107 protein-coding genes and 1 tRNA gene (2 of these 108 only partly in view) are annotated in these 113356 nt (G+C 62.2%); 41 read left to right on the forward strand and 67 right to left on the reverse strand.

What is annotated here, in order from left to right:
* The 13 genes from fliR to fliF all read right to left on the reverse strand — a co-directional run.
* Positions 1-713 carry the 5' portion of a flagellar biosynthetic protein FliR gene (gene fliR, locus Azoinq_RS11175; RefSeq protein WP_216129072.1) on the reverse strand. Its footprint begins 85 nt before the window's first position, so the window shows 713 of its 798 coding nt (coding positions 1-713); the start codon lies at positions 711-713; its stop codon lies beyond the left edge, outside the window.
* Between the two features lie 4 nt (positions 714-717).
* A complete protein-coding gene (gene fliQ, locus Azoinq_RS11180; RefSeq protein ID WP_216129070.1) occupies positions 718-987 on the reverse strand; it encodes a flagellar biosynthesis protein FliQ in 270 nt (89 codons plus the stop codon).
* Positions 984-1730, reverse strand: a complete 747-nt coding sequence (gene fliP / locus Azoinq_RS11185) for a flagellar type III secretion system pore protein FliP (protein WP_216129067.1) — start codon at positions 1728-1730, stop codon at positions 984-986. Before fliP ends, fliQ begins: the two co-directional genes overlap by 4 nt.
* Positions 1717-2175, reverse strand: a complete 459-nt coding sequence (gene fliO / locus Azoinq_RS11190) for a flagellar biosynthetic protein FliO (protein WP_232368469.1) — start codon at positions 2173-2175, stop codon at positions 1717-1719. The genes fliP and fliO overlap by 14 nt, the downstream gene beginning before the upstream one ends.
* Positions 2176-2274: 99 nt before the next feature.
* Entirely contained in the window at positions 2275-2652 is a 378-nt protein-coding gene (gene fliN, locus Azoinq_RS11195) for a flagellar motor switch protein FliN (protein WP_232368620.1), read from the reverse strand.
* An 88-nt stretch (positions 2653-2740) separates the two neighbouring features.
* Complete coding sequence (fliM, locus tag Azoinq_RS11200) at positions 2741-3745, reverse strand: flagellar motor switch protein FliM (RefSeq protein WP_216129063.1); 1005 nt, start codon at positions 3743-3745, stop codon at positions 2741-2743.
* A gap of 18 nt (positions 3746-3763) precedes the next feature.
* Complete coding sequence (fliL, locus tag Azoinq_RS11205) at positions 3764-4294, reverse strand: flagellar basal body-associated protein FliL (protein ID WP_216129061.1); 531 nt, start codon at positions 4292-4294, stop codon at positions 3764-3766.
* Positions 4295-4363: 69 nt separating this feature from the next.
* On the reverse strand, positions 4364-5530 hold the full coding sequence (locus Azoinq_RS11210; protein WP_216129059.1) for a flagellar hook-length control protein FliK: 1167 nt from the start codon (positions 5528-5530) through the stop codon (positions 4364-4366).
* A gap of 62 nt (positions 5531-5592) precedes the next feature.
* Entirely contained in the window at positions 5593-6045 is a 453-nt protein-coding gene (fliJ, locus tag Azoinq_RS11215) for a flagellar export protein FliJ (RefSeq protein ID WP_216129057.1), read from the reverse strand.
* A gap of 67 nt (positions 6046-6112) precedes the next feature.
* Positions 6113-7534, reverse strand: coding sequence for a flagellar protein export ATPase FliI (gene fliI, locus Azoinq_RS11220; RefSeq protein WP_216129055.1), 1422 nt, complete (start codon positions 7532-7534; stop codon positions 6113-6115).
* Positions 7531-8238: a flagellar assembly protein FliH gene (fliH, locus tag Azoinq_RS11225; RefSeq protein ID WP_216129053.1), complete on the reverse strand. Its 708-nt coding sequence runs from the start codon at positions 8236-8238 to the stop codon at positions 7531-7533. Before fliH ends, fliI begins: the two co-directional genes overlap by 4 nt.
* Before the next feature lie 26 nt (positions 8239-8264).
* Positions 8265-9266 carry a flagellar motor switch protein FliG gene (gene fliG / locus Azoinq_RS11230; RefSeq protein ID WP_216129051.1) on the reverse strand — a complete coding sequence of 334 codons (1002 nt, stop codon included), beginning with the start codon at positions 9264-9266 and terminating at the stop codon, positions 8265-8267.
* Entirely contained in the window at positions 9256-10914 is a 1659-nt protein-coding gene (gene fliF / locus Azoinq_RS11235; protein ID WP_332460827.1) for a flagellar basal-body MS-ring/collar protein FliF, read from the reverse strand. The genes fliG and fliF overlap by 11 nt, the downstream gene beginning before the upstream one ends.
* A 264-nt stretch (positions 10915-11178) precedes the next feature.
* Here fliF and Azoinq_RS11240 point away from each other — a divergent pair, with 264 nt between their 5' ends.
* Genes Azoinq_RS11240 through fliE form a run of 3 tightly spaced genes read left to right on the forward strand, consistent with a single transcriptional unit; the run spans position 11179 to position 14212 of the window.
* Positions 11179-12354: a sensor histidine kinase gene (locus Azoinq_RS11240; protein ID WP_216129047.1), complete on the forward strand. Its 1176-nt coding sequence runs from the start codon at positions 11179-11181 to the stop codon at positions 12352-12354.
* 19 nt (positions 12355-12373) lie between these two features.
* Positions 12374-13807, forward strand: a complete 1434-nt coding sequence (locus Azoinq_RS11245; RefSeq protein ID WP_216129045.1) for a sigma-54-dependent transcriptional regulator — start codon at positions 12374-12376, stop codon at positions 13805-13807.
* Between the two features lie 48 nt (positions 13808-13855).
* Positions 13856-14212: a flagellar hook-basal body complex protein FliE gene (gene fliE, locus Azoinq_RS11250; RefSeq protein ID WP_216129043.1), complete on the forward strand. Its 357-nt coding sequence runs from the start codon at positions 13856-13858 to the stop codon at positions 14210-14212.
* Between the two features lie 61 nt (positions 14213-14273).
* Here the strand turns inward: fliE and Azoinq_RS11255 are convergent, their stop codons facing one another.
* The 27 genes from Azoinq_RS11255 to Azoinq_RS11385 all read right to left on the reverse strand — a co-directional run bounded on the left by Azoinq_RS11255 (position 14274) and on the right by Azoinq_RS11385 (position 47775).
* Complete coding sequence (locus Azoinq_RS11255) at positions 14274-15074, reverse strand: flagellar brake protein (RefSeq protein ID WP_216129042.1); 801 nt, start codon at positions 15072-15074, stop codon at positions 14274-14276.
* A gap of 72 nt (positions 15075-15146) precedes the next feature.
* Positions 15147-15467, reverse strand: a complete 321-nt coding sequence (locus tag Azoinq_RS11260) for an EscU/YscU/HrcU family type III secretion system export apparatus switch protein (protein WP_216129040.1) — start codon at positions 15465-15467, stop codon at positions 15147-15149.
* Positions 15460-16599: a flagellar hook-length control protein FliK gene (fliK, locus tag Azoinq_RS11265; RefSeq protein ID WP_216129038.1), complete on the reverse strand. Its 1140-nt coding sequence runs from the start codon at positions 16597-16599 to the stop codon at positions 15460-15462. The genes Azoinq_RS11260 and fliK overlap by 8 nt, the downstream gene beginning before the upstream one ends.
* A gap of 39 nt (positions 16600-16638) precedes the next feature.
* Positions 16639-16986, reverse strand: a complete 348-nt coding sequence (locus Azoinq_RS11270; RefSeq protein ID WP_216129036.1) for a flagellar protein FliT — start codon at positions 16984-16986, stop codon at positions 16639-16641.
* Positions 16979-17437: a flagellar export chaperone FliS gene (fliS, locus tag Azoinq_RS11275; RefSeq protein ID WP_216129035.1), complete on the reverse strand. Its 459-nt coding sequence runs from the start codon at positions 17435-17437 to the stop codon at positions 16979-16981. Before fliS ends, Azoinq_RS11270 begins: the two co-directional genes overlap by 8 nt.
* 29 nt (positions 17438-17466) lie before the next feature.
* Complete coding sequence (gene fliD / locus Azoinq_RS11280; protein WP_216129033.1) at positions 17467-18831, reverse strand: flagellar filament capping protein FliD; 1365 nt, start codon at positions 18829-18831, stop codon at positions 17467-17469.
* A 47-nt stretch (positions 18832-18878) separates the two neighbouring features.
* Positions 18879-19301 carry a flagellar protein FlaG gene (locus tag Azoinq_RS11285; RefSeq protein WP_216129031.1) on the reverse strand — a complete coding sequence of 141 codons (423 nt, stop codon included), beginning with the start codon at positions 19299-19301 and terminating at the stop codon, positions 18879-18881.
* Between the two features lie 88 nt (positions 19302-19389).
* A complete protein-coding gene (locus Azoinq_RS11290; protein WP_216129029.1) occupies positions 19390-20244 on the reverse strand; it encodes a flagellin N-terminal helical domain-containing protein in 855 nt (284 codons plus the stop codon).
* Positions 20245-20460: 216 nt separating this feature from the next.
* Positions 20461-21315, reverse strand: a complete 855-nt coding sequence (locus Azoinq_RS11295) for a flagellin N-terminal helical domain-containing protein (RefSeq protein WP_216129027.1) — start codon at positions 21313-21315, stop codon at positions 20461-20463.
* A 169-nt stretch (positions 21316-21484) separates the two neighbouring features.
* The gene (locus Azoinq_RS11300; protein WP_216129025.1) at positions 21485-23137 is read right to left on the reverse strand and encodes a tetratricopeptide repeat protein; all 1653 of its coding nucleotides are present in this window, start codon (positions 23135-23137) and stop codon (positions 21485-21487) included.
* Positions 23134-24852 (reverse strand): tetratricopeptide repeat protein, encoded by a 1719-nt coding sequence (locus tag Azoinq_RS11305; RefSeq protein WP_216129024.1) that lies wholly within the window; start codon positions 24850-24852, stop codon positions 23134-23136. Before Azoinq_RS11305 ends, Azoinq_RS11300 begins: the two co-directional genes overlap by 4 nt.
* An 18-nt stretch (positions 24853-24870) precedes the next feature.
* The gene (locus Azoinq_RS11310; RefSeq protein ID WP_216129022.1) at positions 24871-29433 is read right to left on the reverse strand and encodes a glycosyltransferase; all 4563 of its coding nucleotides are present in this window, start codon (positions 29431-29433) and stop codon (positions 24871-24873) included.
* A gap of 106 nt (positions 29434-29539) precedes the next feature.
* Positions 29540-30655: a DegT/DnrJ/EryC1/StrS family aminotransferase gene (locus Azoinq_RS11315; protein WP_216129020.1), complete on the reverse strand. Its 1116-nt coding sequence runs from the start codon at positions 30653-30655 to the stop codon at positions 29540-29542.
* On the reverse strand, positions 30652-31062 hold the full coding sequence (locus tag Azoinq_RS11320) for a sugar 3,4-ketoisomerase (protein ID WP_216129018.1): 411 nt from the start codon (positions 31060-31062) through the stop codon (positions 30652-30654). The genes Azoinq_RS11315 and Azoinq_RS11320 overlap by 4 nt, the downstream gene beginning before the upstream one ends.
* Positions 31063-31115: 53 nt before the next feature.
* Positions 31116-33437 carry a glycosyltransferase gene (locus Azoinq_RS11325; protein WP_216129016.1) on the reverse strand — a complete coding sequence of 774 codons (2322 nt, stop codon included), beginning with the start codon at positions 33435-33437 and terminating at the stop codon, positions 31116-31118.
* Positions 33438-33443: 6 nt separating this feature from the next.
* Positions 33444-34598 (reverse strand): Gfo/Idh/MocA family protein, encoded by a 1155-nt coding sequence (locus Azoinq_RS11330; protein ID WP_216129014.1) that lies wholly within the window; start codon positions 34596-34598, stop codon positions 33444-33446.
* Positions 34582-35772 (reverse strand): ATP-grasp domain-containing protein, encoded by a 1191-nt coding sequence (locus Azoinq_RS11335; RefSeq protein ID WP_216129012.1) that lies wholly within the window; start codon positions 35770-35772, stop codon positions 34582-34584. Before Azoinq_RS11335 ends, Azoinq_RS11330 begins: the two co-directional genes overlap by 17 nt.
* A gap of 6 nt (positions 35773-35778) precedes the next feature.
* Positions 35779-36909, reverse strand: a complete 1131-nt coding sequence (locus tag Azoinq_RS11340; protein ID WP_216129010.1) for a glycosyltransferase family protein — start codon at positions 36907-36909, stop codon at positions 35779-35781.
* Between the two features lie 19 nt (positions 36910-36928).
* Positions 36929-38602, reverse strand: a complete 1674-nt coding sequence (locus Azoinq_RS11345; protein WP_216129008.1) for a glycosyltransferase family 2 protein — start codon at positions 38600-38602, stop codon at positions 36929-36931.
* 3 nt (positions 38603-38605) lie between these two features.
* A complete protein-coding gene (locus Azoinq_RS11350) occupies positions 38606-39385 on the reverse strand; it encodes a hypothetical protein (protein WP_216129006.1) in 780 nt (259 codons plus the stop codon).
* Between the two features lie 4 nt (positions 39386-39389).
* On the reverse strand, positions 39390-40514 hold the full coding sequence (locus tag Azoinq_RS11355) for a radical SAM protein (protein ID WP_216129004.1): 1125 nt from the start codon (positions 40512-40514) through the stop codon (positions 39390-39392).
* Between the two features lie 9 nt (positions 40515-40523).
* Positions 40524-41627 carry a radical SAM protein gene (locus tag Azoinq_RS11360; RefSeq protein WP_216129002.1) on the reverse strand — a complete coding sequence of 368 codons (1104 nt, stop codon included), beginning with the start codon at positions 41625-41627 and terminating at the stop codon, positions 40524-40526.
* Between the two features lie 66 nt (positions 41628-41693).
* Entirely contained in the window at positions 41694-42770 is a 1077-nt protein-coding gene (locus tag Azoinq_RS11365) for an alpha-ketoacid dehydrogenase subunit beta (RefSeq protein WP_216129001.1), read from the reverse strand.
* Positions 42763-43728: a thiamine pyrophosphate-dependent dehydrogenase E1 component subunit alpha gene (locus Azoinq_RS11370; RefSeq protein ID WP_216128999.1), complete on the reverse strand. Its 966-nt coding sequence runs from the start codon at positions 43726-43728 to the stop codon at positions 42763-42765. The genes Azoinq_RS11365 and Azoinq_RS11370 overlap by 8 nt, the downstream gene beginning before the upstream one ends.
* Positions 43725-44711 (reverse strand): glycosyltransferase family 9 protein, encoded by a 987-nt coding sequence (locus Azoinq_RS11375; protein WP_216128997.1) that lies wholly within the window; start codon positions 44709-44711, stop codon positions 43725-43727. Before Azoinq_RS11375 ends, Azoinq_RS11370 begins: the two co-directional genes overlap by 4 nt.
* Positions 44708-45871 (reverse strand): 4Fe-4S cluster-binding domain-containing protein, encoded by a 1164-nt coding sequence (locus Azoinq_RS11380; RefSeq protein WP_216128995.1) that lies wholly within the window; start codon positions 45869-45871, stop codon positions 44708-44710. The genes Azoinq_RS11375 and Azoinq_RS11380 overlap by 4 nt, the downstream gene beginning before the upstream one ends.
* Positions 45872-45981: 110 nt before the next feature.
* Positions 45982-47775: a GGDEF domain-containing protein gene (locus Azoinq_RS11385; protein ID WP_216128993.1), complete on the reverse strand. Its 1794-nt coding sequence runs from the start codon at positions 47773-47775 to the stop codon at positions 45982-45984.
* A 101-nt stretch (positions 47776-47876) separates the two neighbouring features.
* On the opposite strand from Azoinq_RS11385, the gene Azoinq_RS11390 reads away from it, so the two are divergent.
* Both Azoinq_RS11390 and Azoinq_RS11395 read left to right on the forward strand, forming a co-directional pair.
* A tRNA-Thr gene (locus Azoinq_RS11390) sits at positions 47877-47952 on the forward strand.
* Positions 47953-48318: 366 nt separating this feature from the next.
* Positions 48319-48768 carry a DUF1842 domain-containing protein gene (locus tag Azoinq_RS11395; RefSeq protein ID WP_216128991.1) on the forward strand — a complete coding sequence of 150 codons (450 nt, stop codon included), beginning with the start codon at positions 48319-48321 and terminating at the stop codon, positions 48766-48768.
* Positions 48769-49002: 234 nt separating this feature from the next.
* On the opposite strand, the gene Azoinq_RS11400 is transcribed toward Azoinq_RS11395, so the two are convergent.
* The 5 genes from Azoinq_RS11400 to Azoinq_RS11420 all read right to left on the reverse strand — a co-directional run bounded on the left by Azoinq_RS11400 (position 49003) and on the right by Azoinq_RS11420 (position 54648).
* Positions 49003-49497: a copper chaperone PCu(A)C gene (locus tag Azoinq_RS11400; protein WP_216128986.1), complete on the reverse strand. Its 495-nt coding sequence runs from the start codon at positions 49495-49497 to the stop codon at positions 49003-49005.
* 28 nt (positions 49498-49525) lie between these two features.
* Positions 49526-50119, reverse strand: a complete 594-nt coding sequence (locus Azoinq_RS11405) for an SCO family protein (protein WP_216128984.1) — start codon at positions 50117-50119, stop codon at positions 49526-49528.
* Positions 50116-50586: a hypothetical protein gene (locus tag Azoinq_RS11410; protein WP_216128982.1), complete on the reverse strand. Its 471-nt coding sequence runs from the start codon at positions 50584-50586 to the stop codon at positions 50116-50118. The genes Azoinq_RS11405 and Azoinq_RS11410 overlap by 4 nt, the downstream gene beginning before the upstream one ends.
* A 204-nt stretch (positions 50587-50790) precedes the next feature.
* Complete coding sequence (gene icd, locus Azoinq_RS11415) at positions 50791-52032, reverse strand: NADP-dependent isocitrate dehydrogenase (RefSeq protein ID WP_216128980.1); 1242 nt, start codon at positions 52030-52032, stop codon at positions 50791-50793.
* Positions 52033-52410: 378 nt separating this feature from the next.
* Positions 52411-54648 carry an NADP-dependent isocitrate dehydrogenase gene (locus tag Azoinq_RS11420; protein ID WP_216178416.1) on the reverse strand — a complete coding sequence of 746 codons (2238 nt, stop codon included), beginning with the start codon at positions 54646-54648 and terminating at the stop codon, positions 52411-52413.
* Positions 54649-55145: 497 nt separating this feature from the next.
* On the opposite strand from Azoinq_RS11420, the gene aceK reads away from it, so the two are divergent.
* The 6 genes from aceK (at position 55146) to Azoinq_RS11450 (ending at position 60145) form a co-directional block, all read left to right on the forward strand.
* Positions 55146-56906, forward strand: a complete 1761-nt coding sequence (aceK, locus tag Azoinq_RS11425) for a bifunctional isocitrate dehydrogenase kinase/phosphatase (RefSeq protein ID WP_216128976.1) — start codon at positions 55146-55148, stop codon at positions 56904-56906.
* 362 nt (positions 56907-57268) lie between these two features.
* Complete coding sequence (locus tag Azoinq_RS11430; RefSeq protein WP_216128974.1) at positions 57269-57883, forward strand: pseudouridine synthase; 615 nt, start codon at positions 57269-57271, stop codon at positions 57881-57883.
* Positions 57880-58347 carry a hypothetical protein gene (locus Azoinq_RS11435; RefSeq protein ID WP_216128973.1) on the forward strand — a complete coding sequence of 156 codons (468 nt, stop codon included), beginning with the start codon at positions 57880-57882 and terminating at the stop codon, positions 58345-58347. The genes Azoinq_RS11430 and Azoinq_RS11435 overlap by 4 nt, the downstream gene beginning before the upstream one ends.
* Positions 58348-58416: 69 nt before the next feature.
* Positions 58417-58863: a DUF192 domain-containing protein gene (locus Azoinq_RS11440; RefSeq protein WP_216128971.1), complete on the forward strand. Its 447-nt coding sequence runs from the start codon at positions 58417-58419 to the stop codon at positions 58861-58863.
* Positions 58864-58922: 59 nt separating this feature from the next.
* A complete protein-coding gene (locus tag Azoinq_RS11445) occupies positions 58923-59405 on the forward strand; it encodes a chorismate--pyruvate lyase family protein (protein WP_216128969.1) in 483 nt (160 codons plus the stop codon).
* 116 nt (positions 59406-59521) lie between these two features.
* Positions 59522-60145, forward strand: a complete 624-nt coding sequence (locus tag Azoinq_RS11450; RefSeq protein WP_216128967.1) for an SRPBCC family protein — start codon at positions 59522-59524, stop codon at positions 60143-60145.
* Positions 60146-60556: 411 nt separating this feature from the next.
* Here Azoinq_RS11450 and Azoinq_RS11455 read toward each other — a convergent pair whose 3' ends face one another.
* The 8 genes from Azoinq_RS11455 to Azoinq_RS11490 all read right to left on the reverse strand — a co-directional run bounded on the left by Azoinq_RS11455 (position 60557) and on the right by Azoinq_RS11490 (position 66933).
* Positions 60557-61807 (reverse strand): DUF2252 domain-containing protein, encoded by a 1251-nt coding sequence (locus Azoinq_RS11455; RefSeq protein ID WP_216128965.1) that lies wholly within the window; start codon positions 61805-61807, stop codon positions 60557-60559.
* 29 nt (positions 61808-61836) lie between these two features.
* Entirely contained in the window at positions 61837-62859 is a 1023-nt protein-coding gene (locus Azoinq_RS11460) for an AAA family ATPase (RefSeq protein WP_216128963.1), read from the reverse strand.
* Positions 62860-63025: 166 nt separating this feature from the next.
* Positions 63026-63577, reverse strand: coding sequence for a YMGG-like glycine zipper-containing protein (locus tag Azoinq_RS11465; RefSeq protein ID WP_216128961.1), 552 nt, complete (start codon positions 63575-63577; stop codon positions 63026-63028).
* Between the two features lie 73 nt (positions 63578-63650).
* Positions 63651-64004, reverse strand: a complete 354-nt coding sequence (locus tag Azoinq_RS11470) for a hypothetical protein (protein ID WP_216128959.1) — start codon at positions 64002-64004, stop codon at positions 63651-63653.
* Positions 64005-64121: 117 nt separating this feature from the next.
* On the reverse strand, positions 64122-65348 hold the full coding sequence (locus Azoinq_RS11475; RefSeq protein WP_216128957.1) for an alpha/beta hydrolase family protein: 1227 nt from the start codon (positions 65346-65348) through the stop codon (positions 64122-64124).
* A gap of 81 nt (positions 65349-65429) precedes the next feature.
* A complete protein-coding gene (locus tag Azoinq_RS11480; RefSeq protein ID WP_216128955.1) occupies positions 65430-65954 on the reverse strand; it encodes a Spy/CpxP family protein refolding chaperone in 525 nt (174 codons plus the stop codon).
* Between the two features lie 158 nt (positions 65955-66112).
* Complete coding sequence (locus Azoinq_RS11485; protein WP_216128953.1) at positions 66113-66358, reverse strand: helix-turn-helix domain-containing protein; 246 nt, start codon at positions 66356-66358, stop codon at positions 66113-66115.
* A gap of 8 nt (positions 66359-66366) precedes the next feature.
* Complete coding sequence (locus Azoinq_RS11490; protein ID WP_216128951.1) at positions 66367-66933, reverse strand: hypothetical protein; 567 nt, start codon at positions 66931-66933, stop codon at positions 66367-66369.
* A gap of 292 nt (positions 66934-67225) precedes the next feature.
* Between Azoinq_RS11490 and Azoinq_RS11495 the strand changes: the two genes are divergently transcribed.
* The gene (locus Azoinq_RS11495) at positions 67226-70171 is read left to right on the forward strand and encodes a P-loop NTPase fold protein (RefSeq protein WP_216128949.1); all 2946 of its coding nucleotides are present in this window, start codon (positions 67226-67228) and stop codon (positions 70169-70171) included.
* A gap of 223 nt (positions 70172-70394) precedes the next feature.
* Here the strand turns inward: Azoinq_RS11495 and Azoinq_RS11500 are convergent, their stop codons facing one another.
* Together Azoinq_RS11500 and xseA are read right to left on the reverse strand one after the other, a co-directional pair.
* Positions 70395-70979: a superoxide dismutase gene (locus Azoinq_RS11500; protein ID WP_216128947.1), complete on the reverse strand. Its 585-nt coding sequence runs from the start codon at positions 70977-70979 to the stop codon at positions 70395-70397.
* Positions 70980-71018: 39 nt separating this feature from the next.
* Positions 71019-72401 carry an exodeoxyribonuclease VII large subunit gene (xseA, locus tag Azoinq_RS11505; RefSeq protein ID WP_216128945.1) on the reverse strand — a complete coding sequence of 461 codons (1383 nt, stop codon included), beginning with the start codon at positions 72399-72401 and terminating at the stop codon, positions 71019-71021.
* A gap of 312 nt (positions 72402-72713) precedes the next feature.
* Here xseA and Azoinq_RS11510 point away from each other — a divergent pair, with 312 nt between their 5' ends.
* The 7 genes from Azoinq_RS11510 to Azoinq_RS11540 all read left to right on the forward strand — a co-directional run bounded on the left by Azoinq_RS11510 (position 72714) and on the right by Azoinq_RS11540 (position 78095).
* Positions 72714-73319, forward strand: a complete 606-nt coding sequence (locus Azoinq_RS11510; RefSeq protein WP_216128943.1) for a MotA/TolQ/ExbB proton channel family protein — start codon at positions 72714-72716, stop codon at positions 73317-73319.
* Between the two features lie 3 nt (positions 73320-73322).
* Complete coding sequence (locus Azoinq_RS11515; protein ID WP_216128942.1) at positions 73323-73760, forward strand: ExbD/TolR family protein; 438 nt, start codon at positions 73323-73325, stop codon at positions 73758-73760.
* 72 nt (positions 73761-73832) lie between these two features.
* A complete protein-coding gene (lpxK, locus tag Azoinq_RS11520) occupies positions 73833-74888 on the forward strand; it encodes a tetraacyldisaccharide 4'-kinase (RefSeq protein WP_232368470.1) in 1056 nt (351 codons plus the stop codon).
* A complete protein-coding gene (locus tag Azoinq_RS11525) occupies positions 74839-75015 on the forward strand; it encodes a Trm112 family protein (RefSeq protein WP_216128938.1) in 177 nt (58 codons plus the stop codon). Before lpxK ends, Azoinq_RS11525 begins: the two co-directional genes overlap by 50 nt.
* Positions 75016-75021: 6 nt before the next feature.
* Positions 75022-75801 carry a 3-deoxy-manno-octulosonate cytidylyltransferase gene (gene kdsB / locus Azoinq_RS11530; RefSeq protein WP_216128936.1) on the forward strand — a complete coding sequence of 260 codons (780 nt, stop codon included), beginning with the start codon at positions 75022-75024 and terminating at the stop codon, positions 75799-75801.
* 203 nt (positions 75802-76004) lie between these two features.
* Positions 76005-76658 (forward strand): adenylate kinase, encoded by a 654-nt coding sequence (gene adk, locus Azoinq_RS11535; protein ID WP_216128934.1) that lies wholly within the window; start codon positions 76005-76007, stop codon positions 76656-76658.
* 177 nt (positions 76659-76835) lie between these two features.
* Positions 76836-78095, forward strand: coding sequence for a 6-phosphofructokinase (locus tag Azoinq_RS11540; protein WP_216128932.1), 1260 nt, complete (start codon positions 76836-76838; stop codon positions 78093-78095).
* Between the two features lie 77 nt (positions 78096-78172).
* Here the strand turns inward: Azoinq_RS11540 and Azoinq_RS14945 are convergent, their stop codons facing one another.
* A complete protein-coding gene (locus Azoinq_RS14945) occupies positions 78173-78754 on the reverse strand; it encodes a hypothetical protein (protein ID WP_232368471.1) in 582 nt (193 codons plus the stop codon).
* Between the two features lie 177 nt (positions 78755-78931).
* On the opposite strand from Azoinq_RS14945, the gene Azoinq_RS14950 reads away from it, so the two are divergent.
* Both Azoinq_RS14950 and Azoinq_RS11555 read left to right on the forward strand, forming a co-directional pair.
* A complete protein-coding gene (locus Azoinq_RS14950; protein ID WP_232368472.1) occupies positions 78932-79348 on the forward strand; it encodes a cupin domain-containing protein in 417 nt (138 codons plus the stop codon).
* A 95-nt stretch (positions 79349-79443) separates the two neighbouring features.
* Positions 79444-80625, forward strand: a complete 1182-nt coding sequence (locus Azoinq_RS11555) for a MalY/PatB family protein (protein WP_216128926.1) — start codon at positions 79444-79446, stop codon at positions 80623-80625.
* On the opposite strand, the gene Azoinq_RS11560 is transcribed toward Azoinq_RS11555, so the two are convergent.
* Positions 80603-81232 (reverse strand): YbhB/YbcL family Raf kinase inhibitor-like protein, encoded by a 630-nt coding sequence (locus tag Azoinq_RS11560; protein WP_216128924.1) that lies wholly within the window; start codon positions 81230-81232, stop codon positions 80603-80605. The genes Azoinq_RS11555 and Azoinq_RS11560 overlap by 23 nt on opposite strands.
* A gap of 94 nt (positions 81233-81326) precedes the next feature.
* Entirely contained in the window at positions 81327-82865 is a 1539-nt protein-coding gene (gene murJ / locus Azoinq_RS11565) for a murein biosynthesis integral membrane protein MurJ (protein WP_216128922.1), read from the reverse strand.
* A 153-nt stretch (positions 82866-83018) separates the two neighbouring features.
* On the opposite strand from murJ, the gene rpsT reads away from it, so the two are divergent.
* The gene (gene rpsT / locus Azoinq_RS11570; RefSeq protein WP_216128920.1) at positions 83019-83285 is read left to right on the forward strand and encodes a 30S ribosomal protein S20; all 267 of its coding nucleotides are present in this window, start codon (positions 83019-83021) and stop codon (positions 83283-83285) included.
* A 243-nt stretch (positions 83286-83528) separates the two neighbouring features.
* Here the strand turns inward: rpsT and Azoinq_RS11575 are convergent, their stop codons facing one another.
* A complete protein-coding gene (locus Azoinq_RS11575) occupies positions 83529-83822 on the reverse strand; it encodes a DUF3579 domain-containing protein (protein ID WP_216128919.1) in 294 nt (97 codons plus the stop codon).
* Positions 83823-84311: 489 nt separating this feature from the next.
* Here Azoinq_RS11575 and Azoinq_RS11580 point away from each other — a divergent pair, with 489 nt between their 5' ends.
* From Azoinq_RS11580 to Azoinq_RS11605, 6 genes are all read left to right on the forward strand, one after another.
* Positions 84312-85484, forward strand: a complete 1173-nt coding sequence (locus Azoinq_RS11580) for an aspartate aminotransferase family protein (RefSeq protein ID WP_216128917.1) — start codon at positions 84312-84314, stop codon at positions 85482-85484.
* A 13-nt stretch (positions 85485-85497) separates the two neighbouring features.
* Positions 85498-86421, forward strand: a complete 924-nt coding sequence (gene argF / locus Azoinq_RS11585; protein WP_216128914.1) for an ornithine carbamoyltransferase — start codon at positions 85498-85500, stop codon at positions 86419-86421.
* A 75-nt stretch (positions 86422-86496) separates the two neighbouring features.
* Entirely contained in the window at positions 86497-87726 is a 1230-nt protein-coding gene (locus Azoinq_RS11590) for an argininosuccinate synthase (protein ID WP_216128912.1), read from the forward strand.
* A gap of 4 nt (positions 87727-87730) precedes the next feature.
* Positions 87731-87952, forward strand: a complete 222-nt coding sequence (locus Azoinq_RS11595) for a DUF2788 domain-containing protein (protein ID WP_216128910.1) — start codon at positions 87731-87733, stop codon at positions 87950-87952.
* Between the two features lie 3 nt (positions 87953-87955).
* Complete coding sequence (ppnP, locus tag Azoinq_RS11600) at positions 87956-88270, forward strand: pyrimidine/purine nucleoside phosphorylase (protein WP_216128908.1); 315 nt, start codon at positions 87956-87958, stop codon at positions 88268-88270.
* 87 nt (positions 88271-88357) lie between these two features.
* Positions 88358-88852 (forward strand): YajQ family cyclic di-GMP-binding protein, encoded by a 495-nt coding sequence (locus tag Azoinq_RS11605; protein WP_216128907.1) that lies wholly within the window; start codon positions 88358-88360, stop codon positions 88850-88852.
* Between the two features lie 76 nt (positions 88853-88928).
* On the opposite strand, the gene Azoinq_RS11610 is transcribed toward Azoinq_RS11605, so the two are convergent.
* On the reverse strand, positions 88929-89642 hold the full coding sequence (locus Azoinq_RS11610; RefSeq protein ID WP_216128905.1) for a type 1 glutamine amidotransferase: 714 nt from the start codon (positions 89640-89642) through the stop codon (positions 88929-88931).
* A 46-nt stretch (positions 89643-89688) separates the two neighbouring features.
* On the opposite strand from Azoinq_RS11610, the gene Azoinq_RS11615 reads away from it, so the two are divergent.
* From Azoinq_RS11615 to Azoinq_RS11655, 9 genes are all read left to right on the forward strand, one after another.
* Positions 89689-90315 carry a retropepsin-like aspartic protease family protein gene (locus Azoinq_RS11615; RefSeq protein WP_232368473.1) on the forward strand — a complete coding sequence of 209 codons (627 nt, stop codon included), beginning with the start codon at positions 89689-89691 and terminating at the stop codon, positions 90313-90315.
* A gap of 22 nt (positions 90316-90337) precedes the next feature.
* Positions 90338-90592 (forward strand): hypothetical protein, encoded by a 255-nt coding sequence (locus Azoinq_RS11620; RefSeq protein ID WP_232368474.1) that lies wholly within the window; start codon positions 90338-90340, stop codon positions 90590-90592.
* On the forward strand, positions 90582-91238 hold the full coding sequence (locus Azoinq_RS11625; protein WP_216128903.1) for a CoA pyrophosphatase: 657 nt from the start codon (positions 90582-90584) through the stop codon (positions 91236-91238). Before Azoinq_RS11620 ends, Azoinq_RS11625 begins: the two co-directional genes overlap by 11 nt.
* Before the next feature lie 259 nt (positions 91239-91497).
* Positions 91498-92418: a CobD/CbiB family protein gene (locus tag Azoinq_RS11630; RefSeq protein ID WP_216128902.1), complete on the forward strand. Its 921-nt coding sequence runs from the start codon at positions 91498-91500 to the stop codon at positions 92416-92418.
* A gap of 386 nt (positions 92419-92804) precedes the next feature.
* Positions 92805-94229, forward strand: coding sequence for a circularly permuted type 2 ATP-grasp protein (locus Azoinq_RS11635; protein ID WP_216128900.1), 1425 nt, complete (start codon positions 92805-92807; stop codon positions 94227-94229).
* Positions 94230-94299: 70 nt separating this feature from the next.
* Positions 94300-95241 carry an alpha-E domain-containing protein gene (locus Azoinq_RS11640; RefSeq protein ID WP_216132002.1) on the forward strand — a complete coding sequence of 314 codons (942 nt, stop codon included), beginning with the start codon at positions 94300-94302 and terminating at the stop codon, positions 95239-95241.
* A gap of 122 nt (positions 95242-95363) precedes the next feature.
* Positions 95364-96092: a proteasome-type protease gene (locus Azoinq_RS11645; RefSeq protein ID WP_216128898.1), complete on the forward strand. Its 729-nt coding sequence runs from the start codon at positions 95364-95366 to the stop codon at positions 96090-96092.
* Positions 96093-96271: 179 nt separating this feature from the next.
* Positions 96272-98068 carry a sensor histidine kinase gene (locus Azoinq_RS11650; RefSeq protein ID WP_216128896.1) on the forward strand — a complete coding sequence of 599 codons (1797 nt, stop codon included), beginning with the start codon at positions 96272-96274 and terminating at the stop codon, positions 98066-98068.
* Entirely contained in the window at positions 98058-98717 is a 660-nt protein-coding gene (locus Azoinq_RS11655; protein WP_216128894.1) for a response regulator transcription factor, read from the forward strand. The genes Azoinq_RS11650 and Azoinq_RS11655 overlap by 11 nt, the downstream gene beginning before the upstream one ends.
* Before the next feature lie 52 nt (positions 98718-98769).
* On the opposite strand, the gene Azoinq_RS11660 is transcribed toward Azoinq_RS11655, so the two are convergent.
* Both Azoinq_RS11660 and Azoinq_RS11665 read right to left on the reverse strand, forming a co-directional pair.
* Positions 98770-99681 carry a c-type cytochrome gene (locus Azoinq_RS11660; RefSeq protein WP_232368475.1) on the reverse strand — a complete coding sequence of 304 codons (912 nt, stop codon included), beginning with the start codon at positions 99679-99681 and terminating at the stop codon, positions 98770-98772.
* A 10-nt stretch (positions 99682-99691) separates the two neighbouring features.
* Entirely contained in the window at positions 99692-101011 is a 1320-nt protein-coding gene (locus Azoinq_RS11665; protein WP_216128890.1) for a cytochrome c, read from the reverse strand.
* A 644-nt stretch (positions 101012-101655) separates the two neighbouring features.
* Between Azoinq_RS11665 and Azoinq_RS11670 the strand changes: the two genes are divergently transcribed.
* The 3 genes from Azoinq_RS11670 to Azoinq_RS11680 all read left to right on the forward strand — a co-directional run bounded on the left by Azoinq_RS11670 (position 101656) and on the right by Azoinq_RS11680 (position 108646).
* Complete coding sequence (locus Azoinq_RS11670) at positions 101656-104991, forward strand: transglutaminase family protein (RefSeq protein WP_216128887.1); 3336 nt, start codon at positions 101656-101658, stop codon at positions 104989-104991.
* Between the two features lie 93 nt (positions 104992-105084).
* On the forward strand, positions 105085-107616 hold the full coding sequence (locus Azoinq_RS11675; protein ID WP_216128885.1) for a circularly permuted type 2 ATP-grasp protein: 2532 nt from the start codon (positions 105085-105087) through the stop codon (positions 107614-107616).
* 7 nt (positions 107617-107623) lie between these two features.
* The gene (locus Azoinq_RS11680; protein ID WP_216128883.1) at positions 107624-108646 is read left to right on the forward strand and encodes a transglutaminase family protein; all 1023 of its coding nucleotides are present in this window, start codon (positions 107624-107626) and stop codon (positions 108644-108646) included.
* Between the two features lie 84 nt (positions 108647-108730).
* Here Azoinq_RS11680 and fumC read toward each other — a convergent pair whose 3' ends face one another.
* The 3 genes from fumC to Azoinq_RS11695 form a co-directional block, all read right to left on the reverse strand.
* Positions 108731-110134: a class II fumarate hydratase gene (fumC, locus tag Azoinq_RS11685; RefSeq protein WP_216128882.1), complete on the reverse strand. Its 1404-nt coding sequence runs from the start codon at positions 110132-110134 to the stop codon at positions 108731-108733.
* The gene (locus tag Azoinq_RS11690; protein ID WP_216132000.1) at positions 110121-110360 is read right to left on the reverse strand and encodes a DUF2789 domain-containing protein; all 240 of its coding nucleotides are present in this window, start codon (positions 110358-110360) and stop codon (positions 110121-110123) included. The genes fumC and Azoinq_RS11690 overlap by 14 nt, the downstream gene beginning before the upstream one ends.
* Before the next feature lie 277 nt (positions 110361-110637).
* Complete coding sequence (locus Azoinq_RS11695) at positions 110638-110916, reverse strand: hypothetical protein (RefSeq protein ID WP_216128880.1); 279 nt, start codon at positions 110914-110916, stop codon at positions 110638-110640.
* Between the two features lie 300 nt (positions 110917-111216).
* Between Azoinq_RS11695 and Azoinq_RS11700 the strand changes: the two genes are divergently transcribed.
* Positions 111217-111960: a S1 family peptidase gene (locus Azoinq_RS11700; RefSeq protein ID WP_216128878.1), complete on the forward strand. Its 744-nt coding sequence runs from the start codon at positions 111217-111219 to the stop codon at positions 111958-111960.
* A gap of 3 nt (positions 111961-111963) precedes the next feature.
* On the opposite strand, the gene Azoinq_RS11705 is transcribed toward Azoinq_RS11700, so the two are convergent.
* Both Azoinq_RS11705 and rlmF read right to left on the reverse strand, forming a co-directional pair.
* Positions 111964-112884, reverse strand: coding sequence for a sensor domain-containing diguanylate cyclase (locus tag Azoinq_RS11705; RefSeq protein ID WP_216128876.1), 921 nt, complete (start codon positions 112882-112884; stop codon positions 111964-111966).
* A gap of 122 nt (positions 112885-113006) precedes the next feature.
* A protein-coding gene (gene rlmF / locus Azoinq_RS11710) for a 23S rRNA (adenine(1618)-N(6))-methyltransferase RlmF (RefSeq protein ID WP_216128875.1) crosses the window boundary here: on the reverse strand, positions 113007-113356 show its end. Its footprint extends 667 nt past the window's final position; only the last 350 of its 1017 coding nucleotides appear in the window; the start codon falls outside the window, past its right edge — the gene reads right to left on this strand; the stop codon is at positions 113007-113009.

Raw genomic sequence — 113356 nt, forward strand, 5'->3', positions numbered from 1 at the left:
ACCCAGTAGGACAGGGAGAGGGCCAGCACCACAAAGCCCACCAGCATGGTGATGGGAAAGCCCATGGCCATCATATTCAGCTGGGGCGCGGCTCGGGACAGGATAGCCAGGGACATGTTGGTGATGAGCAGGGCCATGATCACGGGCAGGGAGAGGAAGAGGCCCAGGGAAAAGATCCGGGAGCCGGCCTCCGCCAGATTCAGCCATAGCCCGGCGGTTACCGTATTGGGTGCCAAGGGCAGGACCCGGAAGCTTTCCGCCAGGGTGGCGATCATCAGCAAATGGCCATTTAGGGCCAGGAACACCAGGCTGGCGCAAAGATTGGTGAATTCGGAAATAACCCCGGTCTGAGCGGCACTGGAGGGATCGTAAAGGGTAGCAAAGCCCAAGCCCATCTGGGAGCTGATCAGTTCCCCGGCCAGTTCAATGCCGGAGAAAACGAGGCGCATGACAAAGCCTAGGGCAATCCCGATAAGAATCTGATGGCCCAGGATCAAGAGCCCGATGCCCGAGCCCGGGGGAATATCTTGGGGCACGGTCACCGTGGGGGCGATGGCCAGGGTCAATGCCAGGCCGAAAACCAGACGGATGCGCCGGGGCAGGGCGGCGTTGTTGAAGATGGGGGCAGTGGCGGCAAAGGCCAGAATGCGGGCCAGGGGATAGAAATAGGCGGCCAGCAGGGCGTCCAGTTGGGCGGAACTGAAGGTGATCACCCGCTTACCCGATCAGGCTGGGAATGCTGTTGAAAAGGCGCTGGATGTAGTCGGTGAACAGCTGAATCATCCAGGGGCCGGCGAACACCAGGGTAAGAAACATGGCGATCAGCTTGGGCACGAAGGACAGGGTGGCCTCATTGAGGGAAGTGGCGGCCTGGAAAATACTCACCAGCAGACCCACCACCAGGGCCACCAGCAATAGGGGGCCGGAAATCAGGAGGGTCATTTCCAGGGCCTGACGGCCAATATCCATGACGGTTTCGGGGGTCATGTGGCGAAACTCTGCACGAGGGAGCCCAGGATCAGATGCCAGCCGTCCACCAGCACAAACAGCATCATCTTGAAGGGCATGGCCACCATGGTGGGGGACATCATCATCATCCCCATGGCCATGAGGGTACTGCCCACCACCATGTCAATGATGAGGAAGGGAATGAAAATGATGAAGCCGATCTGGAAGGCGGTCTTCAATTCGGAGGTGACGAAGGCTGGCACCAGAATGTGAAAGGGCACCGCCTCCGGGCCGGACAGCTTGTCGATATGGGCCATCTGGGCGAAGAGGGCGATGTCCGATTCCCGGGTCTGCTTGAGCATAAAACCCCGCAGGGGCTGCTCCGCCCGGGTCAGGGCTTCCTGAAAGCTGATCTGATTGGCGGAAAAGGGCTGGTAGGCATCCGTATAAATCTTGTCTGCCACCGGGGACATGACAAAAAAGGTGAGGAACAGGGAAAGCCCGATGACGATCTGGTTGGGCGGCGTGGTTTGCAGGCCCATGGCGTGGCGCAGCAGGGACAGCACAATGACGATCCGGGTGAAGGCAGTCATCATCAGCAGGGCCGCCGGGATGAAGGTGAGCCCGGTGATGATGAGCAGGGTCTGGACGGACAGGGTGTAATTCTGCCCGCCCCCCGGGGCCGGGGTGCTGGTAAAGGCGGGAATGCCGCCGCTAGCCTGGGCTAGGGCGCCCAAAGGCAGAAGCAGGGCGATCAGGAAAAACAGCTTACGGGCGTTCATGCTTGCGGGAAAAATGATCCAGCCACTGTTGGAAAGCAGGAGGTAAGGGGGAGGCCGGTGGCGGCGGCAGCTGGCCCTTGGGCAGGGTGTGCAGGGTGCGAATCTGGCCCGGGCCTACGCCTACTACCAGCCAGGTTTCCTCCACCTCTAACAGAACAATCCGCTCCCGGTTGCCGATGGCGATGCCCCCCACCACTTTCAAGGGGCCACTGCCGAAAGGCCGTCCCCCGTTCAGGCGGCGGATGAGAAAAGCCGCACCGAAGAGCAGTGCCAGCACCAGGGCCAAGCCGAGAAAGGCCTGGAACACATTGGCGAAGGACAGGCCCGGGGCCGGGGGCGGAGGATTGCTGCCGGGCGCGGCTTCCGCCGACCAGGCCGACAGGGCCAGAACCCCGGACAGGGCTCGGGCGGCAAGGGGGTGAAAAAGGCGGGAAAAGGAGGGCACGGAGGGCGGGGAATCCGGGTAAAAAGCCCGGCTATCTTAATCCATGCGGGGCAAATAAAAAACCGCCCCATGGCGGGGGCGGTTCGGTGGCCGGGGCGATTAGCGGCTGATTTTGCGCATCCGTTCGGCGGGGGTGATGATGTCCGTCAGGCGGATACCGAATTTGTCATTGACCACCACCACTTCCCCCTGGGCGATCAGGGTGCCGTTCACCAGTACGTCCATGGGTTCCCCGGCTAGGGCGTCCAGTTCCACCACGGAGCCGTGGGCCAGCTGGAGCAGGTTGCGGATGGTGATTTTGGTCCGACCCAGTTCCACGGTGAGTTGCACCGGGATATCCAGGATCATGTCCAGTTCATGCATCATCCCGCCTTCGCCGCCCGCGGGGGCGAAGGATTGGAAAATATTGGCAGGCTTGGCTTCCGGGGCGGCGGGGGCGGCGGCCGGGGTCGGTTCCACCGCTTCCTGTTCGGCCATGGCGGCAGCCCAGTCATCCTCCGTGATGGCGTCGGCGGCGGCTTGCGCTTCGTTCTCTGCCGGTTGGTCCGCCGCCACGTTTTCTTCTTCAGACATGGGTGTCTCCCAGATTTAGTTCGGTTCCGTCGGCGTTGACGAATTCCTTGACCTTGATGGCGTACTGGCCGTTTTGCTGGCCGTATTCGCATTCCATGATGGGCACGCCGTCCACCTGGGCCATGATTTTATCTTCAAGACTGACGCCAATGACGTCCCCGGGTTTCATTTTCAGAACCTGGCGCAGGGAAATGGTGGCGTGGGCCAGGGTGGCCACTAGTTCTACCTCGGCGGACTGGAGCTGGCGGCGCAGGGTGCCGACCCAGCGCTTGTCCGTGGACAGCTGATCGCTCTGCATGGAGCTGTAGAGCAGGTCCCGGATAGGTTCCACCATGGAATAGGGGACGCAGATGTGCATGTCCGCCGTGGCGCCGCCAAATTCCAGGGTGAAGTTGGTGGACACCACGATTTCCGAGGGGGTGGCGATATTGGCGAACTGGGAGTTCATTTCCGAGCGGATGTACTCGAATTTGAGCTCATAAACCGGCTTCCAGGAGCGTTCGTATTCGGCGAACACCACGTGGAGCATGCCCTGGATGATGCGCTGTTCCGTGGCGGTGAAATCCCGCCCTTCCACCCGGGTGTGGAAGCGGCCGTCGCCGCCGAACATGTTGTCCACCACCAGGAACACCAGATTGGGGTCGAAAACCACCAGGGCCGTGCCCCGCAGGGGTTTGACCGCCACTAGGTTGAGGTTGGTGGGCACCACCAGATTGCGGATGAATTCGCTGTATTTCTGGACCTTGATGGGGCCCACGGAAATTTCCGCATTACGGTGCATGTAATTGAACAGGCCGATGCGGAGATAACGGGCAAAGCGCTCGTTGATCAGTTCCAGGGTGGGCATACGCCCACGGACGATGCGTTCCTGGGTGCCCAGGTTGTAGTTGCGGACTGCGCCCTGTTGCTCTTCCGGGGCGTCCGGCTCGTCACTTTCCCCCGTGACGCCCTTGAGCAGGGCGTCAACTTCTTCCTGGGAGAGGAAATCCTGGGACATGGTAAGGGCGGTTTTCGCTTATTGAATGATGAAGGAGGTAAACAGCACGTCCTTGACCGGGCCGTCTTTACCCTTGGTCTCCGGCGAAAGGATGCCGTTCATCTGTTCCTTCATATCCTTCGCCAGGGCTTCCTTGCCTTCCGTGGACATGAGGTCGGAGGCCTTTTTCGAAGACAGGAGCAGCATGACCGCATTGCGCAGCCGGGGCATGTGCAGCTTCATTTTTTCCCCGGAGGGAACGTCCGTCAGTTCCACGGAAACGCCGATCTGGAGATACTGGTCCCCCGCATCCGCATCGGGCACCAGATTGACGGTAAAGGTATCCAGGGCCACATAGACCGGCGGTTCTTCCTTTTCGCTCTTTTTCTTTTTCACGGTTTCGGACGGGGCATCTTCGTCATCCCCGCCATCGTGGGATTTCATCATGAACAGGGCCGCGCCACCGCCAGCGACGATGAGAAAGACCACGGCAACGATGATAATTAACAGCTTGCCTTTTTTCTTCGGCGCTTCTTCGCCTGCTTCCGGCTTGGCTTCGGCTTTAGCCATCGGTGAGACTCCTTGTGGGATATATAGCGTTCAATTCTATTACGGCTGTAAAGTCCCTACAGCATTTCTTCAGGCAAAGGTGTCCACCAGGCCCAGGTTGCTGGTCAGGGTACGGCTGGGCAGGGGCATGGCATCCCCTTCATCCCCCATGCCGCCGGTAAAGCCACCGCTACTGCGGGAACCGGAACCACCTTGGCTGGCAGCACCGTCGTTCCAGGCCTGGCGGAAGGATTCGCTACTCACGTTGGCTTGACCTAGTTGCACCCCCGCATCCTGCATCATGTCCCGCAGCTGGGGCAGGGCCTTCTCCAGGGCATCCCGCACTTCCGCGTGGGGGGAAACGAAGACCGCGCTGGCCTGATCGCCGTGAATGTTGAGAGTTACTTCTAGGGGGCCCAGGTGGGGCGGATTGAGGGTGAGCTGGGCCGTCTGTTTATCCTGTCCGGCCAGCCATACCACCTTCTGACTCACCTCGTTACCCCAGTTGGGATTATTCACCGGAGTCTGAACCTGGAAATTTTTATCCGCCACCTTGGCGGTATCGTTGGGCACGGTGGGGGCGGGGGCGTTCATGTTGATGGCTGTAGCGGAGCCGTCGCCCTTGGTGCTGTTTTCTTCCGTGGCGGCCAGGAGCTTGTCCTGGAAGTCGGCAAGATTTGCCGTTTCCTTGCCGCCCGTATCCTGGGCCAAAACCGCGGTTTTGGCCGCTTTTTCCTGGGCGGCGGTGAGCAGAGGATTGGTCTGGGTTTGACCGCTACCCGCCAGGGGCGCTTCGGTCCCCAGCTCGGCGGCACCGTTGGTGGTGGGGGCTTGAGGCTGGGGCGTCTGGGTCGGGGGCAGCTGGCCGTTTACCAGGCCCAGGGCGGCCAGCAGGGCGCTGTTGTCGTCCGTTTTGCCCGTATCGGCGCTGGGGACATCGCTCTTGTCCGTAGTCCCCGTGGTGGTCTGGGCCGTGTCCTGGGCCTTGCCGGTCTTGGCATTGCCCAGATGGGAGAGGAGCAGGGCAGCGAAGTTGGTGGTAATGCCGCCCCCGTTCTCCTGCTCGTTAGCGCTGCCGTTGTTTTCCGGAGCCTGGGGCGTGGCATTGCTGGCGGCGGTTTTGAGGTTATTGCTCTTGCTCCCGACCGCATTGCCGTTGGCCGGGGTGGCAACGGTGGTGGGGGAGGGGGATTTACCGGCAGAGGCGACGGTATTGAGCAAGGCCGCAGTGGTATTGGCGACAGCGGTGCTGGGCATGGCGGGATCCTTCAGCGACTATGTTTGGACCATAGTCAGCAAGCATCGTGCCAGTTGTAAATCTAGGTAAAGTCCGGATTCTTGTCCCAGCTTTTGCGGGCGGCGAATTCATCCTGCTGTTTCTGCTCCCGCTTGGCTTCCCGGTATTGCTCCGCGCTCATGTGGCGCTCCGCCAGGGTGTCGATGGCTTTCAGCTTGTTGTGCTGGGCCAGCCACTCCGCCTGGCCCTGGGCGGTGCGCTGCTGGGAGAGATGGACGCTCTTCTTCTGCTGCTCGATGGCGGCGTCGATTTTATCCATGAAATCCTGGAAATTGCGCCAGGCCGCCGGGGTCAGGCCGTTCTGGGAGGCGGCCTTGAACCGTTCCAGGTAGTCCCGGCGATAGTCTTCCAGCATGGCCAGTTTGTCCTTCGTGTCCCTCTCCGAGGCCACCAGAAAGCCCAGGGCCTTGGCCGCATCATCCACCCGGGTCTGGATCAGATCCTGGAGAGGGCGGAGGGGAAAAGGTTTTGCCATGGCGGGAGGACGACGGGGGAAAAGGAGAAAACGATTCTAGGCCGGGACCCGGCCCAAGTCACGGCTGTTACGGATGGGGCAGATCGGGGAAGAGGGCGCTTAGGCTGTCCACGCTTTCCCCATACAGGGCGCATTGGCCCAGATCCTGCTGGAGAAAGCCTTCCAGGGCGGGGTAAATCTGAATGGCCTGATCCAGCAGGGGGTCGGAACCCGCCGCATAGGCGCCCACGGCAATCAGATCCCGGGAGCGCTGGTAGCGGGAATAGAGCTGCTTGAAGCGCCGCACCAGGTCGAACTGGGAGGGGGGAATGAGGCTGACCATGGCCCGGCTGATGGATTGCTCGATGTCGATGGCCGGGTAATGGCCCCCGTCTGCCAGGAGCCGGGAAAGGACAATATGGCCGTCCAGAATAGCCCGGGCCGAGTCGGCGATGGGGTCCTGCTGGTCATCCCCTTCTGCCAGTACGGTATAGAAGGCGGTAATGGAACCGCCCCCGTCCGGGCCGTTCCCGGCCCGTTCCACCAGCTGGGGCAGACGGGCGAAAACGGAGGGGGGATAGCCCCGAGTCACGGGGGGCTCACCGATGGCCAGGGCGATTTCCCGCTGGGCCATGGCGTAGCGGGTGAGGGAGTCCATGATGAGCAGCACCTGCTTGCCCTCGTCCCGGAAGTATTCCGCAATGGCTGTGGCGTAGGCCGCCCCTTGCAGACGCATGAGGGGGCTGGTGTCGGCGGGGGCGGCTACCACCACGGCACGGCGGCGGCCTTCTTCCCCCAGAATTTGCTCAATGAACTCCTTCACTTCCCGGCCCCGTTCGCCGATCAGCCCCACCACGATGATTTCCGCTTCCGTATACCGGGCCATCATGCCCAGGAGTACGGATTTACCTACCCCGGAGCCGGCGAAAAGGCCCATCCGCTGGCCCCGGCCTACGGTGAGCAGACCGTTGATGGCCCGCACCCCCACGTCCAGGGTGTGTTCGATGGGGGCCCGGGACATGGGATTAACCGGGCGGCTGTGGAGGGGGCGCAGGGCATCCACCCGCAGGGGACCCTGACCGTCCAGGGGGCGGCCCGCTCCGTCCACCACCCGGCCCAGGAGACGCTGGCCCACGGGCACCAGCTTGGTCCGGTCCGCGGCCCGGCGCCGGAAAGGCCGGGCCGCGCCGATCTTGGGTGGAGGTGCCACCGGCTCCATGGCTACCACCCGGGCGCCGGGGGAAAGGCCATAGACATCGTCCGAGGGCATGAGATAAATCTTTTCCCCGTTGAAACCCACCACTTCCGCCTCCACCGGGCTTCCCCCGGCGGGTAGCACCAGACAGGAACTGCCCAGCGGCAGCTTGAGCCCGGCTGCTTCCATGACCAGGCCGTTGATGCGGGTGAGGTGGCCGGCGGCGGTGAGGGCCGGGGCGTGGGCCGCCGCTTCGGTACAACTGTGGAGAAATTCCCGCCAGTGGGCGGCGGCGCCGGGCAGGGGGGCGGTCATGGGGCTAACCAATCCTGCTGAACGCCAATAGCTTCCAGGATTTTTTTCCAGCGCTGGGGCAGGGTGGCATCCACTTCGCTGGACCCGGCTTCAATGCGGCAGCCCCCCCGTTCCATGTCCGGGTCGGCCAGCAGGCGCCAGCCGCCGTGGGCGATCTGGTCCCCCAGCTGTTCCTGAAGCAGCTGACTGTCTTCCGGATGGAGGTGGAGCACCGGGTGGGCGTGGGAGACGGGCAGCGCCGCCAGGGCTTCCCGGATGATGGGCAGCAGCTGCTCCGGATGGGCGTTCAGGCTGGCTCGGGTCATTTGCCGGGCGATTTCCAGACCCATGGCCAGGAGCTGGTCCGCCACGCTCTGCTCCATGTCTCCCAGGGCCTGGGTGAAAGCCCCCACCAGGGTTTGGAGCTGGGCGGCGGCGGCCTTGGCTTCTTCCATGCCTTCCGCCTTGCCCGCGGCGAGACCTTCCGCGCGACCTGCCGCCTCCCCGGCCTGGTAACCGGCTTGAAAGCCGGATTCCTGGGCTTCCGTGTGGATGCGCTCGATTTCTTCCGCCGTGGGTAGGGCGGGCATGGACACGGTGCTTTCCTGAACGGCCGGGGTTTCCTGGGTGTCGCGCTGGCGCCGGGCCTTTTCCTCCTCGTCAAAGGCGGCCAGCTCCCAGCGCTGGTAGGCGGTCAGTTTTTCCTTAGGGATGTAACTATCCATGGCGGTTGGCGACAGGGCTTATGGGCTTAGACGAACTGGTCGTCGCCCTTGCCGCCCATCACGATCTGCCCTTCGTCGGCCAGACGGCGGACGATTTTGAGGATTTCCTTTTGTTCGGATTCCACTTCGGAGACCCGGACCGGCCCCTTGGCCTCCAGGTCTTCCCGCAGCATTTCCGCCGCCCGCTGGGACATGTTCTTGAAAATCTTTTCCCGCAGGGCTTCGGAAGCTCCCTTCATGGCCAGGATCAGGGAATCGGACTGGATTTCCCGGAGCAGTAGCTGGATGCTCCGATCGTCCAGGTCCAGCAGGTTTTCGAAGACGAACATTTCGTCCAGGATGCGCTGGGCCAGGTCCGGGTCGTATTCCCGGATGGAATCCACCACCGAGGTTTCGTTGGCGGTTCCCATGAAATTGAGGATTTCTGCCACGGTACGCACCCCGCCCATGGCAGATTTTTTGATATTGGCGGAGCCGGAGAGCAGGCGCAGCATCACGTCGTTCAATTCCTTCAGGGCGGCGGGCTGAACCCCTTCCAGGGTGGCTACCCGGAGGATGACGTCGTTGCGCAGGCGCTCGGGGAAGAGGCTGAGAATTTCGCTGGCGTGGTCGTGTTCCAGGTGCACCAGGATGGTAGCGATGATCTGGGGGTGCTCGTTTTTGATGAGATCGGCCACGGTGGCCGCATCCATCCACTTCAGCCCTTCAATGCCCGAGGTTTCCCCCCCTTGGAGAATGCGGGAAATCAGATTGGAAGCCTTGTCGTCCCCCAGGGCCTTGGTCAGCACGTTGCGGATGTAAGCATCCGTATCCACGTGCACCGCCGCATGTTCCTCGGAAACTTTGTGGAATTCCTCCAGCACTTCTTCAATGCGGGCCCGGGGTACGGTGCGCAGAGCGGCCATGGCGTGGCCCAGCTTCTGCACCTCCCGGGGGCCCAGTTGCTGAAGGACGGCGGCGGCCCCCTCTTCGCCCAAGGCGATGAGGAGGATTGCGCTTTTTTCCAGTCCTTCTTCGTTACCCGGCATTGACGCCCATCCAGTCCTTGATGATGTTGGCTACCCCCTTGGGGTCCTGCTTGGAGACTTCCCGGGCCCGATGCAGCTTGGCCTCGTAGGTGGCCATAATCTGCTTGCCCCCCTCGCCGGTCAGTTCCACGATGGTGCCATCTTCCCCCACTTCCCCTTCCTGGGCCGCTTCCCCGGCTTCCCCTTCCTCTTCTTCCGCGGCGCTAGCGGGGGGCGGGAACATGGTGCGTATGATAGGACGGACCACGGCGAGAAGGATATAGGCGACGATGGCGCCGATCACCAGGTATTTAAGCAGGTCCTTGCCCAGGGAGAGGTTGTCCGGGTCTTTCCAGAAGGGCAGGGAGTTGTCCACCTTTTCCCCCAGGTTGAAGGCCGTGTTGGCCACGGACAGGGTGTCGCCCCGCTGCTGGTTGAAGCCCATGGCTTCCCGCACCAGGTCGTTGATCTGCTTGATTTCCGCGTCGTTCAAGGGGCGGCTGGTGGGTTTGCCGGACTTATCCACATCCTGCTTGTTATTGACCACCACGGCCACGGACAGGCGCTTGATATTGCCCACATTCTGCTTGGTGTAGCTGACCGTCTTATCCACCTCGTAGTTGATGGTGGAGTCCTTGCGGGTATTGATGGGCTGGCCGGCGGAATAAATGGGGGCCTGTACCCCGGCAGCGTTGATCTGGCCCGGCGGCTGCTGGCCGTTGGCCGGGGCGCCGTTGGCGGGCTGACCCGGTACGGCCGGGCTGGTGATGGGGGCGGTGGCTGGGACCGGCGGTTGGTTGGTGAGGGCGCCGGGCACCCCTTGGGCGGGCGGATTGACCGAAGCGGTTTCCGAGCTTTGCTGGCTACGGATGGAAATGTCCGGCGGGGTGGTGTTGGGCTTGTAGCTTTCGGCGGTCTGTTCGCTCTGGGAAAAATCCATATCGGCGGCCACCTGCACCCGGGCGTTGCCCGGGCCCACCACGGGAGAGAGGATGTCTTCCACCCGCTTGATAACGCTGGCTTCCACTTCCTGCACATACTTGATCTGGGTGGGATCTAGCCCGGCTTCCATGAGCTTGCTCTTCAGCTGGGAAAGCAGATTGCCGTCCTGGTCCAGCACCGTCACATTGGCCGCATTGAGCTGGGGCACGCTGGAGGCCACTAAGTGGACGATCCCGGCCACCTGGGCCGGTTCCAGATTGCGCCCCGGATAAAGCTGGAGCAGTACGGAGGCAGTGGGTTTTTGCTCTTCCCGGACGAAGACGGAAGGCTTGGGAATGGCCAGATGCACCCTGGCGGACTGCACCGTGGATATGGACTGGATGGTTTTCGCCAGCTCCCCTTCCAGGGCCCGCTGGTAATTGACCTGCTCGGCAAACTGGCTGATACCGAACTTCTGGTTTTCCATCAGTTCGAAGCCTACGGAGCCGCCCTTGGGCAAGCCTTGGCTGGCTAGGCGCAGCCGTACCTCGTGGACCTTGTCCGCCGGCACCAGGATGGCGCCGCTGCCGTCGGTGAATTTATAGGGAACGTTGAGCTGTTCCAGGGAGGTGATGATGGCCCCCCCGTCCCGTTCCGAGAGATTGCTGAAGAGTACCTTGTAATCGGGCTGGCGGCTCCAGAGAAAGGCGCCGATGACCAGGGCGAAAATGGCGGCGACCGCCACCATTAGGGCGATTTTCTGCTGATTGTTAAGCCGGGCGAGGCCCTCTTTCAGTCGACCCGAGATCCCGGCCAGGCCGGGGGCCGCACCGGGAGGCAGGTTTCCGGGAGGGGTTCCGGTTGCGTCGTTTTCCTGAGTCGCCGCCATCAGTAGAGTGTCTCGTCTTGCGCAACCTTGCGGTTAAATGAGTAAAAGCGAAAATTTTCGTGAAATATTCTATATTGTATCCGCTAATCGCCTTTCAATCCCGCATATTCTTTGGCTCCCCGCATGTCCGAACCCCCAATTACTCCCCCCGATCATAAAGCTCAGGAACTGCAAAAGGCCTTTGATGTTTTCAACCAGGTTTCCCAGGAGCTGACCCAGGCCTATGAGGCTCTCCAGGCCCGGGTCACTTCCCTGACCGGGGAATTGGCGGTGGCCAACGGGGAATTACGTCGCCAGTACCGGGAAAAAGAGGCCTTGTCTGAGCGCCTTTCCGTGCTGCTGGATGCCCTGCCCGCCGGGGTGATGGTCCTCAATGCCAAGGGGGAGGTGACGGAGGCCAATCCGGTGGCCCGGGACATGTTCGGCGCCAATGCCCTGGGCCAGCCCTGGTCCGCCCTGACGGAAAACCGCCTGGCCGCCAGTGAATCCCCCCATGAATGGCTGCTCGGGGGGCGGCGCATCAGCATTGCGGAAAGCTCCCTGGATTCGGTGGGGGGGCGGATTCTGGTGATTCACGATATTACCCATGCCCATGACATGAAGGCCCGGCTGGAGCGCAATCAGCGCCTGGCTGCCATGGGGGAAATGGCGGCCTCCCTGGCCCACCAGCTACGCACTCCCTTGGCTACCGCCCTGCTGTATTGCGGCAATCTGGGGACGCCGGAACTGGCGCCAGAAGCCCGCAGCCGCTTTGCGGAAAAGGCCGCCGATCAGCTGCGCCGTCTGGAACGTCTGATTCAGGACGTGCTGTTGTTCGCCCGGGGGGAAAGCATCGGCCGGGAGGTGATCCCGGTTTCCGCCCTCCTGGCCGAGGCTATTCAGGCGGTGGAGCCCCTCATGCGGGAGCACGGGGTGGTATTTCAGGCGTCCTCCCAGGTGGATGACTTTATAATTATGGGTGGCCGCAAGGCCCTGGCGGGCGCTTTGACCAATCTTCTGGAAAACGCCATGCAGGTGTGCGAGGCCGATGGGGCGGTGGGCCGGGCCGTTTCCTTGGATGCCCAGGTGGCGGATGGCCGGGTGCTGATCCGGGTCAAGGACGCCGGTCCGGGGATTGCCCCGGAAGCCCAGGCCCGAATCTTCGAGCCCTTTTTTACCACCCGGGGCCAGGGGACAGGGCTGGGGTTGGCCATTGCCCTGGGCGTGGCCCGGGCCCATGGCGGTACCATTGATGTCCAGTCCCAACTTGGCGTGGGCTCGGAATTTACCCTGGATTTGCCGGTCGGCAAAAAAGCCTGACCGATTAAGGAACAAGCGAATGGCGAGCAATTTTCCCATCCTGGTGGTGGAGGACGATCCCAATTTGCGGGAAGCGGTATGCGACACCCTAGAATTGGCCGGAGAGGCCGTGCTGTCTGTGGGATCGGGGCCGGAAGCCCTGGAGCTGCTGGCCGCCCGACCCGTTTCCATTGTGGTCAGCGACGTGCGCATGGACCCCATGGACGGCATTACCCTGTTGAAGGAAATCCGGGGCCGCTACCCCCATCTGCCGGTGGTGCTAATGACCGCCTTTGCGGACGTGGATCGGGCCGTGGAAGCCATGCGGGCCGGGGCCTGTGACTTCCTTTTGAAGCCCTTTGAGCCCAAGGCCCTACTGGAACACGTGGCCCGCTACCGGCTGCCTCCCATGGGGGAAGACGGGGAGGTGGTGGCTGTGGATCCGGCCAGCCGTAATCTTTTTGCCCTAGCCGCCCGGGTTGCCCAGACCGACGCTACGGTCCTGCTCACCGGGGAGTCCGGTGTAGGGAAGGAAGTGGTGGCCCGCTACATCCACAATCATTCCGGGCGTCGCCAGGGGCCCTTTGTGGCCATCAATTGCGCCGCCATTCCGGAAAGCCTGTTGGAAGCTACCCTGTTTGGCTATGAAAAAGGCGCGTTCACCGGCGCCACCCAGGCCCAGGCGGGGAAATTTGAACAGGCCCAGAACGGCACCCTGTTGCTGGACGAAGTGACGGAAATGCCCCTCAGTCTCCAGGCCAAGCTATTGCGCGTGTTGCAGGAGCGGGAAGTGGAGCGGGTGGGGGGCAAAAAGCCGGTGCAGCTGGATATCCGGGTGGTGGCTACCTCCAATCGGGAGATGGGGGAAGCGGTGGCGAAAGGGGTGTTCCGGGAGGATTTGTACTACCGGCTCAATGTCTTCCCCCTGCTGATCCCCTCCCTGCGCCAGCGTCCAGAGGATATCGTGCCCCTGGCCCGGCATTTTCTTGCCGACCAGGGCGGCAAATCCGGCCGCCCCGGGCTGCGCTTTACGGCGGATGGGGAGGCGGCCCTCAAGGCCTATCCCTGGCCCGGCAATGTGCGGGAACTGGTGAACGTGGTGCAACGGGCCCTGATCCTGGCGCCCGGGGATGAGGTGGATGGGCCTTGCCTGCACTTGCCGACGGGGGGAATGACGGGCCCCGGCCTATCCCCTGGGGCGGGGATGTCCCCCATGATGCTGGCGCCCCAACCCGGGGTGGCATCGGGTGAACGGGAGGTCCGGAACCCGTCCCTTCAAGAAGAGGCCAACGGCCTTCAAGTCGGCGACAAAAAAGCCGATAATATCAAGGACTGGGAGCGGGAATTGATTTTGGAAACCCTGGCAGCGGTGGGGGGCTCCCGGAAAAAGGCGGTGGAGCGCTTGGGAATTTCCGAGCGCACTTTGCGTCATAAGCTCAGGCAGTATCGTTTGGCCGGCTACCTGGAAGAATAAATCTGGCGCAATAGTTGCTTAGATTTCTCTGATCGGTTGGAGAAAGTCATGGACACCAAAGGCATTGATAGCATGTTGAGTCAGTTGCGGGCCGCTTCCGCCCTCGCTTCTTCGGGTAAGACCGGGGAAGTTGGTGGCGTTGCTGGGGCGACCGGTGCGGCTGGCTCTGCGGCGCCGGGGGGTGTGGATTTTTCCCAGGTCCTCAAGTCCACCATTGACCAGGTCAATCAGGCCCAGCAGGAAGCCCAGAACATTTCCCAGGATTTTGCTTCCGGCAATTCCAACGCCAACCTTCACGAAGTCATGATTGCCCTGCAAAAGGCCAATGTGTCTTTCCAGGAAATGGTGCAGGTGCGCAATAAGCTGGTGACCGCCTATCAGGATGTGATGAACATCCAGGTGTGATCCACGCCCGGACCGGCCTTCCGCCGGCCCCTTCCCGGGGACAGACCCCGGGGCTCTCCCCTCAGTCCAGCCCGCTTAAGCGGGCTTTTCTTTCCCGCTCGATGCGGGTGATGTAGCGCTGCACCATGCTCAGGCGGGTGCCCGGCAAATCCACATATTCACAGCCCGCCCGCAGGTACACGTTGCCTGTCTTGGTGGTGACGGGAAAGGCGTTGCGCACCGTCAGGGTAGTCTGGATTTCCCCCTCTTCCGGCAGGGCGAAACAGCAATCGGGGAAGGTGGTGCCCGGGGCGAAGCGTTCCTTCTGATCCATGGGCAGCATGAGGCCGATGCCACCCCCGCTGATGTCCAGGATCGGCGCCTCCATGGGGGGATCTGCCGGAATCAGGCATTTGATGGGGTTTGCAATGGGGGCGACCAGACGGTAGTACTCCCGGCGCTGCAGGCGCAACAGGGTTTCCGGCAGCTCCCCAAGGAAGGCGGGGCGGCCTTCAAAGCTGGTGGAGCGTAAACCCTTTAGGCTGAACTGGATTTTGACCTTGTCCAGACTGGAGATAAAAATCAGTTTTCCCGCCACCAGAGCTTTTTGATTCATTTCCTGGTCGCTGCCCATGTCGAAAATGAGCTGACTGCTTTTGGTGATCTGGTTTAAGGCGGTGAGCAGAAAAGCGTTGCCGTTATCGAAATAGACCGTGATCATGGCCCCTTTTTGCAACAGGGAGCGCAACACGAACAGTATTTCCGCCCGGGAGTAGAGGAGATATTTGCTGTAATCGTCCTCGGTTTCCGGATGGATACTGTGGTGAGAATTCTCCGAAGGGGTGTTAGGCGTGGCCGTCGGCTCGGGAGCCTTGTCAGTCATTGGGTGTCCTGGGTTTCCGCATGCAGCGACAAGCCTGAAGTGTAATCAAAAGCCCGCATTCTGAGAATGGCATTATTTCCCTAAGATTAGGGATAGGGGGCTATTTTCCTGGCTTGGGGCTCCGTCCCCTTCCTGTTCCAGGCGATAAACCCAGGCCAATAGCTCCGCTACCGCCACATAGAGCTGGGGGGGGATGCGTTCATCCAGGTCCACTTGCATCAACAAGCCCACCAGTTCCGGAGATTCATGGACATAGACCCCGTGGGCCCGGGCCTTGGCGATAATTTCTTCCGCCACAAAGCCTTTGCCCTTGGCCACGATGCGGGGAGCGACATCCGTTTCCTGGTAGGTGAGGGCTACGGCACTGCGCATGGCTCCACTGGTGTCAGCCATGGGCTCCTTCCTCCCGGATGTTCATGGCCGTGATCTGGAGCCCTGCAGCGGCCAGCTGGCTGACCAGGGCGTTTTTTTCTTCTGCAAGCTTGGTGGCGGTTTGGCTGCTGTCCGTGGCGATGTCCAGGGCCAGCTGGTTGTCCTGAATGGTTAATTGGGCATCCAAGGTGCCCAGCTTGGGAAGATGGAGACGCAGGGAGGTCTTCCAGCCCTGGGCGGTATCCCCATCCTCCCCCTGTCGCTTGGGAGCGTGCTCGTCTTCCTCAATCCACCATTCCATGGTCTGGCCGGGCCAGATTTGCCCTTGCCAGACGAAATTGCCACTGGCTAAGCTATCCAGTTGTTGTCGAACCAGGTTGGTTGTCTCCGGGGAGAGAATTTTTGCCTGGGCCGCCTGGTTTTCCCCTGCCTTGGCATTGTGTTGGGCTGCAGCGTTGAGAACTTCATTATTGGCGGCCGTCAGGGCTGGCGTGGCGGCACTACCCGAGGCATTTACTGGCGTATGGGTGGCGGCGGCTGGGGAGGTGAGGGGGAGCTGCTTACCCTGGGGCTCCTGGCGCAGTTCCGCTTCCGTGCGCTGGCCCTGGACCCATTGGGCCTGATGGGCTTCATAGAACAGACCGCTTTTGCTCACGGCCTGCTGTAGCAGGGGGGCCAGGTCGCTGCCGGTGAGCAGGGTTTTGCCGTTCAGTATGGGCTGGGCATCATTGAGCTGGGCCAGGGGCGGTTTGCCATTGCCGCTTCCCTGGTCGGGTAGGGAAAATAGGGAGGCGATGAGCTTTGCCGTGGAGCTCAGGTTGGCCGGTGTGCTTTCCTGGGGCTGGACGCCGCTGGCGGGTACCCGGACGGCCAGAGCCTGCTTGCCGTCGTTTTCCACCACCTCCAGTTCCAGAGCGTCGCCGCTCTTGGCGGAAAAGGGTAAGGCCAGGGTGACTTCCCGCTGGGCTATCATGGCCCGATAGGCCCCGTTGGGCAGGACGGCCAGGACTTCCGCCGTGACCCGTTGTCCCGCGCTCAGACTGGTGAGTAGATCATTGACCGCATCGGCCGGCTGGGCCGGCTGGACCGGGCCCACCCGATCTGTCTGGACGGTGGGGCGGAGTTGGGCAGTGAGCACATCGGAAGGAATCATGGCATTTTCCTTTCCGGCCTTCCTGTCCGGAGAGTGGCGTTAGAAGGAGTGGTAAGCCTTGGCTAGGGAGTGGGTGTTGTTGATGCTGTTAAGGCGGCGTTCCAGGTCGTTGCGTTGGGCCAGTACCAGCTTTTGGGTTTCCTCATCCAGGCGCACCATGTGGGCCAGCACCTGGCGGGCTTCCGGGCTGAGTTGGTCGGATTGGCCACCCTGGGAGCCAAGCAGGGTGGTGAGCCGCGCCAGACCTGCCCGGCGTCGGCTTTCTTCCTGCAGCAGGCCGTCCCAGTTTCCCTGGGTGGCCTGAGCATGCATGTTGCGGGACAAAATCGCTAATTCACCGATGAGCTGGTTGACCTGGCTTTGCCCGTTGGGCTTGTCTTCAGGCATGGCTGGATATGCCGGAGGAGGGGGTGGGTTCGCTGGCAGCTTCCGCCTGATCCTGGCTTTTTGCCAGGGTTTTCCAGGCGCTCCCCAGATCGTTCATCAGGAAAATGACTTCGTCCAGAATCTTGGGGTCGTTGTGCAGATTGGCCTCGCAGATGCGCTTAATCATATAGACATAGAGGTCATTCAGAGACACGGCTAGGTCCGGACCGTCGCTTTTTATCCCTTCGTCGTCAAAGCGCAGCGCGTGACGTAACTCGGTAATGATGTTGATGGCCTGATTAATTCGCCGGGCTTTGACGGCAATATTACCCTTGGTCATTTCCAGCTTGGCGGCGGAAAGGGCGGACACGGTCCCGTCGTAAAGCAACACGACGAGCTGTATGGGCGTGGCCGTATTGACGGCGGTTTCCACATTGACTTGGGCGTAGGCTTTTGCCCCTTGGCTAAACATCACTGGTATCCCGTCAAAATTGAATCAACTTAACTGCTGGTGGATTTTGTCAGCTGGCTAATGTAGCTCAGAGAAGTGTTGAGGTTGCCCACGAGGGTATCGAGTGCGGAAAACTGGGTACGATAAGTGGCGGATACGTCAGACAGCCGAGTTTCTTCCCGGGTGATATCGTCGCCGATGTTGGTCAATGACGTATTTAAGCCGTCAATCCGGGCAGAAAGCAAGCCATTGGTATTCATCATGGCTGTGGCTGTCTGGCTCAGGCGTTGGGCAAACCCTTCTTTGACATCCGTAAAAGCGCTGACTACCTGACTAAAGTTGGTGGACAGCGCGTTTTGGAAGGTGCTGGTATCCAAGGACAGGGTGCCATCTTTGCTGAACGAGATACCCAGCTGGGCCATGTAACTATAGGAATTCCCGGAGATGTTGGCCGGGGTATTGAACACGGATTGTAGCTGGGTAATAACCTGTGTGACCGTATTTTCCCCATCCAGGGTGGCGCCTTTTTTGTGGAGGGTATTGGCGGCTGAAGCCAGGTTGTTGTACGCGGAAATAAAATTCTGAACCTTGGTGGTAATGCCAGCAACGTCATGGGCGACAACGAGAGAGGCGGCGCTGGAAGTTGTTCCTTGGAGGTTCAGTGTGACGCCGTCTACTACGTTAGTGACAGTATTGGAGGCCGAAGTAACGGCAATGCCGTCCACCGTCAGGGATGCGTCTTTTGCCGCCTGGGAGGTCGTGAAATTCAAGGGGCTGCCGGACTGGGATTCGCTGACGTTGATGCCGTTGGAAAGACCGGTGTCCTTGGCTGTCACCACCAGACGATTGCCCGTGCCGTCGTTCAGGATAGAAGCGGTCAGGAAGGTATTGCCGGAAGCGGAATTAATGGAATTCTTCAGGGTTTCCAGGGAGTCCGTATCGTAGTTGGCAGTGACGGAGAAAGTTTTTGTGGAATCCCCCGCGAGGGTGAAGCTCAAGGTATCCGAGCCGGACAGGCTGCTGCTACCACTGACCGTGGAAGTCCCCATGGCCGTGGTGGTGGAACTGAAGGCGGCGTTTTTGCTGTACTGAATTTGCTGTTGGGCCAGATTGTTCACGGCCACTGTGTGGGTACCCGTGGAGGCCCCGTCCGCCGCCGTGGCGGTGAAGGCGGTGGTGTTGGAAGAGGTCGCCGTGGTGCCGTTGAAATCCCAGCTATCCTGCAAGGCCTGGGTTGCCGTATTAAAGGAGTCCAGCGCGCTTTTCAATTGGCCGTAGGCGCTGATTTCGCTGTTGTAGGTGGATTGCTGGGTTTGCAGGCTGCCCAGATGGGTGGATTCGGCTGACATCAATTTTGTCAGCAGCCCTTCCAGATCCATGCCAGAGGCGGCACCCAGACTGGTAACCGTGGTCATGACGGGAACTCCTTGTTGCGAAGAGGTGTGTCGGATTGAAGCGAAGTCTAGGCTTGATCCTTGATCAGAATGCCGGTGACTTCCTTAAGACGCTTCGCTAACTCAAGCATTTCTTGTGCCGGAATCTGCTTGATGAGTTGGTGAGTCTTGGTGTCCTCAATCTTGACCACAATGGTGCCCGTTCCCTTATCCACCGAAAAGCTGAGATCGGTGTTGCGGATTTGCTGGACGGCCTGATTGGCGGCGTCCGTCGCTCTTTTCAAAGCGGATTCATCCAAGGGATTAGCCGAGGATTTTTTTTCCTGCCCGTTTTTAGCGGCCACATCCCCATTTGTTCCGGGGACTTGCTTCGGCGTTTGGGCCGATGCCACGGAAGAACTGGGGGTAGGGGAGGATCGGGGCTCACTCCCATCGGCATTAGCGTATGCCCATAGGTTGGAACCTGCGGTATCGATGGGTTGGATAGACATGGTTTATCCTCCACAAGGAAAAGCCGGAGAGCTCACGCGGAACATCGCAAACTCCCCGGCCTCGGCTGCCTTCAGCCTTTTAGCTGACTTACTGCAGCAGCGTCAGGGCGCTTTGTCCCAGATTGTTGGCTTGCTTCAGAATGGCCGTACCCGCTTGTTGCAGAATTTGGGCCTTGGAGAAGTTTGCCGTTTCAGAAGCGTAGTCCGTATCAATGATACGACTTTGGGAAGCGGTCAGGTTTTCCACGTAGTTGTTCAGGTTGGAAACCACCGCATCGAACCGGTTTTGTACGGCACCGAACTGGGAACGGATGTTGGTAACTTGCTTGATGTCCGCGTCCAGATTGGCCAGGGCAGCGGAAGCGCCACCGGAAGTCGTAATGTTGATGGTGCCAGTGGCGGTCAGGCTGCCGCTATAGGCATTCAGCCCGGCGGAACCGTTTTGTGCCAGGTTGGTGGTGGAGACGCTCACTTGGTTGTCGGCGGAACCGCTGTAGCCAACTTGGAAAGTGATGGTGGAGGCGCCGGACAGCAGGCTGGTACCGTTGAACTGGGTGGTTTGCACAATCCGGCTGATTTCTTGGGTCAGCTGGTCCACTTCCAATTGCAGTTGGCTACGGTTGGTGTCGCTAACGGAACCGTTGGATGCCTGCACGGCGATTTCCCGAATCCGTTGCAAGTTATTGGCGATTTGCCCCAGAGCGCCTTCTGCCGTTTGCCCCACGGAAATACCGTCGTTGGCGTTGCGCACAGCTTGGTTGCCACCCCGGATGGCGCTGGTCAGGCCTTCGGAAATAGCCAAGCCCGCCGCATCGTCCTTGGCGCTGTTAACCCGCAGGCCGGAAGACAGGCGTTGCAGGGAGGTGTTCAAAGAGGATTGGGAATTTGCCAAGTTACGTTGCGCGTTGAGGGACGCAATGTTGGTATTGACGACGATGGACATGGTTTTCTCCTAGAACCTATTGTCAGGATGTCCCGAAGGACAAACAGTCAGGAAACGGCTAATTGCTTCCTTCTGACTGGTTATCGGTTTGCAAGGGGGAAACTTTAGAAAATTTTTTAAAAAAGCGGGGGTTGGGAAAAGAGAGGCGATGTTTGTCGGGGAATACAAATAAAAACAGGCCCTTGTGGGCCTGTTTTTGCGTAAAAGATGATGTTTTTACTGGAGCAGGGTCAGGGCCTGCTGGGGAATCTGATTCGCCTGCTTGAGGATGGCCGTGCCGGCCTGCTGCAAGATCTGGGCTTTGGAGAAATTGGCGGTTTCCGCCGCGTAATCCGTATCCATAATCCGGCTCTTGGAGGCGGTCAGGTTTTCCACGTAGTTGTTCAAGTTGGAAACCACCGCATCAAAGCGGTTTTGCACGGCACCGAAGGTGGACCGAATGTTGGTAACCCGGGCGATATCCTGGTCCAGCGCCGACAGGGCAGCGGAAGCTCCGGCAGAGGTGGTGATATTGACGGTGCCCGTGGCGGTTAGGCTGGCACTATAAGCATTCAAGCCAGCGGACCCCGCCTGAGCCAAGTCGGTGGTGCTGACGGACACCTGGTTGTCCGCCGTGCCGCTGTAACCAATCTGGAAAGTGATGGTGGTTTGGCCGGACAGCAGGCTGGTGCCGTTGAACTGGGTGGTTTGGACGATACGGCTAATTTCCTGGGTCAGCTGGTCCACTTCCAATTGCAACTGGCTACGGTTGGAGTCGCTGACGGAGCCGTTGGCGGCCTGCACTGAGATTTCCCGAATCCGTTGCAGGTTATTGGAAATTTGCCCCAGGGCGCCTTCCGCCGTTTGCCCCACGGAAATCCCGTCGTTGGCGTTGCGCACCGCCTGGGTATTACCCCGGATGGCGCTGGTCAGGCTTTCCGAAATGGCCAGACCGGCGGCGTCGTCCTTGGCACTGTTCACCCGCAACCCGGAGGAAAGCCGTTGCAAGGAGGTGTTCAGGGACGACTGGGAGGTGGACAGGTTGCGTTGGGCGTTTAGCGACGCAAGATTCGTATTGACGACAAGAGGCATGATCACTCCTTACCAGAGAGGCTTTCGGTTCGACTTGGCGCCGCTCCGGGGAGCCGTGCCATGATGTCTCTTCTAAAGCATGGAGTGTGCCATCCTGCTATGCCGCCCCGGGGAAGTTTGTCAAGGCCGCATATTTCCTGGAGTTTCCGGGAGAAGGGCCGTTTTGGGGCTAACCGGAAAAGCGTTGGTTCAGGCCCCGGACCAGAGTTTCTGCCAGCGGCAACCATTGCCCCGGCATTTTTTGCCGGTAAATCCTCAGGCTGGGATACCAGGGGCTATCGGTCCGGTTTTCCAACCAGCGCCAGTCCCCGTTGTAAGGCAGGAGCAGCCAGGTGGGCAGATTCAGGGCGCCCGCCAAATGAACCATGGAAGTGTCCACCGAGATGAGTAGGTCCAGTTGGCTTAAGGCCGCAGCGCTGTCACTGAAACTTTGCAGGGACAAGGGCAGGGGGCGGAGCCCGGGGAGTTCTTCCGGAATCTCCTGGTCCACCTGGAAGCTGTAAAAATCCACTCCTGCCTGGACCAGTAGGGGCGCCAGGGCCTGGGGCGGACAGGAACGCTGGGAGTCATTGGGGTGACGGGGATTGCCAGCCCAGACCAGTCCTACTTTTGGCTTGCTTCCCGGGAGCTGGTGCTCCCAGCGTTCCCGGGCCGGGGCCGGAATAGTTAGGTAGGGAAAGGTGCAACCCGGCAATTGGCCCAGGGTCAAACCCATGAGATGGGGCAGGCCCATGATGGGGGCATAAAGGTCGCAGCCGAAGCCGTCTGCTGGCAGATCCGGCTGCTGGATGACCACCCGGTGAATCCCTGGGGCGGTAGCGGCAATTTCCGCCAAGGGTGCGGCACATTCCAGCACGATTTGGCCGCCCTGGGCCTGGGCCCAGGGGGCGAAACGGAGAAATTGCAGGGTATCCCCCAGGCCCTGCTCGCTGCGCAGTAAAAGGCTGCGGCCTTCCAGGGGCTGTCCTTGCCAGCGGGGCAGTCGGTTGGAAAAGCCACTGCGGGTGCCCACTGTGGGGCCCCATTCGTATTCGGCCCAGGCCTCCGGCCAGTGGCCCCGGACCAGTTGGGTCAGGGCGTGGTTCCAATGGGCCCGGGGATTTTGGGGGGTTAGGGCCAGAGCCCTGGTTTCGGCCTGATCTGCTAGGTCATAGCGGGCCAGGGATTTGAATAGAAGGCCAATCTCCAGCAACAGATTCCCATCCCCTTGAGCCAGGGGTAAGGCCTGACGGGCCCAGGATTCTGCCTCCTCCAGCTCCTCCCGGGCGAGGGCTGCCTGGGCTAGGGTCAGGCGCAGGCCTGGGTGCTCCGGATGTTGTGGGAGGCGGGGCGTCAGGAGGGCTGATGCTTCAGCGGCTTGCCCCAGGGCCAGATGGGTCTGAGACAGGTGAAGGAGCGGCCCCGGTAGATCGGGCGCCAGCAGGTGGGCGTTCTGAAAGGCCAGCAGGGCAGCCTCCTGGAGCCCCTGACGCTGGAAAATCAGGCCCAGATTATCGTAGGCCAGGGGATCCTCTGGGGTGCAGCCGATCTGTTCCAGGGTGGCTTCCTGGGCCAGAGCCCAGTCTCCCTGGGCGAAGGCGGTGGCCGCCAGCTGGCTGAGGACGGGCACCTGGCGGGGGGCCAGGCGCCGGGCCAGTTGGTAGGTCTGGAGGGCCAGTTCGGGCTGGCCCAGGTGGGTCAGGCACAGGCCCAGATGATAGGCAATGGTCCAGTCCTGGGGCGCCAGGGGGGCGGCCCGGCTGTAGGCGGCGGCGGCCTCCTGGAAGCGCTGGGCCGCAAAATGGGCCTGGGCTTCTGCCAGCAGGGCGGCTAAGTCGCTCAAGGGGCGCGATTTCCCTGCCAAGCGGCCAGGGCCTGGGCCAGGAGCCGAATGGCCCCTTCCCAATCCCCCGGGGCGGGTTGGCGGAATTGGCGCAGGCTGGGGTACCAGGGGGAATCTTCCCGCCCTAGCAGCCAGCGCCAGTCCGTGTCCCACCGGTTCAGCAGCCACACCGGCTTACCCAGGGCTCCGGCCAGGTGGGCCACCGCCGTATCCACGCTGATCACCAAATCCAGCTGTTCTATGGCGGCGGCGGTCTGGGCGAAGTCGGTAAGCTCTCCACTGAGCTCCACCAGGGGCAGAGCGGGGCGTAAGGCGGGGGGGAGAACGTCGATCTGGGCGGCGGCCTCGTCCTTTTGCAGACTGACAAACTGGATGCCGGGGACAGCCAGAATGGGGGCTAGTTGGGCCAGTTCCAGGCTGCGCCGGCTGTCCAGCAGACGGGCGTCCGCCATGTGCTGGCGCCTTCCCCCTGCCCACACCAGGCCCACCCGGGGCCGGGCTAAGGAAGCCAGACGGGATGCCCAGTGTTGCCTGGCCTCTTCCGGGGGCGCCAGATAAGGCACCTGGGCCGGAATCTGGTCCCCATCGGTATGGAAAGCCAGGGGCAGGGAGAGCAGCTGGCAATGGCAATCCGTTTCCGGCACCGGTTCCGTTTCGTCAATGAGGCAGTCAATGCCGGGAACGGAGGCGAACAGGGTTTTCAAGGCGGGCTGGATGCGCACCGCCACCCAAGCGCCCCGGGCTTTTACCAGGGGGGCGTAACGGATGAACTGGAGGGAATCCCCCAGCCCCTGTTCACAGAGCAGGAGAATGCGCTTGCCTTCCAGGGGCTCACCCCGCCATTGGGGGGTAGGGGGCCGGTAGATGACCCCCTGGATATTGGCCTGGCGGCGAAATTCGTAGTCGGGCCAGGCTTCTGCCAGCCGTCCCAGGGTGAGCAGTACCAGGGCCCGGTTCCAGCGGGAGAGGGGATGTTCGGGGGCCAGGGCCAGGGCCTGGTTGAAGGAGGCCAGGGCGGCTTCCAGGTCCATGACTTCCATCTGGGTGATGCCCAGATTGCAGTAACCCGTAGGTTCCCCGGGCGCTACCTGAATGGCCTGGCGGAAACTGGCGGCAGCCTCATCCCTTTTGCCCTGCTTCATGCGGGCATTGCCCTGTTCTACCCAGGCCCAGACCAGTTGGGGCGCCAGCTGGGTGGCTGCCGTGGCCAGCTCTTCCGCTACCCCGTATTCCCCCAGATGGCAGCAGAGGGAGGCGAAGGCGGTGTAATTGCGGGGTTCTCCCGGATTGGCGTTGAGGGCGGCGGTGTAGGCATCCACCGCGTCGGGAAACTCCCGCAGCAGCACCAGGCCGCTGGCGATGCGGCGCCAGGTATCGTCATCCTCCGGGGGCGTTTGGGCGGCCAGCAGCAAATCCTGCTTGGCACCGGCACTGTCCCCCATGCGGATGCGGGCCAGGGCCGCCTCGATGCGGGCATCTGCGCTTCGAGGCTGGGCCTGGAGCACGGTCTGCCAGAGTTGCAGGGCTTCTCCGTGTCGTTGCTGGTCCCCCAGGAGTACGGCCAGATTGTGGGCCGTATCCAGGTGACCCGGAACGGCGGCCAGAATGCGCCGGTACAGAGCTTCGGCGGCCGCCCCCTGGCCCTGCTGCTGGGCCTGGGCGGCCTGGGAAAACCAGGCGCCCAGGGTGGCGTTGTCCGGATGGGGTGCCTTCATGAACAATCCTTGTCCGGATCAGGCCCGGGGGCCGGTGATGGCCTGGAACCACAGGTTCTGGACCTGGCTCAGGAGGTAATGCCGTTCCACCCACTGTTTCAGGGCCGCCCCTTCCCGTTCCGCCTGATCTAGATGGCTGGCCCGTTCCAGAATGGCATCCACCCAGGCCTGTTCCTCATTGGGCACCCGGGTCACGGGGGCGTCGTCGGTCCGGTAGGGGTAGATGTCCGTGCAGATGACGGGCAGGCCCAGAATGCCGTATTCCAGAATGCGCAGATTGCTCTTGGCTTCGTTAAAGGGGTGCTGTTCCAGGGGGGCCACCGCCAGATCCAGATTGAGGCTGGCCAGCTTGGCCGGGTAGGCCTCCACCCCCACGACGAAATCATGGAATTCGGCGATATAGGGGCGGATTTCGTCCGGGCACATGCCGAAAAAGACCCAATCCACCTGGCTGGCCGTGCGCTTCACCACATTGGCAATAATGGCCAGATCCCCTTTGTGCTGCTGGGCCCCGGCCCAGCCCACCCGGGGCTTGGGACCGGTGCGCTTGCGGCTTTGCAGGGGCAGCCAGAGCTCGTCCCGCAGGGTGTTGGGCACCAGCACCCCCTTGTCCGTGAGCTCGCTCACCAGATCCAGCAGGGGCTGGGTACTGACAATGACCGAGTCGGCCAGCTTGAAGAGTTTGCGCAGGCGATAGCGGCCATCCCGGGGAATGCGCTTGAAATTGGGATTGTCTCGGGGCATTTCCGTGATCAGGTCGTCGATCATCAGATTGATGCGCAGATTGGGGACCATTTGCCGGTACCGTTCCAGCCAGTCGTGGAACATGGGGGAGTAATCCACCTGGGCCATGAGCACATCGGGTGCCAGACGCTCCATTTCGGAGAGGGTGAGGTAGCGCTGCTTGTGATAGGTCTTGGTCTGGACAATGGTGCTTTGTAGAAGGGCTTTGCCGGTCAGTGCCCGGAGGGGGGCGTAAAACCGGTATTCCCCCACGCCTCCGGCGGGGGGCAGGGCCAGCACCCGGGGCCGATCCCGAAAATTGGCGTCCCAGTCCGCCACGATTTCCCCTTCCACCTGGAAGGCTTTACTGGTGTGCAGGGCTAGATGGCGGTTGTAGGCCGGGTCTTCCCGCAGCCATTCCCGCCAGCGCTGGTGCAGGGCATTGGCGGTTTCCCGATCCCGATCCACCGCCCGGGCCTTGGCCTTGATTTCCTCCATCTCGCTTTTCAGGGAGACGCTGGCGTGGTGGACCAGGGTGGCGAAGGGGGTCCAGACCACCAGCTTATCCAGGCTGCGGACCTTGAGGCAGAAGTCCACGTCGTTGAAGAGCACGGCGGCGTGGTCTTCGTCCATGCCCCCCACGGCCAGATAGGTGTCCTTGGCCACCAGCAGGCAGGCGGCGGTGACGGCGCTGTAGTCCTGTTCCACCTGGAGCCGGTTCATGTAGCCCGATTCCTCCATGGGGGTACGCATGAAGCCGTGGGACGCCAGGTGGTCCATGCCCAGGATAATCCCGGCGTGTTGGATTTTTCCCGTTTCCGGGTACACCAGCCGGGCACCCACAATGCCCACTTCGGGCCGGGCCAGATGACTCACCATGCGGGTTAGCCAGCTCCCCTGGACGATTTCCGTGTCGTTGTTGAGGAGCACCACGTATTCGCCCCGGGCCTGGCTGACCCCCAGGTTGCACTGGGCGGAGAAGTTGAAGGGCCGGTCATAGGGGACGATACGCAGTCGTTCCCCCTGGGTGGCTTTGAGGTGCTCGTAATAGGCCAGGGTATCCGGGTCTTCCGTCTGGTTATCCACGATCACCACTTCGTAATTACCGTAGTCGGTTTTGGCGAAGAGGGATTCCAGGCAGGGGCGCAGGAACCAGACGAAGTCCCGGTTGGGAATAATGAGGGATACCAGGGGAGCGTCCGGCCGTTGGTACTGGACGTGGAAAGTGTCCGGCACCAGGCCGGCGCTGATCTGGGCCGCCGTACCCCGGCGTTGCAGGTGGTTTTCCAAGGCCACCTGGCGGGAAGCCTGGGCCAGGGGATGGGCCTGGGTCTGGGCAGGAAAGTGGTGCAGGGGCTCGGCAATATGGCCGATGGCCTCCCCTCCCTCCCCATCCAGCAGGCGTAGCAGGGCGTCGTAGAGCCAGGCGCCGGGGAAGGGCTGGAAGCCCCCCAACCGTTGCAGGGCTTCCCCCTTGAACCACAGGGCGGCGCCCACGTAATCCATGGAGCGCAGGTAATCCAGGTTGAAATCCGGCTTGAACCAGGGCTGGACGTACTGGCCCTGGTCATCTTTATGGTCGTGGTCGGTGTAGATGGCGGACCACTGGGGGTGGGCCTGGGCATAATCCCCCAGGGCCAGGAAGGCGTGGGGCGACAGTTCGCTCCCCGGGGGCAGAATGCCGATCCAGTCGCTTCCCAGCTCCACCAGGCCGTTATAGGCGGAAGCCAGCTGCTCGTCGTCATTCAGATCGTCGATCTGCAACCAGCCCAGGGTGTCGGATTGGAGAAACAGGGGGCTGGGGGCCTCATAGTCCGCCACCACGATCAGCTGCCATTCCTTATACAGCTGGTTTTCCATGGCGGTTAAGGTGGCCGCCAGCTGGGTCAGGTTCTCCTGCCGGGTGGGCACCACCACGGTGAACCGGGGCCGCCGGGGCCAGGCCATCATGTGCTCAGCGTAGATCTGGGCGTGGATTGGTTCCAGGGTGTGTTTTTCCCGCCACAGGCCGTAGTCCCGGGTATAGGCCACAGGCATTTGGGGCTTTTCCGGTTGGCCCTGGATGACCTGTTGGACCAGTTTTTCCCGGAGTGCCAGGAGATTGGTATCCGTGACCGGATACTTGCCATAGATTTGCTGGAAGCCTGGCAGTTGGCCGCTCACCGCCGGCAGGGTGTGGTCGGTGCGGAACTTTGCCTGGCGGACTTCCACCGTGCATTGTTTGATTTTTTTGAAGCGGGTGATTCGGGAAAGGCGGATCAGGTAGTCCCAGTCCTCCATGACCGGCATGGTTTCATCGAAGCAGCCCACCTGGTCTACCAGCTGGCGGCGATGGCCCCAGGTGGGGGTGGGAATGTAATTGGCAATGAGCAGCTCGTCCGGGTCGTAGTCTTTGTCCTGATAGGGGCGGCTGCGCAGCCCTTCTACAGGGAGCCCGTCCTTGAGCTCATAAACCACATACTCCGCGTCCGAGAAGACAAATCCGACCTGGGGGTCTTGCAGGGCCTTATCTAGGACCTCCAAGTGATTGGCTCGGAAGCAGTCATCGTCATCTAGATAGGCAATCCACTGTCCTCGAGCCAGGCCCAGGGCGGTGTTGCGGGCAGCGGCTGCGCCTCCGGAATGGGGGCGGCGAATGTAGGCGATATCCAGATACTGACCGTAATAGGCCACCAGGGCCCCCAGATCGCAGCCACCATCATTGACCAGAACCACTTCGAAATCCTGGTTGGTCTGGTTTTTCAGGCTTTCCAGAGCCTGGGCCAGGAGATGGGGCCGGTCTTTGGTGGGGATAACCACAGAGCAACGGGGAGCGGCGCCGGTGCTGGTGCGGGTTGGCGCTGTGGCGGCAGGTTCCGCCGGGGGGGGCGTCACTGCCAGCGGCGCGGTCTGTGGCTCGGGGGCCGGGGCGTTCGCCCGGGGGGGAAGATCCGCCACCAATTGGAGAAAGTGTTGGGCCAGGGCGGCCGGGCCGTAGTGTTCCCGAATATAGGGCTGGGCCCGGTCCAGATAGGCCTGACGCCGTTCATGGTCCAGATAGGCGGCCACGGCCAGAACCAGGGTTTCCGGCGAGGTATAAAGACTGTCTTCTGCCCCCAGGGCTTGGGCCAATTCCCGATAGGCCGGGCAGGGGCTCACCAGGGGCACTAGGCCGTTGGCAATGGCAGTGAGCATTTTGCCATCACTTTTGCTGTCTTCATGCTCGTCCCCGGTCTGGGTGAGCAGGGCCATATCCGCCTGTTGCAGCAGGACGGGTAAGTCGTCTAGGGACCAGGGGTGGAGCTGGAAGTCAGGCAGCATTTCCCCGAGTTCGGGGAGAGCGGCCCCTTCCGTGACCACATGAAGTTGGGCGCCCAGGGCTCGCAGCGTAGGGACCAGGGGGGCGATTTGGTGAAGGTTGGCCACATGGCCGAACCAGATGATGCCCAGGCCGTCGTGGGTGGGGGCTGGCACCGCTCTACCCGGATCGGCGTCAATGCCCCCGGGCAATACGGCCAACCGGGCCTGGGGAAAACGCTCGGACAGAAGCCGAGCCCGTTCCGGGGTATCCGTGGTGATCAGGTCCGCCAAACTTACCATGGTTTGCCAGTCTTCCGGACGGATATTCAGCTCCGCCAGTTTTTCATCCTGACTCTCGTCCAGATCGTAGAAGACCCGGCCACCCCGGGCCTTTACCAGCCGGGCGTAGGCCAGCAGATCCGGGGTGATTTTTTTCTGGATGAACAACAGATCCGCATCCGCCATGGGCTGAATACGGGCCTCCTGACCGGCGGCTTGCAAAGCCTGGGCCAGGAGGAAAACCCGGATGCGGCTGCTGGCGTTGTCCGCGTTTTGGGCGGGAATCAGGGAAATTTTCATGGTGCGTTCCATTGTTCCGGTCAGGAAAGGCGTTGGGGCCCTATTCTGCCTGCAAACGGCAGGTGGGGGCAGAAAAACTCCTCAATCCCCAAGCTGGGTGCGGCTTTCAGAGGACTTCTCCGATTTCGGTCAGAGCCTGGATGACCCATTGGGCCTGGGCATCGGTTAACTGGGGACCCATGGGCAAGCTGAGTACCTCTCCCGCCAGTTGTTCTGCCAGAGGAAAGTTGATTCCAGCCCATGCCCGGGCATAGGCCTGTTGCCGGTGGGGCGGGGTGGGGTAGTGGATCAGGGTACTGATGCCTCGCTCCGCCAGATAGCGCTGCAAAGCATTCCGCTGGGGATGACGGATGACGAACAGGTGCCACGCCGGATCAGCCCAAGGGGCGACGGTAGGCAGAGTGAGAGGGGTGTCCGCCAGGGCTTCCCTATAGCGTTGGGCGAGTTGGCGGCGACGTCCATTCCAGTCTTCCAGATGGGCTAGCTTGACCCCCAGGACAGCTGCTTGCACCGGGTCCAGACGGCTGTTGAAACCAATCCGCTCGTGGACGTATTTCTGTCGGGAGCCGTAATTGCCCAATTCCCGAATTCGCTCTTGGAGTGCAGGGTCATCCGTGGTGACCGCTCCCCCGTCCCCCAAGGCGCCCAGATTTTTTCCCGGATAGAAACTCCAGGCCACCGGATTGCCATGGCTTCCGATGGGGCGTCCCTTGTAGTGGGTGCCGTGGGCTTGGGCTCCATCTTCCACCACGGCCAGCCTATGGCGGCGGGCGATGGCCATGATGGGGTCCAGATCCGCCGGGTGACCGTAGAGATGGACCGGAAGAATGGCCCGGGTGCGGGGAGTGATGGCCGCTTCCAGGCGGCTTGGGTCCATCGTGTAAGTAACGGGGTCGGGCTCCACCGCTACCGGGGTAGCGCCGCAATGGCTAACTGCCAGCCAGGTGGCGATGAAGGTGTTGCTGGGGACCAGCACTTCGTCCCCGGGGCCAATGCCTAGGGCTACCAAAGTCAGATGCAGGGCGTCCAGGCCGTTGCCCACGCCAATACAGTAGGCGGCGCCGGTAGCAGCGGCAAATTTGTCCTCAAATTCCGCCAAAACCCGGCCCCCGATATAGTGGCCGGAACGCAGCACCTCTAAAACCGCCCCTTCAATTTCCGGTTGAAGTTCTCGGTAGGCTGCGCTCAGGTCGAGAAAAGGGACATTTAGGGGCGGAGTCATGGGGCCAACACTTCCCGGAGAAACTGGTCATGGTCTCGAATGTAGTCCTCTTCCTCATAGGGGGCAGAGGCCAGCACCATGCAGACGGCGCCGGAAGAAAAATTGTCCAGGGTTCGCCACATCATGGGGCAGACATAGAGCCCGTAGTAAGAGCGGTTAAGGTGAAAACGGTGACTTTCCCGCCCATCGCTCAGATTGACGTCGAAGCTGCCGGACATGGCAATGATGAATTGGTGCAGCTGGCGGTGGGCATGACCGCCTCGCTCCGAGCCTCCGGGCACGTCGTAGAGGTAATAGGTGCGAGCGATCTCGAAGGGAATATGGCGCCCCCCTTCGATGAAGGTCAGGTTGCCTCGGGGGTCCTGGATTTTGGGCAGGTAGATGAGATGGCAATCCTGCAAGGGCATGGATGAGTTCTCCTGAAACCGGACGGGAGCATAAAGCTTGGTAAGTGGGAGGTCTATAACACCAAGCCGGTGAGAACCCGGTAACCTAGGCCCCGGACCAGGCAGTCCCGGTAGATGAAGGGAGCGCTTTGGACGGCGGCGATGAGAATGGGGGCGCCGTTGTTGGGTATAGCTTCCGGGGCCCATACCGGGTGACTTCGGTAAGGCTTGGCCTGGGCGGAGGGGCGAGGATCTATGTAGGCGGTGACCGGGGTTTGGCGCAGTAGGTGGGATTTTTCTGCCAGCAGGCCAGCTTGGGCCCCCGTACCCCAGACCACTACTCCTTCCGCCAGAGGACCGGTCTGGATAAAGTCCGGCAGGCGCCGCTGGCGGAGGTGGTCCTTTAACCGGTCCACCAAGCCTTCCTCTACCGTGGGCAGGCGCTGCCAGACTAGGTCATCTACGAAGACGAAGTGGGCGCCGTTTTGTCGGAGCAGGGCGAAGAGTTCTGCGATGGCGACAATTTCCTCCTCCGTGACTTCGGGCCTCTTGAAGTCGCAGCTAATCTGGAAGTTGCAATTCAGAAGTCCGTGCTCGGCTATTTGGGCGGTAAAGGAGGCTAGTTCTCCAAAAGTACTGTTTTCCTCCATGAGGATGTACTTGATGATGACGTTGTCGCTCCGGGCCGCGGCATAGCGTCCCAAGTTCTTGAGTACCTGGGGAAATTGCTTAGACTCGCGAATTTTCCGGAATAGGGGTTCGCTGCCCGCATCCACGCTGGTAACGATGAAGGCCCGATCTTCTTGCAGAAGCTCGGCCAGGGGCGGGGAAAACTTGGTGGCGTTGGTGATCACCCGCTGTTTGACCCCGGGGGCCCAGCGGGCCAGATTTCGGAGGACCGGCTCAAACTGGGCATCAATGGTAGGTTCCCCTCCTCCCCAGACTACGTATTCGCAGTGGCTCAGGGCTCCCGCTTGCTCCAGGGACTTCACCAGAGCGGCGACGTCATAGGACGGTGCTAGACCACCATAATAGGTGTCGCTGCAATAAAGGCAGCGCATATTGCAGACCGAGTGGTATTCCAGAGACAGGTAGCGGACCCCATTGGACAACAGGGGGCCCCACTCCTGAAAGGCGAGGAAGGGGCAACTCCGGCATTGTTCCGCATTGTCCCGGTTGATTTCCCGGTGCAGGGCCTGTTTGGCAGCGAGAACCTGAGCGTAGTCCGGATGGTCCCCCGGTGCCGTGTCGAAAAGTGCCACGTCCCCCTGCATCTGGCCGTCCCGGAAGAAGCGCTTGCAGCAGGTACGGATTTGGTTGGGGGCGAGGAACAGGGAATGGTGGAGATCGTAACAGCTCCAGGTTTTCCTGGCTTCTTCCCCAAGGCGGCGGAGCAGGGCGGCGCTATCTAAGGTGTCCTGGGCCATACCCGCCATGAAGGTCTGGAAAAGGATTTGATACTTTGTCTGGAAGCCTGCAGGAGCGGAGGATTGTTCTGGCAGTTGGGCCAGTAAATGGCGGCTGTCCTGATACAGACACTGGAGAATGGCTTCCGGGCGGTCTTCTTTGACGATGGCCGTGTTCATCAGTCGCATCAAGCGGGAGGACACCACATTCATCAAGCCGATGCGTAATTCCGAGACGAATTTTCCGCTTTGCCCCCGGATGGAAAGCATCTCCCAAATGGCCTCCAAAGCCTTGAGATAGCCTTTGATATGGCGTGTTCCCAAGGTATTGACGATGGAGCCTGGGGTGTCCCATTTGATGTAGAGGACCGCGGCCAATACCGTGACCTGGCGGGCGGCCAGGAGAGCGTGGAATAGATAATCCACATCCTCGTGATAGCCGCCTCGGAAGTGGATTTTCTGTGCTACTAAGAACTCCCGCCGGAACAGGTGAAAAATCACCGAGTTGTCCAGACGATTGAGTAAATATTCCCGAATACGGGCCGTGGCATCGCAACTCGCCAGGAGGGACAGGTCGTCCCTCCTGCCCCGGGGCTGGCCTACCGGATCGGCGCCATAGCGCCAGTCGAAGGCCACCAGGTCTGGTGGCTCAGTCTGAGTCTCTAGATGTTGTTCAACAGCAGCAAAAAAACCGCCTTCCAGGGCATCATCCCCATCCAGGAAAACAACCCATTCCCCACGGGCCAAAGCCACTCCCCGGTTACGCGCGGCCCCCGGGCCTCTGTTACGGGGCAGGCGATCCACGATGACCGGTAGTTCAGGATGGTCTCGGACCAAAGCCTGGAGCAGGTCCGGCGTTGTGTCCGTGGAGCAGTCATCCACCAGAATGATCTCCAGGCCGGAGGAGGGAATCTGGTTGAAGACGCTGGATACCGCTCGGAGCAGGGTGGCGGTGGCGTTGTAGGTGGGGATGATCAGGGAAAAGCGCATGGGGATTTAATCTGGAATCGCTTCACTCCGACCGCTACGAGCTGCATCAGCCATAGTTTGGAGAAAACCCAGGCCAGCTCCCGCAAAGGCGGTGTCAAAAACTTCCTCGGACTGCCAGTGGCCATGACGCCGATATTCCCGGAAGGCCTGGGCGATATCCACATACAGGTTGGCGAAGGCCTCCACATAACCTGCCGGGTGACCAGCCTTGAAACGGGTGTAGCGGGGGGCTCCTGCAATTGGGGCATGGCCGCCCCGGTCCAGGGTTTCACGGCGGCCATCCGGGTAAGCTAAATGGATTTCTTCTGGCCGCACCTGCTCCCATTCCGCACTCCCCTCGCTACCAAAAATGCGTAGGCGCAGGCCATTGCGCAGGCCCAGCATACATTTGCCGAAAAGAAAGCTACCCACCATGTCATCTTCGTAGCGCACCGCGGCCTGAACGTAATCCACTACAGCAGGAAAATTGCCATAGGAGTGATGTATGCCCTGGATTTGCAAGGGGCGCCGGGGAATCAGGTATTGGGTGATTTGGTGCAGATGCACCCCCAAATCCAGGTATACGGTTGGAATCGGGCCGTCGTGAAGGCGCCATTCCTGCGGTTTGGCCGGTTGACCATCGTCTCCCCGGCGGATGAAGCCTTCCTGGGGCATTTCTGCGATGAAATGGAGAATCCGACCCAACTGGCCATTCCTGATGCGGGCGCGTAGTTCCCGCAGGGCTGGATAGCCGGTGTAGTTGTAGGTGACGGCTAGGAAGCCTCCGTGCTGCTTTTCCGCCATCCGGATGGCGGCTGCTTCGGCCGGTGTGGCGCTCATGGCCTTTTCACAGATGACACCCAGACCAGCTTCCAGGCAGGCTAACACCGGTTCCAGATGGTTGGAGGTGGGAGTAAGGATCACCACCATATCCAAATCGGTTTCCGTTGCTAGCAAGGCTTGGTAAGTGTCATAGACCCGGTGTGGTGTGACACCGTAGAAGCGGCCACTTTCTTGATTTAATGCCTTGTGGCGGCTGAAGCACCCTGCCACTAGCTCGAATTGGCCATCCATACGCAGAGCGTTGTAATGGACCCGCCCTACGGCGGAATTAATGCCTCCACCAATGAAGGCAAGGCGAAAGGGAGCGGCTTGCTCCTGAAATTCAGGGGACAGGGGCATGGTCGGTCTCCGTGGTGTCCAGTTGCACGTACTGGCCCAGATTTTGGGTGATGCGGAACAGGCTGGGGGCATCGGCGAACTCAGCGAACAAGATGCCGACTTTATCGTAGGGAGCCGGGCTGACTCCGGCGCCGCTGATGCTCAGGGGATAGAACTGCACGTTGTTGCTGGGTATCTTGGATTGTACAGACCAGACTACGGCTGGGTGGGTAAGAGACAGGGTATGCCGGGCCCAAAAGCGTTCCGGTCCTAAGGGGGGCATGGGCGCCGGATCGCCGGTGAAGCCTGCCACATAATGAGCCAGGTAGTCAGCACCGCAGCCTCGGTTAATCAGGTGGTAATAAAGGTCTCCGGGGCAACGGCGCATGCATTCGATAATCTGACAGCGGTCGCCGTCGGCAATGAACTGGGTGTGCAGCAGTCCGTCGCAAAGTCCCAGGAGGGTCACCACCCGGCCCATACAATCCCGCACCTTGTCCCGCAGCCCTTCCGGGAGACGGGAAGGGTAATTGGAGCAATCCACCTGGTAGGGGTAGGCCTGACAGAATTCATCCACGAAAAAATCCAGGTAGATATGGCCGTCTCGGATAAAGGCGGAATGACTATGCAGGGAGCCAGAGACAAATTCTTCCACCAGGGCTTCGCCTTGACGGGATGCTGCTAGGGCATGGGCGATGGCTCCTTGGGCCTGGTTTGCCGCTTCAAGGCGGGTTACGCCTCGGCCGCTGAAACTATCCGTGGGTTTGATTAGGTAGGGGGCGCGCAGTCCCGTCAGGTCCGGCATCTGGCCTTCCCGGGCGAGGCGCGCCCGGGGGGCAGGGAGGTCATTGGCTTCCATGAATTCGCGGAAGCGGGCCTTATTGGCCAGGAGGGTGGTGGTGTCCAACGTATCAAAACCCGGCAAACCCAAGGTATTGGCTACATGGCTGGCGGCCAGATAGGCGTAATCGTTGCAGGAGGGGCAGATGCGGTCGTATTTTTCCCGGCGAACCAATTCCAGCAGGGCGTCTTTGTCCGCATAGTCTAGCCGGTGCCAAGGGGCGCCGTAGTTGGTGCAGGGGTCGTGCTCGTTGGCACCGCAAAACTCCACCCCATAGCCCTGGCGCTGAAGGGCGAAATAGAGGGGAGCGGCGCTGAAGCTCGTGCCGACTAAAAGGACTTTGGGCTTGGCCATGGGCGCTTAAAGTTCCAAATCCCGGAAAATCTGCTGTACCCGGTGATCCCAGGTGTGCTTTTCCCGGATCAGGGTGTAGGCGTTGTGGCGGATTCTTTCCGCCTCTGGACTACCCAGGTAATGGTCCGTGACTTCTTTCAGGGTGCCCAGGGAATATTCGATGTAGTGTTCTCCGGGCAGAAATTCATCCTTTTCTTCCCCGACCACGCTGTTGCGATTGGCAAATACCGGTCCGCCGCAAGCGCCCATGCAGTCGAAGACCCGGGGGTGGGTGATCATGCCTCCGTTATGCAGATTGAAGGCGCTGCTTTGGAAGACCTGTACCGTATCCTGGAAAACAGGCAGTTCCCGGTGGTAGGAGGGGGCCAGATCGGGCCAGCTACGCCAGCTGTCCGGACCGAACAGGCGCAGGGAATAGCCACAATGGACGATCTTGGCGGCAATCCGGTAGCGGTTGAAAGCCCGGATGTACTCTTCTTTAAAAATGCTCAGGTTTTGGGGGTCCATACCCTGGGTGGTGGCGTCCTGGGTGTTGAAGAACACTTCCACGATGGCATCCAGCAATTCCAAGGGATGGTCCAGTTCTTCACCCAGGGCCGTTTCCAGAAAATTGAAATAGTCTTGGCCGGAGAACTGGCGACCGTTACCCAGGGAAAATCGGCGGCTGAGCAATTCCGCCGGAGGAATGTAGGCGATCAGGGAAAAATCGGATTGGATGTCCCGGGGAACGGCCTCGGGGGCCACCGGCTCGGCGGCGAAGTGGAGGATGCCGACCTGTGGATTATCGGGAAATACGGCATTTTTCAGGCGGTGAGCCACCGCATAGACCAGGTCGTCCCCTTTCGACTCAAAGCGGGTATGGCGCAGGTCCCGACCATTGAAAATATTGTCCTGAAGCCAGAGTACATGGCGGAAGGCTGGCGTGGTCTGGGTCGGGCGGGGACAGTTGATGGAAAACACCAAATCCGGGGCATAGCCCTGCAACAGAGCACTTTCTGCCCCCTCATTCAAGTCGGCTACCTGGATCAGGCAGTCCGCTCCGGTACGCATGAAGGCACGGCGCAGGGCGAGGGCCAGATTGATGTAGAAAAAGGTCCGGGCCGGGGCCCGGATCAGGATGCGTTTATATTGAGTCAATTGGGGGCCGGGTAAAGCGTTAGCGTTGAGTGAGAGGTAGGGCGAATTTGCGCACCACCATTTGCAGAGCCTGTTCGATGCCCTGGTCGGTGAGGCCCAGGGCGTTTTCCTGGAACATCATGGCGATCATGGAGCCCACCTGAACATCCCCCTTGGCTTCCAGCTGATGAACGGTGAAATTCCGTTCCAGGGTGAGGATGAAATCCAGGTCTGCCAATAGAGGCAAAGATTGATCCAGGCCGCCTTGGCGGAGGAACAGGGCGCGGCGTAGGGCGAAGGCGGCGAGGGGGGGCATCTGGCCCTGCCAGGGGTGACCGGCGGAGAGAACCATACCGAGCAGGCTGTTCCAGGCCCGATGCAGCCCGGCACATTCCTCCGGTTCCCGGGTGCTTACCGGGTATTGGACTGTGGTGCAACCTGGCTGGCTGAGGGCCTGAACCAGGTAGGCGAGAAAATCCGGGGCCAGATCCCCCTGGGGGTCCATGAAGTAGAGCAGTTGTCCGCCCGCTACCTGGGCCGCCAGATTGTAGGCTGTGGCCAGGCCTACGCCGGGCAAGTGGAGACAGCGGACGGCCTGGCTACGGGTCGGGTCGTCCCCCAGGTTGGCGCAATCCATGCGCCCCCGATTTACCGCCAGCAGTTCCCAGTTTTTAAACTGCTGCAAATCCAGCTGGGTCAATACCTGATCCACCACCTCCGGGTTATCCATGAGGGGCAGCACGATGGTCAGTGTGGGGTTATCCAGGGGGCCGTCCAGGGGATCGTTCTGCAACTCACGCAAATAGGCTTCTCCCCGCTCGTAGGCGGCCAGGACCTGGGCCGCATCCCCGTTGCGGCCCGGAAGGGAAGCCTGGCGGTAGGCTTCCCGCTTCCGGTTCAGGGTGTCCAGAATACCGGCTTCATAACCTGCCAGTCGGTCCCGATTTTCCGCTACCAGATAGCGGTCCAGGAGGACGGCGAATTCCCGGGCGCCGATGCCCTGTTCGTCAAAATCCCGACCTACAGACGCCTGATTGTCGTGGATGCGGAAGGCGCCCAAGGGGGCATAGATGAAGGTGGAAAGTACGCCTCGCAAGGACAGGCGCAAGGCCAGATCCCAGTCCGTGGCCCGGAAAAAGCGACCCGGTTGGTCATCGATGGTGAGTTCCGGATCGAAGGCCCCCTGTTCCCGGATTACCCGGGTGCGGAACAGGGTGGCGCCCATGTAAATGTACTCATCAAAGCGCAGCAGATCGGGAAAATCATCCCGACCCGGGGGCAGATGGCAGGGCAGGTGGCCCGGGTGGCGCACAGTGCTGACGAGCCGATCCTGATCGTCCGCCATAACGTAGTTGGCGTAGGCGAAACCAGCCTGGGGATATTGGCGCAGGGCGTTGAGTAAGCGCCCCAGGCAGCCGGGTAGGAGAAAATCATCGGCGCCCAGGAGCAGGACGAATTCCCCCCGGGCTTCCCCGAAGGCCTTATTCACATTGGCGACCGCTCCCAAGTTTTCCGCATTGCGTATCACCCGGATGCGGTCGTCTGCCTGGAAGGCTTGGAGGCGTTCCGGAGTGTCGTCCGTGGAACAGTCATCCACCACTACCAGTTCCCAATCCTGGAAATCCTGGGTTTGTACGGAGGACAGGGCTTTGGGGAGATAGCGGCCGTAGTTGTAGGCGGGGATAACGACAGAAATAAGAGGGGCAGCAGACATGGGTCAGGCTTTCCGTTGATCGACGAGGATGGTGCGGCGCAGAGCGTTCCGATCTACCCGCTCTTCCCCATACACCTCCAGCCAGGGGGCCGCTTGGCGGCGCAATGCCTTTTCCAGGCTGCGCATCAGGGCCGGCAGTTCGGCGGAGTCGGCACTTTTTTCGTAATTGAGGATGACCCGCACCGGGCGCCCCCGGATGTCGTCCTCCAGCCGGTCCACCTCCAAAAGGTCCTGGGCCAGATTCTCCGCCTGAAGCGTGTGGGCCACGACCTGGCGCAAGCGGGCCAGACGGGCTTCCGGGGTGGCTTGGGTCCAGGTTTCCGGCAGGGCCAGGAAGACGGCACCGGACAGTGCCGGGGTTTCCCCAGCGGGGCGGCATTGCTGCCGGTAGGCCCGCAGGGCGGTCTGAGCCTGTTCCAGGGCGGGGACTTCCTGAATCGGATTGAGAATGCCCCGGTCTGCCGGAGGCGGAACTTCCCGGCTAACCAGGTGGAACGCATAGGCAGCCCCCTGGGCGGCGGCTTCCTCCAGGCTTAAGCCTGGGAGCAGGCAGGCCAGGATGTCCAGCCAATCCCGGTCCGCTTCGGGGGCGTTGGTGAAGTGGGCCGCCTGGATGCCGTCCGTATCGGCAGCCAGCCATAGGCGCAGCCCCAGGGCGTCCGTATCCGGATCAAGGGGGGGCAGCAAACGGGCGCCAGCTGGAGGGGGCGGCGTTTTCTCCAGGAGGGCGGCCAGACGGGCGGCGCTTTCCCGGAGGGACTGGTGGTAAGAGGTGGTGGCCATGGTGTCAGATGAAATTGAGATGGTCCGGTGGGGTGCCCTGGGGGGCGCGCAGTTGGATTTCACCGCGCCGATAGGCGTCCAGGGTTTCATTGACCTTGTGTTGCAGGCAAAGGGTGCCACACATGGTCTGGGCATTGAAATCCGGGGAGGCCAGATAATTCATGACTTCCCAATAGGCATCGCTTTGCCAGATGTCCTTAAAGCGCGTGTCGCAGATATTACCCAGGTGGAATTTTTTGTAGCGCTCGTTGAAGAGCATGCCGCAGGGAGCCACCAGACCGGAACCCGACAGCTGGATGATGAAGGGGGGGCCGTAGCAGCGCTGATAGCTGCGTTTTTCCCCGGCCAGAATCTTGGACCACTTGACCGAGACTTGGTAATCCGGGGTGGACAGGGCTTCCGCCTGGTGCAGGGTATCGAAGAGGTCTCCGTAACCGCTGTAATCCACCTGGAGATCCCCGTCTTCATTGTCGCTGCAATGCTTGAAGATGCAGTAATCCACCCCCAGCTCCCGGCCCAGCCGGGCCAGAGGCAATACCTGGTCGCCGAACTGGGGCATGAGCACCATTTGCAGGCCCAAAGTGACGGAAAGATTCCGCTCCCGTTTGATGCGCACCATGGCCCGGATGTTGTCCAGAACCCGGTCATAGAAAGCCGGCTTGACCCCCATGATTTCTGCGTACCGGTCCCGTTCCCCGGCGGAGATGTTGATGCGCAGATAGGTCAGGTGGGGCAGGATGCGCTCCGCCATGTCCGGGGTGACGAGAAAGCCGTTGGTGCCGGTGGCCATGGACAGACCCAGTTCTCCGCCCCGCACAATGGCGTCGGCAAACACCGGGGAGACGGAGCTTTCCCCATCCGACACCAGACTGATGCCTTTTACCCCGATGTCCGCGGCATCTTCAAGGAAATCGTAAATCACCTGCTGGGTAATCGTCTTCCGGTCATTTTCCTGCAGGGTGGCATAGCAGTAGGTGCAGGCGTAATTGCAGGCCCGGGTGAGGGCCATGTCGATGGTGATGGGGGCAATGCGCTCCCCCCGTTCCCAGGCCTGCACCCGGTCCAGGTGCCAGGGAATCTTGGTGCCGTCGAGAATGAGTTGGGTGTGTTCGGGCAAGGCAGAGGACACGGCGGTTTCCTAAATGAAATTGACGTGGGGAACGGTGCCCCGGACCAATTTGTCCAGATAGCGGTTCACTTCGTCCATGCGGCAATTGACCCGGCACTGGTGAATATCCAGTTCCTGGCGCACAAAGGCGAAATTCGCCTGCCGCTTGGGGCCTTCCCAGATGCTTTGGAAATCCTGTTGATTGATGTTGCCATATTCAAAGCGGGAATCCAGCAGGTAGGCACTACAACCGTATACGGCACCGGTCGCCATGACATAAGCCCAGAATGCGGGAGTGGATAGGCAACGGGGGTAACGGTCCTGTTCTCCCTCCGTATGTTTTTTCATGGTGTGGCTGCGGAACACCACCTGGAAGTTATCCCGGTTTTCCTCCGCCAGGGTTTCCTGGAGGGAGAGGAAGCGGGAATAGTCCAGATCCCGGTAGGTTTGGGTGACGCTGGCGTTGTGTTGGGAATAGGGCTTTACCACTAGGTAGTCCAGACCGATTTCGTCCCGGCAGAGGCGGGCCAACTGGGTAATTTCCCCCGCATTTTCCGGCAGCAGGAGAATTTGGGCCCCCAGGGTGCACTTACCTCCGTCCCGCTGGCGGGCGGCCACCAGACGCTTCAGATTGCTCACTACCTTGTTGAAGTCCTCCGCCTTGGTCCGGTGAATTTTGGCATAGGTTTCCGGGCTACCTGCGTTGAGGGATACCTTGATCCAGGATACATGGGGCAGAGCTTGGGCGAGGAAGGCGTCACTCACCACCGTGGCATTGGTGGTGAAGGCCGAGTCCATGCCCGCTTCCGCTGCCGCCAGCACCATGCGGTGGATGTCCGTGTGCAACATGGGTTCCCCTTCCCCGGCGAACATCACGCTTTTAACCCCTAAGCGTCCCATGTCCGCCAGGGTGCGTTGCACCACCGCCAGGTCCAGGCGCACCGGCTGGTAGCCGATGTAATCCACGGCGCAGAAGGTGCACCGGTGGTTGCAGGCGCCCACGGGGGCTATTTCCACGTAAATGGGGTAGAGGTGTTTGAATTTTTCCCAGTCTTCCCCAGCCTCCAGGAACTGGCTGACCCGGCGGGGGTGGTACACCAGCTTATGACTGTCGATGGCGAATTGGTCAGACATGCTTACCTCGGAAGGGAAACACCCCCAGGGGGTTCCGGAAAAGGGGACAAAAAGGGCGGTGGGGCATCAGAAGGGACCGGTGAATTCTTTCTGGGGAGCATCCGCCGGGGTGGTGCGACGCAAACGGGCCTGCAGCTGTTTCCGATCCAGGGCCTTGTCTGGCCGTTGGGCCGCTACGGCAAGGGCGATGCTGGTGGCGTCCGGGTAGTAGTCCGCCGCCAGGAAATGGGAGGTGGGGGCGGGCAGGTCGGGCAGGGCCACCCGGGCGGGGGCCGCGGCCAGTTGCCCCCAGCATTGCTCGGTGATGGCTGCCACCAGTTCCCCGGCGATGCCGCCGGTTTTCCAGCCGATGTCTGCGGCCACCAGATGGCCGGTGCGGGCCACCGAGGCCGCTACCCCGGCTACGTCCAGAGGGCGGGCCATGCGCATATCCAGCACTTCCACCTCCCAGCCTTGCTCTGCCAGGGCTTCTGCCGCCAGCAGGCTTTCTACCACCATGTAGGAAAAGGCGGCGATGGTGACGTCCCGTCCGGGGCGGCGAATGGCGGCCTGTTCCAGCGGCGCGGTGTAAGGGGGCTCGGGTACCTGGTCCACCAGACCGTGGAGCCAGCGATGTTCGATGAACAGCACCGGGTCGTCGCAGGCGATGGCCGCCAGGAGCATGCCCTTGGCGTCCTGGGCGGTGACCGGCAGGGCGACCCGCAGGCCGGGAATGTGGGCGAAGAGGCTGTGCAGGGCCTGGGCGTGCTGGGGCCCCTGGCCCCAGCCCCGGCCTACCACGGTACGGATCACCAGGGGCACCTGGGCCCGCCCGGCAAAGACATAGCGCCACTTGGCGGCGTTGTTGATGATCTGGTCGGCGCACAGCAGCATGAAATCGATGCGCTGGTGCACCATGACCGGACGCATACCCGCCAGGGCAGCGCCGATGGCGATGCCGGTCATACCGTTTTCCGCCAGGGGGGTGTCGAACACCCGTTGGGGGCCGAACTGTTCCTGGAGACCGGCGGTGGTGCCAAAAATGTGTTTGGGGTCGGGCACCCCTTCCCCCAGAAGAATGACCCGGGGATCGGCGGCCATGGCCTGGGCCAGGGCTTCCCGGATGGCTTCGGCTTGGGAGATGCAACGCTGGGTATCAGCCATGGAGCAATCCTGGTAAATCGTCGTAACGGGGCGGGGCGGCGTCAAGGGCGGCCTGAAAGGCGGCGGCCACTTCGGCGTCGATGGAGTCCTTGGCTTCCTGGAAAAAAGCGCGGTCGGTCCCAGAGGCCTTGAGCTGGTCCGTCAGCCGTTGTATCGGGCAATGTTGCTGCCAGTCCTGCAATTCTCCCTGGGGCCGGTAACCCAGATCATCGTCGTAATTGGGGCCGCAGTGTTCCCGCCAGCGGTAGGTGGAAAATTCCAGGAATAGGGGGCCTTTCCCCTGACGGGCCTGGGCAATGGCCTGGGTGGCCGTATCCACCACGGCAGCCACATCATTGCCATCCGCCGTGGCTACCTGGCAGCCGTGGGCTGCCGCAACCCCGTGAATGGGGCGCTCGGGCTGGCGCTGATCCAGGCGGGTATAGACGGAATACAGGTTGTTTTCGCAGACGAAAACCATGGGCAGGTGGTGCAGCAGGGCGAAATTGAGGGATTCATGGACCACCCCCTCCTCAAAAGCACCATCGCCGAAAAAGGCCACGGATACCTGGCCACTATTTTTCAATTGGGCGGCCCAGGCCGCACCTACCGCCAAGGGAATGGTGGAGGCCACGATGGGGACTGCCCCCATGAAACCGGCTTCTGGGTCGATGAGGTGCATAGAGCCCCCCATGCCGCCGCAGCAGCCGTTGCCCTTGCCATAGAGTTCCCCGATCAGGGCCGGAAGGTTTCCTCCCTTGGCCAGATAGTGGCCGTGGGCCCGGTGGTTGCTGAAAACGTAATCGTCCTGCTTCAGAGCATGGGCCACGCCGACGCAGATGGCCTCCTGGCCGATGCACAAATGGGTGGGGCAGCGCATTTCCTGCTCGCCGTAGCGGGCGGCGATGGCTTCCTCGGTTAGCCGGATGCGCAACATGTCCCGGTACAGGTGTTGCAGTTGTGGCAGAGAAAGATTCACGATGGGGATACCTCCAGAGCCTGGAGCTGGCGCCGCAGGGCCGCTTCCACGGTGGCGACGGAAATGTGCTCCATGCAGGGAACGGTTTGCAGACAACGGGATTCCAGGCAGGGAATGCAGGACCAATCTACTTCCGGGGTCAGAGTGTGCAGATTGGGAGCGGTTACCTCCGTGGCCACCGTGGGCCCGAACAGGGCTACCACCGGCTTACCCAGGGCCAGGGCGATGTGGAGGCCAAGGGAATCGTTGGTTACCAGTACCCGGCAGCTGTGAATCCAGTCGATATAGTCTTCGATGTCGTTGGCCCCTTCTTGCCAGGAAACCCGGAAGTCCCCCGTCAGGCGGTCGTGAAGCTGGTGCCAGCGTTCTTCGGGCCAGCGTTTCAGGGGGAATTTTTGACCGATCAAATGGTTTAGCCCCACGTCGTGGCATACCTGGCTGCGGGGCTGATAGCCCAGGATGTAGGATTGGTCCCGGTAATTTTCCCCAAGCATTTCATAGAGAATGCTGGACCAGGATTTGGCCTTGCGCCGTTTGGCGTGGAGGTCCGTGGTGTAGGACAGGGCCTCATCGGAAAGGTCGTAGGCCAGGGGCCGGTGGGTGGTGGGGTCGAGGCGGAAGCCGTAGCGCCGCCAGGCCGGAATCCGGTCGGCCACCGCGCAGATGCCCGGCTCCTTTTCGAAATTGATGACGATGTCAAACCACTCGGAAAGCAGGAGGTGGGGCGTGAAGGGATTAATGACCAGGAGTCGGCTGATGTAGGGATTGCCCCGTAGCAGGGGGACCCCTTTTTGATCCACCACCCAGGTGACTTCGTATTCCTCGGGGGGAAAGAGGTGGAGGATGACCGTGCTGCGCAGGATGTCCCCCAGGCTGACCACCCCCCCCTCGTCCGGGTCCAGGGTTTCGCTATAACCGGGTTTGAGGATCAGCACCCGTTTGCGGCCGTGGGTGGGTGGGGCGATGGGCAGGGGGGAGGTCATAGGATGGCTCCATCCAGGGGGGCAAGGTAGGGGGCGACCCGATCCAGCTCCTCCGCTGCCAGGGAGTGGCGCAGGGCTGACGGTAGCTGGATGTTGCGCATCTGGACCGAGGTGTGGGGAATGCCCTGGTCGTAATAGCTTTGGAAACGGTCGTTCTTGATCTTGGTGTCACAGCCGATGCAGCGTCCGTATTCCCGGCAGGAGCGGAATTCGGTCAAGGCGGCCATGGTGAAGTCTGGGTCTAGCAGGTGACCGATGGGGCGCATCTGCTCCGGATCGAACAGATCGTCCTGCATCTGCCGGTAGCGGAAATCCCCGGCCGCCAGTTTGGCGAACTGGGCTTCCGGCCCGCCTTTTTCCCAGTTGGCGTAAAGATAGTAATGGCAGCCCCACACAAACCCCAGGGGGTCGATGAGCAGCTCGGTGGTCCGGCACTCGCAGGCCAGGGTGCTGGGGGCAAAGTGGCGGGCGATGAGGTCGGTGGAATAGGGATAGAGGTAATGGCCGTAAAGCTGGCCCTGGTGTACCCCTAGAAATTCCTTGGTCTCAAACGGCACCCGTCCTTGGTAGAGGGCTTCCATTTCTGGGGTTACCTGGTTGTCCGGATGGGCCACCATGTAAATACCCACGTCGCTGTCCGTCTTTCGGGGGGCGACCCGGAATCCCAAGCTGCCCAAGGCTTCACAACGTTCCACCAGCTCGGCAAAGCCCCGTCCCTGCCAGGTACGGTTCATTTCCGCCGCATGGTAGCTGACCCGGATGGAAGGGTAGGGGGCATCCCGTTGCAATTTCCGTTGATTGCCGTCCAGGGAGGCAACGAAATCCCGGGGTTTGAGGGCGAAGTTGGTGAGCAGGTCGAAATAGTGTTCCGTTCCCCCCAGCAAGGGGCCCAGCCCCCGGGTTTTCCAATACAGGGTGGGTTCCCCCCCTTGCAGGGTGACCGGCAAATCTTGCCGATAGGGAATGCGTTTCAGGGCGGTGATCCACTGCTCCGGGGAGAGGTGACGGGTGTCCCGGGCCTGAATCTTGAACAGGGTGGCCCGCTGCCCGGCCTGTTCCGGGTCGTTGATGCAATAGCTGCAATTTAGGTTGCAGTCCAGGGTCAGGAAAAGACCGATGTAATTAAGGGAGTCGGGCAGTTCGAGCAGCGGTAGTGTCATTATTTCCCCAATATGACCCCGTTCCTGAGCGGCATGGCGCCGGGCGGAAGGGGTATGTTAAGAGAATTAAAGCATCCTCCATGCCAGAAATGCACCAAGCCGGGGCGGGCTCAGAGAGGGCCTTCCGCCCGCACCACTTTGTTTTTCCCTGAGCGTTTGGCTGCATACATGGCTTCATCCGCCCGTTTGATGGCCGCAGTCTGGGCTTCCCCGGCCAGATATTCCGTAATGCCGGCACTGAAGGTGATCAGTAGCTTCTGGTTGTTGTGCAGGAAAATACGCCGGGTCAGATCCCGCTGTAGCCGCTCCAGAGCATGTACCCCCTCTTCCAGGGCGGTTTCGGGAAAGAGCAGGACAAATTCTTCCCCACCGTAACGGGCCACCACGTCCGTGGGGCGTAGGGTGCTGCGGATGACTCCGATGAGGTGGATGAGGGCCGCGTCCCCCGCATCGTGGCCCTGGCTGTCGTTGAGCTTTTTGAAATTGTCGATGTCCAGCAGGGCCACACAGAGCCGGGTGCGGCGCCGTTCCGCCCGGGCCACTTCCTTGTCAAAGGCTTCTTCCAGACCGCTCCGGTTGAGGGCCCCGGTGAGTTGGTCGTGGCGCACCAGCTGACTGGTTTTGTCCAGTTCCTGCTGGAGTTCGCTGATACGTTGTTCAGCCGCCTGAACTCGTTGCTGGGTGAGGCGCAATTCGTCCCGGGAGCGTTGGGCGTTGAGCTGGATGCTGCGGGTTTCCCGCATCACCTCATCCACCACATTGCCCAGATCGGCAATGTTGCTGGCCTTGGCAATGCGCCGAGCGCACACCTCGATTTTGTCGTGATATTCCGAGGTACTGTCGGCGAAATTGGCCAGATGATCCACAAAGCCGGCAAGCATGGATTTCAGGGCTTCCTTGGCTTCGTTGAGACTGAACTTCAGCTGGCTTTGTTTGAATATCACCTCTTTGATGCGATGTTCCGCGTCGTCGATCATGCGCAGGGAAAGGGGCTGACCTACGATTTCTTTGACCATATCGATCTGGCCGTTAAGCCATTGATCGTCCTCCACCAGTTCCCCCACATTTTCGATGAGCAACTGGAGTAGGTTCAGGAGTCCCTGACGCAATTCCCGCTGGTCATCCGCCAACAGTTCCAGGCGGTAAGAAAATTTCTTCAGCCGGGCTAGAAGTTTTTTCAGGGTGCGGGTGCTGCGGGCCTGGCGCACTTCTCCCGCCAGATGGGTGGCTTCCTGGGACAATTCGGGGAATTCCACCAGTTGGGTGGCGATGGCCGTTTCCAGGGTGAAGGCGAATAGCTCCCGTAGTTCTGCGAGAAATTCGTTGGCCGGGCTGGGCGTTTCCTCGGAATTGGCGGTGGGGGCAGGGCGAGCGCTGGTGCTGGTGGTTTCCCCATCAGGCAATTCCGCCACCAGTTCCATGTCCGCTCCGGCCCGGTCAGTCTGGGCCCAGGAAGCGATCAGGCCGTTCAGGCGGGTGAAAAGAATGTCTCCGTCCTGGCTGGCGCTGGCCAGAACATGGTCCAGGGCATCCCGTTTTTTGCTGGTGGTCAGCCCGTTATGCCGGGTTTCCCACTGGCGCAGTAATTCCCCGATCAGGGGAGCCCAGGCGGGGGGCTCCCGGTTGAGCCAGGCCAGCAGAGTGGCCTGGAAGCCTTCCCAATCCTTGTCCGTGACCGCCTGATCCAGTTCCCGGGATAGGCGCAGCTGCTCTGGGCGCTGCCGTTCCAGGCCGTCCAGCAGACTGTGGCACTGTTTTTCAGGGAATGGGGGGGCGTCGTTATCCAATCCGGCAATTTCGTTGTACAGGGCCTGGTAATTGTCCGGGGTCGGGGTGATGCGGCGTACGGCCAGGAGGCGCAAGACTTCCCTGGCGACTTCGGAGGGATTGGTTAAAGCCGGCATAAAGCCTTCCACAACATCGCTGAGTAGACGGCCATTTTAACCGAAGGCGGCACGGCGGGACGCTCCTCGGCTATAATGCGCCAGCCCCTGTTTGGGAAGGCGCCGCTTTAGCTCAGTTGGTAGAGCAACCGCCTTGTAAGCGGTAGGTCGTCTGTTCGATTCAGACAAGCGGCACCAGCGCATTTGGCTCCGGTTTTCCTCCGAGCCTGACAAGAGAGCCCCGGCCTTTGCCGGGGTTTTTTGTTATGAAGTATGGCATCGGAAGAGGGGCGAAGCATCGTTGGATGTAAAGGGCAGGGGGCGGCGTAATGCCCCATCAAAGAATAGGTTAAGCGGGTGGCCCCTTACGGTAAGGCTAAGTGGCGGCAAATATGCTATTGTCAAAACATGTCGATGACATCGCCGTATCCGGCGCCGCCGGACGGAGGAATGCCGGTTCCCCAATAGGGGCCGGAGGTTGATACCAAACAGCCGGTGTTCCGGCCCAGTGAGGCCCGGGCCCGGTTTCCAAAAAATGGATCAAGACTGTCCATGGAGGTTGTGATGAACAAGCATTCCTGCGCTGCCCTGTTGTCCCTTTTGGCCCTATCCGTGCCTGCCGCCGTGCTGGCCGCCGATGAAGCGCCGGCCAAGGAAGTGAATGCCTTCAAGGCCTGCTACAGCACGGCCAAGGCCAAACCCGGTGCTCCGGTGGTGAAACTCGATGTGGTGGTGGATTCCGCCCCGGAACGCAAGGCTGTGGGCACGGGCACGGTGAACTGGGGCTCCCTGGGCCCCGCCTTCAAGCCCATCAAGGCGCCCATCAGCGGCCCCTGGTATTTCATGTGCACCATGAAATCCTGTTCCCTCCGCTTTGACTTTTCCAGCGCCCCCGGCGCCCGTGGCCTGAAGGGCATGTTGGTGGTGCCCAACTGGGGCGCCCCCGGCATTCTCAAGTACGAGTTTGAAGGCAGCCACGGGGAAGTGGAGCAAAAGGCCGCCGTCTGCAACTAAGCCTGGGCCGGAGCTGGCGCTCCGGCGGTTAGGCATGGGAAATCCCGCTTTAGGCGGGATTTCTTTTTTGGGGAAGGGCCCTGGCGTTAGGGCGGAATTGGAAGCCCATGGGCTGGGGCCTGGGCAAATCGGGGAAGGGGCACCCAATGACTTTCCTGGTGCCGAACCATCCCTCGGGAGAAGGCTCATAAAAAAGCCCCGGATCGGCCGGGGCTTGGGACGGGGCGGCCGCCCTTAGTGCTGCATGCCTTCGTGCATTTGACCCTGGCCGTTCATAGGCATGGCCATGGGCTGGATGCGTTGCACCGGGGCTTCCACCTTGAGGCTGGAGCCGTCGTCGAAATTCAGGGTGAGGGGCACCCGTTCCCCTTCCTTGAGGGGCTGCTTCAGGCCGATGAGCATGATGTGCAGGCTGCCGGGCTGGAGCACCGCTTCCCCGTTGGCTTTGATATCCACGGCGGGGATTTCCCGCATGCGCATCACGTTGCCGTCATGGACGTGGGTGTGGAGTTGCACGGTCTGGGCCACCGGGCTTTCCGCCTTCACCAGCTTGCGGTCCGCGTTGCTGTGATTTTTGATGACCATGAAGGCCCCCGTATTGGGCATGTTGGGGGGCATCAGACGCACATAGGGATTTTCCACCGTGATGGGACTATCGGCCCAGGCCGGGGCGGCAAACCAGGCGCCGCAGCTGAGGGCGGCGGCGAGGAGAATTTTCGGGTATTGCATGGCAACTCCTTGGCTGAGGATGAAAGGGTTAGTGGGGCAGCAGGCGCCGAATGGCCGCCGCCGTGTCTTCCGGGGAGGCCCCGTGGGGCAGAGTGTCGGCCAGCCGACCCTGGGTATCCACCAGATAGGTAAAGGCGCTGTGATCCACCACGTAATTGCCCTGGGCGTCCGCCGGCTGAAAGCTGTAGCTGGCGCCATAGGCTTTGGCGGCCGCCGCCAGGGTTTGGGGGCTGCCGGTGAGGCCGATCAGCTTGGGGTGGAAAAAGGCCGCGTATTCTTTGAGCCGGGCCGGGGTATCCCGCTGGGGATCCACGGAAACGAACAGGGGCTGGACCTGGGCCAGTTCGGCGGGGCTTAACTGGCCCAGGGCCGCTCCCAGGGTGGCGAGGGAGGTGGGGCAGATGTCCGGGCAGTAGGTGTAGCCGAAATAGACCACCACCACCTTGCCTCGAAAGGCCTGGGTGGAAACCGGGCCTTGGGCGGACAGTAGGGTGAAATCCCCGCCCCGGGGGGGCGCGGCCAGGGACAGGCCGGAGCCGGACCGGTGGCCGAGCCATGCCCCCAGGCCCACGAGCAGGGCCAGGACGACGATCAGGAGCAGGATCAGGCGGGGGCGGGTCATGAGGGGGCACCTCCGCTGAGGAAATGGAAGGGCACGGCCAGATGGCGCCGGCCTGTATCCACCAGGACCGTGGCCTGCCAGTGCATGGCGCCGGTAATGCAAATCTGCAGGCTGCCGGTGCCGGTGAAGCGGCCCGGGGCCACCTCCTGCAACAGGGGCCGGTTGTAGCCCATTTCCATGTCCGCCCCGGCCAGGTCCACTTCCACCTTTTGGGCCGGAGTCCCGGTGAGCTGGACTTCCAGGTCCAGGGTTTTCAGGCTGGGAATGGGCCGGGGGGTAATACGAAAGCCCAGGCTGCCACCCTCCGGGAGTTGGACCCTACAGTCGTTCCGGTTCAGGTCGCAATTGCTCATGGGCAGGGTCAAATCGGCTTGGGGGTGGAGCAGGGGGGCCAGGCGGTAACCGGCATAGCCCAGGGCCAGAACCAGCACCACAATCAGCAAATCGTAAAAATAGGTTTTTTTCATAGGGGCGGGGCACGAACGGCAAGGCGCCATTGTCGCCCAAGTCGGCCTTTCCAACACGGTGGAGGAAAAGCGGGGAGAGTGTATGCCCGGTGGGGTGGGGCGGGCTGCGACATTTTGTCGCAGACGGGGCCCGGGGCCCCATCCTCCGGGCCTCTCCAGCAAAAAGCCCCGCCTAAGCGGGGCCTGGGAAGGGCTGGGGAGAGGCTACATGCGCTGGATCATGGCGGCGCCGAAGGCGGAACAGGAGACTTCCTGGGCCCCCTCCATGAGCCGGGCGAAGTCGTAGGTCACCACCTTGTCCCGGATAGCGGCCTCCATGGACTGGATAATCTTGTCCGCCGCTTCCTTCCAACCCAGATGGCGCAACATCATTTCCGCCGAGAGAATCAGGGAGCCAGGATTCACCTTGTCCCGCCCGGCGTACTTGGGGGCCGTGCCGTGGGTGGCTTCAAACACCGCGTAATGGTCGGAGATATTAGCCCCCGGGGCGATGCCGATGCCCCCCACCTGGGCCGCCAGGGCGTCGGAAATGTAATCCCCGTTCAGGTTCAGGGTGGCGATCACATCGTATTCCGCCGGGCGCAGGAGGATTTGCTGGAGGAAGGCGTCGGCGATGGCGTCCTTGACCACAATTTCCTTCCCGCTTTCCGGATGGGTGAATTTGCACCAGGGGCCCCCATCCACGGGCTGGGCGCCGAATTCCTCCCGGGCCACCTGATAGCCCACGTCCCGGAACAGGCCTTCCGTGAATTTCATAATGTTGCCCTTATGCACCAAGGTCACGGATTTCCGGTCATTGGCGATGGCGTAGCGGATGGCGGCCCGCACCAGGCGCTGGGTGCCTTCGATGGAGACGGGCTTAATGCCGATGCCGGAAGTTTCCGGGAAGCGGATTTTCTTCACCCCCATTTGGTTTTGCAGAAAGTCGATAACTTTCCGGGCTTGGTCCGACTCCGCCGCCCATTCGATGCCGGCGTAAATATCCTCCGTGTTCTCCCGGAAAATCACCATGTCCGTGAGTTCCGGGTGCTTGAGGGGGGAGGGCACCCCGGCAAAGTAACGCACCGGGCGCACGCACTGGTAGAGGTCCAGCTCCTGGCGCAGGGCCACGTTGAGGGAGCGGATGCCCCCTCCCACCGGGGTGGTCATGGGGCCCTTGATGGAGACGGCGTAGGTTTTTAAGGCGTCGAAGGTTTCCTGGGGCAGCCATTCATCGGCCCCGTAGAGGCGGGTGGATTTCTCCCCCGCATAGACTTCCATCCAGTGGATTTTCCGCTGGCCGCCGTAGGCCTTGGCCACGGCGGCATCCACCACCTGAATCATGACCGGGGTGATATCCACCCCGATGCCGTCCCCTTCGATATAGGGAATGATGGGCTGATCGGGAATGGGCTGGCCGGGCTGGATTTTTTCCCCGCCTTGGGGGACTTTGATGTGGGAACTCATTTCTATAGCTCCATAAGAGATGAGGTGAAGAAGATATTTTGAGGAGCCGGAGCCTTGCGTTGAGGTCCGGAGTACGGTGGGTGTCAGGCCCGCAACCCTGCCGTAACCGGCTCATTATGGAGGAAAAAAGGCCCGGAGGGGCAAGGGGGCGGAGGGGGCTAAAAAGCCCTTGGTGGGGCGGGGTAGCCCGCGGTTCCCGGGGGGCAACGGCGCGGCATAGGGGCGGGGTAAGGCAGGGAAGTTGGGAGGGGTGGAAAGACGGGATAGGCGGGGAAATTTCCAGGCTATTTGCACAAGCCCCCTTTCCCGTTGCCCCCAAAGAAAAACCGGACAGACCGCCGGGGGGCGGTGTGTCCGGTTGCTGGGCGCGGGCCGGAATCAGGCGGCGCGGACGGCGTCGATGATCCGGTTGAAGGTGGCGCTGGGACGCATCACCCCTTCCCGTTTGGCCGGGTCGGACAGGTAGTAACCGCCGATGTCCGCCGGTTTGCCTTGTACCGCCTTCAGTTCCGCCAGGATGGCCGTCTGGTTGTCCGCCAGGGACTTGGCCAGGGGAGCGAACTGGGCGGCCAGGGCCGGATCTTCGCTCTGGGCGGCCAGGGCTTGGGCCCAGAACAGGGACAGGTAGAACTGGCTGCCCCGGTTGTCCAGCTCACCGGTGTGGCGGGAGGGGGACTTGTTTTCGTCCAGGAGCTTGCCCGTGGCTTCGTCCAGGGTCTTGGCCAGGAGCTTGGCCCGGGCGTTGTTTTCCTTGAGGCCCAGGTCTTCCAGGGAGACGGCCAGGGCCAGGAATTCACCCAGGGAATCCCAGCGCAGATGGTTTTCTTCCAGGAGCTGTTGCACGTGCTTGGGGGCGGAACCGCCGGCCCCGGTTTCGTACATGCCGCCGCCCGCCATGAGGGGAACGATGGACAGCATCTTGGCGGAAGTGCCCAGTTCCATGATGGGGAACAGGTCGGTCAGGTAATCCCGCAGGATGTTGCCGGTGACGGAGATGGTGTCCAGGCCCCGGGCCACCCGTTCCAGGGTGAAGCGCATGGCCCGTACCTGGGACATGATCTGGATGTCCAGACCGGTGGTGTCGTGGTCCTTCAGGTAGTGGCTGACCTTCTTGATCAGTTCGGCTTCGTGGGGGCGGTAGGGGTCCAGCCAGAAAATGGCGGGCATACCGGAATTGCGGGCCCGGGTGACGGCCAGCTTGACCCAATCCCGGATCGGGGCGTCTTTCACCTGGCACATGCGGAAGATGTCGCCCTGTTCCACGTTTTGGGAGAGCAGCACTTCCCCGGTGGCCAGATCCGTAATGTTGGCCACCCCGTCTTCCACGATCTCAAAAGTCTTGTCGTGGGAGCCGTATTCTTCGGCCTTCTGGGCCATGAGCCCCACATTGGGCACGGTGCCCATGGTGCGGGGATCGAAATTGCCGTGCCACTTACAGAAGTTGATCATCTCCTGATAGATGCGGGCGAAGGTGGATTCGGGCATGACCGCCTTGCAGTCGTATTGCTTGCCGTCGGCGCCCCACATCTTGCCCCCGGCCCGGATCATGGCGGGCATGGAAGCATCCACGATGACGTCGTTGGGGGAGTGGAAATTGGTGATGCCCTTGGCGGAATCCACCATGGCCAGACGGGGCCGGTGTTCCTGGCAGGCGTGCAGGTCGCGGATGATCTCGTCCCGCTTGGATTCGGGCAGGGCGGCGATTTTTTCGTAGAGGGTGGCCATGCCGTTATTGACGTTGATGCCCAGTTCGTCGAACAGCTTGCCGTGTTTCTCGAAGGCTTCCTTGTAGTAAATCTTGACGCAGTGGCCGAAAACGATGGGGTGGGAGACCTTCATCATGGTGGCCTTGACGTGCAGGGAGAAGAGGATGCCCGCTTCCCGGCAGTCTTCCAGTTCCTTTTCGTAGAAGTCGCAGAGCGCCTTCTTGCTCATGAACATGGAGTCGATGATTTCCCCTTCCTGGAGCGCCAGCTTGGGCTTCAGGACGATGGTTTTGCCACTCTTGGTGACCAGTTCCATCTTCACGTCCCGGGCCTTGTCCAGGGTCAGGGATTTTTCACCGTGGTAGAAATCCCCGTGTTCCATGTGGGAAACGTGGGTCTGGGACCATTGCTTCCATTCGCCCATGGAATGGGGATGCTTCTTGGCGTAATTTTTCACCGCAGCCGGGGCGCGCCGGTCCGAGTTGCCTTCCCGCAGCACCGGATTCACGGCGGAGCCCAGACACTTGGCGTAGCGGGTCTTGAGGGCCTTTTCCTCGTCGCTGGTGGGATTTTCCGGGTAGTCGGGGATGGCGTAGCCCTTGGATTGAAGTTCCTTGACGCAGGCGACCAGCTGGGCCACGGAGGCGCTGATGTTGGGCAGCTTGATAATGTTGGTGTCCGGGTCCTGGGTCAGGCGGCCCAGTTCAGCCAGGGTGTCGCTGACCTTCTGGTCATCGCGCAGGTAGTCGGGAAATTCAGCCAGAACGCGGGCGGCGACGGAAATGTCGCTTTCCACCACGTCAATGTTGGCGGCGGCGGTGAATGCGCGAACCACCGGCAGGAAGGCACTGGTCGCCAGCAGGGGCGCCTCGTCCGTGAGCGTGTAAATAATCTTCGACTTACCAGCCATGTTATCCCTCGCGATGTGTGTGGAGTGGGTTGAGACCTAACTTATATATTATATATCACCTAACGGAACATTATTGCGCCTGGTGCAATGGACCGGGGCTAGGCTCCCTGCCCGCATCCGCATCCGCATCCGCATCCGCATCCGCATCCGCATCCGCATCCAAGCCAGAGCCAGAGCCAGAGCCAGAGCCAGAGCCAGAGCTACGGCTACGGCTACGGCAGTCGGCACAGGCACAGGCACAGGCACAGGCACAGGCACAGGCGGCGAATTGGGATTTAGCGAGACGGTAGGGCCGCAAGTGGCGGATGCCCTGGACCGAGGCGGGCCGCCTTGGGTCGGGGGGGGGATTGATGGGGCGGTCAGCTTGGGGCGGCGCACTGGCAGTGGCGCCCCGCCTCACCGCACCGCCGCTTTCCCTTCCCAAAGCGCGCCGACCGCCCAAAGGGGAGTCCCAATGCTAAGATTTTCTCTTCCTCCCTATCCTTCCCCGAGGGCCCATGGACCTGTCGCCCACCGCCCAGCGCATTGCCGTGGCCCTGATCGAGGGCTTCAACAAGCATTACCGGCTGTTCCGGGAAACCAGCCGCCAGGCCAAGACCCGTTTTGAGGCGGGGGACTGGTCGGCGGTGCACCGGGCGGTGAAGGACCGTATCCGCTTTTACGACGACCGGGTGCGGGAGTGCGTGGATCGGCTGCGGGATGAATTTCACGCCCATACCCTGGATGACGACACTTGGCAGCAGGTGAAGCTTTTCTACATCGGCCTGCTGCTCAACCACAAACAGCCGGAGCTGGCGGAAACCTTCTTTAATTCGGTCTGCTGCCGCATCCTGCACCGTACCTATTTCAACAACGACTTCATCTTCTACCGGGCGGCCATCGCCACGGAGAATATTGAATCCACGCCCCCTGCCTATTCCAGCTATTACCCGGGGGAAGAAGGGCTGGCGGCCACCCTGTTGCGCATTGTCCAGGACTTCGACTGGCAGCGGCCCTTTGCCGATCTGGCCCGGGATATCGGCTACGTGTACCGCAGCGTTCTGGACCATCTGGGGGGCGTCTGGCCCCAGCGGGAGGCCAATTGCCAGATTCAGGTGCTCTATTCCGCCTTCTACCGCAACAAGGGCGCCTACATCATTGGCAAGGCCATCAACGGCAACGGGGAATACCCCTTCGCCATTCCCGTGCTCCACACTCTGGAGGGCAAGCTCTACCTGGATACGGTGCTCCTGGACCCCTGGCGCATTTCCATCCTCTTTTCCCTGTCCCGGGCCTATTTCATGGTGGATATGGAGGTGCCCTCGGGCTACGTCCAGTTCCTCCGCACCATCATGCCCCACAAGCCAAAATCCGAGATTTACACCATGCTGGGCCTGGGCAAGCAGGGCAAGGTGCTGTTTTTCCGGGACCTGCTCGCCCACCTGCGTCACTCGGAGGACAAATTTGTGGTGGCCCCGGGCATCCGGGGCCTGGTCATGCTGGTATTCACCCTGCCTTCCTTCCCCTACGTCTTCAAAATCATCAAGGACCGTTTCGGCCCCAATAAGGAAGGGGACCGGGCTTCCGTGGCGGCCAAGTACCTGCTGGTGAAGCAGGTGGACCGGGTGGGGCGCATGGCCGATACCCTGGAGTTTTCCTTCGCCGCCTTGCCCCGCCACCGCTTTGCTCCGGATCTGCTGGAGGAATTGCGCCGTCAGGTGCCGTCCATGTTGGAAGAGGAGGGGGGGGATGTGGTCATCGAACACCTCTACATCGAGCGCCGCATGGTGCCCCTCAACCTCTATCTGGATCAGGCCACTCCGGAACAGATCGACCAGGCGGTGCAGGATTACGGCAACGCCATCCGGGAGCTAGCCATTGCCAACATATTCCCCGGGGACATGCTTTGGAAAAACTTCGGGGTGACCCGCTACAACCGGGTGGTGTTCTACGACTACGACGAAATCGAATACATGACGGACATGAATTTCCGGGCCATACCGGAGGCGCCCTATCCGGAAATGGAACTGTCCGGGGAGCCCTGGTATTCCGTGGGCCGCCACGACGTTTTCCCCGAGGAATTCGCCACCTTTCTCCTGGGGGACCCCCGGGTGCGGGCCGCCTTCATGAAATATCACCCGGACCTGCTGACCCCGGAATTCTGGCGTCGGGCCCAGGCCACCATCCGGGGGGGCCAGGTCCAGGATTTTTTCCCCTATCCGGAAGCCCTGCGCTTCTGCCGCCGCTTTCCCCCGGCAGGGGATAGTGCCTTGCCTTGAGGGGCCCTTACCCGCCGAGTAAAGCCCAGGGGCAATGGTGGCGCCCTGCTGGGCAGGAAAGGCTGGGGAATGGGGTGGTCAGGGGCGGCGGAAAGTGGATGGCAGGTAGGGGGTAGCGGAGGGCGGCGGGTGGCGGGCCAAAGGCGGGGCCTCCTCCCGAGAGCGGCCCCTAGGCCCCCCGGGGCAGGACTTTCTCCCGCCCCGGGGAAAGGGTATGCTCCGCGCCGACCGCCGACCGCCGACCGCCGACCGCCGACCGCCGACCGCCGACCGCCGACCGCCGCTCCATCCGCGCCCGGACGGTGGCCCACCCCAGCCCGGGGCGGCGGCAAACCCCGTTTTCCCCTACCCATCCTTTCGCCATGGCCCGCATCGTTCTCTTTAACAAACCCTACGGGGTGCTGTCCCAATTCACCCCGGAAGGGCGGTGGCGGGGGCTGGTGGATTTTATTCCGGAAAAAGGGGTGTATCCCGCTGGGCGCCTGGACGGGGATAGCGAGGGCCTGCTCCTGCTCACGGACGACGGGCGGCTCCAGGCCAAAATCGCCGATCCCCGCTACAAGCTGGAAAAGACCTACTGGGCCCAGGTGGAAGGCCTGCCCACGGAAGAAGCCCTGGAACAGCTGCGCCGGGGGGTGCAGCTCAAGGACGGCCTGACCCGGCCCGCCGGGGCCCGGCTCATGGAAGCGCCCCCCGGGCTCTGGCCCCGCAATCCCCCCATCCGCTTCCGCCAGTCCATTCCCACTAGCTGGGTCGAACTCAAGCTGCGGGAAGGGCGCAACCGGCAGGTCAGACGCATGACAGCGGCGGTGGGGTATCCTACCCTGCGCCTGATCCGGGCGGCCATTGGCCGTCTGGGCCTGGAAGACCTGGCCCCGGGCACCTATCGCAGTTTCTCCGGAGATTACGGCGACCTGGCCCCCTTGCCGGGCCGTTCCCCCTGCTCCCATCCCCCCATTGCTGGAGGCAAACGATGAAAACTACCGCCCCGTTCTGGGCTGCCCTGGGCTTTGCCCTGTTTTCCCTCTCCGCCGCTGCCGCGCCCCGGGCGGCGGAAGATCCGGATGATCCGGTGGAAGTCACCCCGGACACCCACACCGTGCCGCCCCTGCGCCACGCCGCGCCCCATAAGAAGAGCGCCGATCCTCTGGCTCCCGCCGGGGCCCGCCATGGCGCTTCGGCCCATGGTGCCAAATCCGGCGCCCAGCATAACGTTCGTCACGGCGCCGCCAAGTCTGGCGCCAAGCATGGGAAGGCGGTGGCTGCCCATGGGAGCAAAGGCGCGGCCCATCACCCTGGGGCCAAGGCCAAGGGCAAAACCCCGAGCAAAGCCCCTGCCGTCCATGCCCACAGCGGCCATGGCAGCCCCAAGGCCCCCGGGACCAAACACGGTGCTCCCCATAAGGCTGGGGCGGCCAAACACCGGGCCGGTCATCCCTGATCCCGGTTTTTCCGGGGCGGTGCCCTGAAAAAGGCCTCTGCCCCTGTTCTTTAACGCACTGGAGGGACCATGTCCAAGAAACCCCTTCTCTGGTTGTCCTTGCTGCCCCTGGTGGCCCTGGCTGCCCATGCCAAGGCGGAAATGGCCCACGCCGACCTGAACGCGGGCTTTTACCGCATCGAGGCGGAAGTGGCCTACACCCAGGAGGATCGGATGCAGGGCCTCATGGGCCGCAGCCGCCTGGGCGCCAATCAGGGCATGTTGTTCGTTTTCCCCGTGGCGGCTCGCCACTGTATGTGGATGAAAAATACCCTGCTGCCCCTGTCCGTGGCTTTTCTGGATGAGCAGGGCCGCATTATCAACATCCGGGACATGCAGCCCCAGACGGAAAACAACCACTGTGCCGATGAAAATGCCCGCTACGCCCTGGAAATGAACCAGGGCTGGTTTACCGCCCGGGGCCTGAAAGCCGGTCTGCCCCTGGGGGGCCTGAACCGGGTACCGGCGCCCCGATGAGGGGGCACCGTAATCGGGCGGGCTGGCTGGCCCTGCCACCACCGGGGACACCCCCGGACTTGCGTTCCTGGCTGGAGGAGCGGGGTTCCCTGACCCTGCGCCTGAAAGCCCGCTGCCATCATTTCCAAGTCCGGGTACTGGCCCAGGGCTGGGCTCTGCCCCATGGGGATGAACGGCGGCTCCTGGGCCTGCGCCCGGGACAACGGGCCCAGGTGCGGGAAGTGCTGCTGTGCTGCGACGGGCACCCCGCCGTATTCGCCCATTCTGTGCTGGTGAGTCACCGTCCCTCCCCCCTGTGCCGCAGCTTCCAGGGCCTGGGGGGGCGCTCCCTGGGTACCAGCCTGCTGTTTGTGGATGCCCGGGTGAGCCACGGCCCCTTGAGCTTCCGCGCCCTGTCTTTCCGTCATCCCCTGGGGCAGGCCCTGGCCCAGGCTACGGGCCAGTCCCCCCAATCCCACTGCTACGCCCGCCGGGCCCTGCATCGGAAGGGTGGTACCGGGGTGCTGGTCACGGAAGTGTTTCTCCCCGAACTGCCCGCCTGAGGGGCGGATGCCACCGCTTCCCCCGAAACAGGGGGGGCAGGCGGGGCATAGCCCTGTCCGCCCGCCCTCGGGGGAGGTCAGGTAGCGGTCAGCCCCGCCGGGGTAAAAAAACACCCATGTGTCCGCGGCTTTTCCTTTTCCCCCTGGCCTTTCTGGTCTTGAGCCTGTCCTCCGTGCCAGGCCGGGAGGCGTCTGCTGCTCCTTCTACCCCCGTGCCGCCCCCAGCGCCCTCCGTGACGGAAGGGGCGCCTGTGGGAAGTGAGGCGGTGACGGTCAAGGTCCTGGAGGAAGGGTTTGCCGTGGAGGCGGAATTCCGCGCTGCCGTCTCCCCGGCCCTGGCCTATGCGGTGCTCACGGATTTCGACCACATGAGCCGCTTTGTGCCCAATCTGGAACAAAGCCACATCCAATCCCGCAACGGCAACCGCTGGCAGGTGGAACAGCATGGGGTGGCCCGCTACGGCCCCTTCAGCCAGGATTACGAATCCGTACGGGAAATCCTGCTCCAGCCCGGGCGCATCCAGGCCCACGCCATTTCCGGCACGGCCAAGCGCCTGGACAGCGACATGCAGTTGAGCGGGGACGGGCGGGAAACCCGCTTCCATTACCATGCGGTGGTAGTGCCGGACACCTGGCTGCCGCCCCTGGTGGGCCCCGCCGCCATGCGCCAGCAGATCGCCGGCCAGTTTTCCGCCCTGGTGCGGGAAATGCTGCGCCGCCAGGCCCAGGCGGCTGAATAGGGCGGCGGGGCTTCAGGCGGTTCTGGAGCGGTTCCTGAAAAAGTTGGGAATTTGGGCTTGCCCTTCCTGGCGCCCCCCTTAAACTGCCCGCCCGAAGCCCGAAGCCCGAAGCCCGAAGCCCGAAGCCCGAAGCCCGAAGCCCGAAGCCCGAAGCCCGAAGCCCGAAGCCCGAAGCCCGAAGCCCGAAGCCCGAAGCCCGAAGCCCGAAGCCCGAAGCCCGAAGCCCGAAGCCCGAAGCCCGAAGCGACGACCCACGCATTGGTGCCCCACGGGCCCCGCAAGCACCTTGTGCCCAGCGCCCACGCCAGTGCCGAGGAGGGCGGCGCTCCAACCTCCGGTATCGCCGTGGACTGGTGCCCCTTTATCCCTCGGCCCCTATCTTTACCCCGTCGCTTTGCCTCTCCCCAGGCTTCAGTCCTGACCGCCCGCCGCCCCGTCCGGCTTCAGTTGCCCGGCCTGCCAGGCGTCCCGGAATTCCTGCCATTGCTCCCGGGTGATCCGGGTCATGTCCCGGGCGCTGTGGGCCAGGGTGTCGGCCCAGTCGTCCTGCCGAGCGAAGGCCATGAGGGCATCCGCCGTGGCGGCGTTCTGGTGGCCCGAGGCCCGGAGCTGGTCCCAGGCCAGGAGGCGGCCCAGGGTGGCGGCCACTTCTTCCAGGCGGGCCAGTTTGTGGCCCCAGGCGGCCATGTCCACCCGGTCTTCCCGGGGTTGGAGGCCTTTCAGGAGAAAGGATTTACCCCCCAGTTCCACGGCCTGGAGAAAGGCGTGGTCCACCGCCTGCATGCGTTTTTGCACTGCCACCACCCGTTCCCCTTCCCGGGCCCAGGCCGGCTGGGTCAGGCCCAGGGGGGCCAGATAGGGCACCAGGCAGGAGGGCAGGGCTTCCTTTAAATCCAGCAGGTAATTGCCGTCCGGGGAGCCCTTGCCTTCCACCAGCACCACATACCGTTCCACCCCCAGGCTGCCGGTGCCCGCAATGCGCCGGGCCACGTCCAGAACCTTGTAAAAGTCCGGGTGGCTGGCGGGGGCGCTCAAGGTGGCGAGGAAATCGGTGACCAGAGTCCGCTGTTCCGGGCTGGCGGCCAGGGCTTTTTCCCCGTCTATGCGCAGGTGGCGCTGATGGCCGTGGCGTTCCGTGCGCTTATCGAGGAATTCGGCCCGGCTGCGCTGTTCCAGACCGTCCAGCAGTTCCCGCACCAGGCCTTCCGCCGTTTCCCGCTCCATCCACAGGGGCTTGCCCTGGGCCAGGGCCTGGCGGTAGGCGGCCACACAGGCCTGGATCAGGGTCCGGCTCTGCTTTTCGTCCGTGTGTAGTTCGTCGGCGCCGCAGGCCAGACTGGTGAGCAGGCGCACCAGATCCCAGGTGCAGGGGGCCAGGGCGGCTTCGTCGTAGTCGTTGATGTCGAAATAGACTTGCCGGTTGTCTCCCTTGTAGCTGCCGAAATTTTCAAAATGCAGGTCGCCACAGGCCCAGGCCGTGGGGGCTTCTCGGAAGGGGCCCGCCTTGGGCAGGGCGGCGTAGAACAGGTGGCAGGCGCCCCGCAGAAAAATGAAGGGGCTCTGGGCCATTTTGGCGTACTTCATGGCCAGCCGCTCCGGGTCCCGTCCCCGGTTGTGGGTGGCGACGGCTTGGGCAACGCTGGATGTGGCAGGGGTGGGCATGGGCTTTCTCCGCAAAGGGCCCGGCCGGGTCAGGGGGCGGGGCGGGGGGCCCCCGCCGGGTCGGTGCCGTAGACCGGATTTTCAAAGAGGGAACGGAAGGTCACCTGACGTACCTCCGGGTGGTCGGGGACCGCGTAGAGCACCGGAGTCAGCAGTTCCTCGAAAATGCCCCGCAGGCTGCGGGCGCCGGTGCTGTATTCAATGGCCAGGTCGGCGATCTGGTCGAAAACTTCCGGTGCGATGCGCAGTTCCACCCCTTCGTCCTGGAGCATTTTGCGGAACTGGCGGTAGAGGGAATTTTTCGGCTCCACCATGACCCGGATGAGCAGGGGCTTGGTCAGCTCCCGTAGCCGGGCGATGATGGGCAGGCGGCCGGTGAATTCGGGGATGAGGCCGTATTCAAACAAATCCACCGGCTTCACCCGATTATTGAGCCGGTCCAGGATGGTCTGGTTGTCCTCTCCCGTGGTGGCGATGTAGCCGAAGCTCTTGCTCCGGGCCTGGATCTGCTCCAGGCCGACGAAGGCCCCGCCGCAGATGAAGAGAATGGCGGAGGTGTCGATGTACCGGTCCTGGCCCAGGCGCACCGGGTAGCCTTCCATGATCTTTAGGAGGGCGTGCTGCACGCTTTCCCCGGAAACCGCCCGCTGCTGGCCGTCCGCCTTGAGCTTGTCGATTTCGTCGATGAACACAATGCCCCGCTGGGCCTTTTCCAGGTCGCCCCCGGCCTTATCCACCAGCCGTTCCAGAATGGCCTCGATTTCCTCCCCCACATACTTGTTCTGGGCCAGGGAGGTGGCGTCCGTGGTGACGAAGGGCACCTCCAGCCAGCGGGCCAGGGTTTCGCAGAGCAGGGTCTTGCCCGTGCCCGAGGGGCCGATGATGAGCACATTGCTCTTGTCCGTCAGGGCGCCCCCCGCCGGGACCGCCGCCAGCTTTTTGTAATGGGCGTAGATGGCCACGGCGAGAATTTTCTTCGCCTCCTCCTGGCCAATCACGTATTGGTCCAGATAACGGACGATGGCGCTGGGGGTGGCTTGGGCTGGCAGCACGACAATCTCCTGGGAGCTTGGGCGGGGGCGGCAAGGACTGGATCGGGCAAGGGCGCCGAGATCCGGCCGGGAAAAAAATCAGGCCCCGGCAAAAGCCTGGGGCCTGGGCATCTTAATGCAGGGGCTGGAGCGCCGCCAGGGTTGGAGCCCGGGGCCGCAGGCCGGTTTAGCGGGGAGCGTAATCGGGAGGGGCGTAACGGCCGTCCGGTGGCGGCGGAGGCGGCGGCGTCATGGACGAAGCCCGGGGCGCGCCCTGGGGCTGGCTACTCAGATTGCCCGAAACCGGCACCCGGTGGCCTTTGGCGTACATGCATTGGGTGTAGGCCCCATCGTACTGGCGTTGGGTGCCCCGGGCGGAACTGTCGGCGGTGCCCATGCCCACCATGGTGCCCATCAGCAGGCCTGCCCCGGCGCCGCTGCCCGCGCCCTGGTGGCCGCCCATGGCCGCACCGGCCACGGCGCCCACGGCGGTGCCCAGGGCGGCGCTCTTCAGCTCTGCGGAGGCGGCGGATTGGCCCGCGTCGGTGCCGCCAATCTGTTCCTGGGCGTAGTTGCGGCAATCCTGGTTATCCACCCGGAACTGCTCAAAGGTTTTGCCCGTGCCCGGCAGCACCATGACGCTGGGGCCGGTGGGAACGGTGGTGCAGGCGGCCAGGAGGGCGGCGGCCAGGCCCAGGGCCGGCAGGCTGCGGGCGGGGAAATGGGGGGCGTTAGTCATGATGGGGCTCGACGAAAATGGGTCGGGAAAAGGGGCGGCGACCTAGACCACCGCCCGGGGAATGGGGCGCTGCCTATTGGGGCGGCTGGGGCGCCACCCGCTGCCAGCCCTTGGTGCACTGCTTCACGTAGGGGTAGTAGGCCCGGGCTTCCGGGCAGTAGTACCACCAGTTGCCCTGATCCTCCTGCACCGCCGGGGCCGGTTGCTGTTCCACATAAACCGGGGGCTGGGGCGCCGGGGTCACCACCACGGCGGGGGGGTAATAGGGATAGACCGGATAGGGATGGTAGGGGTACATCAGGGGCGGCCCCCAGGGATCGATGAAAATGCCCACATGGCCGTGGTGGTGCCAGTGGTCGGCCCAGGCGCCACTGGCGGCCCCCAGTCCGAGGAGAAGAAAGAGCAGCAGGGATTTGAGCGTTTTCATGGGAATTCCTTCCAGGGACTGGGCCCCAGGTTCATGGCACCATTGAACCATTGAGATGTTTGCCAGGTGTGTCTGGGCAGGGGCTTTTTGTAAGGCTTTGTTTCCGTCCGGGGCGGCCTATTTGCGCTCCAGTCGGCCTTGTTGTTTCAACCACCGGTTACTGTCCCGGGCCAGCCATTCCCGGGCCGTGTCGTCTTGCTTCAGATAAGCGTCCAGAAAGGCGGTGCTGACGCCCTGGATGGCGGCGACGGCCAGGGCCTGACGGGTGAGGTTCTGATGGCCGTCCTGGTCGGAAGCGTCTCGCCCGGCCCCTGCCTGCTGACCCCCATGTTTTCCCATACCTCCCCTGCCGCCGCTGCGGCCCCCTTCCATGCCGCCTCCCGGGCCCCGGCCCATGCCTCCCTCTGGCCCTTCCCCCATGCCGGCGCTCCCGGTGTCCCCGGCCTTGGAACCCCGACCCTGGGTTTCCGGCCCCCGGCCCAGGGGGCCACCGGAATAAAGGGGATGGGGCATGTCTTGCAGCACCAGCAGGTATTTGTCCCCCTTGGGCATGTAATGAAAAGGGGCTTGGCGCAGGGACGGTGAATCCAACAGCCCCAGGGCATCCCCATCCTGATCCCCCGTCACGCTGAGAACGGGCACCCGGATATTGGGGTAGCGGGCGGTAAAGGCCAGGCCGTTAAAACTGGCAAAAGGACTGAGGGCGATGGCGGCCCGAATGGGCAGGGGGTGGGTGGGGTCCGGCATGGCCTTGAGCTTTTCTCCCGCGGCGGCCATGGCCGTATAGGCCCCCAGGTCATAGCCCGCCAGGGCTACCTGATCCGTATCCAGGGAGGCCAGCAGGGGGTCCCCTTGCTGCTGGCGTAGTTTTAATTCCGCCAACAACAAGGCCAGGCGCTCCAGGCGCTGGCCCATGGCGGGCCCGGCATAGCGTTCCCGGGCCAGATGGGTGAAGTCCCCCGCCAGGGCTTGGGGGGAGGACCAGGCCCGGCCATCCTTATCCAGGGGCTGGAGGGTGATTACCCCATAGCCTGCCCGAGCCCAGGCGGTGCGCCAGGCCTCCCCTGCCTCCCGGTTTTCTCCCAGCCCGGGTACGTAAAGCACCAGGGGGTATTTCCCCGGGCGGCTGGGGAGGGACAGCAGAAGGTCCATAAACTGGTCCCCCACTTTCCAGGAGAGGGGGTGGGTGGTGATGCTGTACTGGTCGTCGGTGAGATAGCCTTTGCCGGTAAATAGCCGGACCTGGGATTCATCGGGTTTGGGGGGCGTGGTGCCAGAACAGGCGCCCACCAGGAGCAACAGGGCCAGCATGGGGGCGGCGAGGGGGGTATTGGCTTTAGTCATGGCGGAGGGCGACTGAGGGGGGCTGAGAACGACAAAAAAAGGCCGCCCCAAGGGCGGCCGGAAGCGAGAGAGACGGGGGGCTTAGTCCCGGGGCCCGGACATGGGGCCAAAGGGGTGACCAAAGCCGTGTTCATGGCCCGGGCCAAAGCAATGGGGGTGATGGGATTGCCAGAAGAGGTCGAAGATGACCTTTTGCTGGGCCGTCAGGGCGCTATAGAAAGCCTTGGTGTCCTTGGCTTCCTGGGCCATGTGTTCCGCCCCTTCCTTCATGCGGGCGGCGGCCTGATCCATCCGTTCCGGGGTGGTCAGCTTGGCCGGCTCTTTGGCCTCATCGCGATGGGCCTTGAACCGTTCTTCCATCTGCTGCACCCGGCTCAGCTGGGCCTGGCTGTAGGTCTGCCAGGCGCCTTGCTGGCTGGCGCTCAAGGCCAGCTTGCCTTGCAGGTCCTTGAGAGTCCGTTGCAGATGCTCTTCCGGGTTGAAGTTCATGTGGTGGCCCATGGGGCCCATGGCCGGGGCGGGGGCCTGTTCGGCGGCCAGGCTCAGGCCGGCGGTGCAGGAGAGAATACCGGCGGTCAGGGCCGCCACCAGGGTTTTGCTGTTCATGGTCAACTCCTCTTGGATGATTTGTCCGGGGATAGGGTTATCCGGAAAGCCCGGCGCCCTATCCATGGGCCAAACTTTAGGCCCCCCTTCGGCAAATTTGGGTTATGACGGTGTAACAGCGTGTAAAGATTAAAAGGGGTGGGAAACCCCCATAAAACCTAGGGATTTTCGGCAGGCAGCGGGGCTGGGGGCGCCTCCGGTTCTGGAACATATTGCAACAAATCCCCCGGCTGGCAGTTCAGATAGGCGCAGATTTTTTCCAGGGTTTCAAAGCGCACCCCCTTCACCTTGCCAGACTTGAACAGGGACAGATTGGCTTCCGTAATCCCCACGTATTCGGCCAGGGCCTTCGATTTGACCTTGCGCAGGGCCAGCATTACATCCAGACGGACAACAATGGGCATGGCGGGCTTCAGATAAATTGGGCGTTTTCGTCCGCCAGGGCGCTGGCGTGGGTCATGACGGAGGCGATCAGCCAGAGGGTGCCTGCCACAAACAGGGCAAACAGCTCATGGCCGCTCACCCCCACGCTCAACTGGCGGTGGCCCACCCCATTGTTGAGGGTGAGCAAGACGGACAACAGGGGCTGGCTGAGCAGGCTAACCAAGCTGGAAGCGCAGACCCAGGCCGCAAAACGGCGCAGATGGACCACCACCCGGATATGGAAAAACACCCCCTGGGCAAAGTCCAGCAGACAGCGCCGCACATGCCACAGCCCCACGGACAGGCAGCCAAACTGCACCAGCGCCACCCCGGCGCCCCCCAGCCGCTGCCAGGTGGCCAGGGGCTGTTCCAGAGTAATGGCAATACCGTTCCCCACCCGGCTGGCCAGATTGGCCTGATCCCCCAGCAGCCAGACCAACACCGCCGCCAGGGGCAGACCCCAGGTCAGCACCAAACAAAAATACCCCAGCACCCGGCTGGTCTTGCGGATGCGTTGCAGCGAGGTGGGTTGGGGCGAAGCGGGGGTAAGGGACATGGTGGGCTCCTTGAGAAGATGGCCGATCATATCGCTGGATATTGGCGTTCTGCAACAATAAATTTCTGTTTAAAAATAATTTATTTCTGTAAAAATATTCAATAAGAGCTAGTTAGTGAGCAAACCGATACGGGGAAGAATATGTGAACTATCTTTGGTAAAAACTGCTACAAAGTTGGAGAAAAAGGATCTGCTAACGTATATCCCTTAAGCAGTACTTAGCTGTAAAGTACTCATGTCTAATGAATAATAAATATGCTTGTGAGGGGAGTTTAAGTATGGAAAAGACTCAATGATGACCGAAAAACCAATGATGAAAATGCCGGAACTTACGATTTTTGCTAAGTATCTTGTTATTGGCTTCCTAATTGCCGAGGTGGGGCGGATTGGCTTTATCCTGGGGACGAGCTATGCGCCTGAATTGTTGGGGTCGCCTAGTTGGGCGATTGCCTGTGGAATTCTAGTAGTGGCCGCGCTTTGTCTGACCTATGCCGTGAAACGGGGAGTTCTTCGCGCCATAGCCAAAATGGGGCGCGGTGTTCGAGTTGATTTATTGTTTATGATCGGAATCGGATTTTGGGTTAGCCAACTAGCCGCACCGTTGCTATATGAAATACATATTAATTTTGAACGTTTAGGTCGGAGCTGGACGCCAGCTATTTTTGTTTCTCTTTGTTCGATTATATTTTTACCATTATCTCAGGCACTTATTTCAAAAAGGAAAAATTCACCTTCCCAGTTAAATTTTCTTAGTGATAATGAAATCAGGGATAAAGATGAGGATTTCCTTAGTATAGATAGTCAGGCGGAAACTTTTGCAGCGGCAGTTCTGTCCAGTAAGGCACAAACGGGGCTAGTTTTCGGGGTGGATGGTCCATGGGGTGTAGGGAAGACAAGTTTTATAAATCTTGCGGAATGTTATTGGAAAAATAGACCAGAAGAGGTGATCGTATGTAGATTTGAGCCGCTTCAATATGCTTCTGATCCTGATCTGGCGATACGTATGATTCAAGATTTTACCTCTGCAATTGAGGCTGAGGTATTTGCTCCAGAATTCCGGACTACAATTTCACGCTATTCCCGATCGTTAAAAGGGAAGGTGAGTTTCTCTTTTTTTGGCTTTAAGCTTCTGTTGGAGCCATCTGAAAATAAACTAGATGGCTTGCTTGGGGATGTGGATTCGGTTCTTAAGAGGCTGGGGCGCCGCTTAATCGTAGTTATTGATGATCTTGATCGTTTGGATGGAAACGCTATAAATAATGTGTTGTTCGCAACTAAACGAACTTTTCAACTTTCCCAGGTGATTTATATTCTTTGCTATGATACGGAAAAACTCAATAAAAGCAATAATGAAGGAGCTGGGACTCGCGAGTTTCTTGAGAAATTTATAACTGCAAAGTTGAGCTTATTTATTAATAGTGCTGATCTTGTCAATTTTCTAAACGATAGTTGCTCGGAGAAGGAAAATTGGTTGGACTCAATTCAATCTAAAATGCCAGTGAGGCTCGCAGGCGTTCTTAATGAACTGGCTAAGCTTCTTGACGGGGATAAGGCCGCAGAATACATGCCGATTGTAGGTGATTTCCGCAAAATAAAACGCTTTGTAAACGCTATGCTGCTAATGCAGATTGATCAGGTGGATTTTGGTGAGGTAGATTTTAATAAAACAGACCTTATAAATTTGATTCTTCTGCATCTAAATTACCCTGGGGTATTTAGGCGCATTTATATTGAAGAAACAGGGGGTCGAGATGGGGTTTTTTCATTAGCACTGGAATGTTTGCCTAATAAAACAGAGAGAAAGAACTCGGAAGAATATGATTCATTCCTGAAAGATTTGGAAAGTAAAAAAATGCCAGCTGCAATTTTTTTGTTGCGGCAATTGTTTGATCAGTCGGTTCCAAAAACAAATCAGTCAGATAGAATAGATGAGGCGGAGTTGTCATCCCGTGCATGCTTTAATTCGGGGGACCATAGAAATTTGGAAGCGTACTTAGAATTTATTGTACGTTGCGTTAAACCAGACCCGCTGGAGACTTTTGTGTTTTATTCTAATGCGGTTGAAAAGGTTAGGGGGGGGGCTTTAGTAAAGTCTATTCTGGAATCCAGGGATTTTAAAGCTGAAAAATGTTTTAACATTCACGAGAAGTTTTGGCAAATTCTATTAGATAAATCCCGATACTTTACAAGAGAGGTTGCTGAAGATGCTATTAATACCCTTGTTGACTATTTGCCTCGCTATCCAGTGGCAGAAAAGGAAGCCCGCGTAAGCTTTCATAGTCTCCGGGAATTGTCAGTATTTTTTCTTTATAATCTTTTAGATACCGCTGGCTGGGGCAGGAATTCTCGCCAGCGAGTTGATAATAGATCGCGGAATGTAATGGAGATTGCCTGGCGTATTTTTGGAGAAGGGGAGTACGCAGGGAAAGGTATTATTCAATACCTAATAGATGATGATCGCGGTATTTTGGGATGGAATGACTTATTAATTTTTAGACTTATATGTTCATGGGATCGGCAGGGGTCGCTTTTTAATATAGCAAGAGCTCTTATTGTTAATCAGAACGAAGATGCGAAGACGGAAGGTCCTGTTCGTGAGCTTGCAATATTAGAAATGAGAAAAATATCGCAAAAAATATTCTGCTTGTTTAAGGATCGTTATATTAATGGGGGGCGGAATTTTTTTGAAGAAGTGGATGAAGCCCTTGATGGGCAATTTTTAGGAAAAAATGAAGGAAATGTTTCGGTTGACTCCGAGCTTAAGAAATATATAGAAGCTACCCGTTCGAGAATTAAGGTGTTCGTGGTTTATCAATTGAGTAACTCTCTTTTCCCGCAAGGCTCGGGGGTGGGGTGTGGATATTACGATGAATGTGGAGAAAAGGATGAGCACGGAATAGCTCAATTAATGAATAAATACATCTTTGATTTTTGCTTTAATCCGACGGTCCAGGAAAAAAATATTTTTTATTTTCTGGATTATTGTTTGTCGAATTTAAGTATTGAGCCGTTTGCTGAAAATGAAGATGATAAGGTATTTGCATCTACAGCAGACCTCGCTAGAGCTCTCGATGTTAAAAAACTAGGGGAGTATTGGGGGCAATATGGGGAGCTAATTCGTCAACGTATTTTGGATTGCAATGATCGGGTGGTGGTCACTTCCAATTATAGTGCCCCTTATGGGAAATATTTGGAGAAGGTGTTTCGGGCTCTGGATGGGCTGCTAAAGGAAAGTTAAAATTTCTAGCGATTTGATTGCGTTGGTTGATAGCGCTGCTATAGTTGTTTGTAATAATTAAGCCGGTGTGGCTGGGGATGCTGTGTCTATTGTTTTGAGTAAAATAATGCTATTTGGTTAAGTTTTTTTGGTTAAAAAAGGGAGCTTTCGCTCCCCTTTTTAATATCAAGTTAATTGGCTCAGTTAGTTAAGCGAACTGCCAATTGTTGATGCGAGCGGTGCCTTAAGCGAAGTTCTTGGCGGCGAAATCCCAATTGACCAGGGAGGTCAGGTAGGTTTCCACGAATTTCGGCCGGGCGTTGCGGTAGTCGATGTAGTAGGCGTGTTCCCATACGTCGATGGTGATCAGGGGCTTGTCGCTGCCGGTCAGGGGGGTGGCGGCGTTGCTGGTGTTCACGATGTCCAGGGAGCCGTCGGCCTTTTTCACCAGCCAGGTCCAGCCGGAGCCGAAGTTGCCCGTGGCGGAGGTGGTGAAGGCTTTTTTGAAGTCGTCGAAGGAGCCCCACTTTTTGTTGATGGCGTCAGCCAGGGCACCGGTGGGGGCGCCGCCGCCGTTGGGCTTGAGGCTGCTCCAGAAGAAGGTGTGGTTCCAGACCTGGGCGGCGTTGTTGAAGATGCCACCGGCGGGGGCCTTTTTGATGATGGCTTCCAGATCCAGGGCTTCGTATTCCGTGCCCTTGACCAGGTTGTTCAGGTTGGTGACGTAGCTTTGGTGGTGCTTGCCGTAGTGGAACTCGATGGTTTCCTTGGAAATATGGGGGGCCAGGGCATCCTGGGCGTAGGGCAGAGCAGGCAATTCAAAAGCCATTATGATTCTCCGTGGGTTTGTTGTGGGTAAGGGAAAATTCTAGTCACGATCCCCGGGGGTGACAACCGGTGCGCCCCGGGCCTGGCGCACCTCCACCCGGGCATCGCCCCGATGCAGGCGTAATACCAGGGATTGACCCGGTTGGAGGGTGCCGCCGTCCCGTACGGCCTTGCCGTCGTCGTCAAAGGCGATGGCGTAGCCCCGGGAAAGCACCCCTTCCGGGTTGAGATGGGCCAGCCCGGCGGCCAGCCTGTCCAGGTGGGCGCGGCGTTGTGCCACCCCTTGTTGCTGGGCGCTGTGCATTCGGACCGCAAGTCCGGTCAAGCGTTCCCTAAAATTTTCCGGCCGAGGCCGGGCCAGGGCCAGGCGATGGCTCAGGCGGGTGAGCCGTTCCCGGCTTTCTCCCACCCGTCTCGCTTGGGCGGCGGCCAGCCGCAGCCCCAGGGCGTTGAGGGCCTGGGCCTGTTGGGCGAGCCGTTCCGCCGGGTGTTTGAGGCGCTTGCCCAGCCAGTCCAGTTGTTGTTGCCGGTATTCCAAGGCCTGCCAGCAGCGGCGGCTGAGGAGGGCGGCCAGTTCGTCTAGCCGGTCCAGCAGGGCATCCCGGTCCGGGCTGGCCAGTTCGGCGGCGGCAGTGGGGGTGGGGGCCCGCAGGTCGGCGGCAAAGTCGGCGATGGTGAAATCCGTTTCGTGGCCCACCCCGCTCACCACGGGCATGGGGCAGGCGGCAATGGCCCGGGCCACGGCTTCATCGTTAAAGGCCCAGAGGTCTTCCATGCTGCCCCCGCCCCGGCACACCAGCAGCACATCGCATTCCCGGCGCTGGGCGGCGGCGGTGATGGCAGCGGCGATAAGGGCCGGGGCTGCGTCCCCCTGGACCTGGGTGGGATAGAGGCGGATGGCCACGTGGGGCGCCCGCCGCGCCAAGGTGGTGAGAATGTCCCGCAGGGCGGCGGCCTGGGGGCTGGTGACGATGCCCAGGCAGCGGGGGAAGGGGGGCAGGGGCCGTTTGCGCTCGGTGGCGAAAAGGCCTTCCTGCTCCAGCTTGGCCTTGAGGCGCAGGAACTGTTCGTACAGATTGCCCTGGCCCGCCCGGCGCAGGGTTTCCACATTGAGCTGGTATTCCCCCCGGGGCTCGTAGAGGCCCACCAGTACCCGGGCTTCCACATGCATGCCGTTTTCCAGACGAAAGCCCAGCAACTGGGCCCGGCCCCGGAACATGACGCAGCGGGCCTGGGCCTGGTCGTCCTTGAGGGAAAAATAGGCGTGGCCCGAGGCGGCCACGGTGAGATTGGAAATTTCTCCGGAGACCCAGCAGAGGGGAAAGGCCTCTTCCAGGCGGCGTTTGACCTGCCGGTTGAGGGCGGAGACGGGAATAACGGTGGCCGGGGCGGCGGGGGCGGAAAAATCCAGTTGGGCTTGCATGACGGTGATTTTACCCGACTCCGTCAGGCCCCCCGGGACTTTGCCGGGCAAAGCTCCTGTCCAGGCCCTGAGTTTGCATATAACCGTATGATTATTAATGAATTTGTTGGGTTGCCCTATTTCGCGGCAGAGTAAGAAAAAGCCTTGCGGCCCCGGGAGTTAGACAATCTGATGACAAGCAATCCACAGACTTATCCACAGATTTTGTGGATAAGCGTCGGGAACTCGGCTACAGGCCGGTTCTACCGGGGACTTGCCGGACCCGAGGGGGCAGGCTAAAGTTCCACGCTTAACGCTCTTTCGGAGATTCGCGTGTTTTCCATTATCCAGGCCGCTGGCTGGCCCATCTGGCCCCTGTTGTTGGCATCTATCATCGCTGTAGCCCTGATTATTGAACGCCTGGTGGCCCTGCGCCGTACCCGGGTGGTGCCCGATGGCCTCCTGGCCCGGGTGGTGGGGGAACTCCGTCAAGGCACCCTGACCGACCAGAGCATTGCCGCCCTGGAACAGAATTCTCCCCTGGGCCGGGTGTTTGCCGCCGGTCTGCGCAACGCCCGCTCCAGCCGGGAAGTGATGAAGGAAGCCATTGAGGAATCCGGCCGGGGCGTTACCCACGACCTGGAACGCTACCTCACTACCCTGGGCACCATCGCCTCCATCAGCCCCCTGATGGGTCTGTTCGGCACGGTGGTGGGCATGATCGAACTGTTCGGCGCCCAGTCCCCCAGCGGTGCCAACCCCATGCAGTTGGCCCACGGGATTTCCATCGCCCTCTACAACACGGGCTTCGGCCTGGTGGTGGCCATTCCCTCCATGATTTTCTGGCGCCATTTCCGCGCCCTGGTGGATGGCTTCGTCATCGACATGGAGCAGCAGGCGGTGCGGCTGGTGGAAATCGTTCACGGAGATCGGGCCTAAGCCATGAACTTTCGTCGCGGTCAGCCCCGGGAAGAGCCGGAAATCAACCTGATCCCCATGATCGACGTACTTTTGGTGATCATTATTTTCCTCATGCTCACTACTACCTACGCCAAGTTCTCCGGTCTGGAAATCAATCTGCCCACGGCGGACAGCACCCAGTCTCCGGACCAGCCCAATGAGGTCAATGTGGCCATTACGGCGGCGGGGCAGGTGCTGGTGAATAAGGAACCCCTGGCCAACAGCGAAGTGGCCGGGATTGCGGAAGCCCTGCATCGGGCGGCGGGAACCCAGAAAGATCCCCTTATCGTCATCGATGCGGACGCCAAAACCACCCACCAGAGCGTGGTGGATGTGATGCAGGCGGCCCAGACGGCGGGTTATCCCCATATCTCCTTTGCTACCCAGACCCCTTCCGGCGGTCAGGGCGGCGCCCAGTAACTCCGCCTTTTCCCCATGCCCCCTTCGCCCTCGGTGCGGCGTCTGCTTCGCATCTGGTTCCCCGGCCGGCTTATGCCGCGCCGGGAAGCCCCTCTCCCTCCCTTTTCCCGCTTCCTTGACGGCCTTACCGGCCTGGCCCTGTTGCCCGTCTCCTGGGTCTTTACCTTGCTAGTGCAAAGCCGGCGTCTGGCCTATCGCTGGGGCTGGCTCCGCACCGAGCGTCTGCCCGTGCCCGTGGTGGTGGTGGGCAATCTGACCGTGGGGGGCGCGGGTAAAACCCCCCTGGTGGCCCGTCTGGCCCAGGATCTGGCCGCCGCCGGGCGCCATCCGGCCATTGTCAGCCGGGGCTACGGGGCGGAAGTGCTGCGGCCCCAGGCCGTTTCTCCCGAGGCCACGGCGGATGTGGTGGGGGATGAACCCCTGCTCCTGGCCCGGCGCACCGGTGTGCCCGTGTGGGTGGGTCGGGACCGGGTGGCCACGGGCCGGGCCTTGCTGGCCGCCCATCCGGAGGTGGATGTGCTGCTCTGCGACGACGGCCTGCAACACTACCGGCTGGCCCGGGATGTGGAAATTGTGGTCTTCGACGCCCGGGGGGCGGGTAATGGTCGCCTGCTGCCCGCCGGTCCCCTGCGGGAACCCCTGTCCCGCCTGGCCCGGGCCCACGCCCTGGTTTATAACGAATTACCCGATTCCCTGGCCTTGCGCAGTACCAGCCATTTGCCTGCCTTCCAGATGAGTCTGGAGGCGGGGGAATTCCTTGCCCTGGCCGAACCGGAGCGCCGATGCCGGGCAGAAGACCTGGCGGGTAAGGTGCTCCACGGGGTGGCTGGCATTGGCGACCCGGGGCGCTTTTTCCGCACCCTGGGGGACCTGGGTCTGGAGGTGGTGCCCCATCCCTTTCCGGACCACCACGCCTACCGGGTGGAGGATTTTTCCTTCCTGCACCCCGGGGAGGTGGCCCTGCTCACGGAAAAGGATGGGGTAAAATGCGCCCGGCTCCACCTGGGCGAGGCCTGGGTGCTGCCGGTGGACGCCCGGGTCACCCCGGACATTAGCGCTTTTATTCTGGAGAGTTTGCATGGACGCGAAACTGCTGGACATCCTGGTGTGCCCCCTCTGCAAGGGTAGCCTGGACTATCGGAAGGATAAGCAGGAGCTGGTCTGCAAGCCCTGCAAGCTGGCTTTCCCGGTGCGGGACGACATTCCGGTGATGCTGGAAGAAGAAGCCCGGACCCTGGGGCCGGACGAGGAATAGGCCGCCATGGGCTTTAAGGTCGTCATTCCCGCTCGCTACGCCTCTTCCCGGCTGCCGGCCAAACCCCTGCTGGATTTGGGGGGCAAGCCCATGGTGGTGCGGGTAGCGGAACGGGCCCGGGCTTCCGGGGCCGAAGAGGTCTGGGTGGCCACGGATCACCCGGAGGTGCTGGCCGCCGTAGAACACCACGGCTTCCAGGGGGTGATGACCCGGGCCGACCACCCCACCGGCACCGACCGGCTGGCCGAAGTGGTGGCCCAGCGGGGCTGGGATGACCGGACCATGGTGGTCAATGTGCAGGGGGACGAACCCCTCATCGACCCGGTGCTGATCCGTCAAGCCGCCGACCAGTTGCAGGCCAGCGGCGCCGATATCGCCACCGTGGGCCATCCTCTCCAGGACGCCGCCGAATTCTTCAATCCCAATGTGGTGAAGCTGGTTTGCCGCAAGGACGGGGATGCCCTGTACTTTTCCCGGGCCCCCATTCCCTGGGACCGGGAAGCTTTCGCCCAGGCGGCCGGACGGCAGACCCTGCCCCCCGGCCTGGGCGCCTACCGACACATAGGCCTTTACGCCTACCGGGCCGGGTTTCTCCGGGCTTTCGGGCGGCTGGAAGCCGCGCCTCTGGAACAGGTGGAAAAACTGGAACAGCTGCGCGCCCTCTGGCACGGCTACCGGATCAGCGTGACCGTGGCCGACGCCCTGCCCATGCCCGGGGTGGACACCCCGGAAGACGGGGAAAGGATGCGCCAATGGTTCGCCCGGGAAGGGAATTCCCCGGTTTGACCTGCCCAGGTTTTGCGGGTAATTTCCCTCCCGCAAAAGGCCCGGGGGGCGGAAAATTTTCCCCCGCCGGACCTCGCCCCTTAAAACAACCATAAGCAGCTCCCGCTGCCGCCGAACAGCACCGCAGTTCCGGTTTCAAAGCCGGGCCGCCCTTACCATCAACCGCCGTCGATCCTACGGATCGCTTCTCTTTCGAGGAACTCATGAGACTGATTCTTCTTGGCGCCCCTGGCGCTGGCAAAGGTACCCAAGCCCAATTCATCCGGGAAAAATTCGGCATTCCCCAGATTTCCACCGGGGACATGCTGCGCGCCGCCGTCAAGGCCGGCACCCCCCTGGGCCTGGAAGCCAAGAAGGTCATGGATGCGGGCGGTCTGGTGTCCGACGACATCATCATCGGTCTGGTGAAAGACCGGCTGCAACAGGATGACTGCAAGGCCGGTTACCTGTTCGACGGCTTCCCCCGCACCATTCCCCAGGCGGAAGCCATGAAGGCCGCCGGGGTTCCCATCGATTTCGTGCTGGAAATCGATGTGCCCGATGGGGACATCGTGGACCGCATGAGCGGCCGCCGGGTGCACGTGGCCTCCGGCCGCACCTACCACGTTAAGTACAACCCCCCCAAGGTGGAAGGGAAGGACGACGTGACCGGTGAAGCCCTGATTCAGCGGGACGACGACAAGGAAGCCACGGTGAAAAAACGTCTGGAGGTCTATCACTCCCAGACCGAACCCCTGGTGACTTACTACGGCCAATGGGCCGCCACCGGCGACGCCAAGGCCCCCCAATACCGGAAAATCGCCGGGGTGGGCAGTGTGGAAGAAATCAAGGAACGGGCGTTCGCGGCCCTGAAGTAAGGTCCGCCACCCCAGGAAAAGACGCAGCCACCCAAGGCTTGGGGGCTGCGTTTTTGTCTTTGGAGTCGGCCTCCTGGCCCGGGTTGTCGCTTGGTGTGCGCAACGGCCCTGGGGTTTAGGGGGCGCAGTGGGCGGGGACGCCCCGGCTCCTAATATTTTCTCAATCCGAGGTCTGTCATGTCGGTGAAAAACGCTTTTTATGCCCAGTCCGGCGGTCCCACCGCCGTTATCAACGCTTCTGCCTGTGCCGTGATTCAGACGGCCCGGGCCCATCCGGACCAGATCGGCAAGGTCTACGCGGGTCGCAACGGCATTGTGGGGGCCCTGACGGAAGAGCTCATCGACACCAGCCTGGAGAGCGATGCCCAGATCGCCAAGCTGCGCACCACCCCGGGGGCCGCCTTCGGCTCCTGCCGCTACAAGCTGAAATCCCTGGAAGAACACCGGGCCCAGTACGAACGCCTGATCCAGGTCTTCAAGGCCCACGACATCGGCTACTTTTTCTACAACGGGGGCAACGACTCCATGGACACGGCCTGGAAGGTGTCCCAGCTGGCGGAGACCATGGACCATCCCCTGGTGTGCGTGGGAGTGCCCAAGACCGTGGATAACGATCTGCCCCTCACGGACTGCTGCCCGGGCTTCGGCTCCGTGGCCAAGTACGTGGCCACTTCCATCCGGGAAGCGGGACTGGACGTGGCGTCCATGGCCAAGACCTCCACCAAAATTTTTGTCCTGGAAGTGATGGGCCGCCACGCGGGCTGGATTACCGCCGCCTGCGGCCTGGCGGCGGAGCGGGAAGGGGCGGCGCCCCACATCCTCCTGTTTCCCGAAGTGGCCTTTGACGAGGTCGCCTTCCTGGCCCGGGTCCAGGCCTGCGTGGAACGCTACGGCTATTGCACCGTGGCCGTCTCCGAAGGCTTGAAAAACGGGGAAGGCCAGTTTGTGGCCGAGCAGGGGGGCAAGGATGCCTTCGGTCACTCCCAACTGGGGGGGGCGGGGCAATGGATTGCCCAGTTGATCAAGGACCGGCTGGGCCACAAGTATCACTGGGCCCTGGCCGACTACCTGCAACGGGCGGCCCGCCATCTGGCCTCCAAGACCGACGCGGACCAGGCCTATGCCCTGGGCCGGGCGGCGGTGGAACTGGCCCTGGCCGGGCGCAATGCGGTGATGCCCACGGTGCAGCGCCTGTCTGACGCCCCCTACCGCTGGGAAGTGGGGGTGGCGGAACTGAAAAACGTGGCCAATGTGGAACGGAAAATGCCCACGGATTTCATTACCCCCGATGGTTTCCACATTACGGACAAGTGCCGGGCCTATCTCTCCCCCCTGATCGAGGGAGAAGACTATCCCCCCTACAAAAACGGCCTGCCCGACTACGTGACCCTGGACAATCGTCTGGTGGCCAAGCAGTTGCCGGATTTCCAGATTTAAAGCCGGGGCCCGGGCGCCCCCGCCAGCCAAAAGGGCCGGAAGATTCCGGCCCTTTTTTTGCGGGCTCCGCTTCGGCGTCAGCCCGGGCTGGCCTGGGGCTGACTTCGATGGAGGTGGCGCTTGTACAGGGTAGTGAAGGCCACCCCGGTCACGATAATGACCAGGCTCAGGTCAAAGAAGACGGATTCGGGCCAATCCACCAGCCGTTCCTCATGGACGGCGGCTACCCCCACCGCCAGGCTCATGAGCCCGGCCCAGACCCGGGTGATAAAGCGGCAACTGGCAACCACCTTGGGGTCGTTCCAGCGCTCCCGGGGCAAATCCCGGCGGGCGTACTGGAGGGCGAAGGGGCGCTTTACCGCCAGGGTCAGCCACATGATGGCGGTAAGGGCGGAATTGGCGATCAGGGTCATGTGGGTGGCGACCCAGATATTCTGTTGCCAATTCACCAGCACCAGACAGGCGCCGAAGAAAAACAGGGAGCCCCACTGGAGAATGAAGCCCCGCCGAAGCTCGTCGAAGCCGAACACCAGGGAAGCGAAAAAGCACAGCCAGATGGCCCGCTCCAGCCCGGCCAGGGTGTGCCCTGCCACAAACAGAAACAAAAGCCAGGGCATGAACCCCAGGAGCAACATGCCCAATTCTTTCAGGTCCCGCATTTTTTTCTCCCTCAGTTCCCTGATTTCTCCTTGATTCCCCTATCCCCGGGACACGGCGGATGGGGGACGGCCCCAGGTTGGCGTCCCCACATCATTCTAATAGCTTGCCGTCATGGCCGGGAGGCTGGGGAAAATTCGGAGAGCGCGGTAGGATGGGGCTTTTGGGAGGGAAGGCCGGTGTCTGATTTGCCCCTGCTGAAGACCCGTTACGGGGCGGTGACCCCCTACGTGACCAAGGACGGCTCCCTGATTCGGGAACTGCTCCATCCCGGTCAGCACGGCAACCGGGCCCAGAGTCTGGCGGAGGCCACCGTGCCGCCGGGCACCCGTACCCATCTGCACCGGCACCGCCGAAGCGAAGAGCTTTACCATGTCACCGCCGGTGAAGGGTGGATGGTCCTGGGGCCGGAACGCTTTGCCGTGGCGGCAGGGGATACGGTAGCCATATTGCCCGGCACCCCCCACGGCCTGGAAAACCCGGGCCCGGCGCCCCTGGTGGTGCTCTGTTGCTGTGCGCCTCCCTATGCCCATGAAGATACGGAATTGCTGGATTCTCTGGACGCTACGGATTTATTGGCGGCACCGCCCCTTTAGACACCCTTTTTCTTGGCTTGGCTTCCCGGTTTCTCCCGGGGATGCCCGGAACGTTTTCCCCCTTCCCTCCCTAATTTCTGTTGCTCTAAAACACCATGCCCAGTCTCCCCAACCCTATTCCTTCCTTCGACTTTGATACCCCCGTGGACCGTCGTGCCAGCGACAGCATTAAATGGGCCCGTTACGGGGACCGGGATGTGCTGCCCCTGTGGGTGGCGGACATGGATTTTTCCTCCCCGCCGTCGGTCATGGCGGCCCTTGGGGAGCGGGTGGCCCATGGGGTGTTTGGCTACGGCGGCCCTACCCCTCCGGTGACGGCGGCCGTGCTCACAGCCCTGGCTCGGGATTATGACTGGCAGGTGGAAGAAGATTGGCTGGTCTGGCTCCCCGGCCTGGTCACCGGCCTCAACGTGGCCTGCCGGGGCCTGACCCGGCCCGGGGAAAGTGTCCTGACGGCGGTGCCCGTCTATCCCCCCTTTCTCTCCGCTCCCCGGCTCTCCGATCGGCCCCTGGTCACCGTTCCTTTGAAACAGGAGGCAGGGCGCTGGGGGTGGGATTGGGAGGCCCTGGAACGGGCCCTCTCCGGGCCGGAGCGGCCCCGGCTCCTGCTCCTTTGCCATCCCCACAATCCGGTGGGTCGGGCCTGGACCGGGGAAGAGCTGGCGCGCCTGGGGGATCTTTGCCACCGTTATGACCTGCGGGTCTGCTCCGACGAAATTCACGGGGATTTGCAATTGCAGCCCGGGGCCCGGCATCAGCCCTTTGCCGCCCTGGACCCGGACCTGGCCCGGCGTACCGTGACCCTCATGGCGCCCTCCAAAACCTACAACATTCCGGGCCTGTCCTGCGCCTTTGCGGTGATTCCGGACCCGGGCCTGCGCCGGGAATTCAACGCCGCCATGGCGGGCATCGTGCCCCACGTCAATGTGCTGGGCCTGGCGGCCTGCGCCGCTGCCTACCGGGAGGGGCAAGCCTGGCGGGAGGCTTTGCTGGATTACTTGCGGGGCAACCGGGATCGGGTGGCGGCGGCGGTGGCTGCCATTCCGGGCCTCTCCATGGTGGCACCTGAGGCCACCTATCTGGCCTGGATCGACGCCCGGGAAAGCGGTGTGGCGGACCCGGCCGCCGCCTGTGAGGCCGCCGGGCTGGGGCTTTCCGATGGCAAGGACTTCGGCGCCCCTGGTTTTCTCCGCCTCAATTTCGGCTGCCCCCGGGCCACCCTGGACCGGGCCTTGGAGCGCCTGGCCCGGGCGTTTAGCCCAGCAGGGCGGGATTGAGGGTGTAGGTCACCGTCAGGCTGGCCTGGGCCAGGATGTGGCCTTCCATGGCCGCCAGGGCCTGGGGACCGGTGAAGCCGCCCTGGACCGGCAGGCTGTCCACGTTCAGGGCATAGACGGTGAAGCGGTAGCGGTGCTCCCGGGCATCGTTCCAGGGCGGGCAGGGGCCGTCATAGCCGAAGTATTCCCCCCGCATGTCCTGATCCCGGGCAAACCAGCCGGTGTAGTCGTTGAGGCCCTGGCGGGCTCCCAGGGGGGCGGCGGGGCCGGTCTTGCCCCGGGGGGTGACCTGCTTGGAGAAGGCCCCTTCTTCCACCCCGTTGAGGCTGGGAGGTAAATCCACCAGCACCCAGTGGTAGAAATCCGCCCGGGGCAGGTCGGCGGGTACGGTCCGGTCGGGTCGGTTCACATCGTCCCCCACGGAGGGTACATCCGGATCCACGCAGAGCAGGGCTAGGGAACGGGTACCCTCGGGCACCTCTCGCCAGATCAGGGGCGGGTTGCGGTTCTGGCTCAGGGCCACGTGCCGGGTGGGGTGGGGAATGCAGAAGGCGAATTCCGGGGGAATCCGTTGTCCGTCGGTAAGACGCGGGCTGGTCAGAATCATGGCTGCCTCCGTGCTGGGGGTGGAAACGGGCGGCGCCGGAGGGGCGGGGAAACGGTGCCCTGGTGGGCGACCCCCCATTCCCGCTTTTCTCTTGCTATTCGGCGGCGCGACGCCGGAAGTCTTTAATTCTAAAACCTAATGCGGCCAGGGTGGCGAAATAGGCCAGACAGCCCCCAATGACCAGGGGGGTGAGGTGGAGCAGGCACTGCTTGGTGCCATAGGTGAGCCAGGTGCTTTCCTTGCCCATGCCGAACCAGAGCACCGCCCCCAGTACCGCCAGGGCGCTGAACTGGCGCAGAAAGAACAGCCCCCAGCCCGGCTGGGGTTGGAAAATGCCGTGGCGGCGCAGGCCCCGGTAGAGCAGGGTGGCGTTAAAGCAGGCGGCCAGGCCGATGGACAGGGCCAGACCGGCATGGCGCAGGGGCCAGATGAAGGCCAGATTCATGGCCTGGGTGACCAGCAGGGAAGCCAGGGCGATTTTCACCGGGGTACGGATGTTCTGCCGGGCGTAAAAGCCTGGGGCCAACACCTTTACCAGGATCAGGCCGATCAGGCCTATAGAGTAGGCGGCTAGGGCGTCCCGGGTATGCAGCACGTCGGCGGTACCGAAGGCCCCGTGGTGGAACAGGGTGGCCACCAGGGGAATGCCCAGGATAGCCAGGGCCAAAGCGGCGGGCAGGGTGAGGAGAAAGCAGAGGCGCAGGCCCCAGTCCAGGAGCTTGGAGTATTCCTCCGGCTGGGCGCTGGCGTGGTACTTGGATAGGGAGGGCAGGAGAATGGTGCCCAGGGCCACCCCCAGCAGTCCGGAGGGAAATTCCATGAGCCGGTCCGCGTAATACAGCCAGGACACGGACCCGGTGCCCAGGAAAGAGGCGAAGATGGTGTTGATGATGAGGCTGATCTGGCTCACCGACACCCCCAATATGGCCGGGCCCATGAGCTTGAGAATGCGGCGCACCCCCGGGTCCCGCCAGTCCACGCCCCAGCGGGGCAACATGCCGATCTTTTTCAGGGCCGGTAGCTGGATGGCCAGTTGCAGACAGCCCCCCAGGAAAATAGCCCAGCCCAGGGCCAGGATGGGGGGATTGAACCAGGGGGCCGCCACCAGGGCCATAAAAATGAAGCTCAGGTTGAGCATCACCGGGGTGAAGGCGGGCAGGGCGAAGCGGCTCCAGGTGTTGAGAATGCCCCCGGCCAGGGCCACCAGGGACATGAAGAGAATGTAGGGAAAGGCAATCCGGGTCAGGCTCACGGTGAGCTGGAATTTGTCCGGATTGGCGCTAAAGCCGGGGGCGGAAATGTAAACCAGCAGAGGGGACCCCAGAATGCCCAGAAAGGTGACCCCGGTCATGGCGAGAAAGAGCAGGGTGGCCACGTGATCCACCAGGCGCTTGGTTTCCGCTTCCCCCCGCTTATTTTTGTATTCCCCCAGAATGGGGACGAAAGCCTGGGAAAAGGCGCCCTCGGCAAACATGCGGCGCAGCAGATTGGGGAGCTTGAAGGCGACGAAAAAAGCGTCCGTGGCCATGCCGGCGCCAAAGGCCCGGGCAATGACAAAGTCCCGGACAAAGCCCAGGATGCGGGAAAGGAGGGTCATGCCACTAATGGTGGCGAGAGCGCGCAGCAGGTTCATGGGGGAATCTTCAAAGGCGGGGCCGGGATGCCGACCGCAAGCGAGGCCTGAATCTTAGCCGCTGGTAGGTGAGAGAGCAATTTTGTCTTGCAAGCACTCCATTCGGTAGGTACAATCTCGCGTTTTAGATCAACCCGTAATCAGGACAAATCCATGGCCAACAGCGCTCAAGCCCGCAAACGCGCCCGCCAAGCCGACAAGCAACGCGCTCACAACGCCAGCCTGCGTTCCACGCTGCGCACGGCGATCAAGCGTGTGCGTAAGGCGATTGACGCCGGCGATAAAGCCGCCGCTCAAAACGTGTTCCAAGAATCCGTCAGCGTCATCGACCGCATCGCCGACAAGAAGATCGTGCACAAGAACCAAGCGTCTCGTAACAAGAGCCGTCTGTGCGCCGCGATCAAGGCGATGGCCGCCTGAACGTTTTCGGGCTTCCGTAAAAAACGGCGCTTTGGCGCCGTTTTTTATTGCCTGGAATTCCTGGATTCAGATGATGCTTCAGGAAATTCCTGGGGTGAAGCTAGGGGGTAGGGCGAAGGGGATAGGAATAAGCGGGGTCGAAGGGCTAATTGAACTAGGCCTGACCAAGCCGCTTTCCCTTTTCCTGGCGGTTCCCGGGTAGGGTGAAAGCGGAGAAGGGAAAGCGTCCCGGTGGTCCGGACGCTAGTCCTGGGGGCGGCCCGCCCCTTCTTCAATTTGCAGCTCGTTATCCGCGGCAAAGTTACGCATGAAGTTGTAGGCCCGGGGTTCCAGCTGATTGAGCTGGCCGTCCACGAACACCGCCTTGACGCCCTGACAGGTACAGGGGGAAACGTAGGGGGAATACTTCATGCGCTTTTCGGCGCCAAAAGCCGACATGACGCCGCACAGCCGTTCGGCCCAGTCGCTGGGACGAAACTTTTTCCCTTGCTGGGTCAGCCCCACGATAATGAAGTTCTGCGCAGATTGGTCTGTCATGTCTCCACTTCTCTGGTGTGTGCCGCTGCGGTTTTGAACGCCGGTGACCGGTGACGTTTGCGGCTGTTGTATGTGTGATGCTTGGCGCGCCTCCGAGGAAGGCGGAACGGGATGCTGGGGCGCGTCGATATTATGTTTTTCTTCGATTCTAACAGAAAGCGTCTGCCGCCGCGTAGGGAGGCGGGCCCGGGCAGGCTGGGTCGGGGGACTTCGGGCGCTGCGGGGGAGCAGGGCTGAAGGCGCCATTTGACGCCCTATTTGGGCCAGAAAGCCGGGTCGGGGGCGGCCCGGCCTTATATACAAAGGCCTGTTTTTCCCTTAACATCCGACCTTTACTAAAAAAGATTCGGCACCGAATCTGGGTCCGTCCGGCGGCTGTTTGCCCCGGTCTCAAAAAGTTGGCGAAGCGGCGGCTTAGACCGCCGTTTGCGTTTTCGCCCTACCCATCGGACTCGGTGGCTGATCCGTCGTTATTTCAAGGCAAATCCCATGCCCCATTTGATGAATACCTATGGTCGGCTGCCCGTGGCGTTCAGCCACGGAGAAGGTAGCTGGCTGATTGATACGGAAGGCAAGCGCTATCTGGACGCCCTGTCCGGCATTGCGGTGAATACCCTGGGCCACAACCATCCCAAGCTGGTGAGCGCCATTGCCGCCCAGGCCGCCAAGGTGCTGCACACTTCCAATATCTACCGGATTCCCCAGGCGGAACAGCTGTCTGATCGGCTGGCCGCCCTGTCCGGCATGAGCGAAGTCTTTTTCTGCAATTCCGGTTGCGAAGCCAACGAAGCGGCCATTAAGCTGGCCCGCTTCTACGGCCACCAAAAGGGCGTGGATAGCCCGGTGGTGATCGTTATGGAAAAGGCCTTCCACGGCCGTACCCTGGCCACCCTGTCCGCCACGGGTAACCGCAAGGCCCAGGCGGGCTTCGAGCCCCTGGTGTCCGGCTTCGTGCGGGTGCCCTACAACGATCTGCCCGCCATCGAAGCGGTGGTCAATAGCAACCAGAACGTGGTGGCGGTGATGCTGGAAGCCATCCAGGGCGAAGGCGGCATCCATCTGGCCAGCCCGGAACTGCTCCAGGGCCTGCGCCAATTGTGCGACGACAAGGAACTGCTGCTGATCTGCGACGAGGTGCAATGCGGCATGGGGCGGACCGGTACCTGGTTCGGCTTCCAGCACGCGGGCATTCTGCCGGATGTGGTTTCCCTGGCCAAAGGCCTGGGGGGCGGGGTGCCCATCGGCGCCTGTCTGGCCGCCGGTAAGGCCGCCGGTCTGTTTCATCCGGGTAATCACGGTTCCACCTTCGGGGGCAATCCCCTGGCCTGTACCGCAGCCCTGACCACTATTGGCGCCATGGAAGCGGAAGGCCTGCTGGAAAACGCCGTCACCGTGGGGGATGGCATTCGCCACGGTTTCGCCGAAGCCCTGAAAGGGGTGTCCGGGGTGGTGGATATCCGGGGCAAGGGCCTGATGATCGGTATTGAGCTGGATCGGCCCTGTGGCGGTCTGGTGACCCAGGCCCTAGATGCCGGACTGCTCATCAATGTGACCGCCGAACGGGTGGTGCGCCTGTTGCCCGCCCTGAATTTCAGCGTGGCGGAAGGGGAAGAGCTGGTGAGTCGCCTCTCCCCTCTGATCCGCGCTTTCCTCGGCGCTTGAGACGGAGACGACCATGGCTGAACTCAAGCATTTCCTCCAGTTCAACGACTTCAATCGGGACGAGTTCGACTACCTGTTCCAGCGTACCAAGCAGATCAAGGACCGGTTCAAGTCCTACCAGCAGTACTGGCCCCTGGTGGACCGGACCCTGGTGATGATTTTTGAAAAAGCCAGCACCCGCACCCGTCTCTCCTTTGAGGCGGGCATGCAGCAGTTGGGCGGCACCGCCATCTACCTGAATACCCGGGATTCCCAGCTGGGCCGGGGTGAGCCGGTGGAAGATGCGGCCCAGGTGATTTCCCGGATGAGCGATCTGGTCATGATCCGCACCTTCGAGCAGGAAATCATCGAGCGCTTTGCCGCCAATTCCCGGGTGCCGGTCATCAACGGTCTGACCAACGAATACCATCCCTGCCAGATCATGGCGGACATCTTTACCGTCATCGAGCACCGGGGCTCCATCCAGGGCAAGACCGTGGCCTGGATCGGGGATTCCAACAACATGTGCAACACCTGGCTTCAGGCCGCGGAAGTGCTGGACTTCAACGTCCATGTCTCCACGCCGCCCGGGTACGAGGTGGAAGCGGAACGGGCCAATCTCTACGGCACGGACCACTTCGAGCAATTCGCCGATCCCATGGATGCGGCCCGGGGGGCGGACATCGTCACCACGGACGTGTGGACCTCCATGGGCTTTGAAGCGGAAAACGAAGAGCGGAAAAAGGATTTTGCCGATTGGCAGGTGGACGGGGACATGATGCGGGTGGCCAAGTCCGACGCCATTTTCCTCCATTGCCTGCCCGCCCACCGGGGCGAGGAAGTGACGGCGGAAGTGATCGACGGGACCCAGTCCCGGGTCTGGGACGAAGCGGAAAACCGCCTCCACACCCAAAAGGCCCTGATGGAATACCTCCTCCTGGGGCGCCTGGATAAATAGGGTGCCCGGCGGGGCGACCAGCCCCGGCCGTGCCGAGATTTTTAATGCTTTAACGTATTGCAGGAAAGCGAAGTCATGAGCGACGTGAAAAAAGTGGTGCTGGCCTACTCCGGCGGTTTGGATACCTCGGTGATCCTGAAATGGTTGCAGGACACCTATCAATGCGAAGTGGTGACCTTCACCGCCGACCTGGGCCAGGGTGAAGAACTGGAACCGGCCCGGCAAAAGGCCCTGAAATTCGGCATCAAGCCGGAAAACATTTTCATCGACGACCTGCGGGAAGAATTCGTGCGGGATTTCGTCTTCCCCATGTTCCGGGCCAACACGGTCTATGAAGGGGAATACCTGCTGGGCACCTCCATCGCCCGCCCCCTGATCGCCAAGCGGCTGGTGGAAATCGCCAACCTCACCGGTGCCGACGCCATCTCCCATGGCGCTACGGGCAAGGGCAATGACCAGGTCCGCTTCGAACTGGGCGCCTACGCCTTGAAGCCCGGCATCAAGGTCATCGCCCCGTGGCGGGAATGGGATCTGCTGTCTCGGGAAAAGCTCCTGGCCTATGCGGAAAAGAACGACATTCCCATTGAAATGAAGCACAAGCAAGGCGGCTCTCCCTATTCCATGGACGCCAACCTGCTGCACATTTCCTACGAAGGCCGCTACCTGGAAAATCCGGCCGCCGAACCGGAAGCGGAAATGTGGCGCTGGACCGTGGCCCCGGAAAAGGCCCCGGATGCCGCCGAATACCTGGATCTGGAATTCGCCCACGGGGACCTGGTGTCCATCAACGGCGAAAAGCTGAAGGCCCATGAACTGCTGGCCAAGCTTAACCAGCTGGGCGGCAAGCACGGCATCGGCCGTCTGGATCTGGTGGAAAACCGCTACGTGGGCATGAAGTCCCGGGGCTGCTATGAAACCCCGGGGGGCACCATCCTCCTGAAGGCCCACCGTGCCATCGAATCCATCACCCTGGATCGGGAAGTGGCCCACCTGAAGGACGATCTCATGCCCCGCTACGCCAGCGTGATCTACAACGGCTACTGGTGGAGTCCGGAACGTCGGGCCCTGCAAACCCTCATCGACCATACCCAATTGAACGTAAACGGGGTGGTGCGGGTCAAACTTTACAAGGGTAACGTCATCGTCGTGGGACGCGATTCCAAGACGGACTCCCTGTTTGACTCAACCATTGCCACGTTCGAGGACGATGCGGGAGCTTACGATCAAAAGGATGCGAGCGGCTTCATCAAGCTCAATGCACTCCGCTTGCGTATCGCCGCGAAGTTGGCGCAACGCAAGGGGTAATTCTATGGAAGGAACCCTCTTCGGGTTCACGGAGGAGCAAATCTCCAACTTCGGCCTCACCTTCGGGATCGGGGCTTTCATGATCTACATGTTGTTCATCATTGGTGAACTGGCCTACAAGTCGAAGGCGGGCAAATACGGAACAGTGGTGCTGTTTTTCGTGCTCTCCTTCGGCATGCTGGGCTTTGTCGCCAAGCTCATTTTCGAGAAAGTTGCAGGAATCTAAAGCATGTCCCAGTTCGATAACGTTTCCGTGCTGAAAGCCGCCAATGTGTATTTCGACGGCAAGTGCGTCAGCCATACCGTCCTTTTCCCTGACGGCAGCAAAAAGACCCTGGGGGTGATTCTGCCTTCCAGCCTGACCTTCAACACGGGGGCGCCCGAAATCATGGAAACCATTTCCGGCAGTTGCCGGGTGCGTCTCCAGGGGCAGACGGAATGGCAGACCTACGGTGCCGGCCAGTCCTTCAAAGCCCCGGGCAATTCCAGTTTCGACATTGAAGTGAGCGGCGAACCCTACCAATACGTTTGCTATTACGGCTAAAACAGCGGGGGAGCTTGCTTCCCCGGGCCGTTTTTTCGCATGAATCAGACGCCGGCTTTAGGGCCGGCGTTGTTTTGAGGAGTCTGCATGCCTTCTTTCGACTTTTCCTCCGAAGTGGATATGGTGGCGTTGAAAAACGCCATGGACGTGATTTCCCGCCAGATTGCCAACCGCTACGACTTCAAGGGCACCAGCGCCAAGGTGGATTTCAATGAAAAGGACAAGGTAATTACCCTGTTCGGGGATTCCGACTTTCAGTTGGGCCAGATCAAGGACATCCTTTTTCCCGCCATGGAAAAGAAGGAAAAGGAAAGCACCAAGCGCTTGGATGCCCAGGAGGTGCAAAAAATCTCCGGCAACAAGGTGAAGCAGGATCTGAAGATCAAGGTGGGGATCGAAACCGAGCTGGCGAAGAAAATCGTCAAGCTGGTGAAGGACTCCAAGCTCAAGGTCCAGGCCTCCATCCAGGGGGATACGGTGCGGGTGCAGGGGGCCAAGCGGGACGAACTCCAGTCCTGCATTGCCCTGGTGACCAAGACCATCGCGGATTTCCCCATCAAGTTCGGTAATTTCCGGGACTGACCGGGCGCTGGCCATGTCCAGGCAATAAAAAAGGCGCTCCAAGGCGCCCTTTTTATTTGAAGACCTGGGCAAAGGCTCAGCGGGCCAGCCCCTTGATCCATACCCCGTAGATCTGGTCCGCCAGTTGGTGCAGCTGGGGTAGGCGCTGGGCCAGTTCCACGCCCATCTGGGCCGGGGTCTGGATGGACGGTTGGGGGGGCAGGTGGGCGCATTCTTCCGCCCATTGGCCGTTCCAGGCGTCGATCATGGTCGGGGTCATTTCTACGTGGCACTGCATGGCCAGATGGGGCCCCAGGGCGAACATCTGGTTGGCGCAATAGGCATTGCCCAGAATGGCTTCCGCCCCCTGGGGTCGGGAAAAGGTTTCTCCGTGCCATTCAAAGACCGTGACGGTCTGCCCCGCCAGGGCGCCCAGCCAGTGGGCGGCGGTGGGGCCGCTTGCCGCCAGGGCTTCCGCCCAGCCGATTTCCTTTACCGGGTTGGGGCCTACCTTGCCGCCTAGGGCTTTGGCCATGAGTTGTCCGCCCAGGCAATGGCCGAGGACGGGGATTTGATGGGCCACAGCGTCCCGGATCAGGGCGCAGACCGATGAAATCCAGGGCAGGGGATCATTCACGCTCATGGGGCCCCCCATGAAACACAGGCCGCTGTAGGCCTGGGCGGAGGCGGGAATGGGGGCGCCTTCGTCCACCGGAATGAGTTCCCAGGCGAGGCCGTGAGCTTCCAGGAATGTGGCAAAATAACCCGGACCTTCAGTGGGGGAGTGGCGAAAAATGGCAATGGGGCGCATGGTGTTGGGGAAGGGTATAAAGGAAAGACCGGGGCATTTTAGCCGGGTGCTGGTGACCTGCCTATGTCTGCTGGGGGTTTCTGCCGGAGCAGAGGCCGTGGATGTGGCCCTGGCCGGGTTGATGCCGGGCAAGGCCATGCTCTCCGTGGATGGGGGATCGCCCCGCATCTTCAGCGTAGGAAAAACCGGAGACGGGGGCATTAAGCTCATTTCCGTGGGCAGCAACAGTGCCGTGGTGGAAGTGGGGGGCCAGCGCCGCAATCTGCGGGTGGGCCAGCAGGTGGTCTCGGTTGGGGGCGGGGACCAGGCCTCCGTGGTGCTGTCCGCCGACGGCAACGGCCATTTCATGACCACCGGCATGGTCAATGGCACCACGGTCCGCTTCCTGGTGGATACGGGGGCCACCCTGGTGTCCATGGGGCGGAGCGATGCCCGCCGGGCCGGGGTGGATGCCAGCCAGGGGACGCCAGCCATGATCCAGACGGCGGACGGCCCGGTGCGGGCCTACCGGGTTAATCTGAACAAAGTCACCGTGGGGGGGCTGACCCTCACCAACGTGGAAGGGCTGGTCCATGACAAGGACCTGCCTGTGGTGCTGTTGGGGATGAGTTTCCTCAATCGCATGGAAATGCAACGGGACGGGGAGCGCATGGTATTGCGCCGCCGTTATTGAAATTTATCGACTAGGAAAAGGTATGCCTTCAGGGAAAAAAACGCTGGGTAAGTCCGTCATGCTCGGCCAGGAAATCGAAATGCTCATGTCCGAGCGCCAAACCCTGCTCCAAAGCGTGGGAGCGGCGGCGGCTCTGGTGGCTGAACTGGATACGGCCCGTTTACCCGCCGGAGCCATGGCGGCGGCCAATCTCCTTTCCTCCCTGATCAACGGCTTGCCCGAGGATTTGCTGCAAGACGCCCTGGCCTCGGTGCAGGCCCGTATTGATGGGGCTTGAAGCAGGAGGGGCGCCCCGCCCCGGGGCGGCAGGGGATTTCCCCCTGCCTGAGGAACTTCAACCCCTGGCCCGTCTGCTGGCGGCCACGGATCGCCCTCGGCCGCCCGTGGTGGAAGCCGGGGTGGCCGATCGAGGCATTCTGACCCCCGCCGCCGTGCTTTTCCCCCTGGTCTGCCGTCCCGAGGGGGTGTCCGTGCTTCTCACCCTGCGCAGCGCCCATCTCAAGGACCATCCGGGCCAGATCAGTTTCCCCGGGGGGCGTCGGGAGCCGGAAGACACGGGCCCCCACCAGACCGCCCTGCGGGAAGCCCGGGAAGAGGTGGGTCTGGACCCGGCCCAGGTCCAGCTTTTCGGCTGTCTCCCCGAATACCGCACCAGTACGGGCTTTCGCGTCACCCCGGTGGTGGGGGCCTTGCGTCCGCCCCTGGCCCTGGTGCCCGACCCCTTTGAGGTGGCGGAGATTTTCGAGGTGCCCCTGGCCTTTCTTCTGGACCCAGCCAATCGCCAGCGCCACCGGGTGATGTGGCAGGGCCGGGAACGGGAATACTTCGCCCTGCCCTACGGCAAATATTTCATCTGGGGCGCCACCGCCGGCATGATCCTGTCCCTAGCCAGTCTGTTGGAAGAAGGGGAGAGGCGGCTTTAGGTCCCTGGTAGAAAAAGGGGAAGGGGACAAGGAGGAGGCAAGCCCCTGGAGGGAAGTTGTTGGGGGAAATGGTGCCGATCTCCGCGTAAAATTCGCTAACGTCTGTTAACGTTTCATCCTCGTGGCGGGGCCGGGCCTGGCGTCCGGGTTTTGTGGTATCTTGGTGCCCCCGCCGGTCACCGGAACCAGGGAGGCGTCCCTGGCCCGGGGCTGGATTTCCCGGCCTGTGGCCGTGCTTTATGGATGATTTTGACCCGGGATGAGCCTACTTTCCCTAATTGCCGCCCTGTTGCTGGAACAGCTGCGTCCCCTGTCCCGTCGCCTGTTCCTGGACCCGGCCCTGCATTGGGCTGATTTCCTTGAAGACCGCCTGAATGCGGGGGAACGCCGCCATGGCCTGCTGGGCTGGTGCGCCGCCCTCTTGCCCCCCGTGCTGGTGGTGACCGCCGTCTATTTTCTCCTGGATTGGATCAGCCCCCTGCTGGCCTGGGCCTGGAATGTGGCGGTGCTCTATCTGACCCTGGGCTTTCGCCAGTTCAGCCACTATTTCACCGATATTCATCTAGCCTTGCGCTGCGGTGATTTGGCCCGGGCCCGCCAACTGCTGGGGGCCTGGCGGGGGCGCAGCGCCGAAAATCTCTCCTCCAGCGAGGTGGCCCGGCTGTCCATCGAAGAAGCCCTGGTGGCTTCCCACCGCCACGTTTTTGCCGTGGTGCTCTGGTTTCTGGTATTGCCCGGTCCTGCTGGGGCCATCGTCTATCGTCTGGCCGCCCTTCTGGCCCAACGCTGGGGACGGCAGCGCCGGGAGGATTTTGGCGAATTCGGGGATTTCCCCCGTCAGGCCTTTGCCCTCATCGACTGGGTGCCCGCCCGGGTGACCGCAGTGTTTTTCGCCATCGTGGGGGATTTTGAAGACGCCATTTACTGCTGGCGCAATCAGGCGGCCCAATGGGAAGACCCGGATCGGGGCGTGATTCTGGCCGCCGGGGCTGGTGCCCTGGGGGTGCGTCTGGGCCAGCCCTTGGTGGAAAACGGGGAACTCACGGAACGGGCCGATCTGGGCCTGGGGGAAGAGGCGGACGCGGATTTCATGCAAAGTACGGTGGGCTTGGTGTGGCGGGCCCTGGTGCTGTGGTTGCTGCTGCTCCTGCTCCTGGGCGTGGCTTCCTGGGTGGGGTAGCGCCTTTTCCCTGAGGGGGCGGCCCGGGCCGCCCCCTGCACTATCAGGCCCGGACGGGCCTTTTTTTATGGCCGGGGATCGGATGGGGCGGGGCGGGCCAGGATTGCCGCTCAGGGGTAAAAGGTGGCAGGTCTGCAAAGGCCTTGCAAAGCTTGGGGGGGATGATGGGGAATGCCTGTGTTTGGGGCGTCCCTTCCGGGCTGGCAGGGGCGGGCTAGAGACCGCACCAGGGGGGCGCGGCATGCTCGGTTTTGGTGCGATCCCGGAGAAAAATTCCCCGGTCATGGGCTGGGCGTTATATTAAGTCTATGAGCTGTTTGAATTTTCTCACCTGGCACGGCCTCTGCTAGGCAAGTATTAGCCAATACTGAAACGGCTATAAAACCATGAGCAAACCCACCTATTACGACGAAATGTATTGCGGCGGCAGCGATGGCGCCGTGCGGGACCACTACCGTTCCTATCTCCAGTGGCAGGGCAATACCCCAGCGGATCGCATTGCCCGCAAGCGGGTGGAGGCGGATATCGCCTTCCGCCGGGTCGGCATCACCTTTGCCGTGTATGGGGAAGAAGGGGGCACGGAGCGGCTCATTCCCTTCGACATCATTCCCCGCATCATTCCCTCCCAGGAATGGCTGACCCTGAAGGCCGGGCTGCGGCAGCGGGTGAAGACCCTGAATCTGTTTCTCCACGACATCTACCACGACCAGGAAATTCTCAAGGCCGGGAAAATCCCCCGGGAACAGGTGGAGAACAACGCCCAGTTTCGGGAAGTGATGCGGGGAGTGGATGTGGCGGCCAACACCTACGCCCACATCGCCGGGGTGGATCTGGTGCGGGCCGGGGCCGGGGAGTTCTACGTGCTGGAGGACAACCTGCGGGTGCCCTCCGGGGTGTCCTATATGCTGGAAGACCGGAAGATGATGATGCGCCTCTTCCCCGAACTCTTCGCCAGCAACAAGATTGCCCCGGTGGAACACTATCCGGATCTGCTTTTGGAAACCCTGCGGGCCTCGGCCCCCAACGGGGTGTCCGACCCCACGGTGGTGCTGCTCACCCCGGGGGCCTACAACAGCGCCTACTTCGAACACACCTTCCTGGCCCAGCAAATGGGCATTGAGCTGGTGGAAGGCCGGGACCTGTTCGTGGAGAACGACACGGTGTACATGCGCACCACCCAGGGGCCCCAACGGGTGGATGTGATCTACCGGCGTATCGACGATGACTTCATGGATCCCCAGGTGTTCCGTCCCGATTCCATGCTGGGGGTGCCGGGCATTCTGCGGGCCTACCGGGCGGGCCGGGTAACCCTGGCCAACGCCGTGGGCACCGGGGTGGCGGACGACAAGTCCATCTACCCCTATGTGCCGGACATGGTGCGTTTTTACCTGGGGGAAGAACCCATCCTGCACAACGTGCCCACCTACATGTGCCGCAAGCCGGAGGACCTGGCCTATACCCTGGCCCACCTTCCCGAGCTGGTGGTGAAGGAGGTGCACGGCGCCGGGGGCTACGGCATGCTGGTGGGGCCCGCCTCCACCCGGGCGGAAATCGAAGTCTTCCGCCAGCGTCTGGAAGCCCATCCGGACAAGTACATCGCCCAGCCCACCCTGGCCCTGTCCACCTGCCCCACCTATGTGGACGCGGGCATCGCCCCCCGCCATATCGACCTGCGCCCCTTTGTCCTGTCCGGCAAGGAAGTGACCATGGTGCCCGGCGGCCTGACCCGGGTGGCCCTGCGGGAAGGCTCCCTAGTGGTGAATTCCTCCCAAGGGGGCGGCACCAAGGACACCTGGGTGCTGGAAGACTGAGCACGGAAGCCCGGCGGTGAAAGCCGCCGGGGAGACCATCTGTAACAAGCGCGAAAAAACGGAGCACATGATGCTGAGCCGTACTGCCGACCACCTTTATTGGATGTCCCGCTATACCGAGCGGGCGGAAAACCTGGCCCGGTTGCTGGACGTGACCTACCAGATGTCCCTGGTGCCCCAGAGCGAAGCGGCGGCCAACCAGAACTGGCATGCCGTGATCGTCCTCAACAGCCTGGAAAAGCCCTTTGCGGAAGCCTACGGGGAGCCCACCGCCGCCAATGTGATGCGCTTTATGGTGCGGGACGAGGACAATCCTTCCTCCATCTACAGCTGCCTCAGTTCCACCCGGGAAAATGCCCACGCGGTGCGGGGCACCCTGACCTCGGAAATGTGGGAAACCATCAATTCCACCTGGATCGAGTTGCGCCACCAGAGCTTTGATCAGATCCGGGCCGGGGGCATCACGGAATTTTTCGAGTGGGTGAAAATGCGCACCGCCCTGATCCGGGGCGTCACCCTGGGCACCCTGCTACTGGACGAGGCCGCCCACTTCATCCGCCTGGGGGGCCTGCTGGAACGGGCCGACAACACGGCCCGCATCCTGGACGTGAAATACCACTTTCTCCAGAACGGGGACGAGGGCAACGGGGTGACGGATTTCTACCAGTGGGGTGCCTTGCTCCGCTCCCTGTCTGCCTTTGAGGTGTATCGCAAGGTGTACCGGGACGTGATTACCCCGGCTCGGGTGGTGGAACTGCTCATGCTGCGCAAGGACATGCCCCGCTCCCTGCACCACTGTCTGGATAAGGTGGATTACATGCTTAGCCTGGTGGCCAACAAGCAGTCCGCCGAGACCTGCCGCCGCTCCGGCCTGCTCCACGCCCGGCTCCATTACGCCCGCACCGAGGACATTCTGGCTGGGGGGCTGCACGAATACCTTACCGACTTCATGGATGCCATCTACGACCTGGGCAACCATATTTCCCAGGATTTCCTGGTGCCGGCCACCTGAGGCCCCTGGCCCCCGGATTTGCCCGGGGGCTGTTTTTCTTTCCGGCGGCGCCTGTCCGCCCGGCCATTGCCGGAGCGGCGGCCCGCCGTTACCATTCCTCCTTCCCTACTGCCGTCACCGTCATGACTTATTGCGTCGCCATGGGGCTCGATGCGGGCCTGGTTTTCCTTTCCGATTCCCGCACCAATGCGGGGGTGGATCACATCAACACCTTCTGCAAAATGAACGTCTGGGAGCGCCCCGGAGACCGGGTGCTGGTGCTCCTTACCTCGGGCAACCTGTCCATTAGCCAGTCCGTGGTGAATATTCTCAACGAACACCTGGGCTCCCCGGACAAGCCCAATCTCTACAACGCCCCCAATATGTTCGAGGCGGCCCGGCTGGTGGGGGACGCCCTGCGGGAGGTGCATAAGCGGGATGCGGAGGCGCTCCAGGAATTCAATGTGGAATTCGCCGCCGGCCTCATCCTGGGGGGACAGATCCGGGGCGAGGCGCCCCGCCTGTTCCAGATCTACGCCGCCGGTAATTTCATCGAATCTTCCCCCGACACCCCCTATTTCCAGATCGGCGAATCCAAGTACGGCAAGCCCATTGTGGATCGGGTGGTGAAAAAGGTGGCGGGCCTGGACGAGGCGGCCAAATGCGCCCTCATTTCCATGGATTCCACCATCCGCTCTAACCTTTCCGTGGGCCTGCCCCTGGATTTGCTGGTCTATGAAAAGGATGGCTTCCGGGTCACCCACCAGATCAAGATCGGCCAGGACAATCCCTATTTCACCCTGATCCGCAACCAGTGGGGGGAACGGCTGCGCCAGGTCTTCGCCGAACTGCCGGACCCGGAGTGGGATTGAGGCAGGCACCGATTTACCCCAATCGCCTCCTCCGGGTCCCCGGGCGGGGTGGCTCGACGGTTCTCCCGAGCCGGGATTGCTCCGGCCCCGGGGCCAGCGCTTATCCTTTGCCGGCAGAGGAACGCTCCTGGGCGGGGCTCCCCCGCCGGGGGCAGGCCCCTTGGGGCTGGCTGGGGCGGATGTTTCTGATCATGGCCTGCCTCCTGGGTCTGGGCCCCAGTGCCCTGGCCGCCCCGCCGGTTGTGCGCATCGGCGTTCTGGCCCCGGAGGGGGCCCCGGCGGCGGAGCGGGAGTGGCAGCCCTTTGCCAGCTCCTTGGAACGGGCCCTGGGGGACCGGGGGGTGCGCCTGCAAGCCTATGATCTGGCCGGGCTGCGGGGGGCGGTGGAACGCCGGGAGGTGGATTTTTTCATCGCCAGCAGCGGCTTTTTCGTGGAAATGGAAGCCAAGTCCGGGGCCATGCGCCTTGCCACCCTGGAAAGCTCCCCCCGACTTTCCCCCAGCCATAGCGTGGCTTCCACCATTCTGGTGCGGGCCGACCGGGGAGATTTGAACCGGCTTACGGACCTCAAGGGCCAGCGGGTCATGGCGGTGAGCGAGGATGCCTTCAGCGGCTACCAGCTGGCCTGGCGGGAACTGCGCCGGGCCGGGGTGGAGCCCCGGCGGGATTTTGCCGCCCTGATTTTCTCCGGCTTTCCCCTGAACCACATCGTGGAGGCGGTGGGGAAAGGGGAGGTGGATGGGGGCATTGTCCGAGCCTGCGTGCTGGAACACCTGGTGGCGGCGGGTCGGGTCAAGGCCGGGGATTTCAAGGTGCTGGGGGAGGTCCGGGGGGACGAACTGGGCTGCCGCCACTCCACCCCCCTTTATCCGGACTGGTCCCTGGCCGCCCTGCGGGGCACCCCCTATGATCTGACCCGGCGGGTCTCCCATCTACTCTTCAGCTTGCCCCCCAGCAACGGGGTGGCGTGGACCGTGCCCACGGATTACCAGCCGGTGCACGGGGTGTTCCGGGACCTGGGCATTGGTCCCTATGCGGCCCTGGGCCCCCGGGACCTGTGGTCCCTGCTGCGGGACTATTGGTGGGGCCTGGCCCTGGCTCTGCTGGTGCTGGCCGCCATGGCTGCCCACTCGGTGCGGGTGGAAGTGCTGGTCCATCGCCGCACTCGGGAACTCCAGGCGGCCCTGGAAGCCCGTCAGCAGGCGGAAGAAGCGGCCCGGCGCCAGGAAGAAAAGCTGGATCACCTGGGGCGCCTGGGGGTGCTGGGGGAAATGTCCTCCATGCTGGCCCACGAATTGGCCCAGCCCCTGGCCGCCATCGGCAATTTCGCCCGGGGCATGACCTACCGCATTCAGGGGGGCCGCCTGGACCCGGCGCCTCTGCTGGAAGGCTGCCAGACCATCGAACAGCAGGCGGAACGGGCCGCCCGGGTGATGGAGCAGGTGCGGGCCTTTTCCCGCAAGCGGCCGGTGCGCAAGGCGCCCCTGGACCTGTGTGCCCTGGCCCGGGAGACCGTGGTGCTGTTTCGCGGCATGGTGGCCCGGGCCCCGGACATCCAGCTCCATTGCGGCCCTTCCGGCGCGTCGGAGAGCGGCTGTCTGGCGGGTCTGACCGTGGAAGGGGATGCCCTGCAACTCCAGCAGGTGCTCCTCAATCTTCTGAAAAATGCCTATGACGCAGCCCGGGATTTGCCCGAAGAGCGCCGGGCCATTTCCCTGATCCTGGGCCGGGCCCCGGGCCGGGTCACTCTGGCCGTGGCGGACCGGGGTCGGGGCCTGGCCCCCGGGGACCGGGAACGGCTGTTTGAACCTTTTTTTACCACCAAGGAAGACGGGGTGGGCCTGGGGCTATCCATGTGCCAGCGCATCCTGGAAGCCCACGGTGGGGCCATCGCCGCCCATTCCCCGGAAGACGGCGGGCCCGGTCTGGTGATGGAAATCAGTCTGCCCTGCGAGGAACCTGCCCATGTCCCCTAGTTTTCCTTCCCTGGCCGAAGCCCCCCAGGCCACCATCCATGTGGTGGATGACGATGCCGCCATGCGCCGCTCCGTGGCCTTTCTGGTGGAATCCCTAGGCTGGCGGGCGGCGGAATACGGGGCGGCGGAGCAGTTTCTCGCAGCGGCCGCTGCCGGAGATCTGGGCTGCGGTTGTCTGGTGCTGGATTTGCGCATGCCCACCATGAGCGGTCTGGAGCTGCAACAGCGGCTGGGAGAAATCGGCTGTGCCCTGCCCATCGTCTTCATCACCGGCCACGGGGACGTGGGGACGGCGGTCCAGGCCATGAAGCAGGGGGCGGTGGAATTTCTGGAAAAGCCCTTCAAGGATCAGGCTCTCCTGGACGCCATTGCCCAGGCGGTGCGCCGCTCCGTGGCCGAAACCAGCCAGCAGGATGCCTGGAAGGCAGCCCGGGAACGCTTTTTCAGCCTCACCGAGCGGGAACGGGAAGTGGCCGTGGGCCTGGCCCGGGGCTGGAGTTACAAGGCCATCGCCCGGGCCATGGGCATCAGCGACAAGACGGTCCAGGCCCACCGCAACCATCTGGTGGAAAAGCTGGATCTCCGTTCGGCGGCGGAATTGGCCCAGCTAATTATGAAAATCGCCCCGGAACTGCTGGCGGAGTCCTAGTCACTCCGCCCGCGTCCGGGGCGCCAAAGCCGCTACGGCCAGGGGGCGAGGCTTAGTAGCGGGCGTCCTTGGGCTTGCCGCCCTTGGGCCAGTCATTCACCTTGGCCGGGAAATCGGGCCGGGGCTGGTGAGAGAAATATTCCGCCACATCCACCGCCTCCTGATCGTTCAGGACGCCGCCTTGCCCCAGGGGGGCGTTGAGGCCGTGGCCGATGGGCATGTTGTTTTTGACAAAGGCCGCCGCCGTGTAGGTCCGGGCCATGCCCGCCCCCACATTGAAGGAGTCCTTGCCCCACAGGGGCGGGAACACATATTCGCCCCGGGCGTTCTTCACCCCTTCCCCGTTCTGGCCGTGGCAGACGGCACATTGGGCGTCATAGACCCGCTTGCCATTCACCGGATCGGGCAGCAAATCCTTGTTGATTTTGCCCACCCCGCCCCCCTGGACCTTGCCGTTGGCCGGGGTGTCTTTGGAGAGCCAGTTCATGTAGGCCACCATGGCCTGCATTTCCTTGGATTCCGGGGGCACCTTGCTGCCGTTCATGGAGCGCAGGAAACAGCCGTTGATGCGCTCTTCCAGGGTGACCACCCGGCCAGCCCGGGGATTGTAGGCCGGGTAACGGTGGGCCACTCCGACGAAGGGGGAACCCTTGGGGGTTTTGCCCCCGGCCAGGTGGCAGCTGGTGCAATTGAGGGCATCCCCCACATGGTCCGGCAGCAGGCGCTTGGTTTCCGTTAGCAGGCGGCGACCATAGCGGATCTGGTCCCCCTGGGGTCCGGGGGGCAGGGCGCTGTCGTGGGGCGCCCGGATTTTGGGCAGATTCGCCGGGGCCTTGGCCTGGGCGCCGTCGTTATCGGCCCGGGCCGGGAGATTGAGGGCTCCCAGGCTGACCAGGATGCCCAGGCAGGCCAGGGTGAGGGGACGCAGCCCCGGGCGTTGGCGGATTGTTTTTGTGGTTTTCATGGTGCTCTCCTCACTCATGGGCCGGGGGCAGGGCGCTGCGCACAGCGGCCACCTCGCCCAGGCTCACCCGGTCGGCCCGGTTGCCCCAGCTGCTGCGGATAAAGTTCAGGATGTCCGTGGCCTCCTGGTCGCTCAGCTGGGTGAAGGCGGGCATGGCGAAATGGAGCTTGTCGTGCTGGGTGGTGGCCATGTGGCCGCCGGCCAGGACAATACGGATCAGGGAAGTGGGGTCCTTGGCCATCACCGAGGGATTGCCCGCCAGGGCGGGGAAGACCCGGGAGAAGCCGGTGCCGTCGGCCCGGTGGCAGGTGACGCAGAATTCCACGTAGCCCGTGGCCCCCGCCTGACGGTAGTCCCCCGCGTTAAGGGCTTGCAGGGTCCGGCCCCCATCCGCAGGCGGTGTGTCCGTCAGGTTGTTTTTGCCCGGGGGCAGGGATTTCAGATAGGTGGCGATGGCCAGCAGGTCTCCGTCCGTCAAATGCTGGGTGCTGTGGCTCACCACCTCGGTCATGGCGCCGAAGGCGGCGGCCTGGCTGGTACGGCCCGTCTTCAGGAGCTGGACGATGTCGGTGGTGCTCCAGCGGCCCAAGCCGGGGCCGGATTCACCCCGCAGGCTCTTGGCGTACCAGCCGTCGATCTTGGCCCCAGCCAGATACTGGTCCCCGTCCGCCTGGCTCAGGGCCTTTTCCTGATAGCCCAGGCCCCGGGGGGTATGGCAGGAGCCGCAGTGGCCCAGGCTTTGCACCAGATAGGCGCCCCGGTTCCAGGTGGCGTCCTGGGTGGCCAGGGGCTGGAAGCGCTCCGCCTTGACGAAGAGCCAGTCCCAGATGGCCAGGGGCCAGCGCATGCTGAGCAGCCAGGGAATGTCGTTGTCCCGATTGGCCTGGGCCACCGGTTTCACCCCGGCCATGAAATAGGCGTAGAGGGCTTCCATGTCCTGGTCCGTGACCTTGGCGTAGGACGGGTAAGGCATGGCCGGATAGAGCCGGTGGCCATCCGCCGCCACCCCTTGGCGCACCGCCCGGACAAATTCCGGATAGGTGTATTGGCCGATGCCATAGCGGGGATCGGGGGTGATGTTGGTGGAGTAGAGGGTGCCGATGGGCATTTTCATGGCCAGGCCCCCGGCGAAGGGTTGGCCCTGGGGCCCGGTGTGGCAGGCAATGCAGTCCCCGGCCTGGGCCAGGTAGGCCCCCTGACGTACCAGTTCGGGGGCAAAGGCGCGGGGGGCGGCGGCTTGATTGAGGCCCAGGGCCGGATAGGCGGTGGCCAGCAGGGTGGCGCAGATCCCCCCTCCGACTCCGCCCATCCACCAGGTTTTCTTGTTCATGGCGTATCTCCCTTGTTATGCCGGGGGTCCCGGGGCGGTGGGCTTCAGGCCCATCCGATCCTGCCCGGGACCATGGACCAAGCTTAGGCGAGGCCCCCCGGGCCGCCTATCCGCAAAACTGCCGGGGCCCTCGGCAATTTCGTGTATTGACCGGGGCCGGGTTGGGGGCTCGGGAAAGGCAACGGGGGGACGGGGGGTTATGACAAGGGCCTGTCCGCCGCCCCGGGGGGGCGGCCCGCTCCAGCCGCGTCAGCCAATTGCAATATGGGCTCCCTACACTGGTCCGGTTTTCCCCCGTTTGGGGCCGTGCCCGTGCCAGCCGTTTTTGCTTGCCCCATCCCGCCCCTAGCCCGGGAGCCAGGCCCCGATTCGGTGCGACAGGGGAGGGGGTGCCCGGCCCTGGTGCGGTGCGGGCCAGGGAAGGGCGGACCGGAAAGCCTGGAGCCTGGCGCTTTAGGGCCGGGGCGGGCCGGGCCGGATCGGGCCAGATCAGGGCAAAGGCCCCCTGATCCCCGGGGCTGGCGGGCAGGGGAGGGTTCCCTCCGGCCCCGGGCCAGCTTCCGGTCGTTAGCTATTCCGGCGGAATTTTTTCCCTGGTCCGGCTCTTGCTAACGGGCTATATATCTCGCGCTGCGGAGTTTCCTGTGTCCCTACACGTCGCCTTGAACCACGTTACCCACTATCACTACGACCGGCCCATTCAGCTGGGGCCCCAGGTGGTGCGCCTGCGCCCCGCCCCCCACAGCCGGACGCCCATCCTGTCCTATTCCCTCAAGGTGACGCCGGAGCAGCATTTCATCAACTGGCAGCAGGACCCCCAGGCCAATTACCTGGCCCGGCTGGTGTTTCCGGAAAAGACCCGGGAACTACGGGTGGAGGTGGATCTGGTGGCGGAAATGACCGTCATCAATCCCTTTGATTTTTTCCTCGAGCCCCGGGCGGAAAAAATCCCCTTCACCTACGAATCCCTGCAACGCCACGAGCTGGCCCCCTATCTCTACCAGCTGCCCGCCACCCCCCGCTTTCAGCGCTATCTGGCGGCCATTCCCAAGGCCCCGGCCCCCAGCGTGGATTTTCTGGTGGCCATTAATCAGCGCCTGTCCCAGGACATTGCCTACACCATCCGTCTGGAGCCCGGGGTCCAGACTCCGGAGGAAACCCTGACCAAGGGGTCCGGCTCCTGCCGGGATTCGGCCTGGCTGCTCTGCCAGCTGCTGCGCCATCTGGGCCTGGCGGCCCGCTTCGTGTCCGGCTACCTGATTCAACTGAAGGCGGATGTGAAATCCCTGGACGGCCCCTCCGGCCCGGAACAGGACTTCACCGACCTCCACGCCTGGTGCGAGGTCTATCTCCCCGGGGCGGGCTGGGTGGGCCTGGACCCCACCTCCGGCCTTTTTGCCGGGGAGGGTCACATTCCCCTGGCCTGCTCCCCCGAGCCCGGCTCCGCCGCCCCCATCACCGGCCTGGTGGATGAGTGCGAGTGCGAGTTTTCCCACCACATGGGGGTGGCCCGCATCTGGGAAGCGCCCCGGGTGACCAAGCCCTACACGGAGGCGGAGTGGCAGACCATTGAAGCCCTGGGCCACCGGGTGGACCAGGATCTGGAAGCCCAGGACGTGCGCCTCACCATGGGGGGAGAACCCACCTTCGTATCCATGGATGACCCGGATGGGGCGGAATGGAATACGGAAGCCCTGGGGCCGAAAAAGCGCTTTCTGGCGGCGGATCTGTTCCATCGCCTGCGGGAAAAATACGCGCCCCAGGGCCTCATGCACTTTGGCCAGGGCAAGTGGTATCCGGGGGAACAGCTGCCCCGCTGGTCCCTCAACTGCTTCTGGCGCCGGGACGGCCAGCCCCTCTGGGAAAATCCCGAGCTTTACGCGGACGAGTCCCAGAATTACGGGGCGGACGAAAAAAAGGCCGGCCTTTTCCTGGCCGAAGTGGCGGAGCGCCTGGGCCTGGAATCCCGCCATGTCTTCCCCGCCTATGAGGACGTGTTCTATTACCTGTGGCGGGAACGGCGCCTGCCCGCCAATGTGGATCCCTTCGATTCCAAGCTGGAAGACCCCCTGGAACGGGAACGGCTGATGCGCATCTACACCCGGGGCCTGCCCCAGGCCGTGGGCCAGGTGCTGCCCTTGATGCGCAATCCGGCCAGCGGCCAGTGGCAGACCGGGCCCTGGTTCCTCCGGGGCGACCGCTGCTATCTGGTGCCCGGGGATTCCCCCCTGGGCTACCGCCTGCCCCTGGATTCCCAGCCCTGGGTGAGCCGGGCCGAGTACCCCTATCTGCACCAGCCCGACCCCGCCGCCCCCTATCCGCCCCTGTCCCCCTACCGGCCCATTCGCTCCCAGGCCCGTCAGGCGGCCTCCCCCGTCCCGGCCGGGACGCACCGGGCGGCCCATGCCGCCGGGCTGTGCACCGAGCCCCATCCCCATGCCGGAGAATCAGCTGCCTGGATTACCCGCACCGCCCTCTGCGCCGAGCCCCGCCATGGGGTGATGTACATTTTCATGCCCCCCACGGGCTGCCTGGAGGACTACCTGGAGGTGCTGTCCGCCGTGGAAGCCACCGCCGCCGCCCAGCACATGCCCGTGGTGCTGGAAGGCTACGAGCCCCCCGCCGATCCCCGCCTGGACCATTTCCGGGTCACCCCGGACCCGGGGGTGATCGAGGTCAATATCCATCCCTCCCGCAGCTGGGATGAGCTGGTGGACCGGACCACCCACCTCTATGAGGCGGCCCACCAGTCCCGCCTGTCCACGGAAAAATTCATGCTGGATGGCCGTCATACGGGCACCGGGGGAGGCAATCACATGGTGCTGGGGGGCGCCGGACCGGCGGATTCCCCCTTCCTGCGCCGCCCCGACCTGCTGCGCAGCCTGGTTTCCTACTGGCACAACCACCCCAGCCTGTCCTACCTGTTCTCCGGGCTCTTCATCGGCCCCACCTCCCAGGCGCCCCGGGTGGATGAGGCCCGTAACGACGCCCTCTACGAGTTGGAAATCGCCTTCCGCCAATTCCCTGCCCCTGGGGAGCCTGTGCCTCCCTGGCTGGTGGACCGGCTGCTGCGCAATCTGCTGGTGGACGTTACCGGCAATACCCACCGTTCCGAATTCTGTATCGACAAGCTCTTTTCTCCGGACGGCCCCACGGGGCGCCTGGGGCTTTTGGAACTGCGGGCCTTTGAAATGCCGCCCCATGCCCGCATGAGCCTGACCCAGCAACTCCTGCTCCGGGCCCTGGTGGCCCGCTTTTGGAAAACGCCCTATGCCCCGGAACGCCTGGCCCGCTGGGGCACGGAGCTCCACGACCGGTTCATGCTGCCCCATTTCCTGGCCCAGGATTTCAACGATGTGCTGGCGGAAATGGGGGCGGCGGGTTATCCCCTGGAACCCCGCTGGTTCGCTCCCCATTTTGAATTCCGCTTCCCCAAAATCGGCCGGTTTGCCACCCAGGGAGCGGAACTGGAACTGCGCCACGCCCTGGAACCCTGGCATGTGATGGGGGAAGAGGGCGCCGTGGGGGGCACGGTGCGTTACGTGGATTCCTCCGTGGAGCGGCTCCAGGTCAAGGTCACGGGCCTGGCGCCGGATCGCTTTGTGGTCACCTGCAACGGCCATCCGGTGCCCCTGCGGCCCACCGGGGTGGTGGGGGAATATGTGGCCGGGGTGCGTTACCGGGCCTGGCAACCCGCCTCCTGCCTCCATCCCACCATCGGCGTCCATGCCCCCCTGGTTTTCGACCTGGTGGATACCTGGATGCAGCGCTCCCTGGGGGGCTGCCAGTACCATGTGAGCCATCCGGGCGGACGCAATTTCGAAACCTTCCCGGTGAATGCTTTTGAAGCGGAAAGCCGCCGCCAGGCCCGCTTTTTTCCCATGGGCCATACGCCGGGGGGGCTGGCCGTGTCCGCTGCTTTAGAGGACGAGGCCACCAACCCGGCCTTCCCGTTTACGCTAGACTTGCGCCGCGTCTGAGCCTCCCGGTGAGCCGGGCCAGCGCCCCCGTCCGGGGGCCTTGTCCGCCGCCGGGGGCCGTATTTTTCTCCCTTATCCTGTCTCTCCCTTTCCATGGCCCGTACCCTGCTTTCCGCCTATGCCCAGTCTTCCGGCCGCTACGATGAATTAATGGCGCCGGACGGGCAGGTGCGGCCCCACTGGGAAACCTTTTTCAATCACCTGGACAGGGCCTCCCCGGAACAGATGCGCCAGCGGCGGGCCTTTGCCGCCCGGCGCATCCAGGAAAACGGGGTCACCTACAACGTCTATGCGGACCCCAAGGGGGCGGACCGGCCCTGGGAACTGGATCTGCTGCCCCTCATCCTGCCGGCGGAGGAATGGCAGTCCCTGGCCGGGGCGGTGGCCCAGCGGGCCCGGCTGCTCAACGCCATCCTGGCGGACATTTACGGGCCCCAGCAACTGCTGGCGGAAGGCCTGATTCCCCCGGCCCTGGTCTATGGCCACGGGGGCTATCTGTGGCCCTGCCGGGGCGTGGCCCAGGCGGACAACACCTATCTGCACTTTTACGCGGTGGATCTGGCCCGCTCCCCGGACGGCCGCTGGTGGGTCATTGCGGACCGCAGCCAGGCCCCTTCCGGGGCGGGCTATTCCCTGGAAAACCGGCTCATCGTCTCCCGGGTGTTTCCCGAGTTGTTCCGGGATTTGAAGGTGGAGCATCTGGCCTCCTTTTTCCGGGGCATCCAGGAACAGCTCACCTACCAGGCCCCCTGCGACCCGGGGGAGGTGCCCCTGATCGTTCTTCTCACCCCTGGGCCCTACAACGAAACCTATTTTGAACACGCCTATCTGGCCCGCTACCTGGGCTTTCCCCTGGTGGAAGGTCAGGATCTGACGGTGCGGGGGGAGACGGTTTTCCTCAAGACCCTCACCGGCCTGCGCCGGGTCCATGCCATTCTGCGGCGCCAGGACGACGATTTCTGCGATCCCCTGGAATTGCGGGGGGATTCGGCCCTGGGGGTGCCCGGGCTGCTCCAGGCGGTGCGGGCGGGCCGGGTGCTGGTGGCCAACGCCCTGGGCAGCGGGGTGCTGGAATCCGCCGCTCTGCTGGGTTTTCTCCCCGCCATCAGCCGCCGCCTGTTGGGGGAGGAGCTGCGCATGCCCTCCATTGCCACCTGGTGGTGCGGCGAGGCCCCGGCCCTGGATTACACCCGGAAACACCTGGACAAGCTGGTGATCAAGCCCACCTTCCCGGGGAAGCGCATCGATCCCATTTTCGGCGCCGATCTCAAGGGCCGGGACCGGGAAGCCCTGCTGGCGGCCCTGGAAGCCCAGCCCCAGGCCTATGTGGCCCAGGAACTAGTGAGCCTGTCCCAGGCCCCCATCTGGAGCCGCACCCATGAGCGCCGCCTCCATTCCCGGGCCGTGGGCCTGCGGGTCTATGCGGCGGCCACCCCGGAGGGTTATGTGGTGATGCCCGGGGGCCTGACCCGGGCGGCGGGCAGTGCCAACGCCCGGGTGATATCCATGCAGCGGGGCGGTAGCAGCAAGGACACCTGGGTGTTGAGCGAAGGCCCGGTATCCACCTTCTCTCTGCTGAAAACCTCCATCGGCCTGCGGGATCTGGTCCGGGGCGGACGCCACCTCTCCTCCCGGGTGGTGGAAAACCTCTTCTGGTTGGGCCGCTATTCGGAACGCTGCGACGCCCTGGCCCGCTTCCTCCGCATGGTGTTGAGCCGCCTGGTGGAAGGGGGGGGCAAGCCCGGTCCGGCCCTGGCCTCCGCCCTGGAAGTGGGGGTGGGCCTGGGCCTGGTGCCGCCTCGGGGCGAGGCCGAGGAAGGCTATGCCTCGGACCTGTCCCACCGGCTCACCACCGCCATCCTGGAGGAAGACTGGGGGGCCGGGCTGGCGGCCAATCTGCGCCGCCTCCACTGGTCCGCTACCCAGGTGCGGGAGCGGCTTTCCCTGGACCACTGGCACGCCATCAACCGGCTCATCCAGGACTGGCAGGGGGTGCTCCAGAGCCGGGCGGAACTGGCGGAAATCCTCGCCTTCCTCGACCAGACCCTGCTCTCCCTGGCGGCCCTGGCCGGTTTCACCATCGACAACATGACCCGGGACCCGGGCTGGCGTTTCCACGTCCTGGGGCGGCGCCTGGAGCGGCTCCAGTTTCTGTCCTCCGCCGTGGGCCGCTTCCTGGATCGGGACGGCCCGGCCCCCCTGCATCGTCGGGAGGGCCTGGAATGGCTCCTGGAGCAGGCGGACAGCAGCATTACCTACCGCTCCCGCTATCTGGCTCAGCCCCAGTTACTGCCGGTGCTGGACCTGGTGGTGCTGGACGAGGACAACCCCCATTCCGTGGCCTTCCAGGTGCGGGTGGCCAGCCGCTATCTGAACCGGCTGGTGAAGGAATTGGGGGGGGACCCCAGCTCCGAATTGGATGAACTGCTGCTGCGCCTCAATGGGGTGGATTTGTCCGCCCTGGATGGGGAGGAAGGGGAACCGGGGGGCGTGCGGGCCGCCTGCGGGGAAATGTCCGACCATTTGGGGGCCCTGTCCGCTATGGTCTATGAATTGTCGGACCGTCTGGCCATGCGCTATTTCACCCATGTGGGGGACGTGAGCCGCCAGATTCTGGCGGCCTGAGCACACCATGGCCGAACTTCCCCTTACCCTGCCCGGGGACAAGCTTCCCTCGCCCTTGCCGGAGGCCGATGGCCTTCTGGCGGCCGGTGCCGACCAGGCCAGCTACCGGGTGATCCACGAAACCGAATACCGCTACGGCCATCCCGTGGCCCTGTCCCAGCAGCTGCTCCATCTGGCCCCTCGGGACCTGCCCTGGCAGCACATCCGTTCCCAGGCCTTAAGCCTGAGCCCGGAACCGGCCCTGCGCCTCACCCGCCAGGACGCCTTTGGCAATCCGGTGACCCTGCTGGCCTTTGAAACCCCCCATGACTGCCTGGTGGTGCGGGCGGAAACCCGGGTCACGGTGTTTTCCCACCTGCCGGACCCGGGGGCGGGCCAGGGGCCGGACTGGGAAACAGCCGTCGCCCTGTTCCGCTACTCCGGGGCCAGCCATCCTCCGGCCCCCCTGGTGCTGGCCGCCAGCCAGTTTCTCTTTGCCTCACCCTTCGTGCCCCTGGCTTCGGCTTTTGCCGCCTTTGCCGCCGATTGCTTCCCCCCGGGGCGGTCCGTGCTGGCCGGGGCCCGGGCCCTGATGGGCAAAATTCACCGAGAATTCCAGTTCGATGAGGAGGCTACCTCCGTGGCCACCCCGGTGGCGGAGGTGCTGGAAAAGCGCCGGGGGGTGTGCCAGGACTTCGCCCATCTCATGTTGGCCTGCCTGCGCTCCCTGGGCCTGCCGGCCCGTTACATGAGCGGCTACATCCTCACCCTGCCGCCTCCGGGCCAGCCCCGGCTGGTGGGGGCGGATGCTTCCCATGCCTGGGTGTCCCTCTATTGCCCGGAGGTGGGCTGGGTGGATCTGGACCCCACCAATAATCTTCTGCCCGACCTGCAACACATTACCCTGGCCTGGGGCCGGGATTTCAGCGACGTTTCCCCCATGCGGGGGGTGATCCTGGGGGGGGGCGCCCACGACCTGGAGGTGCGGGTTACGGTGCAGCCGGAGCAAAGCCCGGAGCCCGGGGCTGCGCCGGCAGTTCCCAGCCCCTAGGCCCCATCCGGCTTGGCGTTCCCGGGGGAGGGGTGTGATTTAAGGCGGGGCGGGTAGGCGTACCGTAGGCCCGGGGCGGCCCCCTCAGACCATGGCTTGGGGATCGACCCAGGCGTCGTATTCTTCCGCCGTCAGCAATTGGAGTTCCAGGGCCGCCGTTTTCAAGCTACAGCCCTCCTGGTGAGCCCGGTGGGCGATGGCGGCGGCTTTTTCGTAACCCAGGTGGGGCACCAGGGCGGTGACCAGCATCAGGGATTGGGCGACCAGTTCCCCCATCCGGGCTTCCCGGGGGCGGATGCCGACGACGCAATAGGGGGTGAAACTGGCCATGCCATCCCCCAGCAGGCGGACGCTTTGGAGAAAATTGTGGTTGATCACCGGCTTGAACACGTTCAACTCAAAGTTCCCCATGGCCCCCGCCATGCTGATGGTGCTGTCATTGCCCAATACCTGGCAGCAAATCATGGTGAGGGCTTCGCACTGGGTGGGATTGACCTTGCCCGGCATCATGGAGCTGCCCGGTTCGTTTTCCGGCAAGGCCAGTTCCCCCAGGCCGGAACGGGGGCCGGAGCCCATCCAGCGAATATCGTTGGCGATTTTCATCAGGGCCACAGCCAGGGTTTTGCATGCCCCATGGGCCAGGACCAGGCCGTCGTGGGCCGCAATGGCGGCGAATTTATTGCCTGCGCAGCGAAAGGGTAGGCCGGTCCGGTGGGCCAATTGTTGGGCCAGCCGCTGGCCAAACTCCGGGTGGGTATTCAGGCCCGTGCCCACTGCCGTGGCGCCGATAGCTAGGGGATAGAGGTAGTCCAGGCCGGACACGATGCCCTGGCGGGCCTGAACCAGCTGGGCGCTGTACCCGGAAAATTCCTGGCCCAGGGTGAGGGGCAGGGCATCCTGCAAATGGGTGCGGCCGATTTTGATCAGCCGGGAAAAGGCGCTTGCCTGGCGATCCAGGGCAGCCACCAGCCCATCCAGACTGGGCAGTAATTTTTCCTGGATGGCCAGGCAGGCGGCCAGGTGCATGGCCGTGGGGAAAACGTCATTGGACGACTGGCCCAGATTTACGTGGTCGTTGGCATGGACGAGGCGCGCCACCCCCCGGGGGCCCCCCAGTATTTCCGAGGCCCGGTTGGCGATCACCTCGTTCATGTTCATGTTGGTCTGGGTGCCCGAACCGGTTTGCCAGACGGACAGGGGAAACTGATCCCCTTGCTGGCCCTGGACGATTTCTTCCGCGGCGGTCTCAATGGCTGCCGCCTTGTCCTGGGGCAACAGGCCCAGGGCCCCGTTGGTGCGGGCCGCCAGGGACTTTACCAGGGCCAGCGCCCTGAGAAATTCCCCGGCCATGCGCTCCGTGGAAATGGGGAAGTGGAGCAGGGAGCGTTGGGTTTGGGCTCCCCACAGGGCGCCGTTTTCCACCTCAATTTCGCCGAAGGAATCCCGCTCCAGGCGACGCGGCGGGGGCGGGGGGTCAATGGGGGGCATGGAGCAGGGTATTCAAACTTTCGACCGCCTGGGCCCAATCCGCATCCTCGCTGACCGATTCCGCCAGAAAGGCGGCCTGGGAGGCATTCCAGAAAGGGGCTTCGTGCAGGCGAATGCCCTCGGGGAGGGGGCCGTGGGATTCAATAAAAGCCCTCATGGCACCTTCATTGCTGGACTTACCTAACTGGGCAAATAGACTGCTCAGGTTATAGTCAGATCGTTCCATCATTTTCTCCTTGAGTTGCTGCTGCTCATCCGTCCAAGTTACCTGCCCTCCTTTCGTTGTAGCGCTCCGAGATGGGGAAAAAGCCTTATTCAGCCGGCTTTCCCGCCCCCGGGAAGGGGAGAAACACCCCTTCCCGGCCCCATTTCTTGAGGCCGAATTTCTTGCCTGTGTTCCTGTTATTCGACCATGGGAGAAGCCGTTTGTTGCTGGGAGCCCCGCTTCCCCAGGGGGAAATTCCGGTTTTTACAAATTCATCCGGGGGCTAAAGGTGCGGGCGTCAGCCCAGCAATTTGCCCATATCTTTTTTCGATAAGGCTTCCTGGAAAAAGATTTCCCCCACCGTTTGGGGATCGAATTCAATTTTCTTCGGTTCCAGTACGGCCAATGTTTTTCCCCCCCCAGGAAAACGGACCGGCTTTATCCAGGGCTCCCCAGTGATCTGGGGCGGCTCTTCACCGCAGGCATGGACCATGAGGCAGGTTATTTCGCTCTGGGAATCGGAGAGCACCGATTCCAGCTGTCCATCTTTCAGGAAAATTACGAGACGGGTTGTCATGAATGTTTTCCTGCCGAGGGAGGGGAGATGGGTCAGTATGCGCCACATTTGGCTTGCCGATCCGGGGCGTTGGGCACAGACTGGGGGAGCCCATGGAGATTGGTTTTAAGCGGAGTGTGCGGCCTTCCCTTCCTTTTGTGGCCTTGCCCCTATGGGCCATTTCCCATCTCTCTGGAAATCCCCTGTGTTCCCATGAGGCCTAGGCGGGGCCCTTACTTCTGCTACTTTTGATCGGTGAAAAAAAGGCTTAAAAAGGGGCAGCCGCTCAAAAATCCCCTATTCCCTGTCCAGATCGAGCCCATGAAAATTGAATCCATTTTGCTGACCACGGTCAGGGTACAGACCTTTCTTGGTAATAATCCCTTGAGTAACGCCACGGGGTTTTTCTTTGAGCGGGATGGCCGTCTCTTTTTGATTACCTGCCGCCATGTGGTCATCGACCCCTTGAATAAGCATTATCCCGACCGGCTTGATATTGAATTACATGTGGGGGAGGCCCAGTTATCCCAGGCCGTCCAGTATTCCATCCCCCTCTATGGGAATGGCTTAAGTCTCTGGTATTCCTGCTCGGATACCGCCGGGGACGTGGATATTGCGGCGGTTGAAATTTGCCGTGAGCGCCTGCCGTCTAACCTGGTCTACCAGGCCTTTTCCCCGGACAACCTGGCCCGGGGGGAAGATGGGGTCGAAGTGGGGCACTCCACCGTGGTGGTGGGCTATCCCCTGGGCTTTCAAGACCATCTCCACCATCTGCCCGTGGCCCGTCAGGCGCTCATTGCCTCCTCCTTCGGCCTACGCTTCCAGGGCCAGGGCTACTTTCTCACCGACGCCAGAACCCACCGGGGAACCAGCGGTGCGCCGGTGGTGGCCCGTACCCCCCGCCTGCAAGCCAGTAAGCTGCCCTGGCTGCTGCTGGGGGTCCATTCTTCCCGGCTAGATGTGGGAACCCGGGACCTGGTGCTTGACGAGGCCCTGGGGCTCAACTGCGTCTGGTATGGGGATGCCCTGATGGTGATGACGGCCCAGCCGTTCAAGGGCAGTTAATTGTCAGAAGTAGCTCAGGCGGTTTCCCCCCGCCACTTTCGCCCGATACATGGCGCTATCCGCCTGGGCCGTCAATGACAGGGGATCATCCCCGTCCTGGGGAAAAATGCTGACTCCCACGCTTGCCGTCATGGAAATGGCTGTTGTTCCCAGGGTCATGGGGGCGCTTATTTCGGCCAGCAGGCGATTCAGGGTGCTGTTGCATTCCTCGATACCAGCCAGCCCCCAAAGGAGCAGGATGAATTCGTCGCCGCCGATCCGGGCTACTGTATCCCCCTCCCGGACGAAGCGTTGCAGGCGGGAGGCAAGTTCCACCAATACGGCGTCACCCTCGGCGTGACCGTAGCGGTCGTTGATTTCCTTGAATTTGTCCAGGTCTAGATAGCAGATGGCCAATATCAGGCCGGTACGCTGGGACTGGGCCATGGCCTGGTGCAATCGGTCCATGAGCAGGATGCGATTGGGCAAGGCCGTTAGCTGGTCGTGGTTGGCGTTTCGCTTCCATTCCGTTTGCTGCACCTTCATGGCCGTGATATCCGCCATCATGGCCAGATAAAGGGAAACGCTGCCCAGCCCGTTGCAGATAGCCGAAATATTTATCCGTACCGCGAACAGTTCCCCTGTCTTGTTACGGTTCCAGAGTTCCCCATGCCACTGCCCGATGTCGTACAGGTCGGCCCACATGGTGACGAAAAAATCCCTGTCCTGCAGTCCGGATTTCAGTATCCGGGGCGTTTTTCCCAGCAATTCTTCCTTGCTATAGCCGGATAGTTTGCAAAAGGTCGGATTGACTTCGATGATCCGCTCCCCCGCGTCCGTGATGCATATCCCTTCGCTGGTGTTATTGAAGAGGGAGTCGGCAATGTTCAGCCGCAGATCTTCCGACCATTCCTTCGCTGTCGGTGATGGGTGGAAAGCTGGCATCGGTTTCCCCTGGCCTAGTGAGTAGGGCTAGCCTACTCCCATTCGGCGGGAAAAGCGCTTGCGGAAATGACGAGGGCAAGTTTCCCCGGCGCCCGCTCTCCGGGCGGGGGAGGGGGCAGCGCCTAATCCTTAGGTTCCGGGGACGCCACGGGCATTTCTTCCACCGGGAGGGCCATCGGTGCCGGCGCGGGCCAGCGGGCTTTGCGCCAGGCGCTGCGCTCTTTGGTGGAAAGGAAAGTCCAGGCCACCAGGCGGCTCTGCTTTTGGCCCTGGGCCATGGGCAGGATGCGGGTGGCGGTGGGCTTGACCCGGGCCAGGGCGGCTTCCACGTGGCGCAGGTTTTCCGCCTTGGAGACCAGGGTGGAAAACCACAGGCAGCGCTTGGGGATGGTGGCGCTTTCCTCGATCATGCGGGTGACAAAGCCCCGTTCTCCCCCCGGATACCAGAGTTCATTGTCCTGACCGCCGAAAT

This window comes from Azospira inquinata, from assembly GCF_018905915.1.
Classification (GTDB): domain Bacteria; phylum Pseudomonadota; class Gammaproteobacteria; order Burkholderiales; family Rhodocyclaceae; genus Azospira; species Azospira inquinata.

Bases quoted from the DNA above. Each gene is read 5' to 3' on its own strand.
- argF (WP_216128914.1), top strand. From the start codon at position 85,498: ATGGCTGAACTCAAGCATTTCCTCCAGTTCAACGACTTCAATCGGGAC.
- Azoinq_RS11315 (WP_216129020.1), bottom strand. From the start codon at position 30,655: ATGACTCCGCCCCTAAATGTCCCTTTTCTCGACCTGAGCGCAGCCTAC.
- Azoinq_RS11690 (WP_216132000.1), bottom strand. From the start codon at position 110,360: ATGGAACGATCTGACTATAACCTGAGCAGTCTATTTGCCCAGTTAGGT.
- Azoinq_RS11490 (WP_216128951.1), bottom strand. From the start codon at position 66,933: ATGTCCCTTACCCCCGCTTCGCCCCAACCCACCTCGCTGCAACGCATC.
- fumC (WP_216128882.1), bottom strand. From the start codon at position 110,134: ATGCCCCCCATTGACCCCCCGCCCCCGCCGCGTCGCCTGGAGCGGGAT.
- Azoinq_RS11500 (WP_216128947.1), bottom strand. From the start codon at position 70,979: ATGGCTTTTGAATTGCCTGCTCTGCCCTACGCCCAGGATGCCCTGGCC.
- Azoinq_RS11675 (WP_216128885.1), top strand. From the start codon at position 105,085: ATGGCCCGTACCCTGCTTTCCGCCTATGCCCAGTCTTCCGGCCGCTAC.
- Azoinq_RS11345 (WP_216129008.1), bottom strand. From the start codon at position 38,602: ATGTCTGCTGCCCCTCTTATTTCTGTCGTTATCCCCGCCTACAACTAC.
- Azoinq_RS11560 (WP_216128924.1), bottom strand. From the start codon at position 81,232: ATGATTCTGACCAGCCCGCGTCTTACCGACGGACAACGGATTCCCCCG.
- Azoinq_RS11385 (WP_216128993.1), bottom strand. From the start codon at position 47,775: ATGCCGGCTTTAACCAATCCCTCCGAAGTCGCCAGGGAAGTCTTGCGC.
- Azoinq_RS11465 (WP_216128961.1), bottom strand. From the start codon at position 63,577: ATGACTAACGCCCCCCATTTCCCCGCCCGCAGCCTGCCGGCCCTGGGC.
- Azoinq_RS11575 (WP_216128919.1), bottom strand. From the start codon at position 83,822: ATGACAGACCAATCTGCGCAGAACTTCATTATCGTGGGGCTGACCCAG.
- Azoinq_RS11455 (WP_216128965.1), bottom strand. From the start codon at position 61,807: ATGCCCACCCCTGCCACATCCAGCGTTGCCCAAGCCGTCGCCACCCAC.
- Azoinq_RS11650 (WP_216128896.1), top strand. From the start codon at position 96,272: ATGTTTCTGATCATGGCCTGCCTCCTGGGTCTGGGCCCCAGTGCCCTG.
- fliK (WP_216129038.1), bottom strand. From the start codon at position 16,599: ATGATTCCTTCCGATGTGCTCACTGCCCAACTCCGCCCCACCGTCCAG.
- Azoinq_RS11640 (WP_216132002.1), top strand. From the start codon at position 94,300: ATGCTGAGCCGTACTGCCGACCACCTTTATTGGATGTCCCGCTATACC.
- Azoinq_RS11485 (WP_216128953.1), bottom strand. From the start codon at position 66,358: ATGCCCATTGTTGTCCGTCTGGATGTAATGCTGGCCCTGCGCAAGGTC.
- fliN (WP_232368620.1), bottom strand. From the start codon at position 2,652: ATGGCCGAACAGGAAGCGGTGGAACCGACCCCGGCCGCCGCCCCCGCC.
- Azoinq_RS11335 (WP_216129012.1), bottom strand. From the start codon at position 35,772: ATGGCCAAGCCCAAAGTCCTTTTAGTCGGCACGAGCTTCAGCGCCGCT.
- Azoinq_RS11310 (WP_216129022.1), bottom strand. From the start codon at position 29,433: ATGAAAATTTCCCTGATTCCCGCCCAAAACGCGGACAACGCCAGCAGC.
- Azoinq_RS11270 (WP_216129036.1), bottom strand. From the start codon at position 16,986: ATGCCTGAAGACAAGCCCAACGGGCAAAGCCAGGTCAACCAGCTCATC.
- fliJ (WP_216129057.1), bottom strand. From the start codon at position 6,045: ATGGCAAAACCTTTTCCCCTCCGCCCTCTCCAGGATCTGATCCAGACC.
- fliF (WP_332460827.1), bottom strand. From the start codon at position 10,914: ATGGTGGCGGTCGCCGCCATTTTCGCCCTGGTCATCGGCGCCTTTCTC.
- Azoinq_RS11635 (WP_216128900.1), top strand. From the start codon at position 92,805: ATGAGCAAACCCACCTATTACGACGAAATGTATTGCGGCGGCAGCGAT.
- fliG (WP_216129051.1), bottom strand. From the start codon at position 9,266: ATGCCGGGTAACGAAGAAGGACTGGAAAAAAGCGCAATCCTCCTCATC.
- Azoinq_RS11440 (WP_216128971.1), top strand. From the start codon at position 58,417: ATGTCCAAGAAACCCCTTCTCTGGTTGTCCTTGCTGCCCCTGGTGGCC.
- Azoinq_RS11705 (WP_216128876.1), bottom strand. From the start codon at position 112,884: ATGCCAGCTTTCCACCCATCACCGACAGCGAAGGAATGGTCGGAAGAT.
- ppnP (WP_216128908.1), top strand. From the start codon at position 87,956: ATGTCCCAGTTCGATAACGTTTCCGTGCTGAAAGCCGCCAATGTGTAT.
- Azoinq_RS11515 (WP_216128942.1), top strand. From the start codon at position 73,323: ATGAACTTTCGTCGCGGTCAGCCCCGGGAAGAGCCGGAAATCAACCTG.
- murJ (WP_216128922.1), bottom strand. From the start codon at position 82,865: ATGAACCTGCTGCGCGCTCTCGCCACCATTAGTGGCATGACCCTCCTT.
- Azoinq_RS11450 (WP_216128967.1), top strand. From the start codon at position 59,522: ATGTGTCCGCGGCTTTTCCTTTTCCCCCTGGCCTTTCTGGTCTTGAGC.
- Azoinq_RS11430 (WP_216128974.1), top strand. From the start codon at position 57,269: ATGGCCCGCATCGTTCTCTTTAACAAACCCTACGGGGTGCTGTCCCAA.
- kdsB (WP_216128936.1), top strand. From the start codon at position 75,022: ATGGGCTTTAAGGTCGTCATTCCCGCTCGCTACGCCTCTTCCCGGCTG.
- Azoinq_RS11660 (WP_232368475.1), bottom strand. From the start codon at position 99,681: ATGAAAACCACAAAAACAATCCGCCAACGCCCGGGGCTGCGTCCCCTC.
- Azoinq_RS11480 (WP_216128955.1), bottom strand. From the start codon at position 65,954: ATGAACAGCAAAACCCTGGTGGCGGCCCTGACCGCCGGTATTCTCTCC.
- Azoinq_RS11350 (WP_216129006.1), bottom strand. From the start codon at position 39,385: ATGGCCACCACCTCTTACCACCAGTCCCTCCGGGAAAGCGCCGCCCGT.
- Azoinq_RS11555 (WP_216128926.1), top strand. From the start codon at position 79,444: ATGCCCAGTCTCCCCAACCCTATTCCTTCCTTCGACTTTGATACCCCC.
- Azoinq_RS11290 (WP_216129029.1), bottom strand. From the start codon at position 20,244: ATGTCCATCGTCGTCAATACCAACATTGCGTCCCTCAACGCGCAACGT.
- Azoinq_RS11400 (WP_216128986.1), bottom strand. From the start codon at position 49,497: ATGCAATACCCGAAAATTCTCCTCGCCGCCGCCCTCAGCTGCGGCGCC.
- Azoinq_RS11470 (WP_216128959.1), bottom strand. From the start codon at position 64,004: ATGAAAACGCTCAAATCCCTGCTGCTCTTTCTTCTCCTCGGACTGGGG.
- Azoinq_RS11475 (WP_216128957.1), bottom strand. From the start codon at position 65,348: ATGACTAAAGCCAATACCCCCCTCGCCGCCCCCATGCTGGCCCTGTTG.
- Azoinq_RS11260 (WP_216129040.1), bottom strand. From the start codon at position 15,467: ATGGCTGACACCAGTGGAGCCATGCGCAGTGCCGTAGCCCTCACCTAC.
- fliP (WP_216129067.1), bottom strand. From the start codon at position 1,730: ATGAACGCCCGTAAGCTGTTTTTCCTGATCGCCCTGCTTCTGCCTTTG.
- Azoinq_RS11605 (WP_216128907.1), top strand. From the start codon at position 88,358: ATGCCTTCTTTCGACTTTTCCTCCGAAGTGGATATGGTGGCGTTGAAA.
- Azoinq_RS11610 (WP_216128905.1), bottom strand. From the start codon at position 89,642: ATGCGCCCCATTGCCATTTTTCGCCACTCCCCCACTGAAGGTCCGGGT.
- rpsT (WP_216128920.1), top strand. From the start codon at position 83,019: ATGGCCAACAGCGCTCAAGCCCGCAAACGCGCCCGCCAAGCCGACAAG.
- Azoinq_RS11495 (WP_216128949.1), top strand. From the start codon at position 67,226: ATGATGACCGAAAAACCAATGATGAAAATGCCGGAACTTACGATTTTT.
- adk (WP_216128934.1), top strand. From the start codon at position 76,005: ATGAGACTGATTCTTCTTGGCGCCCCTGGCGCTGGCAAAGGTACCCAA.
- Azoinq_RS11435 (WP_216128973.1), top strand. From the start codon at position 57,880: ATGAAAACTACCGCCCCGTTCTGGGCTGCCCTGGGCTTTGCCCTGTTT.
- Azoinq_RS11625 (WP_216128903.1), top strand. From the start codon at position 90,582: ATGGGGCTTGAAGCAGGAGGGGCGCCCCGCCCCGGGGCGGCAGGGGAT.
- Azoinq_RS11405 (WP_216128984.1), bottom strand. From the start codon at position 50,119: ATGACCCGCCCCCGCCTGATCCTGCTCCTGATCGTCGTCCTGGCCCTG.
- Azoinq_RS11540 (WP_216128932.1), top strand. From the start codon at position 76,836: ATGTCGGTGAAAAACGCTTTTTATGCCCAGTCCGGCGGTCCCACCGCC.
- Azoinq_RS14945 (WP_232368471.1), bottom strand. From the start codon at position 78,754: ATGCGGGACCTGAAAGAATTGGGCATGTTGCTCCTGGGGTTCATGCCC.
- Azoinq_RS11620 (WP_232368474.1), top strand. From the start codon at position 90,338: ATGCCTTCAGGGAAAAAAACGCTGGGTAAGTCCGTCATGCTCGGCCAG.
- fliQ (WP_216129070.1), bottom strand. From the start codon at position 987: ATGACCCCCGAAACCGTCATGGATATTGGCCGTCAGGCCCTGGAAATG.
- fliM (WP_216129063.1), bottom strand. From the start codon at position 3,745: ATGTCCCAGGATTTCCTCTCCCAGGAAGAAGTTGACGCCCTGCTCAAG.
- Azoinq_RS11525 (WP_216128938.1), top strand. From the start codon at position 74,839: ATGGACGCGAAACTGCTGGACATCCTGGTGTGCCCCCTCTGCAAGGGT.
- Azoinq_RS11700 (WP_216128878.1), top strand. From the start codon at position 111,217: ATGAAAATTGAATCCATTTTGCTGACCACGGTCAGGGTACAGACCTTT.
- Azoinq_RS11590 (WP_216128912.1), top strand. From the start codon at position 86,497: ATGAGCGACGTGAAAAAAGTGGTGCTGGCCTACTCCGGCGGTTTGGAT.
- Azoinq_RS11680 (WP_216128883.1), top strand. From the start codon at position 107,624: ATGGCCGAACTTCCCCTTACCCTGCCCGGGGACAAGCTTCCCTCGCCC.
- Azoinq_RS11255 (WP_216129042.1), bottom strand. From the start codon at position 15,074: ATGACTGACAAGGCTCCCGAGCCGACGGCCACGCCTAACACCCCTTCG.
- Azoinq_RS11240 (WP_216129047.1), top strand. From the start codon at position 11,179: ATGTCCGAACCCCCAATTACTCCCCCCGATCATAAAGCTCAGGAACTG.
- fliE (WP_216129043.1), top strand. From the start codon at position 13,856: ATGGACACCAAAGGCATTGATAGCATGTTGAGTCAGTTGCGGGCCGCT.
- Azoinq_RS11360 (WP_216129002.1), bottom strand. From the start codon at position 41,627: ATGTCTGACCAATTCGCCATCGACAGTCATAAGCTGGTGTACCACCCC.
- Azoinq_RS11665 (WP_216128890.1), bottom strand. From the start codon at position 101,011: ATGAACAAGAAAACCTGGTGGATGGGCGGAGTCGGAGGGGGGATCTGC.
- fliS (WP_216129035.1), bottom strand. From the start codon at position 17,437: ATGTTTAGCCAAGGGGCAAAAGCCTACGCCCAAGTCAATGTGGAAACC.
- xseA (WP_216128945.1), bottom strand. From the start codon at position 72,401: ATGCAAGCCCAACTGGATTTTTCCGCCCCCGCCGCCCCGGCCACCGTT.
- Azoinq_RS11645 (WP_216128898.1), top strand. From the start codon at position 95,364: ATGACTTATTGCGTCGCCATGGGGCTCGATGCGGGCCTGGTTTTCCTT.
- Azoinq_RS11305 (WP_216129024.1), bottom strand. From the start codon at position 24,852: ATGAAGGCACCCCATCCGGACAACGCCACCCTGGGCGCCTGGTTTTCC.
- Azoinq_RS11655 (WP_216128894.1), top strand. From the start codon at position 98,058: ATGTCCCCTAGTTTTCCTTCCCTGGCCGAAGCCCCCCAGGCCACCATC.
- Azoinq_RS11320 (WP_216129018.1), bottom strand. From the start codon at position 31,062: ATGCCCTTGCAGGATTGCCATCTCATCTACCTGCCCAAAATCCAGGAC.
- Azoinq_RS11580 (WP_216128917.1), top strand. From the start codon at position 84,312: ATGCCCCATTTGATGAATACCTATGGTCGGCTGCCCGTGGCGTTCAGC.
- fliI (WP_216129055.1), bottom strand. From the start codon at position 7,534: ATGACCGCCCCCCTGCCCGGCGCCGCCGCCCACTGGCGGGAATTTCTC.
- fliH (WP_216129053.1), bottom strand. From the start codon at position 8,238: ATGGATAGTTACATCCCTAAGGAAAAACTGACCGCCTACCAGCGCTGG.
- aceK (WP_216128976.1), top strand. From the start codon at position 55,146: ATGGACCTGTCGCCCACCGCCCAGCGCATTGCCGTGGCCCTGATCGAG.
- icd (WP_216128980.1), bottom strand. From the start codon at position 52,032: ATGAGTTCCCACATCAAAGTCCCCCAAGGCGGGGAAAAAATCCAGCCC.
- Azoinq_RS11380 (WP_216128995.1), bottom strand. From the start codon at position 45,871: ATGACACTACCGCTGCTCGAACTGCCCGACTCCCTTAATTACATCGGT.
- Azoinq_RS11245 (WP_216129045.1), top strand. From the start codon at position 12,374: ATGGCGAGCAATTTTCCCATCCTGGTGGTGGAGGACGATCCCAATTTG.
- Azoinq_RS11395 (WP_216128991.1), top strand. From the start codon at position 48,319: ATGAACAAGCATTCCTGCGCTGCCCTGTTGTCCCTTTTGGCCCTATCC.
- lpxK (WP_232368470.1), top strand. From the start codon at position 73,833: ATGCCGCGCCGGGAAGCCCCTCTCCCTCCCTTTTCCCGCTTCCTTGAC.
- Azoinq_RS11420 (WP_216178416.1), bottom strand. From the start codon at position 54,648: ATGGCTGGTAAGTCGAAGATTATTTACACGCTCACGGACGAGGCGCCC.
- Azoinq_RS11295 (WP_216129027.1), bottom strand. From the start codon at position 21,315: ATGCCTCTTGTCGTCAATACGAATCTTGCGTCGCTAAACGCCCAACGC.
- Azoinq_RS11325 (WP_216129016.1), bottom strand. From the start codon at position 33,437: ATGCGCTTTTCCCTGATCATCCCCACCTACAACGCCACCGCCACCCTG.
- Azoinq_RS11695 (WP_216128880.1), bottom strand. From the start codon at position 110,916: ATGACAACCCGTCTCGTAATTTTCCTGAAAGATGGACAGCTGGAATCG.
- Azoinq_RS11365 (WP_216129001.1), bottom strand. From the start codon at position 42,770: ATGGCTGATACCCAGCGTTGCATCTCCCAAGCCGAAGCCATCCGGGAA.
- Azoinq_RS11595 (WP_216128910.1), top strand. From the start codon at position 87,731: ATGGAAGGAACCCTCTTCGGGTTCACGGAGGAGCAAATCTCCAACTTC.
- fliL (WP_216129061.1), bottom strand. From the start codon at position 4,294: ATGGCTAAAGCCGAAGCCAAGCCGGAAGCAGGCGAAGAAGCGCCGAAG.
- Azoinq_RS11375 (WP_216128997.1), bottom strand. From the start codon at position 44,711: ATGACCTCCCCCCTGCCCATCGCCCCACCCACCCACGGCCGCAAACGG.
- Azoinq_RS11410 (WP_216128982.1), bottom strand. From the start codon at position 50,586: ATGAAAAAAACCTATTTTTACGATTTGCTGATTGTGGTGCTGGTTCTG.
- Azoinq_RS11285 (WP_216129031.1), bottom strand. From the start codon at position 19,301: ATGTCTATCCAACCCATCGATACCGCAGGTTCCAACCTATGGGCATAC.
- Azoinq_RS11210 (WP_216129059.1), bottom strand. From the start codon at position 5,530: ATGCCCAGCACCGCTGTCGCCAATACCACTGCGGCCTTGCTCAATACC.
- fliD (WP_216129033.1), bottom strand. From the start codon at position 18,831: ATGACCACGGTTACCAGTCTGGGTGCCGCCTCTGGCATGGATCTGGAA.
- Azoinq_RS11630 (WP_216128902.1), top strand. From the start codon at position 91,498: ATGAGCCTACTTTCCCTAATTGCCGCCCTGTTGCTGGAACAGCTGCGT.
- Azoinq_RS11330 (WP_216129014.1), bottom strand. From the start codon at position 34,598: ATGCCCCTGTCCCCTGAATTTCAGGAGCAAGCCGCTCCCTTTCGCCTT.